The following is a 115,343-nucleotide window of genomic DNA, read 5'->3' as shown; positions in this document are numbered from 1 at the left end:
GAGGTCGGCGCCCGGACGTACGCGGAGCAGCACCGAGTCGTCCCTGCGGGTCGCGGTGTGCGCGAGGACCAGCTCGCGCGGCAACGTGAGGTCGCCGAACCCGAGCCCGCGCCGGTAGACGGCCACCACCCGGGAGCGCAGGGGCGTGCCGTCGCCGAGCCGGATCCGGATCGTGGAGCCCGGCCGCACGCCCAGCGTCTCGGCGGCGGTGACGCTGATCGCCACCGTTCCCTTTCCGAGCCCTTTCAGGCTCCCTTCGGTGACGCCCAGGTCGAGCGCCCGCGTCGAGTCGACTCCCTGAGCCTCGTAGTCCAGGAGCTCCGAACTGTCCAGCATGACGGTCTCCACGAAGGCTCGGGTGCGCGCCACCGGGGTCACGGCCTCGACGCCCGGCCAGGTGCGCGCGTCCGCCGCCACAGCCGGATCCAGCCCGTACGGGCCGCCGCGCAGCACGTGGGTGGCCAGCACGCCCTCCGTGACCTCCCGTTCCGCCCCCGCGGCCGCGGTCGTGGCGGTACCGAGCTGGATCAGCGCGAAACCGATGGCGAGGATCATCGGCGACACCGCGGACGCCAGGCGGTGCGAGCCGGCCAGCGAGTTCGCGGCCGCCAGGTACCCCTCCGCGCCGTACCGGCGGCGCAGCAGTGGTCGCAGCAGGCGGGTGCCGGCGCGGACGAGCGGCGGTCCCAGCACCACCAGCGAGATGATCATGAGGAGGCCGCCGGAGGCGGCCAGCGCCACCCCGAACACGCCACGCAACCAGAGCGGCAGCAGCGCCGCCGCCGTCCCGGCGAGCAGCAGCGCCGTCCCGGCCGCCAGCCGGCCCCGGCTCATGCCCGGCTGTTCCAGCGACGCCTCCGCCAGCGCCCTCGCGGGTGGGATGCGCAGTTCACGGCGGCTGACGGTCCAGGCGGCGAACTGCGCCATCAGCACGCAGACGACGAGCGCGGCCAGGTACGGGACAGGCCCGGAGGACACGGCGAAGTCGGCGGGGACCATCCCGGTCCAGGCCATGGCCCGCAGGAGCAGCGTGGCGAGCAGTCCGCCGGGCACGGCGCCGAGCAGTCCGGCGACCAGCGACACCGCCAGCATCTCCCGGGCGAACATCGCGCGCACCTGGCCGGGCGCGGCGCCGACGATGCGCAGCAGCGCCGTCTGACGGCGCCTGCGGTGGGCGGCCAGCGACCGCGTGCCCGTCACCACCACCGTGGCGATCATGACGGTGAAGCCGATGAACGACCCGCCCATCGCCTGCAGGTCGCCGCGCGCCCGGCCGACGTCACCGAACTCGACGCCGCCCCGAGCCGCTCCGGTGAAGACACGCACATCGTTCCCGAACGGCGCCTGGTCCGCGGAGGGCACCTCAAACTCGGACGGCGCCTCATTCTCGGACGGCGTCTGCTTCGCGGAGGGCGCCTGCTTCTCGGACGGCGTCTGACTCCCGGTCTGCGTCTGCTTCGCGGTCGGCGCCTGACTCCCGGACAGCGCCTGCTCGATCCGGTCCGCGAGGGCGTCCGTGTCCGTCACGCCGGGAGCGGCCAGGACGCCGATCGCGTCGGCGAGGTGCGGCCGCCCGTACAGCCTGGCCGCCTCGGCGTCGGTGAAGAACACCACGGGCTCGCGCGTGACGCCCTCGACCACGCCCACCACCCGGTACGCGCCGATCCTGGCGCCGGCGGGGATCGTCTCGGACACGACCACCTCGCCCGGAGCGGCCGGCGGCCGGCCGGAGCGCAGCCGCAACGGGGCGAGCGCGGCCGAGGCCCAGCCGTGCCCGCGGGCGGCGACGAAGTCCTCGCCCGACACGTCCACCGGGAAGCCGACGTCGGCGACGGCGGCGCGCACGCCCGGTACCCGGGCGATCCGGTCAGCCAGGGCGCGCGGTATCGGGGCGCGTTCGGGCAGCGGCTTGCCGTCCACGGAGTCGGGACCGCTGATCACGATCGGCGCGCCGGCGTAGCGTTCGGCCGCGACACCGCCGCCGAGACCCGACCCCAGGAGGACGCCGCAGGCGGTGACGAGAGCCGAGGCCGCCAGCAGGGCGACGAAGGATCCCGCCAGACCCCCCTTGTCGGCCCCGACGAACTGCCGGATCACCAGTCGCCCAGCTTCGTCATGCGCTCGGCCACCAGCTCGGGCGACGGCGCGTCGATCTGCCCGGCCAGGCGGCCGTCCGCGAGGAAGACGATGCGATGGGCGTAGGAGGCGGCCACCGGATCGTGGGTGACCATCACGACGGTCTGCCCGCTCCGGTCGACCAGGTCGCGCAGCAGCTCCAGCACCTGCCGCGCGCTGCGGGTGTCGAGCGCTCCGGTCGGCTCGTCGGCGAAGATCACCTCGGGGGTGGTGATGAGCGCCCGGGCCAGGGCCACTCGCTGCTGCTGGCCGCCGGACAGCTCGGCCGGGCGGTGCGTGAGCCGGTCGGCCATGCCGACCCGGGCGGCGGCCTCGGCCGCCTGGCGGCGCTCGAACGGTCTCCCGGCCAGCCGCAACGGCAGGGTGATGTTGTCGGCCACGTCGAGAGCGGGCAGCAGGTTGTAGGCCTGGAAGACGAAACCGATCCGTTCCCGGCGCAGCGCCGCCAGACCCGTCTCGTCCAGCTCGCCCACCTCGACGCCCGCCAGCCGCACCCGTCCGGACGTCGGGCGCTCCAGACCGGCGGCGCACTGCAGCAGCGTGCTCTTGCCCGATCCGGAAGGCCCCATGACGGCCACGAACTCACCCGTGCCCACCGCGAAGGTGACCCCCGCGAGGGCGTCCACCCGGCCGTACGTCTTGCGCAGTTCCTCCACCTGAATCACGCAGGACAACGTACGGTCGCGCGCCCGGCCGTCCCCATCCCCCCAGCGAGGCGATCCAGGGTGGTGCAGGCACCACCCTGGCGTCGCGATCCCGCTGATCCGCGACAATGTGGGGTTGTGCACCTGCGACCGCGCCTTCCCGCCTCCGTCAGGGCGGTCCGCCATCTGGTCGCCGACCTGGGCATGGGGTTGCTCGCGCTGGTCATGTTCTCGGCGGTCACGTTCGCCGCGGCGCTCGCCCCCGCCGGGGTGGGGCTGGCCGTCATGCCCGCGCTGGCGTCCTGGACGCGCCGGCTGGCCTCCCGGCAGCGGCGCAGGGTCGCCGCGTTCCTCGGCACGCCGGCGGCCGAGCGCTACCAGCCGATCGAGGGGGCGCTGCCGCTGCGCGTACGGGCCGTGCTGTCCGACCCCGCGACCTACCGGGACTTCGTCTGGCTGCTGGTGCACGGCGTGGCGGGGACGGCGGCCGGATACCTCGCGCTGGCGCTGCCGCTGTTCGCCGTCAACGCCCTCACGGTCCCGCTGTGGTGGCGGGCGGTGCCGGGCACCTCCCTGCTCGGCTACCCCGTCGACTCCTGGCCCTCCGCGCTGAGCGGGATCGCGGTCGGGCTCGGCTACGCGCTGCTCGCCCTCGTCGTGCCCGTGCCGCTCGCGCGGCTGAGCGCGCGGCTCAGCGGCCTGCTGCTCCGCCCGCCCCGACAGGCCCGGCTGGCCGTGGTGAACGCCGCCCGCGCCGCCGCCCTGGAGGCGCACGAGCAGGAGCTCAAACGCATCGAACGCGACCTGCACGACGAGACGCAGAACCGTCTGGTCGGCGTGCTCATGAACCTGGGCATGCTGGAGCGCTCCCTGGCCGAGGCGCCGGAGCACACCCGCAGGCTGGCCGAACGCGCGCACGAAGCGGCGTCCGACGCGCTGACCCACCTGCGCAGGGTGGTGCGCACCATCCATCCGCCGGTCCTGACCGAGCGCGGCCTGGACGGCGCCATCGCGGCGCTCGCCGCGAGCTCTCCGGTCCCGTGCGCGGTCGCGGTCGACGACGTCCCGCGCCTGCCGGCCGCGGTCGAGACGGCCGCCTACTTCGCCGTGGCCGAGGCGTTGACGAACCTCGCCAAGCACAGCGGCGCCGGCTCCGCCCACGTGCGCCTGCGCACCGAGGGCGCGGTGCTGGTCGTCGAGGTCGAGGACGACGGCCGCGGCGGGGCCCAGGTGAGACCGGGCGGCGGGCTGGCGGGGATCGACCGGCGGGTGGCCGCCTTCAGCGGCCGTACGATGCTGACCAGTCCGCCGGGCGGGCCGACCGTGGTGAGGGTGGAGGTGCCGTGCGGGTTGTGATCGCCGAGGACGACGCGTTGCTGCGTGAGGGCCTGTCCATGCTGCTGGCCAGTGAGGGGGTCGAGGTGGCCGCCGCCGTGGACAACGCCGCCGACCTGCTCGACGCCATGGACGGCCACGCCCCGGACGCGCTCCTGGTGGACGTGCGGCTGCCGCCGGGCTTTCGCGACGAGGGGCTGCGCGCCGCCGTCGAGGCCAGGACCAGGGTGCCCGGGCTGCCGGTGCTGGTGCTGTCGTCGTACGTGGAGGACAGCTCCGCGGCCGAGCTGCTCCAGGACGGCGCCGGCGGAGTCGGCTACCTGCTCAAGCAGCGGGTCGGGAAGGTGGGGGAGTTCGTCGAGGCGCTGCGCAGGGTGGCGGCCGGCGGCACCGTCATCGACCCGGAGGTCATCGCGCAGCTCCTGGTGCGGCGCCGGGCGAACGACCCGCTCCACCGGCTGACGCCCCGCGAACGCGAGGTGCTGGGGCTGATGGCCGAGGGCCGCTCCAACGCGGGGATCGCCGAGCGGCTGGTCATCAGCGACGGCGCGGTCAACAAATACATCAGGAACATCTTCAGCAAGCTCGACCTGCCGCCTTCGGAGAGCGGCCACCGCAGGGTGCTCGCCGTGCTCGCCTATCTCAAGGGGTGACCGGCCGGCTCACGACGTGGCGCCCGCCGGCGGGGGAGCGGTGCTCTGGCGCACCGCCAGGCTGGTGGGGACGAGGTCCGTGCCCGGGCGCGACGACTGTCCGTCGCGGATCTGGGCCAGCACCTGCCGCACGCACCTCCGCCCCACTTCGGCGAAGTCCTGGTGGACCGTGGTCAGCGGCGGCACGAAGTACGCCGAGTCAGGGATGTCGTCGAAGCCGACCACGCTGATCTCGCCCGGCACGGTACGGCCGCGCTCGTGGAAGGCGCGCAGCAGCCCGAGCGCCATCTGGTCGTTGGCCGCGAACACCGCCGTGCAACCGGGTTCGCCGGCCAGCGCCAGTCCGGCGGCGTAGCCGGACCCGGCCGACCAGTCGCCGGGCAGGGGCGGCGGCACCGGCCGCCCGGCCTCCTCCAGCGTGGCGCGCCAGGCCCGGGCGCGGCTCAGGGCGGCGTACGACGTGCGCGGCCCGGTCACGTGCCAGACGGTGCGGTGGCCGAGGTCGAGCAGGTGGCGGACCGCCCGGCGCGCCCCGTCGGCCTGGTCGGTGTCGACGACGCTGTAACGGTCGCCGGCGTCGGAGTCCACGACCACGACGTGCACCCCGGGCGGCAGCGTCACGGTGACCGTGTCGAGCAGGTAGATCTCGATGATGGCGATGACCGCGTCCACGGCCAGCTCGCCCATCCGGGTGAACGCCCCGAGCACGTTGTCCTGGGTCGGCACGTCGATGGGGATGAGCGTGATGGCGTACCCCTCGGCGGCGGCGTGGGTGGCGATCGCCTCGACGGTGCGGCTGTTGCCGGTCGAGGCCAGGCTGAACAGGATGACGCCGATGGTGTTGAACTGGCCGTACCGCAGCGCGCGGGCGGCGCTGTTGGGCCGGTAGCCCAGCTCGCGCATGGCGGCGAGCACCTGCTCGCGCGTCGAGTCGATGACGCCGGGATGGCCGTTCGAGACCCGCGACACGGTCTGCGACGACACGCCCGCCAGCTTGGCGACGTCGGCCATGGACACGCGCTGCTTGCGGCGTCCGCCTGGGATGTCGGACCCGCCGCGCCGGGCGCTCCCGCTGATCGGGGTGCCCGTGTGCTCCCGGTCGTCCCGTGGGACGTCCCCGCTGATCGGGGTGTCCGCCTGCTCTGCTCCCATGCTGCCCGCCCTTCGTCGCCGGGCGAGGACGCGACCTCGTGCGAAGTCGTGACCTCCCGTACGGCCGTTAACGTCCGGGAAACCTTGACGGCCCGTGTGGGCGGTGCCACGATACCGCACGGACGTTTACGTAAACATCCCCTGATGGATCTTCTCCGACAACCCCCGGCCCGGCCTGAACCGGGGGCTTCCTCATAAGGATAATGTTTACGTAAACATCATCCGAGGGGCCGGGCACCCCGGCAGGGAGGAGGAACCGGTGGTCGCAACACCGCAGGCCGGCGCGCCGAGCGGGAGGAGGGCGGCGTCCCCGGGGCGGCGCTCGTGGACGGGCTGGCGGTTCGTGGGACCGTTCATGGCGGTGTTCGCGCTCGTCTTCCTGGCGCCGATCGCGTACTCGGTCTACCTGAGCCTGTTCCGCACCCAGCTCATCGGCGGCACCACGTTCGTCGGCGCCGACAACTACGTCAAGGCGCTGGGCGATCCGCAGTTCTGGTCGGCCTTCGGCAGGGTGGCGCTGTTCCTGGTCGTGCAGGTCCCGATCATGCTGTTCCTGGCGCTGCTGGTGGCGCTCGCCATCGACAGCGGCCGGCTGTACGGGGCGAGCTTCTTCCGCATCTCGGTCTTCCTGCCCTACGCCGTCCCCGCCGTGGTGGCGGCGCTGATGTGGGGCTTCATGTACGGCACCCGGTTCGGCCTCATCGGCAACCTCAACGACCTGCTCGGGGTGTCGCTGCCCGACCCGCTGTCGTCCGACCTGATCCTCGCCTCGATCGGCAACATCGTGACCTGGGAGTTCGTCGGCTACAACATGCTGATCCTGTACTCCGCCCTGCGGGTGGTGAACCCGTCGCTGTACGAGGCGGCGGAGATGGACGGCGCCGGCCAGCTCCGGATCGTCTGGGCGATCAAGCTGCCCGCCCTGCGCGGCGCGCTGCTGATCGCCACGATCTTCTCGATCATCGGCAGCTTCCAGCTCTTCAACGAGCCGGCCATCCTCAGGGACCTGGCGCCGAACGCGATCACGACGTACTTCACGCCGAACTACTACGCCTACTCGCTGTCCTTCCGCGGCCAGCAGTTCAACTACTCGGCGACCGTCGCCATCGTCATGGGCGTGATCACCATGGTCATCGCCTACGTCGTCCAGCTCCGCGGCATGCGCAAGGGGGCCTGACCATGACCGCCACCACCTCCTCCGCCACCGCCACCGCCCGCGAGCCGCGCGCCCCGCGCCGCGGAGCGCGCGGCAGGGCCGCCGCCGGCCCGCTGGTGATCCGGCGTCGCCCACGGCGCAACCGGCGCAGCGTCACGCTGACCGTCCTGACCACCGTCATGCTGGTCTACACGCTCCTGCCGCTGGCCTGGCTGGTGATCAACGCCACCAAGACCCAGGAGGGGCTGTTCCGCTCGTTCGGCCTGTGGTTCGACGGCGACTTCGCGCTGTTCGACAACATCGCCGGCACCTTCACCTACGGCGGCGGCATCTTCACCCGCTGGCTGCTCAACACCCTGCTGTACGTGGTCGTCGGCGCGGGCGGCGCGACGCTGCTCGCGACGATCGCGGGGTACGGGCTGGCGAAGTTCGACTTCCCCGGCAAGAAGGCCGTGTTCGCGGTCGTCATCGGCGCGGTCGCGGTGCCCGGCACGGCGCTGGCCGTCCCGACGTTCCTCATGTTCTCCAACATGAGCCTGACGAACACGCCGTGGGCGATCATCATCCCCTCCCTCATCTCGCCGTTCGGGCTCTACCTCATGTGGACGTTCGCCTCCGACGCCGTCCCGGACGAGATCCTCGAATCGGCGCGCGTGGACGGCGCCCGCGAGTTCCAGACGTTCTTCCGCATCAGCCTGCCGCTGCTGGCGCCCGGGATCGTCACGGTCCTGCTGTTCACCGTCGTCGCGACGTGGAACAACTACTTCCTGCCGCTGATCATGCTGAAGGACCCGGACTGGTACCCGCTCACGCTCGGCCTCAACAGCTGGAACGCCCAGGCGACCACCGCCGGCGGCGAGGTCATCTTCAACCTGGTGATCACCGGATCGCTGCTCACCATCGTCCCGCTGATCGCGGCGTTCCTGCTGCTCCAGCGGTACTGGCAGTCGGGACTGGCCGCCGGGAGCGTCAAGGGCTAGCCCACACCGACGCCCACGCCGACGCACGCCACCCCCGACCTGGCACACCCCATGAAAGGGACATCCATGACGACAACCCGCCGCCACGCCCTGCTGCTGGGCGCCGCACTGTCGGTATCGCTGTTCGCCACCGCCTGCGGCACCTCCGGCGACACCGGATCCGGGACCGCCGCCGCCACCCGGAGCGCGTCGGCCGACGACCTCCAGGCCGCGCTGAACGCCGGCGGCAGCATCACGGTCTGGGCGTGGGAGCCCACCCTGAAGAAGGTGGTCGCCGACTTCCAGACCAAGTACCCCAAGGTCAAGGTCAACCTGGTCAACGCCGGCACCGGCAACGACCAGTACACGGCCCTGCAGAACGCGGTCAAGGCCGGCTCGGGCCTGCCCGACGTCGCCCAGATCGAGTACTACGCCCTGCCGCAGTTCGCGCTCGGCAAGGCGGTCACCGACCTGACGGCCTTCGGCGCGGACAAGCTCGACGGCACCTTCACCCCCGGCCCGTGGAACTCGGTCCACTCCGGCAGCGGCATCTACGGCCTGCCCATGGACTCCGGCCCGATGGCCCTGTTCTACAACAAGGACGTCTTCGACAAGCACAAGATCGAGGTGCCGAAGACCTGGGAGGAGTACATCGCGGCGGCCAAGAAGCTGCACGAGGCCGACCCCAAGGCGTACATCGCCAACGACGTCGGCGACGCCGGCTTCACCACCAGCATGATCTGGCAGGCCGGCGGCAAGCCGTACAAGGTGGACGGCACCAAGGTCGGCGTCGACTTCGGCGACGCGGGCACGCAGAAGTACACCGCGGCCTGGCAGCAGCTCGTCAGCGGCAAGCTGGTCGCGCCGATCGCCTCGTGGAGCGACGCCTGGTACAAGGGTCTCGGTGACGGCACCATCGCCACGCTCGTGATCGGCGCCTGGATGCCGGCCAACCTGGAGACCGGCGTCAAGGCCGGGGCCGGCAAGTGGCGGGTCGCCCCCATGCCGCAGTGGGAGAGCGGCGGCAAGGCCACCTCCGAGAACGGCGGCAGCTCGCTGGCCATCCCGGAGGGCGCCGCCAACAAGCAGCTCGCCTACGCCTTCCTCAAGTTCGCCAACGTGGACGAGGGCGTGCGGACCCGCGTGGACGGCGGCGCGTTCCCCGCGACCACCGCGCAGCTCAACTCGCCGGAGTTCAAGGACAAGAAGTTCCCCTACTTCGGCGACCAGCAGGTCAACCAGGTCCTCGCCGAGTCGGCGAGCCAGGTCGTGAGCGGCTGGTCCTACCTGCCGTACCAGGTCTACGCCAACAGCGTCTTCAACGACACCGTCGGCAAGGCGTACATCAGCGGCACCACGCTGCAGGACGGCCTGAAGGCGTGGCAGGACGCCTCCGTGAAGTACGGCCAGGAGCAGGGCTTCACCATGCAGTGACGCGCCGAGCGCGGCCACCACGCGATCTTCCGTGTCCTCGCGGACTCCGAATGATCACGTGGTGGCCGTCCTCGTGCTTCATGCCGCCCCCGGAGTGCTAGAGCAGCCCGGCCCTCAATGCGTTGTACAGGCGGCCGGCCGCGGGGGAGTCGTTCAGGCGCCGCAGTTCCGCTCGGGCGATCTCCTTGCGGAAGGCTCCCTCGTAGGAGGCGTCGCCGGCGTCGTGCATCAGATCAGTGATCCAGATCGCGTACGCCTGGTAGTTCCAGACGTGGCTCAGGCAGGTGTCGGAGTAGCCGTCGAGCAGACTCGCTTCGCCTTCCCGGACCTTCGCGATGATCGCGCGGGCGAACACCTCGGTGTCGTGGAGGGCGAGGTGGATGCCCTTGGCGCTCATCGGCGGGACGATGTGGGCCGCGTCGCCGAGCAGGTAGAGGCGGCCGTGGCTCATCGGGCTGAACACCACGCACCGCAGAGGCACGATCCGCTTGTCGACGATGCGGCCGGTGGGCACGTCGGCGCAGAAGCGGGCTCGCACCTCGTTCCAGACGCGCTCGTCCGGCCACTGCTCGGGAGTGTCGCCGGCCGGGCACTGGAGATAGAGGCGGCTGGCGTCCGCGCCGCGGGGGAACCGCGCGGCCAGGCCGCGATCGTGGATCGCCATGCCGAAGGGGCTGGTCGGAACCTCGGCCAGGACGCTGAGCCAGGAGTACTCGTACTCGTGGGAGTAGAGGGTGAGCGCGCCGGCGGGGACGGAGGCCCGGCTGACGCCGTGGAAACCGTCGCAGCCGGCGACGAAGTCGCAGGTGACGGTCGCGGCCGAACCGTCAGGGGTGCGGTAGCGCACGGTGGGACGCTCGCTGTCGAGGTCTTCCAGGCTGACGTCGAGGGCTTCGAAGCGCAGGTCGCCGCCGGCCTGCAGGAAGGTGTCGGTCAGATTGCGGACGAGGACCTGCTGGGGGCAGAGGACGGTGTCGGTGTCCTCGTCCTCGAACCCGAGGGGATACATGACCCCGTCGATCCAGGTGCCGCCGATGACCTCCTTGAGAGGGACGCCGTCCTTCACGACGTCCTCAAGCCCCCACTCGCGGAACATCCGCACCCCGCGGCTGTCGACGGCACCCGCACGCTGCCGCTTCTCGACGTATGAGCGCCTGTGCTTCTCGACGACGACGCAGCCGATGCCGCTACGCAGGAGGAAGTTGCCGAGCGTGAGCCCGGCCACTCCGGCGCCGACGATGACGACGGTGGTGTTCTCCGCTGTCTCAACCATGTCTTGTGCGAGCCTTTCGGCGAAGGGAACGACCGGCCGTGCCGCAGACGCACGGCCGCCGTGCCGCACGGGAGCGTGCGGCCTGCACTCACCACTGTGGTCGCGGCAGCGGCAGCCCCCAACCGGGATATGGCCAGCGGATACCGGAAACCCGCCAAAGTGCCCGGGCGGACCGGGATCGGTCAGCTTCTGTGGTTGCGCAGATCGGCCTGGTAGCGGCCGGGGGTCTGGCCGACGATCTCGGTGAAGGCGTCGATGAAACTCGACGGGTTGGACCAGCCGCACTCCATCGCCGTGTCGGTGACCGACCAGCCGCGGCTGAGCTGTGCCAGGGCGTGGTGGATGCGCAGCGTGGTGCGCCAGCGGTGGAAACTCATGCCGAGTTCGGTGTGGAACAGGCGACTCAGGGTCCGCTCGCTGGCTCCCGCGGCCCGCCCCAGGTCGGCCAGGGTCGCGTTCCGGCCGGGATCGGCGCGCAGGAGGTCGGTGACGGCGCGCAGCCGGTCGTCGCGGGGGTCGGGCAGGTGGAGGGACTGCTCGGACGTCTCGGCGAGCTCGTCGATCACCACGGCGAGCAGCCGCCGGGCCGCGCCGGGACGGACTTCCGCTCGGTCGGTCAGCGCCAGCAGGGCCTCGCGCAGCAGCGGGCCCACCGCGAACACACTGGGGTGTGCCACCAGCTCGCCGCACAGGTCGACCGGGACCGTGACAAGGCGGGTATCGGTGGTGCCGTAGAAGCGGTGCGCGTGCTCGAACCCCGGCGGTGTCCATGTCACGCGGTGCGCGGGAGCGACCCAGGTTCCACGCTCGGTCGTGGTGGCCAGGATCCCGGCGGCCGCGTACACGAGCTGGCCCTCGGCGTGGGAGTGCGGATCGAGCTGGAAGCCGTGCGGGATCCGGGCCCCGCTGCCGGGCGCGGCCGGCGGAGAGGATGACGGGGCGGATCGGCGGGTTTCCAGCATCAGACGGCAGTCTACGGGGGAGCGGAAGGCCGGTCGCGGATCTTCACGATCCGCGACCGGCCTTCGCGGCGGTCCGGCCCCTCAGGAGCTCGCGTGCGGGCGGCGCAGCACGCACACCTGGCGTGGCCCCAGCGTGAGGTCCGCCGCCAGGGAGGGCCCCCGGAGCACCTCGCCCGCGACGCCGTCCACCGCGACGGCGCGGTCGGTGCGGTTGATGAGGAACCAGTAGTCGGCCTCGCCGTCGGTGCGGACCGCCAGCTCCACCGCTCCGGCCACGGCGGCCGGCAGCTCGGAGCGCACCCCGCTGGTCGCGAGGAGGTGCGCCAGCACCGGGGCCAGGCCCTCGGCCCCGAGCCGGGTCGAGACGTACGAGGCCGACCCGGTGCCCACGGGACGGGTCGTGATCGCGGGCCGGCCCGCGTGGTCGCCGGAGGTGTAGGCGGCCACGACCTTGACCCCGGAGTCGGTCACGTCGATCCGGTCGCTCCACAGCGTGCCCGGGACGCCGAGGTCGAGGTCCACCCGCTCGTCGTCGAGCAGCGGGCCGAACTCCTCGATCCGGATGCCCAGCAGGTCGCGCAGCGCGCCGGGGTAGCCGCCCAGCCACACGTGGTCGTCCTCGTCCACGATCCCGGAGAAGTACGTGGTGACGAGGTGGCCGCCGCCCGCCACGTACGCGTCCAGCCGGCCGGCCAGCTCCCGCGGCACGACGTGCAGGACCGGCGCCACCAGCAGGTCGTAGCCCGTGAACGCGTCGGCCGAGTCGATCACGTCCACGCGCACCCCCGCCGCGGCGAACGCCGAGTACCAGTCGAGCGCCTCCTGCCGGTAGCGCAGCCGGGAGGAGGGGTGGGAGTCCAGCTCGCTGGCCCACCAGGAGTCCCAGTCGAACACGATCGCCGCGGCTGCGGGGCGCCGGCGCGTCCCCGCGACCGGGGCGAGCGCCTCCAGGGTCGCGCCGAGGTCGGCGACCGAGCGGAAGACCTCGCTGTCGGTGCCGGCATGCGGGATCATCCCCGAGTGGTACTTCTCGGCCCCTCCCGCCGACTGCCGCCACTGGAAGAAGCACACGGCGTCCGCCCCGTACGCGACGTGGGTGAGCGAGTCGCGGGCCATGCCGCCGGGCCGCTTGGCCTTGTTGACCGGCTGCCAGTTCACCGCGCTGGTGGAGTGCTCCATGAGGAACCAGGGCCGGCCCCCGGCCAGCATGCCGGTCAGGTTGGCCGAGAACGACAGCTCGTCCTGTGCCTGCGGGCCGGTCAGCAGGTAGTGGTCGTTGGAGACGAAGTCCACCTCGCGCGCCCAGGCGGCGTAGTCCATGCCCTTGGTCTCGCCCATGACCATGAAGTTGCTGGTGACCGGGATGCCGGGGGTGAGCTCGGCCAGCAGGTCGCGTTCGGCCCGCAGGTGGTCGCGCAGCGCGTCGGAGGAGAAGCGCTTGAAGTCGAGCTGCTGGGTCGGGTTGGGGAAGGAGGCGGCCAGGCGCGGCGGCAGCACCTCCTCCCAGGCGCCGTACGCCTGCGACCAGAACGAGGTCGCCCACGCCCGGTTCAGCTCCTCGACCGTGCCGTACCGCTCGCGCAGCCAGACCCGGAACGCGGCGGCGGCGTCGTCGGAGTAGTCGTAGACGTTGTGGCAGCCCAGCTCGTTGTTCACGTGCCAGGCGGCCAGGGCCGGGTGGCTCCCGTACCGCTCGGCCATGGCCCGGACCAGGCGCAGGGCGTGCTCGCGGAAGACCGGCGAGGTGGGGCGCCAGTGCTGGCGCGCGCCGGGCCACAGGGTGCGGCCGTCGTGGTCGACGGGCAGGATCTCCGGGTGCCGGGCGGTGAGCCACGGCGGCGGGGACGCGGTCGCCGTCGCCAGGTCCACGGCGACGCCGTTCGCGTGCAGGAGGTCCATGACCTCGTCCAGCCAGCCGAAGGTCCACGCGTCCTCGCGCGGCTGCAGCCGCGCCCAGGAGAAGATCGCCAGCGAGACGATGTTCACCCCGGCGGCGCGCATCGCCCGGACGTCCTCCTCCCACACCTCCCGGCCCCACTGCTCCGGGTTGTAGTCCGCGCCGAAGGCCAGCCGCCCCCTGTCGGGGTCCGTGGGCCAGCGAAGCCAGCGAGGCTGCCGATGAGCTGTCACTACCACTCCTCAAGGGAGACCGTCGGCCTATGTTCACGTGAACATGTTTACGTAAACATAGGGTAGCGGAAAAGCGGCGCGGGCGGCCGCTCCTCATGGAGCGCCGCCCGCGACCGGCCCCGGCCCCTCGGGGCCGCGTGGAGAGGATCCGCTACTTGCCGACGCCCTCCGTCAGCCCGCGCAGGAACTGCCGCTGCCCGATGAGGAACAGCAGGATCGTCGGCAGGGCCGCGATGGTCAGGCCCGCCAGCACCACCGGCCAGTCCGTCAGCAGCCGGCTCTGCATGGACACCAGGCCGACCGGCAGCGTCTTCAGCGACTCGTCGCTGACGAACACCAGCGCGAACGCGAACTCGTTCCACGCGAACAGCGCCTGCAGCAGCGCCGCCGACACCAGGATCGGCCGGGACATCGGCAGGATGACGCGCCAGAAGATCTGCGCCCGCGTCGCCCCGTCGATGGTGGCCGCCTCGTCCACGGAGCGCGGCAGCTCGATCATGTACGCCCGGATCAGGAAGATCGTGAACGGGATGCGGAACGCCGTGTAGAGCACGATCAGCGCCCAGTACGTGTCGAACAGCCCGATCGCGGTCAGCAGCCGGAACAGCGGGATGAGCGCCACCGTCGGCGACAGCAGCAGTCCGCCCAGCACCAGCAGTGCCACCCCGTTGCCGAACGGCAGCTTCAGCCGGCACAGCCCGTACGCCGCCCACGCGCTGATCAGCGTGGTGGCCACGATCGAGGCCGAGGTCACGATGACGCTGTTGGTGAAGTAACGGGTCACGCCGAGGTCCCAGGCGCGGGCGTAGTTCTCCCAGCGCAGCTCGCCGGGCAGCCCCCACGGCTGGTTGAAGACCTCCTGGTTGTCCTTGAACCCGCTGAGCACCATCCACAGCACCGGGTACAGCACGGCCACGGCGAACGCGCCGAGCAGGGTCCAGCCGAGCACCCGGCCCACCACCGAACGGAAGCTCATGGTGGCGCGGGGCCGGTGCTTGGCGGTGGTCCGGCGGTCGACCCCGGAGTCCAGCGCGATCACGAGTCATACCTCCGGCGTCGGGAAAGGGCCAGTTGCCCGGCCGCGATGGCGAACGTGATGACGAAGATCACCGTGGCCACGGACGCGGCGTACCCCATGTCGTCCTCGAAGAAGGCCTTGCGGTACAGCCAGGTGCCGAGGACCTGGCTGGAGTTGTCCGGCCCGCCGGCCGTCATCACCATGACCTCGTTGAAGACCAGGAACGCCCCCGAGATCGTCAGGATGACGATCAGCGTGGTCATCTCGCGCACCATCGGCAGCGTGATGGAGAAGAACGTGCGCACCGCGCCGCTGCCGTCCACCTTGGCCGCCTCGTAGTACTCGCGGGGGATGCGCTGCATGGCCACCACGAACAGCACGGCGGTGTAGCCGATCGACTGCCACTGGCTCATCGCGATGACGCTCCAGATGGCCGACGACTCCTCGCCGAGCCAGGCGCGGGCCAGGTGGCCGAGGCCGACGGCCTGCAGCGCCTCGTTCACCAGCCCGTACCTGGGGTTGTAGAGGAAGGAGAACAGGACGCCCGCGACGGTGATCGACATGGCGGCCGGGATGAAGTACAGCGTCCGGAGCAGCCCGCGCAGCCGCTTGCCGACGAGCTCCTCCAGCAGCGCCGCGAGCACCAGCGACAGGCCGGCCTGGAAGACCAGGGAGACGACGGCGTAGGCGACGTTGTTGAGCAGCGCCCGCCAGAACACCGGGTCGGTGAACATCTCGGTGTAGTTGTCCACGCCCACGAACCGGGGCTCGGGGGAGAAGGCGTTCCAGGAGAAGAAGCTCAGCCGCAGGTTGTCCACGATCGGGTAGTAGACGAACACCAGCAACAGGGCGACGGCGGGCAGCACCCAGACCCAGGCGCGCCAGCGGGTCAGCAAGGCGCCCATGGCATCAACCCACTTCCTTCTTCGCCTTCGCGGCCGCCTCGCGGACGCCGGTCATGACCTGCTCGGGGCTCTTGGAGCCGGACAGCATGCCCTCGACGCCGGACAGGTACGCGCTGGCGACCTCAGCGTGGGTGATGGTGTCCAGCCAGATCGCGAAATTTCCGGCCTTGTCCATGTCGGCCAGGGCGTCCGTGAGCTGCTTGTTGGCGTTCGCCGTGCTCGCCGACCCCTTGACCGGGCTGAGCCAGCCGAGGTCCTTGGTCAGCGCCGCCGCGTTCTGCTGGCTGGTCATGAACTTCAGGAAGTCCACCGCCAGTCCTGCGTTCTTGCTCTGGGCGTTGACCAGGAACCCGTCGGGCGCGCCCGTGAGCGCCGAGGGGTCGCCGGCGGCGCCGGACGGCGCGGGCAGCCGGAAGAAGCTCCAGTCGAGCGGCGGCTTGGCCTTGTCGACCGCCTCGAACTCGACCGACTCCAGGTAGTGCATGCCGGCCTTGCCGGACAGGAACTGCGCCTGCGCCGTCTCGTGCGACAGGCCGTTGGCGTCCTTGGTGCCGCAGCGGCCCACCAGGTCGGAGAACTGCTTCAGCGCCGTGACGTAGCCGGGGTCGGTGAACGCCCCGGTCGCCGGGGTGTAGTCGGAGGTCAGCGTCTTGGCCGGCACGTCGTAGGCGTTGAGCTGGGTGATGTAGTGGATGGCGGCCCAGCCGTACTGGTTGCCGAACGCGATCGGCTGCACCCCCGTGGCCTTCAGCTTGTCGCAGGCCGTCAGCAGGTCCTCGAACGAGGCCGGCACCGTGACGCCCGCCTTGTCGAAGACGGCCTTGTTGTAGGCGAGGTACTTGCCGTCGAGGTCGAGCGGCATGCCGTAGTTCTTGCCGCCGTACTCGAACGCCTTGAGCGCGGCCGGCGCGAACGTCGAGCCCCACTGCGTGCTCGGGCCGATGACGCTCGTCAGGTCGGCCGCCAGGCCCGCCCGCACGAACTTGTTGGCGAAGTCGCCCGCCCACGAGAAGTAGATGTCGGGCAGGTCGCGCGAGGCGCTGAGCACCCGGATCTTGTCCTTGTAGGCCTGGTCGCCGACCTGCTCCAGCTTGATGTCGACCTTGGGGTTGGCCTTCTTGTACTCGGCCACCACCTTCTCGAAGTACGGCGCGTACTCGGGGTTGGCGAACTTCGTCACCATCGTCAGCGTGCCGGACTTCTCCTTGGGCGCGGCCAGGTCGGCCTTGCCGGGCGTCGCGCTCGTCCCGCCACCGCCGCAGCCTGCCGCGGCGACGATGAGGGTGGCCAGGGAGAGCGCACTCCAGCGGTGCTTGTTCATGCTGACTCCTTGCTGTTGGGCAGGACCGCCGCGGGGGCGTCACGGGGGGTGGCGAGGGTGGCGTCGAGGGGGGCCTCGTGCCCGAAGGCCCCGTAGGAGGCGCAGGCCGCGGACGCGTACGCCGTGGCGGCCGCCGCGAGGTCCGGCAGGTCCTCGCCGCGGACGGCGCCCACGAGCAGGCGGGCGATGAACGCGTCGCCGGCTCCCAGGGTGTCCACCACGGTAATCGGCTCCGCGGGTGCCCAGGCCGTCTCGTCGCCGCGGACGAGCACCGCTCCCTGGGAGCCGAGCGTCACCGCGACGGTCGAGGGACCGAGGTCCCGCACCCGGCGGGCCAGCGCGTGCGCCTCGTCGCGTGCGCCGGACGGGGCCGACAGGATCGCGATGCCGGCGTGGCGGGCGTGCGCCTCGACGTACTCCCAGGGACGCTCGGAGAAGTCGAACGACAGCCGCCGCGCGGCCGTGGCCAGCTCGGGAAGCTGGTCCTCCAGTAAAGAGCACTCGCCGGTGTGGACCACGTCGGCCTCGGCCAGCCGCTCGAGGTCGGCGGCGGTGAGGCGGAAGCGGGACACGCCCTCCTGGCCGCCGGTGAACTTGCGCTCCCCGGCGACGAGGCGGACGGTCGCGGAGGCGTTCGGTCCCTCGACGACGCGCAGCAGCGACAGGTCCACGCCCTCGCCGGCCAGCGCGGCGCGTACCACCCGGCCCGCCGCGTCGGTGCCCACGGCGCCCAGGTAGCCTGATGCGGCGCCGAGCCTGCGGGCATGGACGGCGACGTTGACGGCGTTCCCGCCGGGATACATGACGCCGAGGTCGGGGTAGCAGTCGACGACGTTGTCGCCGACGGCAACCAGGCGTGGGTTCACACGGGCTCCTGTGACTGGGAAGGTTCTCACTCACTTGGGTGAGAACGTTCTCAATCTGTGGGACCCATGTCAAGAGTTGCCGCCGAATCCGCTACGGTGGCCCGTTGATCACCCCTTTCGCTCTTCCCGAGGGGGGATGATGTCCAGGACACGACCAAGCAGCACCGGGGGTGCGCATGAGCGGCAGCGTCCGGCGGGCCATGCCGTCGATCGAGATCGTCGCCAAGGAGGCGGGCGTCTCCACCGCGACGGCCGGCCGGGCTCTCGGCGGCTACGGCTCGGTGAGCAGGAAGAGCCGCGAGGCCGTCCAGGCCGCCGCCGAGCGCCTCGGCTACCGGCCCAACAGCCTGGCCCGCAGCATGATCACAGGGCTGACGCACACGCTCGGCGTGCTCGTGCCCGACATCGAGAACCCGTTCTTCTCGCGCGCCCTGCGCGGCATCGCCGACGCCGCGCACGAGCGCGGCTGGGAGGTGCTGCTCGTCAACACCGACGAGGACCTCGCGCTCGAACGCAAGGCGCTGGGCGTGCTCGCCGAGCGCCGCGTCGACGGCCTCGTGGTGGCCCCGACGGATGTCGCCGACCGCGACGCGCTGCAGGCCGTCGTGGACGCCGGCATCCCGATCGTGCTGCTCGACCGGCGGGTGCCCGGCCTCGATGCCGACACGGTCGGCATCGACAACCGGGCCGCCGCCAAGGACGCCACCGAGCGGCTGCTGAAACTCGGGCACCGGTCGGTCGCCTTACTGACCGGCGGCGATGAGAAGCTCCGCCCGAAGCTGTCCCGTCCCGGCCTGCGGGGGGTGGAGCGGCTGGCGGCCACCACGGTCGGCGCGCGTGCCGCCGGCTACCGCGACGCGCTGGTGGAGGCGGGGGTCGAGCCCCGGCCGGAGCTGGTGAGCGCCGAGGGCTTCCGCCGGGAGGACGCGGCCGCCGCCACCCGGCGCCTGCTCGCGCTGCCGGACGCGCCGACGGCGATCCTCGCCCTGGACAGCCTCCTGGCGCTGGGGGTGCTCCAGGCGCTGCGCGGGCTCGGGATGCGCTGCCCGGCGGACGTGTCGCTGGTGGCCTTCGACGACGCCGACTGGGCTGAGGCGATCTCGCCGCCGCTGAGCGTGGTGGCGCAGCCGATCTACGAGCTGGGGGCGGAGGCGGGGCGGCTGCTGCTCGACCGCGTCCAGGGCAGCGACAAACGCTTCACCCACCGGCGGCTGCCGACCCGGTTCATCGAGCGCGAGTCGGCGGCGTCGCGTTGATCATTGGAAGACTTTGATGTGTTACGGCTTCGCCTGGTCGGCGCCAGTCGTCGTACGGGGCTGAGGGCCTCCAGGGAGACGGCCGCTGAACCCGCACGGGGCGGGCCGCCGTTACGCGCGTCTTCTTGGCCGTCGCCGGGGCGTTGTGATTACGCAGAGTCAACAGATGGCGGTGGCGCGGCTGGGGAGCGGCTGGAGGGCGTCGGCCCGTCAGACGCGCCGGTTGTCAGGGACCAGCCGAAGTGACCCGGCGCGCCGGGGACGAAGGGAAGGGCCTGTTCGCCCGCCTCCACCGGGTGGAGTCCCCGGCCTCGCTCCCCGTCGCCCCGACGGTCCAGTGCCCCGACCTGGGACAGGTCCTCGGCGGCGCGTTGGACGACCGGGCGGCCTCCTGGCGCGGCGGCCCGTTCGGGGAACGCGCGCGTGTCCTGCTGTGCAGGTGTGCTGCGCGGCCGGCTCGCCGAGCCGGACCGGCTGACCGGGGAGCCGCACGGTCGCCGGCGCGTCGTGACCCACGGGGAGCCGCACCCGGCAACGTGCTCACGCTGGGTGACCGAAGCGTGTCGCCCGGCATCGTGGCGGGCGTCTCCGGATCAGGGCAGCAGGCCGGCAGACAGGCGTGGCCGCACCGGGGTCAGCCAGTGGCGGTAGCGAGGGTCGCGGCCGTGGACGGCCTCCGTGTAGGCGGCGGCCAGCGAGCTCGTGACCGGTCCGGGAGCGGCCAGCTCGCGCCCGTCGACCGAGCGGACCGGCGCCACTCCGGCGGCGGTGCCGCACAGGAACACCTCGTCGGCGCCGTAGAGGTCGGAACGCATCACGTCGCGCCTCGCCACCGGCATGCCGAGGTCGGCGGCCAGGCGTTCGACGGTGTCCTGCGTGATGCCCTCCAGCGCCCCGGCGCTCGACGGCGGGGTGCTGATCCGCCCCTCGCGGACCACGAACAGGTTGGCGGCGGTGCACTCGCTGACCTGGCCGGCCGCGTTCAGCAGCACCGCCTCGTCGTAGCCGGCCTCGACCGCCTCCGCCTTGGCCAGCACCGAGTTGAGGTAGGGGCCCGTCGCCTTGGCGGCCGTCGGCACGGCCGCCTGGTCGTTGCGCCGCCACGAGCTGGTCATCAGCCGCAGGCCGGCGGCCGTCGCCTTCCAGTCCCACGTCGCGATCGACACCACGACCGGGTTGGCGCGCGCGGCCAGGCCGAGCTCGCCGTAGCCGCGGTGCACGAGGTGGCGGATGTAGCAGGCGCGGTGGCCGTTCGCGGCGACGGTCTCCAGCGTGGCCGCCTCCAGCTCCTCCACCTCGTACGGCACCCGCATCCCGACGATCCGCGCGCTGCGGTGGAGCCGTTCGAGGTGCTCGCGCAGCCGGAAGACCGCCGGCCCCGCGTCGGTGTCGAACGCCCGCGTCCCCTCCAGCACGCCCGTGCCGTAGTGCAGCGCGTGCGAGAGCACGTGCACCCGGGCCTCGCCCCACGGGACGAGCGTCCCGTCCATCCAGATGCGGCCTGCCTCCATGGACGCCACCTCCTCAAGTGGCTCAGCACGTTATGCCATTGATCGGCAAAGTGGCAAGCTAGTATGGGCCGCATGGAACCGCTCGTCACGCTGCTCCTCGACCGGATCCGGCTGCACCAGGGGCCGCCGGGCCGCCGGCTCGCGGGTGCGCTGGCCGACCTCGCCCAGACCGGCGCCCTCGCCCCCGGCGACCGGCTGCCGTCGGAGCGGGAGCTGGCCCAGGCCGTCGGCATGAGCCGGGGCACGGTGGCGGCCGCGTTCAACGCCCTGTGCGAGGAGGGGCTGTGCGAGCGCCGCCACGGCAGCGGCACCTACGTCACCCGGACGCGGTCCATGGCGGGGCTGCTCACCGGTGCCGTCCTGCCCGCCGACCTGTCGACCTCCGTCGTGCCCGACCCCTCCCACCTCGCGATGCCGCCGCTCGATCCGGCCTCGCTGCTGCGCAGCCCGAGCGGCCACGGCTACGACGCCATGGGCGACCCGCGCCTGCGCGCCCTGCTCGGCTCCGGCGACCCCGCGGCGGCGGACGGGTCCGTGCTGATCACCGGAGGGGCGCAGCAGGGCATCGACCTGGCCGCGCGCACGCTGCTGCGGGCGGGGGAGCGCGTGCTCGTCGGCGACCCCACGTACGTCGGGGCGCTCGCGGCGTTCCGCAGGGCCGGGGCGCACGCCGTCGCCGTGGACCTCACCGACCCCGGCGCCGCCGAGGCCGCCTTCGCCCGCCATCGCCCGGCCGCCGTCTACGTGACGGCCGTCGACAACCCGACCGGGGCCGTCCCCGAGCTGCGGCACGTCGCCGAGCTGGCCGGGGCCGCCGGCGTGCCGCTGGTCGAGGATCGCGCCCTGGCCCGCGTCATCCACGACGGCGCCGCGCCGCCCGAGCCGCTGTCCCGGGTGCACCCGCACGGCACGGTGACGGTCGGCTCGCTGTCCAAGGTGCTGTGGGGCGGCCTGCGGATCGGCTGGCTGACCGCGCCCGAGGCGCTGCTGGCCCGGATCACCGAGGTCAAGCTGGACTCCGACCTGGCCACCAGCGCCGTGGCACAGCGGCTGGCCGCCGAGCTGCTGGAGCACAACCCCGTCGGCCCGTGGGTGGACGAGCTGACCCGCCGCCGCGACCGCTTCACCGCCGCCCTGGCCGAGCGCCTGCCCGACTGGTCCTGGACCCGGCCCGCCGGGGGCCTGTCGGTGTGGGTACGGCTGCCGGGCGTCGACGGCGACAGGTTCGCGGCGCTGGCCCGCGAGGAGGGGGTGGCGGTCGCGCCCGGCTCGCTGTTCTCGGCGGACGGCCGCCATCGCGACCACCTGCGCCTCAGCTTCGCCCCGCCACCGCCGGTGGCCGACCAGGCCGTTGCGGCGCTCGCCCGCGCCTGGGCCCGCCTGAGCTGACTTCGGCGCCGCGCCGTGTGCTCCGACGTGGGCCTGGCTGAGCTGACTTCGGCGCCGCGCCATGTGCTCTGCCGTGGGCCCGGCACGGCTGGAGTGACCTCGACGCCGGACGCTGGGCGACGACCGGTCAGACCAGCCAGCCCTTCTCCTCGGCGATCTCGATCGCCTCGGCCCGGGTGCGGGCGCCGAGCTTCTGGATCGCGGCGGACAGATGGTTGCGTATGGTGTCCGGCGACAGGTAGAGCTCGCGGGCCGGCTCGGCGATGGTGCCGTGCCCGCGCGAGGCGGCGAGGATCTCGGTCTCGCGCGGGGTGAGCGGGGAGGAGCCCTCGCTGAGCGCCTGCACGGCCAGAGCCGGGTCGATCACCCGCTGCCCGGCCGCGACCCTGCGGATGGCGTCCGCCAGCTCCGTGACCGGCGCGTCCATGGCGACGGTCGGCTCGTCGAGGAAGAGCAGCTCCGGCTGCCAGGCCATGGCGACCGCGAAGCGCACCCGCTGGGCCTGGCCGCCGGACAGCTCGTCGCATCCGCGCCGGGCGAGGCCGGTGAGGCCGGCCAGCTCCAGCACCTCGGCGACCGTGCGCTTGCCGCCGTAGAGCCGGACGGCCAGCGGGACGACGTCGGCGACGGAGGTGTCGGCGGGCAGCCCGCCCGACTGGAGCATCGCGCCGACCCGGCCCCGTGCCACCGTGCGGCCCGGCTCGGTGCCGAGGACGGCGATCGTGCCGCGGTCGGGCCTGCTGAGCCCCAGCATGAGGTCCACGGAGGTGGACTTGGCCGCGCCGTCGGGGCCCAGCAGCGCCACGGTCTCGCCCTGGGCCACGGAAGGTGACGTCGTCGAGGGCGCGCACCCGTCCGTAGCCCTTCCTGACTCCGGTGAAGGTCACGGTGTTCGTCATGTCTTCGACGGTAGGCTCGCGATCTTCCCGGGATGAGTGTCCCCGGTCGTGACCTGACCCATGACGACCGTCACAGGCGCACCCCTGACGCGGACGACCGGCACAGGTCAGGACCCTGACGACGCCGGGCGCGACAATGGTGGACGTGATCCGCATCGATGCCGTTCTGGAGACCGGCGCAACGGTCGGCTTCACCGCCTGGCCGGTCGCCGAACCGGCCGGGGACGGCATCCTCGCCCTCTCCGGCCGGATGAGCCCGGCCGAGGTCGGCACCGCGATGGCGGTCATCTTCGGCTACGGCGACATCCCGACCACGCCGACCGGCGAGCTCCACCAGCTGCTCGACCGGCATCTGGCCGACGCCGAGACGCTGCTCGCCCCGGGCGGGCTGCGGGTCAGGGACACGGCGACCGGCGCGCGGATCCTGCCGGGGTGCTGCTGCGGCCTGGAGAACTGGCGGGAATGGCGCGACGTGCCGCACGAGAAGGGCATCTGGCTCGGGCACGATCCCCACACCGAGGTCGAACACGTCGCCGGAGCCGTCCGGCTCAGGCAGGGGGCGGGCCCGCCTTCGCTGCCTTCATCCCAGCACGAGGTGGAGATCCGGCTCGACGACCTGCCTGACCTCCTGACCACGGTGCAGCGGCGACTGCAGGGCTTCCTCGGCCTCGTCCGCCCATGGGCGAGCGAGATCAGCCCGCGGGCCGCCGACCGCCTCGTCGCCGTTCTGGACGAGAGCTTCGAGATCAACGGATCTCTCGCATTCGGCTGAGGGCGGTGGCGGGGTCAGTCGAGGGCGGCGACGAGGCCCGGCAGGACGGCTGGGTCGTCGAACAGGCCCGTGGCGCCCAGCCCGGACAGGCGCTCCGGCGGCGTGAGCCCTCCCGTGAACGCCAGGCAGCGCATGCCCGCCGCCCGCGCGGCCCGCACCCCGAAGGGGCTGTCCTCCACCACCACGCACCGCTCCGGCGGCGTCCCCATGGTGGCGGCGGCGTGCAGGAACAGGTCCGGGGCCGGCTTGCCCCGGGCGACGTCCTCGGCGCTGAAGACGCGACCGGCGAAGCGCGCGGCCAGGCCGGTCAGCCGCAGGCTGCGCGCGATCTTGGCGTGGCCGCCGTTGGAGGCGACGCACGCGGGCACGCTCAGCCCCTCCAGCGCCTCGGGCATGCCCGGCACCGGCGTCAGCTCGGCCTCCATGGCCGCGTCGTGCTCCTCGGCCAGCCGTTCCCGCCAGCCCGGCGGGACGTTCGCGCCCACCTCGCGCCACCAGTGCTCGTCGCTGCACCCCACGAACCTGGCGGCGTACTCGCGCTCGTCGATCTCCCACCCCAGCCGGCGCAGCGCCGCCGTGCCGACGCGGACCGAGATGCGCTCGCTGTCCACCAGCACGCCGTCGCAGTCCAGGATCACCAGCTCGACGGGCAAACCTCCTCCTCTCACGACAGTGCCTCTCTCACGGCGGTCCCCCCGCCGGAGCTCCGGCGGGGGGACCGTTGCGGCCGCGTGCGGGATCAGTAGTCGACCTTGAACATGTAGTTGCGCTTGTCCAGGTCGTGGCCGCGCACGGCCTCGTAGTGACGGGCGACCCGGTCCATCAGCACGGCGATCGCCAGCGGCGAGAACTCGCCGCGCAGCTCCGCCGGGATGCCCGGCAGGGTCAGGTTCTTCGTGTCGATGTGGAAGGTCTTCTTGCTGGCGTACGTGTCGAGGAAGCGCTTGGCCCGCTCGGCCATGGGCCGCGACGCGTCCTCGCCGAGCAGGTTGATGACGGCCACGTCGTCGTTGACGACCTCGAACGCGCCCTGGAAGAACTCGCCCGAGTTGAAGCCCGCCGCGTGCTTCCACTGCATCTCCTGCAGGAAGCACATGGCCAGCCCGTACGCCCAGTTGAAGCTGGGGCCGGAGCCGAGGACGTAGGTGATGGGCTCGTCCTTGAGCGTCTCGGCGACGATCCGGGCCCGGTCCTCGTGCTCCTGGGCGGCCGACAGCAGGGCCTCGGGCAGGGCCTCCAGAGCCTGGTCGAGCAGCGCCCAGTCACGCTCGACGCCGGTCTGCCGCATGACGGCGTACGCGGCGAGCTGCAGGAACAGGTCGCTCTGGCCGGTGAAGGCGACGTTGGCCGCCTCGGCCAGCGGGCCGCCGTCCTTGCTCACGATGGCGACGGTGGCGCCGGTGCTGCGGGCGTACTGGGCGGCGGCCACGGTCTCCTTGGTCTTGCCCGTGTAGGAGGCCAGGAAGACCAGCGAGCCCTCACCGAGCCGCTTGGTGCGGCCGGTGTTCAGCTCGTCGCTCTGCAGCTTGTAGACGGGGACGGTGTCCTCACGCTCCAGCAGGTAGTGGCCGGGGTAGGCGGCGATGAGCGAGCCGCCCGCGCCCACGAAGAACACGTTGCGCAGGCCCTTCGAGACGGCCTCCGCGACGAGCTCCTCCAGTTGGGGGCGCTGGGCGATGGTGTTGCGCGCCTTCTCCGTCAGGTCGGTCTCGATGGGCTTGAGCGGCAGCTGGTCGGTCACGATCTCTCCGTTCGCTTCTCAATTTGAGAACGTTCTCAACGATGCGTTGGTAACGTTCTCACTCGAAGTGAGAGCCCGTCAAGAGCCGGATCGGGAAGAGAACGTGCTGGTAGCGTCAGCGTGTCAGATGGTGAGACGCCCATTCAGATAATGAGACAAAATGCCCCTCATGCCCCAAGCCGGAACGCTCGGCCGCCCCCGCGTCTCCTGGGTCGCCGTCGCGAGCCTCTGCGGCACCGCGATCGAGTTCTACGACTTCTACGTCTACGGAACCGCGGCGGCGCTGGTGCTCGGCGGCGTGTTCTTCCCCGGCATGGACGCGGTGGCGGCGCGGCTGGCCGCCTTCTCCACGCTCGCGGTGGCGTTCGTGGCGCGCCCGCTCGGCTCGGCGCTGTTCGGCCACTGGGGCGACCGGGCCGGTCGCGCCACCACGCTGGTCGTCTCGCTACTGGTGACGGGGCTGCCGACGGCGGCGATCGGGCTGCTGCCCGGACACGCGGCGATCGGCGTCGCGGCGCCCGTCCTGCTCGTGCTGCTCCGGTTCGCGCAGGGCGCGGGGCTGGGCGGCGAGTGGGGCGGCGCGGCGCTGCTCGCGGCCGAGCACGCCCCGCCCGGCCGGCGGGGACGGTACGCGATGTTCCCGCAGCTCGGGCCGCCCGTCGGGTTCGTGGCGGCCAACGGGTGCTTCCTGGTGCTGGGGGCGGCGCTGACGGAGGAGGAGTTCGCGGGCTGGGGGTGGCGGCTGCCGTTCGTGGCCGCCCTGCCGCTCGTGGCCGTCGGCCTGTACGTACGGCGGCGCGTCCGCGAGGCGCCGGTCTTCCGCGCGGCCGTGGACGGCGGCCGGGTCGCCCGCGTGCCGCTCGCCGGGCTGCTGCGCCACCAATGGCGCCGGGTGCTGCTGGGCGCGGGCGCCATGACGATCGCGTACACGCTGTTCTACACCGCCACCACCTACTGCCTGGCGTACGGCACCGCGACGCTCGGCCTGCCCAGGACCACGATGCTCGCGCTGACCTTGGCCGGGGTGGGCGTCATGGCGGCGGGTACGGCGGCGTCGGCGGCGGCCTCCGACCGGTTCGGCCGCCGCCGCGTGCTCGTCACCGGCGTGGCGCTGGCCGCGGTGTGGGGGCCGGTGATGTTCCCGCTGATGGAGACCCGGTCGGTCGCCCTGGCCGGACTGGCGCTGGGCGGGGCGCTCGGGCTGATGGGGCTGACCTACGGGCCCATGGGGGCGTACCTGCCGGAGCTGTTCCGGACCGAGTTCCGCTACAGCGGGGCCTCGGTGGCCTACAGCCTCGGCGGGGTGCTGGGCGGTGCGGTGCCGCCGCTGGTCGCGACCGGGTTGCAGGCGTGGGGCGGGGGTGCGGCCGTCGGGGGGTACGTGGGCGCGACGGCCGTGCTGAGCCTGCTGTGCCTGCTCGCGCTGCCCGAGACGCGTGGTCGCGCCCTGGACTGAGAGGGCGGGCGGTCCGGCTTCGTGATCCGGGGTCAGGCGGGCTCCTGACCGGGGCGCAGGTGTCAGGCGGACTCGTGGCCGGGGAACAGCAGCGACAGCTCGCGCGGATGGGCCGCGATCAGCCGCAGCTCGTCGTCGGTCAGCGGGCGGCCGGTCATCGCGTTGCAGAGCTGCACCAGCCGGAGCGTCAGGTCCTCCTCGCGCACCTCGGCGCCCAGGCCCTCCATGACGTGGCGGAACCCCGCCTTGCCGCCGTACTCGCCGGTCAGCACGACCCGGCCCGCGCGGGTGTGCCAGTCCGCAGGGAACGGGCCGAGCGTCGCCTCGTCGTACAGCTCGTAGTTGCCGTGGTCCTTGAGCGCGCCGTCCGCGTGGATGCCGCTCTCGTGGGCGAACGCGTTGCGTCCCACGCCCACCTGGTTGTACGGCAGCGGCTGCCCGAACGCGTACGACGCCCACAGCCCGAACCGGCGCGCCCACGACAGGTCGAGCGGATCGCCGATCTCGGCCTCCTTGGCCTCGAGGCCGAACCCGTGCCGGAAGGCGAGGATCGTGGACAGCAGGTCGGCGTTGCCGGAGCGTTCGCCGATGCCGTTCACGCAGGTGTTGACCCACGCGTCCTGGCCGGCCTCCAGGTCGCCGAGGGCGCCGGAGAGGGAGTTGGCCACGGCCATCCCGAGGTCGTTGTGGCAGTGCGTCTCGACCGGCATGCCGGTGGCCGAGGCCAGCGCCGCGAACCGCTCCCGGATGCGGCCGGGCGTGTCGCCGCCGATCGTGTCGCAGTACCGCACCCGGTCGGCGCCCGCCTCCTTGGCGGCCAGCGCGAACTCCACCAGGAACCCGGTGTCCGTGCGCGACCCGTCCTCGGCGTTGACGCCGACCGTCTCGGCGCCCGCGTCCTTGGCGGCGCGGACGGCGGCGCTCATCTCGCGCACGATCGCGTCGCGGTCGAGCCGGCCGCGGAACTTGTTCTGGATCATGTAGTCGGACGTCGAGATGGACAGGTTGTAGTGCCGCAGGCCCAGGGGCGCCGCGCGCTCCACGTCCGCCGCCACGCCCCGGCACCAGCCGGACAGCCGCAGCCCGCCGAATGCCCCGGCCTCGGCCAGCGCCACCTGCGCCCGGACGTACGGGACCTCGTGGAACAGGAACGGGAAGCCGATCTCGGACTGCGCCACGCCGAGCTTGGCCAGATAGAAGTTGACCATGGTCTTGCCGAACTTGGACAGGCCGGTGCGCGCGGTCTGCACGCCGTCCCGGTTCGTCACGTCGAGGAAGTGAATCTGAGGCATGCCCTCACGTTGACATGTGCATTCAATGTGTATCAATATTGATTTTCATCAATATGGAAGCGTGGAGGCGGGGACGTGGAGTGGATCGACGCCGCCACGGCGGCCGAGCGGCTCGGGGTCAAGCCCGCGACGCTCTACGCGTACGTGAGCCGCGGGCTGCTCACACGGCGGCACGGCGACGACCGCAGGAGCCTGTTCGACGCGGCCGAGATCGAACGGCTGGCGCGCCGCGGCCGGCCCCGGGGGCAGCCGCCGGAGCTCGTGGTGGAGTCGGCGGTCACGGCGCTGGGACTCGACCGGCCGTACTACCGCGGGCGCGACGCGCTGACCCTGGCGAGGACGTCCGGGTTCGAGGCGGTCGCGGAATGGCTCTGGACCGGGGATCATGGCTCTCCGGAGGGCGGCGTGGGGTGGGCGTGCGAGGAGGAGGCGTTGCGGGCCGCGGTGAAGGCGCAGCAGGGGCTGCCCGCCGACCTGCTGCCCCTGGACCGGCTCCAGGTCATCACCACCGTGCTGGGGGCGGCCGACTCGCTGCGCCACCAGCTCGACCCCGCCTCGGTGGCCGCCACCGGCCGCCGCCTGGTCGCGGGCCTCGTGGACGCCCTGCCGCAGCCGGACGACGCTCCCACGCCGGACGACGCCCCGCAGCCGGGTGACGCTCCCACGCCGGACGACGCCCCGCAGCCGGGTGACGCTCCGACGCTGGGAGGCGCTTCACCCCTTCCCCCGGCGTCAGGGGGCGGGAGCTCCGGGGGCCGTGGGGCGGTGGCCGAACGGCTCTGGGCGCGGTTGTGCCCGCGGCCCGCCACGCCGGCCCTGCTCGCCGCGCTGCAGGCCGCCCTGGTCCTGCTCGCCGACCACGAGCTGGCCGCCTCCACCCTGGCCGCCCGGGTGGCCGCCTCCGCCCGCGCCGACCCGTACGCGGTGGTGCTCACCGGCCTCGGCGTCCTCGGCGGCCCGCTGCACGGCGGCGCGTCGTACGGCGCGGAACGCCTGCTCGCCGAGGTGGCCGAGCCGGACCGCGCGGCGCGCGTGATCGCCGACCGGGTGCGGCGCGGCGAGCGCATCCCCGGCTTCGGCCACAGCGTCTACAAGAACGGCGACGCCCGCGGTGAGCTGCTGCTCGCACTCGTACGGGAGGCGGCGCCCGGCCACGAGCGGCTCGCCGCCGCGCAGGCCGTCCTCGAGGAGGTCCGCAGGCGCCGGCTTCCCGAACGGAACGTCGACTTCGCCCTGGCCGCCCTCACCGCCGTCGCCGGGATGGTGCCGGGCGCCGGCGAGGCGATCTTCGCGGTGGCCAGGACCGCCGGCTGGCTGGCGCACGCCATGGAGGAGTACGAACGCGGCTCCCTCCTCCGCCTCCGCGCCTCGTACACGGGTCCGCCCCCCGAACGCCCCACCGACGACCCGGCGCCCCCCTGACCCCGTCGCGACCCGTCACCGCGTGTGGCTCGCCATGACCCGCCGCATGTCGGAGGCGGCCCGCAGCGTGCCCCGGACGGTGCCGGTGACCTTGGAACGGCCCGCTCTGCGCAGGTAGTCCACCTCCACCTCCGCGATCCGCCACCCGGAGGCCGCCGCGCTCAGCACCATTTCGAGCGGATAGCCGAACCTGCGGTCGTTCAGCCCGAGCGCCAGCAGCCCGGACCGCCGGGCGGCCCGCATGGGGCCGAGGTCGTGCAGCGGCGCCCCGGTGCGGCGGCGCAGGCCGTGGGCGATGACGGCGTTGCCGAGCCGGGCGTGCCAGGGCCAGGCGCCCGCGGCGCGCGGCCGGCGGGCGCCGAGGACCAGGTCGGCCTCGCCCTCCAGGACGGGCCCGGCGACTCTCGGGAGCTGGCGGGGGTCGAGGGAGGCGTCGGCGTCCATGAAGCAGACCACCTCCGCGCTCGCGGCCAGCAACCCCGCGTGGCAGGCCGCGCCGAAGCCGCGGCGCGGCTCGCCGACCACATGGGCGCCGAGGTCGCGGGCGATCTCGGCCGAGCGGTCGGTGGAGCCGTTGTCGACCACCACGGCGCGGTAGCCGTCGGGCATGCGGCCGAGCACCCAGCCGAGCGCGGCCTCCTCGTTCAGGCAGGGCAGGATCACCTCGACGGTCATGACCACGCGAACTCCTTCATGCCCGCCTCGAAGGCGATCTCCGCGCGGAAGCCCAGCTCGCGGCCCGCCCGCTCGGGCGAGGCGACGACGTGGCGGACGTCCCCGAGCCGGTATCCGCCGGTGATCCGCGGAGCCGGCCCGCCCCGCTCGGCGGCCAGCGCGGCGGCCATCTCGCCGACGGTGCGCGGGAGGCCGCCGGCGATGTTGTACGCGCGCGCCTCGCCGGGACGCGCGGGCGCCAGGGCGGCGGCCAGGTTCGCCCGGGCGACGTCGCGCACGTGGATGAAGTCGCGCAGCTGAGCGCCGTCCTCGAAGACCTTCGGCGGCCGCCCCGCCTCCAGCTCGGAGCGGAAGATCGCGGCGACGCCGGCGTAGGGCGTGTCGCGCGGCATGCGGGGGCCGTAGACGTTGTGGTACCGGAGCGCGACGACGCTTCCGGCGGTCTCCCGCGCCCAGTTGGCGGCCAGGTGCTCCTGGGCGAGCTTGCTCGTGGCGTAGGCGTTGCGCGGATCGAGCGGCGCGTCCTCGGCGATGGTGACGCAGCGGAGCGGCACGCCGCAGCCGGGGCAGACGGGGTCGAACCGGCCCTCCTCCAGGTCCCGTCTCGCGCGCGGGCCCGGGCGCACCGGGCCGTGCGCGGGGCACTCGTAGGAGCCCTCGCCGTAGACCACCATCGAGGACGCCAGCACCAGCCGTTCGATCCGGTGGCGGGCCATGGCCGCCAGCAGCACGGCCGTGCCGTACATGTTGGCCGAGGCGTAGTCCGGCAGGTCGGAGACGTCCACGCCGAGACCCACCTTGGCGGCCTGGTGCGCCACGAGATCCACCCCCGGCAGCAGCCGGTCCAGCGCCGCGCCGTCGCGCACGTCGGTGCCGGTGCGCAGATCGAGGCCGACGACCTCGTGCCCGTCGGCCTCGAACGCCTCGGCCACGTGACCGCCGACGAATCCGGCCGAGCCGGTGACCATCACTCTCACCCGTCCGACGCTAGCCCCGCCCGCGGCCGGATCGCAGCGACGTTCGCACTCCGTAAGAGTTCTTGTGAAGTGCGAACGTCTCGCGCTCCGGCGGCCACGAACCGCCTCCGACATGTGAGGCTGCCGGCGTGAAGCTCATCGTCGTGCTCGTGGGCCTGGCCCTCGCCGTGGTGCGGACGGTGGCCGGGTCGCCCGGTCTGGGCTGGTATCTGCTCGCCTGGGCGCTGTTCGCCGTGGCGGTGTGGCTGGCGCGCCGGGAGCCGGACAGGCGGCTGGCCGTCCTGGTCGTCGCCGGCGGCGTCGTGATGGCCACGGCCGGGCTGTCGGCGCCGCCGAGCAGCAGCACCGACTCCTTCCGATACGCCTGGGACGGCCGGGTGCAGGCCGCGGGCATCTCCCCGTACGACCACCCGCCGGCCGACCCGGCACTCGCCGGGCTGCGCGACGGCTGGCTCTTCCCCTCCGCGTGCGGGGCCCGCGACCTGTGGCCTCTCCCCGGCGGGGGATGCACCAGGATCAACCGCCCCACCGTGCCCACCATCTATCCGCCGGTCGCCCAGGGGTACTTCCTCCTGGTCCACTGGCTCTCACCGGACGGCGCCCGGCACAAGGGCCTGCAGCTCGGCGGCTGGGTGATGGCCGTCGTCGTGCTCCTCGCCCTGTGCAGGTGGAACGTCCGGACGGCCGCCTGCTGGGCGTGGTGCCCCGCCGTACCCGTCGAGGCAGTGAACAACGCGCACGTCGACATGCTCGCCGTGCTGCTGGTCGTGCTCGCCATGAGCGCGACGCGCGCCCGCGGGGCGCTGCTCGGCGCCGCCGTGGCGGCCAAGCTGCTGCCCGCCGCGGCGCTGCCCGGCGCGCTGTCGGGAGTGCTGGCGAACGGAGCGGACCGGCGGCGCGTCGTCAGGACGCTGGTGCCCGCCACCCTGGTCGTGGCGCTCGCCTACCTGCCCTACGCGCTGTTCTCCCGGGCGTCCGTCGTGGGCTACCTACCGGGCTACCTCCAGGAGGAGCGCTACGGGAGCCCGGCCGACGGACACCGCTACGCCCTGCTGCGGCTGGTGCTGCCGGACGCCTGGGCGCCCTACGCCGCGATCGCGCTGCTCGCCCTGATCGCTCTCTTCGTCCTGCGCCACGGCGAACCGGAACGACCATGGCGCGGCGCGCTGATCGTCACCGGGTCGCTGCTGCTGCTCCTCACGCCGGGCTACTCCTGGTACGCGCTGCCGGTCGTCGCGCTGGCCGCGATGGACGGTCGGTGGGAGTGGCTGGGGGTGGCGCTGGCGGGCGGGGTCGCCTACGTCGCGGGACCGATGGCGGCCACCAGCCCCGCGACCGCCTTCTACGCCGCGGCAGCCCTGGCCGTGCCGGTCGGCTGGGCCGTACGCCGGCGGACGCCGGCCGCCCCGGCCCTCGATCGCCTTCTTCGCCCTTGCCGGCCTCCGTCTCGGAAGGACCACGCATGTCACCCGACTGTTCGGCACAAATCCTGATCATCGCCAAGGAGCCGGTGGCGGGACGGGTCAAGACCCGGCTGACCCCGCCGTTCAGCCCACGACAGGCCGCCGCGCTCGCCGAGGCCGCCCTCCGCGACAGCCTGCGCGCGGTGTCCGCCACGCCCGCCACCCAGCGGCTGCTCGCCCTGGACGGGTTGCCGGGCGGCTGGCTGCCCGCCGGCTTCACGGTGATCCCCCAGCGGGGCACGAGCCTGGACGAGCGTCTCGCGGCGGCATTCTCGGACGCGCACCGGCTCCGGCCGGACCCCGTCGTCCTGATCGGCATGGACACGCCGCAGGTGACCCCCGCCCTGCTCGGCGAGGCCGCCGACGCTCTGGCGCGCCACGACGCGGTCTACGGCCCGGCGGCCGACGGCGGCTTCTGGCTGCTCGGCCTGCGCAGGCCGGATCCCGCGCTGGTGCTGGGCGTGCCGATGTCGCACCCGGAGACCGGCAAACTGCAGCTCGACCGGCTGGACCGGGCCGGGCTGGCCGTTCACCTGCTGCCCGAACTGACCGACGTCGACACCGCGGCCGACGCCGCGACCGTGGCCGCCCACGCGCCGGACACCCACTTCGCCGCCGCGCTCCGGGAGCTGGACCGATGATGGGGCAGCTCTACGCCGACGCGCTCGGCGGGGCGGGCGCCGAGCTGGAGTACGTGGACGGCACGCGCGTCGCGCTGGACACCGCGCGCTGGTTCGACCCGATCGACGGCGACGAGGCGTTGCTGGAGCGGTGCGCCAGCCCGACGCTCGACATCGGCTCCGGCCCCGGCCGGCTCACCGTCGAGCTGACCCGCCGCGGCGTGCGGGCGCTCGGCATCGACATCACGCCCCGCGCCGTGGCCCTGACCCGCAGGGCAGGCGGATTCGCGCTGCTGCGCGACGTCTTCGACGAGGTGCCGGGCAGCGGCCGGTGGACGACGGCGCTGCTGGCCGACGGCAACATCGGCATCGGCGGCCACCCGGAGGCGCTCCTGCGCCGGGTCAGGCAACTGGTCCGGCCGGGCGGCGCCGTCCTGGCCGAGCTGGCACCGCCTGACGCGACCAGCCGCGTGGACCGGCTCCGGCTGCGCCGCGGCCCCGTCGTCGGCGACTGGTTCGGCTGGGCGACCGTGTCGGCGAGCGACATCCCGCGGCTCGCCCACGCGGCCGGGTTCCGGCAGGTGGAGCGCTGGACGGCACACGGCCGGTGGCTGGCGCGCCTCAGTCGCTAGGCGCCGTCGCAGCCGGGGTCCTGTCCATGTACGCGGCCAGTGCGCGTACCCGGTCCGCGTGCTGGTCGTGCCCCACGATCACCGGCGGCTCGTTGTACGGCATGGCGTCCGACGAGCGGCGCAGCTTGACGTACTGACCGCACGCGTCGATCGCGTACGGCTCCATGTCGTCCTGCAGCGCTCCGATCACCGTGATCCCGTACGTCTCGCCGATGCGCCGGAACAGCGCCACCGCCTCGCGCCGGTGCTCCTTGCCCAGGTTGCGGCCCAGCTCGTCCAGCACCAGGCACAGATGGCCGCCGCCGGACGAGGCGATCGCCGCCGCGCACACCAGCTTGACCGCCTTCTCGTCCATCAGCGCGGTGTTGGCCCGCCGGTTGTACGGCACGAATCCCTGCCCCTCGCCGCGCCGCCACTTCGGCGTCACCCGCCACTGCCAGCGCTGCTCCGGGTCGACCGGCGCGGGCGGCACCGGGAACTCCAGCGTCGCGCCGTAGCCGCCGTACGAGGTGTCGAGCTTCTCGAACTCCTCCGCCACCCGGGTGAGCCGCGCCTTGATCGCCGCGCTGAGCGCCGCCCGGTGGACGGCCGTCGACTGCGCCGCCTCCTCCGCGCCCTTGTCGGCCGCCGCCAGGTCGCGCTGCCGCGACACGAGCTGGGCCTCGATCTGCCGCCGCTGGTGCTTCTCGTACTCCTCCTGCCCGCGCAGGTAGGACGCGAGCGCCCCGCACACCGCCGCGAACGTCGCCTGCTCGCGCGCCGTGCTCCCGCCGCGCTCCGACAGCAGGAACGCCAGCTCCTCGGGGATCTCGGCGTCCTCCTCCGGGAACGTGTCGCGCAACGCCTGGTCGAAGTGGCGCTCGGCGATCCGCCACCACTCCTCGGCGGTGCGCGGCCGCTCCTCCTCGGGCAGCGCCCGCAGCCACTCGCGGGCCGTCTCGGCGGTGCCGCCCCAGTCGGCGGCCAGCGCGGCCAGCTTCAGCGCCTCCCGGTCGCCGCCGACGCGGGTCTCCTGCTCGCGCGCCTGGGCGCGCTCGGCCTCGTGCCGCTGCCGCCGGCCTTCCAGCCGTTCGATCTCCATGTCCCGGGTACGGGCCCGGAAGTCGAGCCCGGCGGCCTGGCGCTCGGCCTCGGCCACGGCCGGGACGACCTCCTCCAGCGCGCCGGCCAGCTCCTCCAGCCGCGCCCGCCGCTCGGCGAGCCGTTCCTCCACCTCGGCGAGCCGCACCCCGGCCCGCGCGCCGTCGAGGCGCCGCTGCGCCTCGGCGACCGCCTCCTCCTCGTCGCGTACGGACTGCGCCGCGAGCTCCTGCGTGTCGCGGGCCCGGTTCAGGCGCTGCTCGGCGGCCTTGATGCGCGCCTCGCGCCCGGTCGCCACCCTGTCGAACGCCCCCACGACGCTCACCCCGGCCGCGCTGACCAGCACCGACCCGGGCAGGTCGCGCAGCGCCCGGGCCGCCTCGTCCAGCCGTCCGGCGTCGACGATGACCGCGTGCTCGTGCGGCCAGCCGCGCAGCCCGCCCAGGCTCAGACCCGGGGCGCGGGACTGGTCGCGCGCCTGCTCGGCCACGTCCAGCGCGTCCAGCAGGCCGGTGGCGTGGAGACCGGCCGCGGTCAGGGCGTTGAGCTGCGCCGCGGCCGGTCCGCCCTCGGCGTCGTCCAGGGCCGCCTGGGCGGAGGCCACCTCCCGGTCGGCGACGCCGAGGGCCTTCAACGCCTCGTTCAGCCGCAGCCGCGCCTCGCGCAGCTCCCGCTCCGCCGCCGGGACGTCACGGCCGTCGGCGAACCGGCGAGCCTCCTCCAGCTCGGGGATCCGGCCGCGCAGCTCGTCGGCGGAGTTCTCGGCCACGGCCCGGTCGGCCTCCAGCTTGGCGGCCCGCGCCTGGAGCGCCGCGAGCTCCCGCCGCGCCTCGGTGACGCCCCGGTCCAGCGTGTCGTCCTTCAACGTGGCGATCTCGGCCTTGACCATGGCGATCGCCTCGGCGGCCGCCGCGTTCGCCGCCTGGTGCCCGGCGAGCTCCTCGGCCAGCGCCTCGTCCTTGGCCGCCGCGTCGGCCAGCTTGCGCGCCTGCCTGCCGCGCCAGCACCGCAGCGCCTCGGCCAGCCGCACCCGCGCCTGGTCGCGACGGTCGAACGTGGTCAGCAGCGCCTTCGACTCCGCCTCGAACTCGGCCAGCCGCTCGCCGGCCTGCGCCGCGCGCACCCGCTTGGCGTGCTCGTCGCGGCGTGCCTCGCGCTCCTGCTCCAGCTCGGCGTCGAGCCCGGTCAGCGCCGCGATCGCCTCGAACACCCGCTCCGGGGAGATCTCGTTGAGCGGCTGGGACAGCAGGTTGGTGGCCACCTTGCTGCGGACGGAGGTGGACAGGAACGACACGCAGCGGACGCGGTCGCCGTACAGGACCTTGGTGAGGTCGCGCGCCACCACGTCGCGCCGCCCGGCGGACCGGGGGAGGGACGCCCACGTCTCGTCGGCGCGCGCGACCCGCTCCGCCTCGGACGCGGCGGACGCCAGGTGGACGCCGTCACGCCAGCGGATCTCCAGGTGCGGCGCCTCCTGGTTGACGCGCAGCCACACGGTCATGGCGCCGCCGGAGGTGTCGGGCACGGCGAACAGCTCCCCGCTCCGCAGCGGCTCTTCGCCGTCTCCCTGTGCTTCGGCGCCGCTGCCGCCCGCCCCGGCCCCGGCGCCCGCACCGGCCTCAGCATCGGCGTCGGCGCTCGTCCCGGCACCGGTGACCTCGAGAGCTTCCGCTCCGGGGCCGAGGTCGGCCGCTCCTGTGACCGTCGTCGCCCTGGACTGCAGGACGCGCGACAGATCGCCCGTACGCACCTCAGGCGGCCCGAAGACGCCCACGATGTAGCCGTGGTCGGCGCTCGCCCACTGCCGTCCGCCGGCCCCGCTGGCCAGCTCCGCGTTGAACAGCAGCTCCGACACCGCCTTGGCGCCGGAGGCGAAGCGCCACTGCTCGTCGCCCAGCAGCGCCGTGATCGACGCGATGAACGACGACTTGCCGGCTCCGTTGGAGTCCTTGGGACCCGCGCCGGCGACGACGATGAGCGTGCCCGGGACGGTCGGCACCGGATGGGTCGAGAGCCGCGAGATGTTGACCGCCTGCACGGCGATCAGCACCCGGTCCCCGACCACGTTCTCCACCTGCGACACTCGAACTCCCGCCACCCTTCCTGCACGGTCACGCCATCCACTGACCCGGCTCGCCGCCGGACAGCCTCGTACCTGTCCACCCACCCGACCCCGAGGCCGCGCGGTCCTGCTTCAACCCGTCCGCCACGCTGGACCGGACAGGCATGCCAGACGTCCGGCCACGCCCACATCCGGTCGCCGGTCCGCCGGTCTCCTATCCGGCGGATCTTCGGGCTCTTACGGCCGTCGCGAGCGGCGTGTGCGGGCCGGCCGCCAGGATCAGCTCCTCCTGCAACCGCCGCCGCGCCGCCGGGGTGAGCCGATGGAACTGGGGGCCGGGCACGTACCCGCCCGCCTCCTCGCCCGCCTTCACCTGCGCCAGCAGCCCCGCGTGCCGCAACACCCGCAGCGCCGCCTCCAGCTCGCCGATCGGCACCTGGGTGTGCCGCCGCAGCTCCTCGACCGGCGTGGGATGCGGGGACAGCCACGTGTCCTCCGGCAGCACGCCTTCGGCCCGGGGGATCGCCACGGAATGCACGAGAACCAGCGTGAGCACCGCCCGCTCCGCCTCGCCCAGCCCCATCGAGCCACCGGGCCCGTTCGAGGCGTCGAACCCCACAGCGCCACGCCGGCTCCGAGCCCGCCCTGGAGGAGCGAGGGGGCCGCCGTTCCCGGGTTCGCCTCCGGTCGAGGCGGCGGGGCCTGCGTAAGAGGTGTCCGCGTCTGCGAGAGCCGTGTCCGTGTCCGTGTCGGTGGCCGTATCTGTATCTGTATCTGTGTCCGTGTCCGTGTTCGCGGAGAGGGCAGTCGTGTCTGCCTCTGGGGCCGTCGTGTCTGCGGTTCGGCCGGCGGCCTCGCGGAGCGCCCGGGCGGCGGTCTCGTCGGAGTATCCGGAGATCCAGCGTTCGCGGTGCTGGATCAGCGTGCGGCCGCGCCGGGCGAGCATCTCGCCGAGCGTGCTCCGCAGCGCGGGGTCGCGCAGAGCCGCGAAGCGCGCCTCCTGGGCGGGTTCGGCGGCGTACTCCACCACCATGTACGCGGCGACGAGCTCGGCGCGCCGTCTCTCGTCGTAGCCGTCGAGGAGATCGTCGAAGTCGGGCACCTCGGCCTCGGCGCGTCCCCCGAGAGCAGGCAAGGCCGCCGCCCTCGCCCCGGCCGCCCGGGATCCTGTCCTCTCGTCCTCGTCCTCGTCCTCGGCCTGGAGCCGGCCCGGCTCGCCACCGAGGACGGCCTCCGCCCGCACTTCTCCGGCCTCCGCCCGCTCATCTTCGGGAAGGGGCCGCTCTCCTTCGAGATCCGCCCGCTCTCCTTCGGGGAGGGGCCCGGCGTCCTCAGCCGCCTCGGCCGCACCGCGATCCGCCTCGGGCGCGCCCTGATCCGCTCCGGCGGCCGCCGTCGCGCGGGCCGCCGCGACGATGTCGGAGTCCGCCACCACCCTCAGTTCCGCGCGCTCCGGCTCCGGGATCCGGCGTACGAGCTCCTTGAGCTGCGCCAGCGACGACACGGGCCACAGCGCGCACCTCGGGCCGAGGGTCACCAGCCCGTCCGCCATGACGACCCAGGCCGAGTCGTGCAGGCGGCGCAGCGCCCCCACCGCCCAGTTGCGCATGAGGTCGTCCGTGCGGCCGATCAGGGCCCGGTAGGTCGCCAGCACCAGCTCCACCGGCGCGGGCTCTCCCGGCCACGGGTCGATGGAGTGATCGGTCCAGCAGCACTTGAGGCACGCGGCCAGGACACGGCGCTGCTCCCCGGAACGCTCCACCGGCACCGGCGCCACCTGGTGCTCCTCCAGCAGCGCCGGCGTGACGCCGTCGGGCCACACCGGGAGCGCCTGGCCGGTGGAGTCGGGCCGGGTGAGCCGGAGCATGCCCGGCGGGGCCGGTGCCCCCGCGCCCAGCGCCAGGGGACCGCCGGCGCGGGCCAGCACGTGGGCGGTGGCGCCGTCCACGTGCGCGCGCTTCGACGCCTTCGTCATGACGCGCCTCCGGAAAGGCTCGAAGCGCCCGCGAGCGACGACGGACAGGAACGAGTGCGGGTCATGAGGTGCGCTCCAGGTGGCCGTGGGACAGCCAGGCCGGTTCCCGGTCCGGGTCGATGGTGAGGTCGTCGGACCAGGTCAGCCGGTACGGCAGCTCCGGCCGCAGATCGATCGTGGTCAGGTCGGCGAGCAGCCGCCGGGCGGAGGGCCAGTCGTCGCCGAGCACGTCGGCCAGCGCCACCCGGGACGACGCCCCGAGCAGCGACTCCGCGACCCCCGTCAGGCGCTCCACGACGGCGCCCGGCGAGGAGTCGAGCGAGCCCTGCGGCCCCGGGTCGGGCAGGGCCGAGCGCGGGGGAGTGGGCTGCGCCGGCGCCGGGCGGGGCGCCTCGTCCACCGCCCGCGCGATCGCCGCCGGGTCGTGCCACGGCGCCGGCGCGTCGAAGACGAACCCGTCGAGCACCGCCGCCAGCCGCTCCTTGGAGGCGGTCTGCGTGAACGTGCGCCACGTCTCGGTCGGCAGCAGCGTGAGGTTGCGGGTCGTGCCCGCCGAGTCGGCCAGGCGGCCGGCCGCGCGGCGGGAGGCGTCGCTGTAGGCGTAGATGGCGGCCCGCAGGTCGGTGCAGACCCGGTCGAGCTCGGGCCAGCGGGTCAGGATGGTGCCGTGCAGGCTCTGGGCGCGCCGGGCGATCTCCTCGGTGCCCCACAGCTTGGGCGCCTGCTCGCGCAGCTCCTCGATCGTGCCGGTGGTGAGCGTGATCAGCTCCAGCGCCCACAGCCGGAACGCGCGGGCGAGGTTGGCGGCGCTCTGCCGCGCCTCGTCCATGGTGGTGCGCGGGTCGGCGACGTTGAGGTCCTCGAGGGCGAGCAGGCGGTGCATCTCGGACTGGCCGCCGTCGTCCATCATCCGCCGGATGAACATCAGCCCCACCACGCTGGTGAACGACGCGCGGTAGCGGAGCTGGTTGGGCTTGGGGAACACCTCGCGGATCGCCCCGAGCCCCTTGAGCACCCGCAGCCGGTTGTCGAACTGGTCACCCGGGTAGGCCCGGCAGGCGAAGCGCATCTGCTCGTGCGTCAGCCACTCCTCGCCCGCCTCCGCGAACGCGGCGAACAGGGTCTCGGCGATGTCGACCAGGGCCGGGTCGTCCACCACGGCCCCGCTGTCACGGGCCAGGGCCGCGAACATGCGGCGGTAGGTCGACAGGACCGCCTCGTCGGAGAGCGCGGCGTCGAGGGTCAGGGGCTGATCGGGCACGCGCTCTAAGGTAAGGCTTCCGGCCGACAATCTCGGACCGCGGCGGGACACGGCCCTCCGGCTCCGGTTCGGTCCGGGGTGGACGATGCGGGAGAATCCAGGCGCACCTGTACAGGTCGGCGAAGGAGCGGGCGGGCGTGAGGAGTGTCGAGGCGCAGTTGCTGCACCGGCCGCCGGGCCTGGGCGCCGGCGAGGTCGTGCGGCGCCTGCTCGCCGTGCAGGCCCAGGACGTCACCTCCGCCTGCCTGGCCTTCCGCGCCCGTTCGCCGTCGCTGCGGCTCGCGGACGTCGAGACGGCGTGGCGGGATCGCGAGATCGTCCGCGCCTGGGGCCCGCGCGGCACCCTGCACTTCGTCCACGCCGACGACCTGCCGTGGCTGCATGCCCTCACCCGGCGCGACACCGGCACCCTGCGCCGCCTGGGCCAGGAGGGCGTCACCGGCGACGACCTGCTGCCCCTGATCGAGGGCGCCCTGGCCGGTCAGGGGCCGCTGACCAAGGCCGAGCTGGAGGAGCGGCTGGCGGGCAGGGCCTACGGGCAGGGCGTCGTGCACCTGGTCGCGCTGGCCGCCTTCCACGGGCTGGCGGTGCTCGCGCCGCCCCGGGGCGGCAAGCCCACGTACGTCCACGCCGCCGACTGGCTCGGCGCCCCGATCGCGCCGGAGCCCGACCGGGAGCGGGCGCTGGCCGAGTTGGCCCGCCGCTACCGCCGCGCCCACCGGCCGTCCGAGCCGGAGGACCTGGCCGCCTGGTCCGGGCTGTCCCTGGGCGAGGCGCGTACGGCCTGGCGCCTGAGCGGCCCCGATCCGGACGCGACGGACCCGCTCCCGGCTCAGGACGTCCCGGTACGGCTGATTCCCGCGTTCGACGAGCTCCTGCTCGGCTGGAAGAGCCGCGATCCCGTCGTGCCCGCCGCGCACGCCAGGCAGGTGTTCCCCGGAGGCGGGATTTTGCGCCCCGTGGTGCTGGCCGGCGGCGTGGCCGCGGGCGTCTGGGAGCGCAGGGGCGCGGAGGCGACCGTGAGACCCTTCGGCCCCCTGCCGGCGGAGCCGCTGGCGGAGGAGGTGGCCGACGTCCGCCGCTTCCTCACCCGGACAGAGGCGTGATGATCTCGTCCGCCGCCCACCGGGCCACTCCCTCGGGGAACGGCGGGCGCAGGTTGAGCACGATGTGGGTCAGCCCCAGCCCCGCCAGCTCCTTGACCACCGCCCGGGTGGCCCCGGGGTCCTCGTACGAGACGGTGACCTGCGTGGACCGGACCAGCGCCGCCGGATCGCGCCCGACGGCCGCGCACCGCTCGTCCAGTGTCCGGTTGCGCTCCGCGATGAACTCCAGGGAGTTGTGCGGCGGGCCGGGGACGTTCCAGATGTCGGCGTGCTCGGCCACCACGCCCAGCGTCCGGTCGCCCCAGCCGCCGACGAGCAGCGGCGGGAGGCGGGCCGGCTTGGGCTCGCACACCACGTCGCGCAGCCGGTAGTGGCGGCCGTCGAAGTCGAAGCGCTCCTCGGTCCACATGCGCCTGATGATCTGGCACGACTCCGCGAGCCGGGTCACGCCCTCGCCGGGCGAGGCGATGTGCAGCCCGTACGCGCCGTACTCGCGCGGCACGAGGGTGTCGCCCGGCTGACGGGTCCCGCCCACGCCGAGCCCGAGGACGAGCCGGCCCGGCGCGACGGCGTCCACGGTGGCCGCCATCTTGGCGAGCAGGGCGGGCGCCCGCGTGAGGTTGCTGGTCACGAGGTGGCCGAAGGAGAGGCGCTCGGTACGGGCCGCGAGGGCCGTCAGCATGGTCCAGCCCTCGTGGATGGGCGTGTCCACCGGCCCGAACAGCGGCAGGAGGTGGTCCCACAGCCACGCGTGCTCGATGGCGGGCAGCTCGTCCGCCTCCTGCCAGACGCGCAGCAGGTCGGTGTACGTGACGCCGACGGGAACGGTCTTGATGCCGAAACTCAGCAATGTCAGCTCCACTGATCGTCAGTAAGACTGATGATTACCGTAGTGCGAGAATTCCCCTGTGTCGAGACGCCGCCTTGGTTACCTGTTCAAGCACGCGCAGCTCCGCCTGACCCGGCTCACCGGGCCCGCGCTGGAGCCGCTGGGCATCGACGGGCGCGAGCTGGCCGTGCTCACCGTCCTCGACGCCCGGTCACCGGTGTCGCAGCAGCAGGCCGCCCAGGAGCTGCGCATCGACCGCACCACGATGGTCGCCATGGTCGACGCGCTGGAGGGCAAGGGGCTCGTGGCGCGCCGCCCCCACCCCGACGACCGGCGCAAGAACGCGGTGGAGCTCACCACGCACGGCCGCGACGTGCTCACACGGGGCGCGGCGGCGGTCGAGGAGGCCGAGCGCGCGTTCATGGAGCCGCTGTCGGAGGAAGAGCGGCGCCTGCTCCGCGCCGCCCTCGACCGCCTGGCCTCGGATCAGGACTAGCGGGCCGGGACTGGCGGGCCAGGGTCAGAGCGGGCGGGGCTCAGAGCGGGCGGGGCTCAGAGCGGGCGGGGCTCAGAGCGGGTTCATCAGGTACGCCCCGGCCACCACCGACGCGCACGCCACCACCAGGAAGAAGAACACGTAGAAGCCGCCGGGCAGGAACGTCAGCCGGGCGAGCTGGTCGGCGTCGGAGTCGCGGGCCTGCCGCAGCCGGCGCTTGCGCTGTAACTCGATGATCGGCCGCACCCCGCCGAACAGCAGGAACCACACCGCCACCATGGCCGCCGCCTGCTGCACCTCGTTGGGCGCGTACATCGACAGGGCGAACACCGCGCCGCCGGTCGCCAGCAGGATCAGCGCGCCGTACAGGTTGCGGATCAGCAGCAGCATGCACACGAGGAAGAGCAGCACGCTCCAGATCAGCAGCGTGATGCGCCCCCGCTCGGTCAGCCACGCGGCGGCCAGCCCGAGCAGCGACGGCGCGAGGTAGCCGGCGAGCGCGGTCAGCACCATGCCGGGCCCGTTGGGCCGCCCCCGGGTCAGCGTCACGCCCGAGGTGTCGGAGTGCAGCCGGATGCCTTCGAGCTTGCGCCGGGTGAGCAGCGCCATCAGCGCGTGGCCCCCTTCGTGCGCGATCGTGACCAGGCCCCGGCTGAGCTGCCAGGAGGTCCTGAACGACACGATCGCGAGCGCCGCCAGAGCGGTGACCGGCACGACCCAGGGGGCGGGATCGGGTTGTGCCTTGATGAGGTGGGCCCAGAGCTCGTCCATCGAGCACGACCCTATCCGGGCCGCGGCCCCCGTGGGCGGGCCGCTTGACGGCGGGTTCGCTGGGCAGGTGAGGGGCGCCGGCGTTTCCGCGTGGGGGTGCGTTCGCGCGCTGGTCACAGGCCGTTCGCCGGTGCGACCTGACGAACGTGATCTGATACAAAAGTGAAGGATCGGCTGGATAAATGGCGCGACACCACCCGGGACCGGGAGATACGGTCACCCGATCAGCCGGCGGGAAGAGGGACGGCGTGGCACGGATGAAGGCTTTCAGGCGCGGCGAGGCGACCCGCCAGGACGCGCCCGAGCACGAGATGGACCCGCGTGCCGTCGAGGAGGCGCCGTACCGGCCGACCGTCATCGACAACGCCGTCTACCAGGACGGCCACCGGGTGGACAACCCGGGCTCGCTCGCCGACGCCTTCGAACGGCTCAAGAAGACCCCCGAGAGCCTCGCCTGGATCGGCCTCTACCGGCCGAAGGAGTGGGAGCTGGTCAAGCTCGCCGAGGAGTTCGAGCTGCACGAGCTGGCGCTGGAGGACGCGATCGTCGGCTCCCAGCGCCCGAAGGCCGACCGCTACGGCGACACGCTGTTCGTGGTGCTGCGCGCCGCCCGCTACCTCGACGACGTCGAGGAGGTCGCGTTCGGCGAGGTGCACGTGTTCGTCGGCCCCAACTTCGTCATCACCGTACGCCACGCCGAGGCGCCCGACCTGCACGCCGTGCGCAAGCGCATGGAGTCCGACCCCGACCTCCTGCGGCAGGGCCCCCAGGCGGTGCTGTACGCGATCCTCGACGCCGTGGTCGACGGCTACGCCCCGGTCGTCGCCGGGCTGCAGAAGGACCTGGAGGAGATCGAGGGCCAGGTGTTCAGCGGCGACCCGTCGGTGTCGCGGCGCGTGTACGAGCTGTCGGGCGAGGTCATCGAGTTCCAGCGGGCCACCGCGCCGCTGGTGCGGCTGATCGACGGCTTCATCGCCGGTGCCGCCAAGTACGGGGTCAACGACGAGCTGCAGAGCTACCTGCGCGACGTGGCCGACCACGCCATCACGGTCAACGAGCGGGTCGCCGCCTTCCGCCAGATGCTCCAGGACATCCTGGTGATCAACTCCACGCTGGTCACCCAGGCGCAGAACGCCGAGATGGCCAAGATGACCGAGGCGAGCATCCAGCAGGGCGAGGAGGTCAAGAAGATCTCCGCGTGGGCGGCCATCCTGTTCGCGCCGACGCTGGTCGGCACCATCTACGGCATGAACTTCGACCACATGCCCGAGACCCACTGGGTGTTCGGCTACCCGTTCGCGATCGTGCTCATGGGCGTGGTCTGCGTGACCCTCTACCTCGTCTTCAAGCGCCGCGACTGGCTGTAGCGCGGCCGCTCACTCCGAGGCGGGCCCCTCGTCGGTCCAGCCGGCCGCCAGCACGATCCGGGTCTCCCGGCCGTCGCCCGTGCCCGGGCTGTCGCTGCTGGACAGCACCTGCGAACTGGCCGGGTCGACGACCAGCGTCCGCCGCACGCCCGTGGCGGGGTCCAGCGTGAACGCGAACGCCTCGCCGGGCCGGCCCTTCGGATCGGCCGAGCGGCCCAGGTAACGCACGTTCGGCAGGTCCGCGAGCAGCCGGTACGCGGCGGCGCGCACAGGGGGCGGCGACGGCTTGCTCCACAGCAGCCCGCTCACCGCGTCGGCCAGCACCCCGTCGCCGGAGCCGGGCGGCAGGAGCGCCGCCACCCGCCGCCGGAGCGCGCCGGCGTCCGCGGGCAGTCCCTCGATCTCCGTGACCGACAAAGAGCGGCCCGCCATGGTGAACGGCCTGGCGACCGGCTTCACGCCGGCCCCGGGGCCGGAGATCCAGGCGCGGCCGTCGCGGGCCGCCCACAGGGTGGTCACCCGCGCGCCGGTCTGCCGGGTGACGCGCCAGTACGCGCCCCGTGCCGGCGGCTCCGAGGCCGCCGTGGTCGCCGCCGCCAGCAGCACGGCCCGGCCCGTGGCCGACGCGTCGATCCGCGTGGGCACGGGAGGGGCGCCCGCGCCTCCGGAGGCGCCGTAGGCGACGACCACGGCCGTCAGCGCCGCCGCCGCGCCCGCCAGCGCCCCTCCCCACGAGACCCGCCGCCGCCGGGAGGACGGCCGGGAAGGCCGCCGCTCCTGCCGCGCCGCCCACGACGCCACCTGCCACCAGCGGGTACGCCGCCGCTCCAGGCGGGCGCGCACCCGCGCCCGCGCCGTCGGATCGGGTCGCGGCGGCTCGCCGTACAGGTCGCGGACCAGCTCCAGCTCATCCACGGCCGGCCTCCTCCATCTCCACCATGGGGTTGCTGCCGCCGAGCGCCGCGCGCAGCTTGCGCCGGGCCCGGCTCAGCCGCGACCCGACCGTGCCGTACGGGATGTCCAGGGCCGTGGCGATCTCCTCGTGGCTCAGCCCGGCCAGCGCCACGAGCAGCACCACGTCCCGGTCGCGCCGGTGGAGCCCCGCCAGGGCGGCGGCCAGCTCCGGCCGCAGGCTCTGCGCGCTCACCTGCGCGCTGACGCGGTCCTCGTGGCCGGGGGCGCTCTCCGCGCCGGGCCCGTGGCGGCTCAGCGCGCGCAGCGCCCGCGCCTCCTGGCGGCGGTGCCGGCCCACGAGCTTGGTGGCGATGCCGAACAGCCACGCCCGCGCGGTCGCCCGCGACGGGTCGTACTGGCCGCGCTTGCGGAAGGCGATGAGGAACGTGTCCGAGGCGACGTCCTCGGCGTGGTCCGGGCCGAGCCGCTGGGCGACGTAGGCGTGGATCTCGCCGAAGCAGGCGTCGAAGACGGCCGCGAACGCCTCGGCGTCCGTCAAAGGCGCCTGCTCCGGCCGTTCGGGCGCGTGCGCGTCGTCCACCCGCGCGCCGAGCCACGGCATCGCCGTCACGATGCTTCCCCCGTCATGTGCCACCCTCCGGACGCGATCAGCCGACATGGTTCATCTCCCGATCCGCCCGATCGCTTTCACGCCCGGAGAACTTTCAGGCCCGGAGAACTTTCAGGCCCGGAGAGCACGAGGGTACGGCCCCGGGCCCGCCGACGGGAGCGGGGCCGGGGCCGTACCGGATCTTGCGGAGCGAGCCTTACTGGACGGGCGGGTTCGCGTTCTGCAGGAGCTGGCGGAACTGGGCGGAGAACCAGTGGCCGGACAGCGGCGCGTTGGGCAGCGCCCCGGTCAGGTTGTTGCCGTTGCGGTCGTTGCCGGTGTACGTCGGGTCGCACATCCGGTCGAAGCCCTTGCCCTCGTCGTTGTCGATCGCGGTGCTGGAGCCGTCGGACTCGCCCGGCGGCTTGATCCACACGTACGCGTCGAGGCCGGCGGCCGGGTTGGGCCGCGGGCGCTCGCCGAGGCCGGCGCCGCTCTGGTTGCACCAGTTGCCGGCGTGGATGCGCCGGTCGATGCGCGACTGGTTGACGAACTCGTCCACGTTGGTGGAGGTGCTGGGACCGGTGGGCCGGGCCGAGCCGCCCCAGCCGTTGCGCGAGGTGTCGATGAGCATGCCGATCGTCGACGGGAAGCCCTTGGACACCAGCGCGTTCCGGAACGCCTGGGCGAAGGTCAGCTCATCCACGTAGTCGTTCCAGTCCAGCCACTTCGACTGGCGCACGGACGTGCCGTTCACGGTGGTGCCCACCGTGAAGTACGGCTCGGTCAGCGCGGAGTAGTTGGCGGTGTTGGTGATGAAGCCGTCCACGCTGGCGTAGCCGGCCGTGGTGCCGCGGGCGGTGGAGGCCATCAGGTCCGCGGTCGGGCCGAAGTTGCTGGACCAGCCGATCCAGCCGTGGTGGGCGGCGTCGAGGTAGGTGTAGACGTTCGGGATGGCGTGCAGCTTGTTCAGGGCGTACTGGATGCCCTGCACGTACGCGCCGGACGACTGCGCCTCGGCGCACTTGGCCAGGTTGGTGTTGGTGATCAGGTTGGGCAGCGAGTCGATCTCGACGACGGTCACGATCCGCAGGGCCGCGTACTTCGGATCCGCCATGATCTCGGCGATCGGGTCGATGTACTCGGTCTTGTAGCGGGCCAGGCCGTTCTGCGAGATCTGCAGCTCGCCGTTGGAGGCCAGCGCGGAGCAGTCGCGGTTGGGCAGGTTGTAGATGACGAACTGGATGGTCAGCGGCGTGCTGCCGTTGGCCGCGTCCTGGGTGAGGGCGGCGTCGAGGTGGGCGCGCACGCCCTTGGCGCCGCCGGTGCCGGCGATGGCGGCGATGCGGTCGATCCACACGCCGGTGGAGGTGTTGGCGACCGCGGAGCCGCCGGGCTCGGCCGCGGCCTTGGCCGACCAGTCGCTGTTGACGTAGCCGGTGGCCCCGGCGTACGGGTTGTCGACGTGGCCGGTCCCGCCGCCGGTGTCGTTGTCGGCCTCGGTCGCGGTGACGGTCACGCTGGTCAGGCCGCCGGCGGCGACGGTGATGGGCCGCGTGCCGTTGGTGGTGTCGCTGTCCTCGGCGGCCGAGACGGTGACGTTCTGAGGGGTGTTCCAGTTGGCGGAGGTGAAGGTCAGGCTCGCCCCGCCGCTGACGGTGAGGCTGCTGTCACCGGTGCCCGCGGTGGAGGTGACGGTCACGTTCGAGGTGGGCTGGACGGCCAGGCGCACCGCGTACGTGGCGCTGCCGCCCTCGGGCACGCTCAGGGAGGTCGGCGTCACCTGGAGGGCCTGCTGGCCGGGGTTGGGGCCGCCTCCGCCGCCGCAGGTCACGCCGTTGACGGCGAAGCTGGTGGGATTGGTGTTGGTGCCGCTGTAGGAGCCGTTGAAGCCGATCGTCCACTGCGCGCCACTGGCCTGGCCGCCGTTGTAGCCGAGGCTGGCCGCGGTGACGTTCTGGCCGGACTGGCTCCAGTTCGCCGACCAGCCGTTGGTCACCTGCTGGTTGCCCGGCCAGGTGTAGGTGAGCCGCCAGGATGTGAGCGCGTCGCCCGTGTTGGTGATGGTGACGCTGGCGCCGAAGCCGTTGCCGCTGTCCCAGGTCTTGCTGTACGCGACCGAACAGGCGACGGCGGCCTGCGCCGCGGGTGCCGACATCAGCGCCGTGGCGAGCCCCGCGAGCAGGGCGCACACCGCGACGAGAAGGCGGTTTCTCATGTGGGGGGTCCTCTCAGAAGTGGGAGCGCTCCCATGCATAGCCCGGAATCACACCCGTGTACAGACTCCGGTGAGCCGGACTCCCGAACCCGCACCAGAGCCGTGAAAGTTTCATCGAGGGCCGTGATCCCGCACGCCGCGCGGTGAAACTTTCACGTCGCCGCCCGTCCCCACCTGGAAACCGCCGTTCCGGCGCGTCCGCCTCCTGTGCGGGGCCCTGACGCGCGCTTACCATCCGCGTAACCCCAGCGAGTTGGGAGCGCTCCCATCGGCACGTCGAGAGGACCTTCATGAGACACCGCCTCCTCGCCGCGCTCGCCGTCCTCGTCCTGTCCGTCTCCACGGCGCTGGCCGGCGCGGGCACCGCCATGGCCGCGGTGGCCTGCTCGGTCACGTACGTGAAGTCCTGGGACAGCGGCGGCGGCTTCGGCGCCAACATCACCATCACCAACACCGGAGATCCGCTGACCAGTTGGCGGCTGACCTACGCCTGGCCCGGCAACCAGCAGGTCACCAACGGCTGGTCGGCCGCCTGGAGCCAGTCCGGCCAGAACGTCACCGCCACGAACCTCAGCTACAACGGCACGCAGGCCAGCGGCGCGCAGTGGACGATCGGCTTCAACGGCTCCTACAGCGGCACCAACACCAATCCCACCAGCTTCGCCGTCAACGGCGTGACCTGCGGCGGCAACGGACCGGGCCCCGATCCCGGCCAGCAGGCCCTCCAGGTCAGCCCCACGGCGGTGACCGTGCCCGAGGGCGGCACCGCCACCTACGGCGTCCGCCTGGCGACGCAGCCCACCTCGAACGTGACCGTCACCTCCACCGCGGGCAGCGGCGACGCCGACCTGACCGTCACCTCCGGCGCCGGCCTGACCTTCACCTCCGCCAACTGGAACACGGTCCAGAACGTCACCGTCTCGGCCGCCCAGGACAGCGACACCACCAACGGCAGCCGGTCCGTCACCGTCGCCGCCGGCGGCCTGACCAGCGTGAGCGTCACCGCCACCGAGGCCGACGACGACGCGCCCCCGGCCAACACCTACGTGGCCGAGTTCACCACCCAGTACAACAAGCTCAAGGATCCGGCCAACGGCTACTTCTCGCCCGAGGGCATCCCGTACCACTCGATCGAGACCCTCATCGTCGAGGCCCCCGACCACGGCCACGAGACGACCTCCGAGGCGTTCAGCTTCTGGCTGTGGCTGGAGGCGCAGTACGGCAGGGTCACCGGCAACTGGGCGCCGTTCAACAACGCCTGGAACGTGATGGAGCAGTACATCATCCCGTCGGCCGGCGGCCAGCCGGGCGGCTCCTCCACCTACAACCCGAACGACCCCGCCGACTACGCGCCCGAGAAGCCGCAGCCCAGCGGCTACCCGGTGACGCTCGACTCGAGCGTCGTCGCCGGCCAGGACCCGCTCGCCAACGAGCTGCAGAGCACGTACGGCAACCGCAACGTCTACGGCATGCACTGGCTGCTCGACGTGGACGACGTCTACGGCTACGGCACCGGCCGCGGCGCCAACCTCAGCGAGTGCGGCGACAACACCAAGCGCGTCACCTACATCAACACCTTCCAGCGCGGCCCGCAGGAGTCCACCTGGGAGACCGTCGCGCATCCGTCGTGCGAGACCGGCCGCTTCGGCAAGTCCGGCGCCGGATACCCGCCGCTGTTCATCCAGGGCGGCGGCGCCAACCAGTGGCGCTACACCGACGCCCCCGACGCCGACGCGCGCGCCGTGCAGGCCGCGTACTGGGCGCTGACCTGGGCCACCGCGCAGGGCAAGCAGTCGCAGATCTCCACCACCCTGACCAAGGCCGCCAAGATGGGCGACTTCCTGCGCTACGCCTTCTACGACAAGTACTTCAAGAACCCCGGCTGCACCTCGAAGTCCTGCGCCGCGGGCAGCGGCAAGAGCAGCTCGTCGTACCTGCTGACCTGGTACTACGCCTGGGGCGGCGACACCGGCGGCGCCTGGGCGTGGCGCGTCGGCTCCAGCTCCTGGCACCAGGGCTACCAGAACCCGCTGGCCGCCTGGGTGCTGTCGCCCTCCGGCCCCACCTCGCTGCGCCCGCAGTCGCCGACCGCCGCCTCCGACTGGCAGACCAGCCTGAACCGGCAGCTCGACTCGTACCTGTGGCTGCAGTCCGCCGAGGGCGGCATCGCCGGCGGCGCGACCAACAGCTGGAACGGCGACTACCAGGCGCCGCCCGCCGGCACGCCCACCTTCTACGGCTGGGCCTACGACTGGCAGCCCGTCTACCACGACCCGCCGAGCAACCGGTGGTTCGGCTTCCAGGCGTGGTCGCTGGAGCGGGTGGCCGAGTACTACTACGTCACCGGTGACGCCAAGGCCAAGGCCATCCTCGACAAGTGGGTGCCGTGGGCGCTGGCCAACACCACGTTCGGCAGCGGCGGCGACTACCGCATCCCCAACGACATGACCTGGACCGGCGCCCCCGCGGCCAGCTACAGCGGCGGCGGCACCCCGGGCCCCAACCCCGGCCTGCACGTCACCGTGGCCAACACCACCCAGGACGTCGGCGTGGCCGCCGCCTACGCCCGCACCCTCACCTGGTACGCGGCCAAGTCCGGCAACGCGGCGGCCAAGACCGGCGCCAAGAACCTCATCGACGGCATCCTCGCCCACAAGGACGCCAAGGGCGCCGTGGTGAGCGAGACCCGCGACGACTACAACCGCTTCGACGACCCGAACAACGACTCCACGAACACCGGCCTGTACATCCCGCCGGGCTACACCGGCACCATGCCCAACGGCGACCAGATCGCCCCCGGCAAGACGTTCCTCGACATCCGCTCCTTCTACAAGACCGACCCCGACTGGCCCAAGGTCCAGAGCTACCTGAACGGCGGCTCGGCGCCGACGTTCACCTACCACCGCTTCTGGGCGCAGGCCGACATCGCCATGGCCGCGGCCGACTACGGCACCCTCTTCCCGAACGGGTGACCGCTCGATGACGCGACCGATCACCACGAGCCTCATCGCGCTGCTCGCGCTGGTCGGCGCGATCCTGCTGACCCACAGGCCCGCCGCCGCGGCGACCGGCCTGTGGGTCAGCGGGACCCGCCTCGTCGAGGCGAACGGCAACGCGTTCGTCATGCGCGGCACCAGCCACGCGCACACCTGGTACCCGGCGCGGACCGGCGCGTTCGCCGGCATCAAGGCGCTCGGCGCCAACACCGTCCGCGTGGTGCTGAGCGGCGGCCGGTGGACCGCGAACCCGGCCTCCGACGTGGCGAACGTCATCTCCCTGTGCAAGCAGAACCGGCTGATCTGCGTGCTGGAGAACCACGACACCACTCGCGGTGGCCGGCACGTCCGCCACGACGTCGTTCACCGCCACCGGCCTGTCGCCGAGCACCACGTACCGCTTCCAGGTGCGGGCCCGTGACGCGGCCGGCAACACCTCGGCGGTGTCCGGCACGGTGACGGTCACCACCACCGGCGGCTCGGGCGGCGGCGGCTGCACCGCCGCCTACAGCCAGGTGGGGAGCTGGCCGGACGGCTTCCAGGTAGACGGCGAGCCCGTACACGATCGTGAACGAGTCGCACAACGGCGCGATCGCGGCGGGCGGGACGGCCACCTTCGGATTCCTGGGCAGCTGGAGCGGCACCGACGCCGCGCCCACGCTGACCTGCGCCCGCACCCCCCTGACCCCGGGGGCGCTCACCCCAGGGCCGCGGCGATCTCGGCGAGCAGGGCGTCGAGGTCGCCGCGCAGGCCCGGCTCGACCGCGCCCTCGCGCAGCCGGTCGCCGAGCTTGCGCCGCACCTCCGCGACCCCGCCGCGCGAGGTGACGTGCGCCATCGTCTGGCGCAGGTCCAAGGCCGCGTCGGCCCGGATCCGGCCGGCCGCGGCGCCGGCGTCGAGCTCGTCGTGGAAGCGGTCCAGGGCGCGGGGGAGGGGGCGCGCCGCGAACGAGTAGCGCGGCGAGGAGGAGACCAGGGGCGCCGCCGCCGGGAGGCCGGCGGGCGTCTCGTGGGGCTGCGGCTCGGCCACCGCCGAGGGCAGACCGGCCGCTACGCGCGGCGCCTGCTCGGCGGCCTGCGGTCCCAGCCACAGCACCGTGCCCGCGACCGGGGCCAGCGCCAGCACGGCCAGCCCGTGGCGCAGCCTGCGGCGGGCCGCCGAGCGGCGCAGCGCCGCGGCGAGCCGCAGCGCCACGTCACCGGCGGTGGGCCGCCGCGCGGGCGACGGGTCGAGACAGCGCGCGCAGAGGGCCGCCAGCTCGCCCGGCACGCCGGCCGGGCGCGGGCACGGCCGCGTCCTGCGCGCCCCCTCCAGCTCCTCCCAGGTGGTCTCCGGGTACGGCGGGGCGCCGGTGCACATCTCGAACAGCAGCACCCCGAGCGCGTACACGTCCACGGCCGGATGGACCGGCGCGCCCGCCAGCCGCTCCGGCGAGACGTACGGCGGGGTGCCGCGCTGGTCGTCCGGGTCGCCGCTCGGCGCGGCGATGCCGAAGTCCAGCAGCTTCGGCCCGGAACCGGTCAGCAGCACGTTCTCGGCGGACACGTCGCGGTGGACGATGCCCTGCCGGTGCGCGGCCTCCAGCACGCGGGCGATCCGCGCGGCCGCGGCCGCCGCCTCGCGCCACGGCAGCGGCCCCGCCGACAGCCGCTCGGCCAGGGGCACGCCGTCGAGCAGCCGCATCACCACGTACGCCGCGACCCGCCCGCGCGCCGTGACCGTCTCGCCGTAGTCGTAGACCTCGATGGCGTCCGGGTGCTCCAGCCGGGCGGTGGTCCTGGCCTCCCTGCGCGCCAGCTCCCGCTCCTCCTGCAGCACCTTCACCGCCACGAGCCGCTCCAGCGCGCTGTCGCGCGCCCGCCACAGCACCGACGTGCCGCCGGAGGCGATGCGCTCCAGCAGCACGTACCGGCGGGCCAGGACGTCCCCCGGCTCATGCTGATGCACGGACGACCAGCTCCGCGGGCAGGATCGGGTTGACCGAGACGGTTCCGGACAGCAGCAGCCGGGTGGCCAGGATGGCCAGCTCCTCCACCGGCTGGCGCACCGTCGTCAGCGCCGGGACCGCCCGCCGCGCCAGCGGGGAGTCGTCGAACCCGATCACCGCGACGTCGTCCGGCACCCGGCGGCCGGCCCGGGCCAGCGCGTTGAGCGCCCCGGCGGCCATGAGGTCGGACGCGGCGAACACCGCGTCCAGGCCGGGGGAGCGGCGCAGCAGCCACTGCATGGCGTGCGTGCCCGACGGCAGCCCGAAGTCGCCGTACGCCACCGGCACGTCGCTCGTCCCGGCCTGGCGCAGCGTCGTGACGAAGCCCTCCAGCCGGTCCTGCGCGGCCGGGAGCGTCGGCGGGCCGGCGATCACCCCGATGGACCGGCGTCCGCCGAGCAGCAGGTGCTCGGCCGCCTGCCGGGCCCCGTCGCGGTTGTCCACGTCGGCGTACGGGACCTTCACGTCGTCGGGCGGCCGGCCGATCCCGCGCACCGGGATGCCGGAGGTGGACAGCGTGATCGCCAGCGGGTGCTGCTTGCGGGCCGCGATCAGCAGCACCCCGTCGGCCCCGGCCGCGAGGGCGGGCAGCGTGCCCGGATCCGCGGGCGGCACGGTCATCACCATCATCGGCAGGCCGAGCTCGGCCAGGACGTCGCCGCTCGCCGACAGGAACCGCGCGTAGTACGGGTCCGAGAACAACCGGTGGAGGTGGTCGCAGACCACCACCGCCACCCCTCCGGCCGCCCGCCGCGCCGGAGCGCCGCGCGGCGCCCGATGGCGCACGTACCCCAGACGCGACATCGCGTCGTAGACCTGACGGCGGGTCGACGTGCTGACCCTGACCGTGCCAGTCAATACGCGAGAAGCCGTCGCCTGGGAGACCCCGGCTTCGGCCGCTACCTGTGCGAGCGTGGGCAAATCGGTCACGGCACACCTCGCCCAAGATCTATTGGGAGCGCTCCCTAAACTATCAGTGTTTCGGGGCTGTTAACAGATGCAGTCACGCTCGCGGTCAGGAAGTGCACGTCAGGGCACACGCGCGAAATCGCGGGCCGGCGGATCGCGCGATCCGCCGCCCGGTCCTCAGCCGAGGAGCTTGCGGGCCGCCTGCTCGATCTCCTCCTCCGACAGCAGCACGTGGTCGGCGGCGGCGCCGAGCGGGATGAAGCTGTCGGAGGACGTGACCCGGGCGATCTGCCCCGAGAACCCCGCGTCGACGAGCTCGGCCACGATGCCCTCCGACACCGCGCCGGTGTGGCGGGTCTCGTCGGCGATGAGCACCTTGCCGGTCAGCTCGGCCGCGCGCAGCAGGTCGTCGACGGGCAGCGGCGCGAGCCAGCGCAGGTCGAGCACCCGGCAGCTGTAGCCCTCCTGGGTCAGCCGCACGGCGGCGCGCAGGCTCATCCGCACGCCGTTGCCGAAGGTCGCGATCGTCAGGTCGCGCCCGTCGCCGTAGGAGCGCGCCCGGCCGATCGGCACGTGCGTCTCGCTCCAGCGCGAGGGCGGCGTGTACGGCGCCAGCCAGCCGCCGTCGCCGTCCTCGAACAGGTCCTTGGTGTGGTAGAGCGCGATCGGCTCCAGGAACACGCACACCGACCCCTCGGTGCGGGCCGCCGCGAGGCAGGTGCGCAGCATCGCCGAGGCGTCGTCGGGCCGCGACGGCGAGGCGATCACCAGGCCGGGGATGTCGCGCAGCGCGGCCACCGCGTTGTCGTTGTGGAAGTGGCCGCCGAAGCCCTTCTGGTAGGCGTAGCCCGCCACCCGCACCACGAGCGGGTTGCGGTAGGCGCCCTTGGAGAAGAACGACAGCGTGGCCGCCTCGCCGCGGATCTGGTCGAGCGCGTTGTGCAGGTAGGCGAGGTACTGGATCTCCGGGACGGGCAGCAGCCGCGACACGCCCGACCCGAGCGCCAGGCCGAGGATGGCCTGCTCGTCGAGGTGGGTGTCGAAGACCCGGCCCGCGCCGAACCGCTTCTGCAGGCCGCGGGTCACGCCGTACACGCCGCCCTTCCTGGCGACGTCCTCGCCGAAGACCATCATCTCGGGGTGGACGGCCAGCGCGTCGGCCAGCGTGCGGTTGATCGACTGGGCGAGCGTCATCGGCTTCTCGGCCTCGGGCGGCGTGCCGGCGAAGGCGCGTTCCCGGACGGACGGCTCGGCGGCGACCGGGGCGATCTTGGCGATGAGGTCGGGGCGGCGCGGCGCGATCGGCGCCATGATCTCCGCGGCCGAGCCCAGCCGGGGCGCGCGGGTGGTCTCCAGCGCGATGCGCAGCACGTGCTCGCGCGTCGACTCGTACTTCCTGAGCAGTTCCTCGGGGGTGACCAGGCCCGACTCGACGAGCAGGCGGGCGCCCGCGACCAGCGGGTCGCGCTCCAGGTCGGCGCGCAGCTCGCGCTGGGTGCGGTAGGCGACCTCGACGTCGGAGCCGGCGTGGCCCATCAGCCGCACGGTCCTCAGGTGCAGGAACGCGGGGGAGCGGTGGGTGCGCACGTGCTCGGCGGCGCGCACGGCGGCGGCGTGGGCCTCGACCAGGTCGCAGCCGTCGGCCGGGAAGTACGCGATGCCGGGTCGCTGCGCCGCGGCCTCCACCCAGCCCTTCGGGGTGCGGACGCTGATGCCGATGCCGTTGTCCTCGCACACGAACAGGATCGGCATCGCCTGCCCCTGGTGGGTGGCGTAGGCGGCAGTGTTGAGGCCGGTCAGCGCGGAGGCGTGGTTGACGGAGGCGTCGCCGAAGCTGCACACCGCGATCGCGTCGGCGGGCCAGGCCGTCGGGACGCCGAGCGCCCGGCCCCGCTCGATGGCGAAGGCGACGCCGACCGCGCGCGGAAGGTGGCTGGCGATCGTCGAGGTCTGCGGGATGACCGCGAGCTCGGGATGGCCGAACACCTTGTGCCGTCCGCCCGCCACGGGCTCCTCGGCGGCGGCGCACAGCCCCAGCAGGACGTCGCGCAGCCCCTGGTCGGGCAGCCGTCCGGCCTGTTCGGAACGGGTGAGGTAGAAGGCGCCGGAGCGGTAGTGCAGCAGGGCCGGGTCGGTCGGCCGCAGAGCGGCGGCGACGGCCGCGTTGCCCTCGTGGCCGGCCGAGCCGATCGTGTAGAAGCCCTCGTCGCGCTCGCGCAGCCAGCGCGCGGCGATGTCGAGGAGGCGGCTGTCGATCTGGCGGTGGAAGAGCGTTCGGGCCTGCTCGCCGGTCAGCGAGCTCCCCTCCCGGACGGGACGGCCCGGATCTCTCGCCGGGGCCGCCGTCAGCGCCGCTACCGCTTCGATGAAGTGAGTCTCAACTGTGTCCCGCGCCACAAGCCCGATTATGTCCCGCCGCCGCCGCCCGCGTCTGCCTTCGGCGGCGACATGTTCTGGACCGGTCCGATTGACGATGATCTATGCGAGTTTGTCAGGTTTGAGAACAATGAAGGGTTTCTGTGCGTCTACTGGGGTGAAAACGTGGCACCCTCAACGCCGCGTTGAACCACTGGGGTCTCTGAAAGGAGCCCGAATGTTACAACGCATCCATGCGGCCGCCGTCGTGCTCACGATGGGAGCCGCGGGCCTGGTCCTGGCTCCCGCGGCCTCGGCCGCCGCGGCACCCGCCATCTCCAAGGTGGACGTGGATCCCGGGCCGCCGATCGTGGTCTCGGACAAGACCGTGACGGCGACCTTCTCGTTCGCCACCAAGGACGCCGGCTCGGCCGAGCTCCAGCTCAAGCCGCCCGGCGTGAGCGCGGGCAGCCCGATCACGCTCACCTCGAAGCCGTTCGGCCAGTGGACCCGCTGGACCGGCACCCGCGCCTTCGAGTCCAAGGACGCCGGCACGTGGAACGTCCTGGCCGTGGCGCACGGCTCGGGCGGCTCGGGCGAGAAGTCCGTCACCGGGACGTTCGAGGTCCGCAAGACGCTCGACACCAAGATCGTCGACTTCGACGCCGACCCCGACAGCGTCTCCCGCGGTGACACGATCAAGGTCTCCGGCACGCTGCTCGCCGGTGGCAAGGGGTACGCCGGGCAGAACGTGACCATCACGTTCCGCGAGCAGGGCACCGACGCCTACCGGCACGTCGCCAAGACCACCACCGGCCCCGGCGGCGCCTTCGCCGTCCGGGTCAAGGCCGAGGCCACCGGCTGGTGGCGGGCCGAGTTCGGCGGCAACGCCGAGGCCGCCTCCTCCGTCGGCGACACCGACCGGGTGGACGTCAGGGCCGGCGACCGCGACACCGACATCGCCGGCTTCGACGCGGCGCCCGAGCCGGTCGACAAGGGCGACACGCTCCGCTTCACCGGCGCCCTGCGCTCCGACGGCGACGGCCTGCCGGGCCAGCGGGTCGCCATCCAGTTCAAGGCTCAGGGCTCGGACCGCTGGGAGTACGTCACCAGTGACGTGACCGGCCGCCACGGCCGCTTCCTGGCCTCGGCCACGGCCGCCGGGTCGGGCTGGTGGCGCGCGGTCTTCCGCGGCGCCCGCGGCTTCGACGGCTCGGCGAGCGACGCCGACTGGGTGCGGGTCGAGCGGCCCACGCCGCCGCCGGCGGAGAAGGCCGGCACGCGCGTCGTCGCGTTCAACGCCTACCCGGAGCCGGTCAAGCGCGGCAAGTACCTGAAGGTCAGGGGCCTGCTGCAGATCGACGACGAGGGCGCCTGGGAGGGGTACGCGGGCAAGGTCGCGCTGTACTTCAAGCCCGCGCACGCGCGCTCCTGGCAGTACGTCAAGACCACGCGGTCCGGTGACAGCGGCAAGCTGTGGACCAAGGTCAAGGCGTGGAAGTCGGGCTCGTGGAAGTTCGTCTTCGCCGGGGACGGCGACACGTACGGCGACACCAGCCGTGCCGACTACGTGCGCGTCGTGAGGCGGTAGCCCTCATCAGCGCATGACGTGAGGCCCGGGGCGGGAGCCACGGGCCTCACGCGTGTCAGTTCAGTTCGGGGGCCTTCGCCCCGAGGCTGAGGAGCATGGCCTTGATGTCGGTCATGTCGCTCTCTACTCGCCCGAGGCGCTGGTCCATGGTGTCGAACCGCTGGTCGATGGCCTCGAACCGCTGGTCGATCGCTTCAAGGCGATCGTCGATCTTCGCGAACCGGCCGTCGACCTGCTCGAAGCGGAGGTCGATGAGATCCAGCCGCTCGTTGACGTTTTGAAACCCCTGCTTCATCTCGGCCCGCGTCGTGTCGATCCGCTGGTCGAGCTTGGTGCACCGCTGGTCGAGCTTGGTGAGGACACTGCGTCCGACCAGGTCGATGCGGTCGTGCAGGACTCCGAAGCGCTCCGCGACAGGCGTGTCAGGCATGCCGCTCATCGTATGAGCCTCGAGAGTACTGACGCGGACCTTCAGGTGTTCGACTTCCATCCGCAGGTCGATCATTGGGCGTTCCTTTCAGGGAGAAGCGGAATGGGGGGTGAACGCCGCTCCTTACGCTCACGCACGGAAGACTACATTCGGTCACCTGTTCGTCGCACTCCGAATCCGGGAACTACTCCGCCCGCCGGAACTGCGCGATGGCGGCCGTCATCAGCGCCAGCCCCAGGGCCGCCACCAGCCCCAGCTCCAGCGCCACCGGCACCTGGAAGTCGAACCAGCGCACCCCCGGGTTGAGGGCCGCGTCGACCTGGGCCGGGATGTCCAGGTGGCTGAAGACGGCGTGCCGCATCGGGTCCACCGCGTAGGTCATCGGGTTGACCACCGTCAGCACGTGCAGCCACGACGGCAGGTTGGCCAGCGGGAACATCGCCCCCGACAGGAACATCATCGGCATGATCGCCATCTGCATGAGCCCGAAGAAGGTCTGCATGTTCTTCATGCGCGCCGCCAGCGTCACCCCGAACGCGGTGATCGTGAACGCCGCGAGGAACATCTCCGCCAGCAGCGTCAGCATGAGCGACGGCGAGTAGGGCACCCCCACGAGCCCCGCCATGGCGAGGATGACGAGGCCCTGGCCCGTGGCCACGAGGGCGCCGCCCAGGCACTTGCCCACCACGATCGCGCCGCGCGAGACCGGCGCGACCAGCATCTCGCGCAGGAAGCCGAACTCGCGGTCCCACACGATCGAGCCGGCCGAGAACATGCCGGTCATGATGACCGTCATCGAGATCATGCCCGGGTACATGAACGTGCGGAAGTCGACGCCCGGGATGGAGCCGCGCACCAGCGAGCCGAGCCCCGTGCCCATGACGAACAGCCAGAGCACGGGCTGCAGCAGCATGGACGCCATGCGGGTGCGGTCGTTGACGAAGCGCAGCATCTCCCGGTGCAGCACCACCTTGATCGCCCGGAGGTCGTGACCCGCGCCGCGGGCCTGGATCCGGACGCTGATCGCCTCGGTCGCCATCGTCATCGCCTCGCCATCGTGCGCATCCACGACATCGCGTCGGCGCCCGACTCGGCGTCGCGGATGGTGGAGCCGGTGTAGGACATGAACACGTCGTCCAGCGACGGCCGCGACACGCTGACCGACGTGATGGGCATGCCGAGCTCGGCGAACAGCCGCGGCACGAACTCCTCGCCCGAGGCCACGGCGAACGTCACCGCCCCCTCGCGCACGGCCGCCTCCAGCCCGAACCGCTCGCTCAGGGCCGTGATCGCCTTGGCGTCGTCGCCGGTGTGGATCTGCACGCGGTCCTTGCCGACGCTGGCCTTGAGCGCCTCGGGGGAGTCGATGACCACCACCTCGCCGTGGTCGATGATCGCGATGCGGTCGCAGAACTCGGCCTCGTCCATGTAGTGCGTGGTCATGAAGATGGTGATGTCCTCCAGCCGGCGCAGCTCGTTGATGTAGCCCCAGATGGCCGAGCGCGTCTGCGGGTCGAGGCCGACGGTCGGCTCGTCGAGGAACAGCACCCGGGGCGAGTGGAGCAGGCCGCGGGCGATCTCCAGGCGCCGCTTCATGCCGCCGGAGAACGTCATGACCTTGGCGTCCTTGCGGTCCCAGAGCGCCACCATCTCCATGACCTGCCGGATCCGGTCGCCGACGACGTTCTTCGGCACCCCGTACAGCTCGGCGTGGAAGCGGAGGTTCTGCTCGGCGCTGAGGTAGCCGTCGAGGGTGGGGTCCTGGAAGACGAGCCCGATGTTGCGGCGGACCTCGTCGCGCTCGTTGACCACGTCGTGCCCGGCGACGAGCGCGCTGCCGCCGCTGGGGTTGACCAGCGTGCACAGCATGCTGATCGTGGTGGTCTTGCCGGCGCCGTTCGGCCCGAGGAAGCCGAACACCTCGCCGGGCGCCACCTCGAAGTCGACGCCCTTGACGGCCTCGACCTTGCCGTAGTTCTTGCGTAAGCCGTGGACGGCCACGGCCGGTGCGGTGCTCATTCAGTCCTCCGCCAGGATCTGGAAAACGGACTTGCGCGTCTGCTTGAGCAGCTTCTTGGCCTGGGCGACCTGCCGGTCGTTGGCCGTGCGGGTCAGGTGGACGAACGCCTCGCCGAGCTGGCCCCACAGCAGCCGCAGCTCGTGGCGGTCCTCGGGGATCGTGCGGGCGACCTCGTCCCAGGGCGCCGAGTCGCGCAGGTGGCGCTCGGCCTGCTCGCGGCCCCGCTCGGTGAGCCGGTACGCGCGGCTGCCGCCGCCCTCCTCGCCGACGACCAGGCCCTCGTCCTCGAGCTGCTGGAGCGCGGGGTAGACCGAGCCGGGACTCGGCCGCCAGATCCCGCGGCTGCGGGACTCGATGTCCTGGATCATCTGGTAGCCGTTCTTCGGCTCCTCGGCGAGCAGGCTGAGCAGCGCCGCGCGCACGTCGCCGCGCCGGACGCGGGGCGCCTCGCCCTCCCAGCCCGGCGGGACGTCGGGCAGGTGCAGGTGCGGGTGGGGAGGTGGCGGCGGAGGCGGGGGGCCCGGAGGGCCGTGGTGTCCGTGGTGGCCCGGGTGACCGTGGTGCGCGGCGTGCGGGCCCGGGGGGACGGGCGGGAACGGCGGGTGGTCGCGCCAGTCATGGGGGTCGAACGTCATCATGATCCTTTCCAACTATCGAGATACAGTGACGATATATCTAGATAGTTGGCAGGACAATGCCTTAGGTCGGGATGGATGCGGCGAAAGCGGCGGTGTTAGCGGGCGTTAACAGCGGCGTCGACGGCGGCCCGGGCCATCGCGCGCAGCAGCGGGCGCATGTCGCGCGCCGGAAGCTCCCCCGCGCTGTGCGGGGTGGAGTTCAGCAACCCGAAGACCGCGTGGGTGGCGGCGCGCAGCCGGGCCGCCGGGCAGCCCGGGTGCAGCTCGGCCAGCACGGTCACCCACTCCTCGACGTAGAGCCGCTGCAGCCGGCGGATCCGGCGGCGGTGCGGCTCGGGCACGTTGCCCAGCTCGCGGTCGTGCACGGTGATCAGCGCCGGCTGCTCCAGGGCGAAGGTGATCTGCGCGTCGAGCAGCGCGTCCAGTGTCTCGGCCGAGGAGGCGGCCGGTGCCGTGGCGGAGGTGACGACGGCCGCGGCCGACTCGCGCAGCCGCGAGCTGACGTCGAGCAGCATCTCGGCCAGCAGCGCCTCCTTGCCCGCGAAGTGCCGGTAGAGCGCGGGGCCGGAGACGCCGACGGCGGCGCCGATGTCCTCGATCGACACCCCGTGGAAGCCTCGGGCGGCGAACAGCCGGGCCGCGGCGTCGAGGATCTCGGCGCGCCGGTTGCCGCGATTGCGGGTAGGGGTACGGGCGGTCGTCACGTCTCACATGCTAGACGGTTACGTTAACGATGACTAACATCTCGAACAGGACGAGAGGGGAGTCATGAGCGACTGGCCCGTGCTGAGGTCGTCCGCCGATCCCGGCGGCGAGGACTTCAAGGGCAACGCCGAGCACAACGAGCGGCTCGCGGCAGAGCTGCTCGAACGGCTCGCGGCCGCGGCGCAGGGCGGCCCCGAGCGGGCGCGCCGCCGCCACGTCGAGCGCGGCAAGCTGCTGCCGCGCGACCGGGTCGACGGCCTGCTCGACCCCGGCTCGCGCTTCCTGGAGCTGTCGCCGCTGGCCGCGAACGGCCTCTACGACGACCAGGCGCCCGCCGCCGGCATCATCACCGGCGTCGGCCGGGTCTCCGGGCGCGAGTGCGTGGTCGTGGCCAACGACGCCACGGTCAAGGGCGGCACGTACTACCCGGTCACCGTCAAGAAGCACCTGCGCGCGCAGGAGGTGGCGCTGCACAACCGGCTGCCCTGCGTCTACCTCGTCGACTCCGGCGGCGCCTTCCTGCCCAGGCAGGACGAGGTCTTCCCCGACCGCGAGCACTTCGGCCGCATCTTCTTCAACCAGGCCACGATGTCCGCGCAGGGCATCCCGCAGATCGCCGCGGTCCTCGGCTCCTGCACGGCGGGCGGCGCGTACGTGCCCGCCATGAGCGACGAGGCCGTCATCGTCCGCGACCAGGGCACCATCTTCCTCGGCGGCCCGCCCCTGGTGAAGGCCGCCACCGGCGAGGAGGTCAGCGCCGAGGAGCTGGGCGGCGGCGACCTGCACGCCCGGACCAGCGGCGTCACCGACCACCTGGCCGCCGACGACGCCCACGCGCTGGCCATCGTCCGCGACATCGTCTCCACGCTCGCGCCCCGCGCGCCCCGGCCGTGGCCGGTGACCGCGCCCGAGGAGCCCCGCCACGACCCGCGCGAGCTGTACGGCATCGTGCCCGGCGACACCCGCCGGCCGTACGACGTGCGCGAGGTCATCGCGCGCGTCGTGGACGGGTCGCGGTTCCTGGAGTTCAAGGCCGAGTACGGCCCGACGCTCGTCACCGGCTTCGCGCACATTCACGGGCACCCGGTCGGCGTCGTGGCCAACAACGGCATCCTGTTCAGCGAGTCGGCGCTGAAGGGCGCCCACTTCATCGAGCTGTGCGACCAGCGCGGCATCCCGCTGGTGTTCCTGCAGAACATCAGCGGCTTCATGGTCGGCAAGGCGTACGAGGCGGGCGGCATCGCCAAGCACGGCGCCAAGATGGTCACGGCCGTCTCCTGCGCCCGGGTGCCGAAGTTCACCGTCGTCATCGGCGGCTCGTTCGGCGCGGGCAACTACGCGATGGCGGGGCGGGCGTACTCGCCGCGGTTCCTGTGGATGTGGCCGAACGCCCGCATCTCGGTCATGGGCGGCGAGCAGGCGGCCAACGTCCTGACCACGGTCGGCTCCGCCGACGCCGACGCCATCCGCGCCCAGTACGAGCACCAGGGCAACCCCTACTACTCGACGGCCCGGCTGTGGGACGACGGCGTGATCGACCCGGTCGACACCCGCACCGTCCTCGGCCTGGCCCTGTCCGCGGCGGCCAACGCCCCGCTCGAACCCGTCCGCTACGGCGTCTTCCGGATGTGACCGCGCGCATGAGTCCTTCGCTGTTCGACACCGTCCTCGTCGCCAACCGGGGCGAGATCGCCGTCCGGGTGATCCGGACGCTGCGCCGGCTGGGCATCGCGTCCGTGGCCGTGCACACCGCGTCGGACGCGGGTGCGCGGCACGTGCTGGACGCCGACCAAGCCCTCCAGATCCCGAAATATCTGGATATGGAGGCGATTGTGGCGGCGGCCCAGGCGTCCGGCGCCCAGGCCGTCCACCCCGGCTACGGATTCCTCGCCGAGAACGCCGCCTTCGCCCGCCGCTGCGCCGAGGCCGGCCTGGTCTTCGTCGGCCCGCCGCCCGAGGCCATCGACGCCATGGGCGACAAGATCCGCGCCAAGGCCACCGTGTCGGCCGCCGGCGTGCCCGTCGTCCCGGGCGCCGCCGAGCCCGCCGAGTCGCTGGCCGGCTGGGACGACTTCCCGGCCCTGATCAAGCCCTCCGCGGGCGGCGGCGGCAAGGGCATGGTGCTGGTCCGCTCGGCCGCCGAGCTGCCCGAGGCCATCGCGTCGGCCCGCCGTACGGCCCGTGCCGCGTTCGGCGACGACACGCTGCTCATCGAGCGCTACGTGGCCAACCCCCGCCACATCGAGATCCAGGTGCTGGCCGACGCCCACGGCGGCGTCGTCCACCTCGGCGAGCGCGAGTGCAGCCTCCAGCGCCGCCACCAGAAGATCGTCGAGGAGGCGCCGTCGCCGTTCGTGGACGAGAGCCTGCGCGCCCGCATGGGCGCGGCGGCCGTCGAGGCGGCCCGCGCGGTCGGCTACACGGGGGCCGGCACGGTCGAGTTCATCGTGGACGGCACGACCGGCGAGCACCACTTCATGGAGATGAACACCCGTCTCCAGGTGGAGCACCCCGTCACCGAGCTGGTCACCGGCCTCGACCTGGTGGAGCTCCAGATCCGGGTGGCGGCGGGCGAGCCCCTGCCCTTCGCGCAGCAGGACGTACGGCTGCGCGGCCACGCCGTCGAGGCCCGCGTCTACGCCGAGGACCCCGCGCGCGGCTTCCTGCCGACGGGCGGGCGCGTCCTCGCCCTGCGCGAGCCCGAGGGGGAGGGCGTCCGGGTCGACTCCGGCCTGTCCGAGGGCATGGTCGTGGGCAGCGAGTTCGACCCCATGCTGGCCAAGGTGATCGCCTGGGCGCCGTCCAGGGACGCGGCGCTGCTGCGGCTGGACCAGGCGCTGGCCCGCACCGCCGTGCTCGGCCTCACCACGAACGTCCCGTTCCTGCGCGCCCTCGTCACCCATCCGGCGGTCCGCTCCGGCGCGCTCGACACCGGCCTGGTCGAGCGGGTCCTGCCCGACCTGCCGCTCGCCGGCGAGCCGCCCGCCGAGGCGCTGGCGGCCGCCGCGCTCGCCTTCCACGCGCTGCCCCAGGGCGCGGACCCGTGGGAGGTCACCGACGGGTGGCGGGTCGGCGAGCGGGCGTGGACGACGTGGCGGCTGGAGTCCCGCGGCGCGGTGCACGCCGTCCAGGCGCGCGGCCTGCCGTACGAGGCGGCCGAGGTGCGCGTGCCCGGCGACGGCCCCGGCGACCATCCCGGCGACGGCCCTCGCGCTCACTCCGGCGACGCCCTCGACGGCCGGTCCGGCGACGCCCCCGAGGGCCGGTCCGGCGGTCCGGGCAGGGGCACGGCCGCGCGGATCCGGCGCGACGGCTCCCGCCTGTCCGTCACGCTCGGCGGGCGCACCGGCCACTACGCCTGCGCCCGCGACGGCGACACGCTCTGGCTCGGCCGCGACGGCTCCGCCTGGGCGTTCACCCGCCACCTCATCGGCGACCCCGGCGACCGCCCCGGCGCGGCGGGCACGGGCGACGGCGTCGTCCGCAGCCCCATGCCCGGCACCGTGCTCGTGGTCAAGGTCCAGACGGGCGACCTGGTCGCCGAGGGGGAGCCGCTGCTCATCGTGGAGGCCATGAAGATGGAGCACACCGTCACCGCCCCGCTCGCGGGCCGCGTCACCGAGCTGCCGGCCCCGGCCGGCCGGCCGGTCGACATGGACGCCGTTCTCGCCGTCGTCACGCCCGAGGAGGAGTCGTGATGCGCCGGCCATACGGGCTGGAGGGCCTGCCCCACCAGGTCACCGTCTACGAGGTCGGCCCGCGCGACGGGCTGCAGAACGAGGCCGCGGTCGTCCCCGTCGAGGCGAAGGCGGAGTTCGTCGCGCGCCTGGCCGGCGCCGGGCACAAGGTGATCGAGACGACCAGCTTCGTCCACCCGAAGTGGGTGCCGCAGCTCGCCGACGCCGAGGAGCTGCTGACCCGCGTCGAGCGCCGGCCCGGCGTCCGCTACCCGGTGCTGGTGCCGAACGAGCGCGGCCTCGACCGGGCGCTGGCCCTGGAGGTGGACGAGATCGCCGTCTTCGCCAGCGCCACCGAGACGTTCGCCGCCAAGAACCTCAATCGCAGCCTGGAGAGCCAGTTCGACATGTTCGAGCCGGTCGTCGCCCGTGCCCTGGCGGCGGGGGTCAGGGTCCGCGCGTACGTGTCCATGTGCTTCGCCGACCCGTGGGAGGGGCCGACGCCGATCCCGCAGGTCGTCGAGGTGGGCGAGCGGCTGCTCGGGCTCGGCTGTTACGAGCTGTCGCTCGGCGACACGATCGGCGTGGCCACGCCCGGCCACGTCACCGCGCTCATCGAGGCGTTCGGCTCGCCCGACCGGCTCGCCGTCCACTTCCACGACACGTACGGCCAGGCGCTCGGCAACACGCTCGCCGCGCTCAGGACCGGCGTGACCACCGTCGACGCGTCCACGGGCGGCATCGGCGGCTGCCCGTACGCCGAGTCGGCCACCGGCAACCTCGCGACCGAGGACCTCGTCTGGATGCTCGACGGCCTCGGCGTCGAGACCGGCCTCGACCTCGGCAAGCTCGTGGAGACCAGCACCTGGCTGGCCCGGCTGCTCGGCCGTCCCAGCCCGTCCCGCGTCGTCCAGGCCCTCTCGAAAGGCTGACCACCCATGCTGACCGGCGAGTACGAAGAGCTGCGCAAGACCGTCGAGGCGTTCGCCCGCGACGTCGTCGCCCCGGTGATCGGCGACCACTACGAGCGGGAGGAGTTCCCGTACGGCATCGTGCGCCAGATGGGCGCGATGGGCCTGTTCGGGCTGCCGCTGCCCGAGGAGTACGGCGGCATGGGCGGCGACTACTTCGCCCTCTGCCTGACCCTGGAGGAGCTGGCCCGCGTCGACTCCAGCGTGGCCATCACGCTGGAGGCGGCGGTGTCGCTGGGCGCCATGCCGATCTACCGGTTCGGCACGCCCGAGCAGCGCGAGGAGTGGCTGCCCCGGCTCGCGACCGGGGAGCTGCTCGGCGCGTTCGGGCTGACCGAGCCGGGCGGCGGCTCCGACGTGCCGGGCGGCATGCGCACCACGGCCGTGCTCGACGGCGCCGAATGGGTGATCAACGGGACCAAGGCGTTCATCACGAACTCCGGCACCGACATCACCGGCGTGGTCGCCGTCGCCGCGCTCACCGGCGATCGGGAGATCTCCACGATCCTCGTGCCGAGCGGCACCCCGGGCTTCACCGTGTCCAAGAAGTACTCCAAGGTCGGCTGGAACGCCTCCGACACCCGGGAGCTGGCCTTCAGCGACTGCCGGGTGCCGGCCGCCAACCTGCTCGGCGAGCGCGGCCGCGGCTACGCCCAGTTCCTGCGCACCCTCGACGAGGGACGCGTCGCCATCGCCGCCATCGGCGTCGGCCTCGCGCAGGGCTGCGTGGACGAGTGCCTGCGCTACGTCCGCGACCGCCGGGCCTTCGGCCACCCGATCGGCCACTACCAGGCCATCCAGTTCAAGATCGCCGACATGGAGGCCCGGACCCACACCGCCCGCCTGGCCTACTACCACGCCGCCGAGCGGATGCTGGCCGGGCAGGCGTTCAAGAAGGAGGCCGCCATCGCCAAGCTGGTCTCCTCGAACGCGGCCATGGACAACGCCCGCGACGCCACGCAGATCTTCGGCGGGTACGGTTTCATGAACGAGTTCCCCGTGGGCCGCTTCTACCGCGACGCCAAGATCCTGGAGATCGGCGAGGGCACGAGCGAGGTGCAGCGCATGCTCATCGCCCGCCAGCTCGGCCTCGGCGACCTCTGACCCGCGCCGGCCACGGTCACCCGGGGCGGTCGGCGAGGGCGAGCCACGGCTCGTGGGCGCCGCCGAACGGGCCCTGACGGGAGCCGACGGCCGTCATCAGCATGGCGGCCGTCTCCTCCGCCCGGGCGACCACCTCCGCCGGGTAGCCCAGCAGCACCTGGTGCTCGGCGAACTCGTCCTCGTCGTCCAGGAACAGCCGCCCGTCACGCATCCGGATGACGTCGAGGTCGAGGTCCACCATGGTGACCTCGGCGAGCTCCGCCACGTCGCCGTCGCGCCACTCGGGCACCGTCGTGACGTCCACGTACACGTCGGTCCGGTGCGGCCGCGCGTGGAAGCTCGCCGTCCACCACGCGTCGCGCGGGAACAGCATGACGATCGCGGTTTCCCAGGTCACCGGCGGGCCGTCGCCCTTGCGGGCGACGGTGCCGGGGGGCGCCGCGACCCACACGCCGTGCTCGTCCTCGCCGAGCAGCGTTCCCCGGTGGTGCCAGTGCAGCGCGCCCCCGTACTTGCGGTAGACGACCATGATCTCGCTCACGCCCGGAACGCTAACCCAAGGCCCGCGCCCCGCCCAGGGCAGGGGGTGACGTACGGTCGGATCATGACGCCGATCGACACCTTGGGGACGGCAGGGGAGCTGGTGGTCAGACCGGCCACGGAATCCGACGCGGACGAGCTGTTCGGGCTGACCCGGGAGTTCGCGCTGTCGTTCCGGCCCGAGCGGGCCGCGTTCGACGAGGCGCTGCCGCGGCTGCTGCGCGACGAGGACGCGCTGCTGATCACCGCCGTGACGTGCGGACGGGTGCACGGCTACCTGCTGGGGTTCGCGCACCTGACCCTGTTCGCCAACGGGCCGGTCGCCTGGGTCGAGGAGGCCATGGTGCGCCGCGGGTCGAGGCGGCAGGGCATCGGGCGGGCGCTGCTGGAGGAGTGCGAGCGGTGGGCCCGCGCCCGCGGCGCCCGGTACCTGTCGATGGCCACCCGGCGGGCGCCGGAGTTCTACCACGCGCTCGGCTACGAGGAGTCGGCCGCGTTCTTCCGCAAGATCCTCAGGTAGGAGCGTACGGGGCGGGCTCGTCCTGTCGGAGGCGGATGGCATCCTGTAGGGCGTGACGATCCACACGGTGAGCCCGCTCTTCGTCGGCCGGGCGGGCGAGCTGGCCGCGCTCGGCGACGCCCTCTCCCGCGCCCGTGCGGGGTCGTCGTCCACCGTGCTCGTCGGCGGCGAGGCCGGCGTGGGCAAGACGCGGCTGGTCAGAGAGTTCACCGGCCGGGCCGGCGACGCGCTGGTGCTGGTCGGCGGCTGCCTGGAGCTCGGCACCGAAGGTCTGCCGTTCGCCCCCTTCAGCGCCGTGCTGCGCGGCCTGGTGCGCGAGCGCGGCCGCGACGGGGTCGCCGCGCTCGTGCCCGGCGGCACCACGCGCGGGCTGGCCCGGCTGCTGCCCGAGTTCGGCGAGCCCGACCGCGACGGCGCCGAGGCGCGGGCCCGGCTGTTCGAGCAGATGCTCGGGCTGCTCGAACGGCTGGCCGAGGACCAGCCGGTGGTGCTCGTCGTCGAGGACGCCCACTGGGCCGACCGCTCCACCCGCGACCTGCTGTCGTTCCTCGTCCGCTACCAGCGTTCCGACGCGGGCCTGCTCATCGTCGTCACGTACCGCACCGACGAGCTGCGCCGCACCCACCCGCTGCGCCCGCTGCTGGCCGAGCTGGCCCGGGTGGGCTGGGTGAACCGGATCGAGCTGCGCAGGCTCACCCGGCGCGAGGTCGTCAAGCAGGCGGCGAGCATCCTGGAGCGCGAGCCCAGACCCGCCGACATCGAGATGATCTACGCGCGCAGCGAGGGCAACCCGCTGTTCGTCGAGGCGCTGCTCAGCGAGGCCGGCGGCGGCCTCGCGCTGCCCGAGTCGCTGCGCGACCTGCTGCTGGCCGGCGTCGAGCGGCTGCCCGAGGAGACGCAGGAGCTGCTGCGCGTGGCCAGCGCCGGAGGTCAGCACATCGAGCACGCGCTGCTGTCGGCCGTCTCCGGCCTCGACGACGCCGAGCTGTCGCGCGCCCTGCGCCCGGCCGTCGCGGGCAACGTCCTCGTGGTCGACGGCGAGGGCTACTCCTTCCGCCACGCGCTGATCCGCGAGGCCCTCCACGACGACCTGCTGCCCGGCGAGCACACCCGCCTGCACACCCGCTTCGCGCAGGCGCTGGAGCGCGACCCGTCCATCCTGCCCGCGCCGCGCGGCGCGATCGAGCTGGCCCACCACTGGCACTCCGCCCACGACGCCACCTGGGCGCTGGTCAGCGCCTGGGCGGCGGCCGCCGCCGCGCGCAAGTCCACCGCCTACGACGAGCAGCTCCGCATGCTGTCGCGGGTGCTGGAGCTGTGGGGCCAGGTGCCCGACGCCGCCGAACGCATCGGCGCCGACCACGTCGAGGTGATGTCCCAGACCGTCACGGTCGCCCACCTGGCGGGCGAGTACGAGCGCGGCATCGCCCTGGCCGGGGCGGCCATGGCCGAGCTCGACCCCGACACCGAGCCGATCCGGGCCGCCGTCCTGCTGCGCAAGCGCGGCATCATCCGCTACGACCTGGGCCGGTTCGGTCACCTCGACGACCTGCGCCAGGCGGCGGCCCTGACGGCCGACGGACCGGCCCGGCTGCGCGCCCGCGTCCTGGAGAACCTCGCCCGCATGCTCCACTCGGCCGACGCGTGGGACGAGAAGATCGCCACCGCCGAGCAGGCCATCGCGCTGGCCCGCGAGGTGGGCGACGCCGCCTGCGAGGCCCATGCCCTGATCGCCCTCACCTGGGCCCGCGCCCGCGACTTCTCCCGGTCCGAGGCCCACCTCGGCGGCTTCGCCGAGGCCCGGCGGCTCGCCCTCGGCGCCGACGCCTTCAACGCGCTGCTCGGCTGCGCCATCTCCGAGTCCGACACCCTGGAGGGGGCGGGCCTGCACGAGCGGGCGGCCCGGGTGGCCCGCGACGGCGTCGCCGAGGCCGAGCGGTACGGCGTGGCCCGCACCTCCGGCGCGTTCCTGTCGATCAACCTGGCCGAGCCGCTGGTGTCGCTCGGCCGCTGGGACGAGGCCCTCGACGTCATCGAGCACGCCCTCGACCTCCTGCCCCCGCCGCCGCACCAGGCCAGCCTGCAGGGCTTCGGCGCCGACATCGCGCTGGCCCGCGGGCAGCTCGACCGGGCCGAGGAGTCGTTCGAGCGGGCCCGGTTCGTCCTGGCGCGCGGCGTCTTCCGCGACCAGAACGTGCTGCCGCACGCCGGCCGGGAGATCGCCCTGCTGCTGGCGCGCGGCCGGGCGGACGACGCGCGGGACACGGCCGTGCGGGCCCTGCGGGAGCACGCCGCGGGCTCCGGGCCGCGCTACCTGTGGCCGTTGCTGGTGACGATCGCCCGGATGGGCGGGCCGCTGCCGCCCGAGGCCGTTGAGGTGGCGGGGCGGATAGAGGTCCAGGGCGCCCTCCAGCGGGCCCACCGGCTGACGTTCACGGCTCTCACGGGGCTGCGGGCCGGAGCGGGCGACCCGGACGGCGAGGCGGCCGCCGAGGGCGTCCTCAGCCGTGCCGGGGACGGTGTCCGGGCCGGCCTTGCGGGCGGCGCCGGGGACGGTGTCCGGGGTGGCGGTACGAGGGACGGCGGCGAGGGCGATCTCGCCTGGCGGCTCACCGTGTGGGACGAGGCGGTGGCGGCCTGGGCGGCGCTGAGCCAGCCGTACTCGGAGGCGCTGGCCCTGGCCGACGCGGCGCGGGCGGCGCTGGCGTGCGGCGAGCGGCAGGGGGCCGCGGCCCGCGTGGCGCGCGCCCGCGAGCTGGCCGAACCCCTGAAGGCCGCGCCCCTGCTCGCCCGGCTCGACGCCATGGTGGGCCGGCCCCAGGCCGCCCCGGGCCGGTCACGGGCCGCCGGCGGCGCCGACGGCGCGCAGGCCGGAGCGCCGCTGGGGCTCACGGCCCGCGAGCTGGAGGTGCTGCGGCTCGTCACGGCCGGGCGCAGCAACCGCGAGATCGCCGGCGAGCTGGTCATCGCGGTCAAGACGGTGAGCGTCCACGTGTCCAACATCCTGGCCAAGCTGGGAGCCGCGTCGCGAGGCGAGGCCGCGGCCACGGCCCACCGCTTCGGCCTCTTCGACGGCTCGCGGTAGCCCTCGGGAGACCCGGGCACCGACCGGGCGGGCTTCAGCGCAGCTTCAGCTTCAGCTTCGGCGAGGGCGCAGGGCGTCCAGGAGCAGAGCGAGCGTCCGGCGGCGGAGATCGTCGGACCAGGCCCCGGCCAGGGCGCCATGGGTCGCGGCGGAGAGAAGGGCCATGACCTCGTCGAGGCGGACGTCGGGGCGGACGGTGCCGGCCTCCCGGGCGGCGTCCAGCAACGTGCCGAAGGTCTGGGTGAAGGCCGCGATCTGCTCGTCCGGTTCGATGGCCGTGCCCTCCTCGGCCAGGAGGCCGGCGACGGTGCCGACCTTGGCGGAGCTCTCCACGAGGAACGTGAAGTAGTCGAAGAGCGCGGCCCCCGGAGGGCCGTCGGCGAGGAGGGTCCCGGCCTTGTCGAGGAGACGCTGACGCAGATCCTTCATGATCGCGGCGAGAAGGTCCCGCTTGGTGGGGAAATGGCGGAAGACCGTCCCGATGGCGACGTCGGCCCGGGTGGCGACCTCCTGGGTGGAGGCGGCGGGGCCCCGTTCGGCGAACACCTGCTCGGCGGCCGCGAGAATGCGGGCGCGGTTGCGCTGGGCGTCGGCGCGCAGGGGTCTGTCCGCCGTCATTCGTCCCCCCGTTGACAAGATGAGTCGCCACTCATATTTTCAAAAATGAGTCGCCACTCATCTTACCTCACGCCTGAAGGGACACCCATGTCCACGGAGACCCCGCGAGACCTCTTCGCGCGCTTCCAGCACAACGCCCTGGCCGGCAGGCCCGGCCTGGACGCGGACATGCTGGCCGCCGACGTCGTGATCGAGGCGCCGTTCGCCCCTCCCGGCCGCCGCAGGACGGAAGGCCGCGAGCAGATCGTGGCCAGGGCCCGAGCGGGTCGTGAGGCCCTGCCCATCGTGTTCGAGGAGTTCGCCGACGTGACGATCCACGACACCGCCGACCCGGAGGTGATCATCGCCGAGTACCACATGGTGGCCTCGGTCCCCGGGACCGGGACGCGGGCGAAGGCCCCGTTCGTGGTGGTGCTGCGCGCCAGGCAGGGACGCATCGTGCACTGGCGCGAGTACCAGGACCCGGCGGCGATGGCGCAGGTCCTCGCCATGACGGCCGGCGGATCCGACGGCCCCGGCTGAGTCAGGCCGACGCGCCGGCCGGGTCCGGAGCGGGGCCCTGCCACCAGTCGAGCACCCGGAGCGCGCGGAGGGTGTTCCAGCGGCTCGGCCTCCCCACGCCCTCCTCGAGGGCGAAGTGGACGCGACCCGGATGGAGGCGGTCGAGCAGCCAGCGGCCGTCGGGCTGCCGCTTCGAGCGGACGACCTGCACGGCCTCCGCCAGGCGGGGATCCGGTCCGGCCCCCGACCGCCTGAAGTAGTCGAGCGCGCGCAGCACGTCGTGGTGCCAGTAGTACGGGAAGGCGAAGCCGAGGTACGCCGCGTCGGCGACCTCGCCGGTGCTCCTGCGGCGGAACAGGCCGCGCCGCAGCAGGTACTCCTCCCCGCCCAGCCGCGCCTGGCGCACCGCGGGGGAGCCGCCGGTCGCGCGCTCGAAGGCGAGCAGTCCGTCCAGCACGTTGATCGTGGTGTGGAACGACGAGCGCACGGATCCGTTCTCGGCCTCGCAGTTCCATCCGCCGTCGGGGAGCCGCTCGCCGACGATCCGTTCCACGAGCGCCGAGACGTCCACCCCGAAGCAGGCGCCGGTCTCGATCGTCCGGCCGTTGATGCACGGCTCGACCTCGCCGTCGAAGTAGCGCTGCCCGGCGTGCTCCCATCGACCGTGCTCGGCGACGCGCGAGATCGCGCGGCGCGCCGCCTCCGACGCGGGGTCGAGCCCGAAGATCTGCAGGGTCTGCAGGGTGTGCATCGTGGCCGTCCAGGGCTGCCCCGGTTCGCCGCCGGTGTAGGAGGCGGGGTAGCAGGCGCCGCCGTCCCACAGCCCGTCGGCGCCCTGAAGCGCCAGCAGGCGAGCGCCCCAGCCCTCGCGCTCCACGCGCGCCCGCTCGGCGGCGGCCTCGTCGGGCGAGGCGCGCGTGAGGTCGCGCAGCACCTGCCAGCGGATGGCCGGGTCGGATTCGAGCAGCCATTCGATCACGCTCATCGCCGCACCCTAAGCCCATGGCGACGCGGGATTCAACGCGCCACGGGAAGAATCCCCGAGCGGGCCTCGAAGGCCGCCCGCGGAGCGCTTCCCGCGGACCCGCGCTTCAGCCGGTGAGCTGGGCCTCGAGGCGGTAGCCGTCCACCGTGACGTACACCTGGTCGCCCGGGCGGGCGTTCAGGCGCATCAGGACCGGCTGGAGCGAGTCGAAGACCGGCTGGTGGCCCTGCCACACCAGGACGATGGCGTTGTCCCCCGGCCCCGTCACCGACAGGAGCGTGCCGGGGCGCATCCCGAGCTGCGCCGCGTACCCCTCCGGGACCGGCACCGGGCCGCCGCGCAGGTGCTCGGGCGTGACCTCGATGCGCTGCCAGCGGCGCGGCTCGGACGACGGGCCCGGGATGGGCGGCGGCGGGGTGGACGGCGCGCCCGCGAGACTCGGCAGCATGGGCGAGCGCCCGCCCGACAGCGCCGAGAGCGTGGCCAGCGCCGCCGACGGGTCGATGGAACCGGCGCCGGCCGCGGGGATCGGCTGGCCGCCGCGGTGGTGGTGTCCGTTGGCCCCGGGCGTGCGCCGGGGGAGCGGCTGCGCGGGCGAGGGGGCGGCCGCCGCGTCCTGCGCCGAGCTCTCCGGGGGCAGCGCTTCGAGCCACGCCTTGGCCGAGTGTGCCCGGATGCCGAGCTCGCCGAGGAGCTCCACCACGTCGGCGTCGGCCGGCTGCGAGGCGAGCAACTGCCGCGTACGCGCCTGGAGGCGCTGGATGTCGCCCACGACCAGCCACCCGTCCTGGAGGCGGCGGTCGGGCATGAGCGTGACGAGGACCCGCCACAGCGGCGTGCGCAGCGACGGCACGATCACCGGGTGCGCCGGGTCGGCGCCGATGAGCTGCTCCTGCGTGGCGGCGGCGCCGAGCCACTCGGTCAACCGGAACATGTGGCCCGTCACGGGCGCCGACTCCGAGGAGCGCAGCCAGTGCAGGACGCGCTCCTCCGCGGTGCGCTGCGCGTGGGAGAGCTGGTCACGGTCGACGAGCATCTTGTGGGCGAGCGTACGGAGGCTGACGGGGTCCTCGGCGAACAGCCGGTGGACCGCCACGGCTAGCTCCAGCTTGTCCAGCCCGCGGAACAGGCTGTCCACCACCCGGACCATCGCGTGGTCCATGTCGGACGGCACGGGCGACGGCGCCGGGGAGGCCGGGGCGCCGGTGTAGTCGCCCATGAGGGGCGAGGAGACGGGGACCGCCGGGCGCTGGCCGTTGACCTGCGGACCGGGCTGTCCCGGTTGTCCGGGTTGGGCGGGCTGTCCCGGCTGGGTGGCGCCCGGCGCCTGGCCGTTCGGTGCGGGGGCGTCCGTGCGGGGGAGGGGGCCGGTGGGGGCGGCGCCGGGCCGTGTGGGGAGAGCGCCCGTGTCCTGCCGGCCGGCGGTGCCGGGCCGGGCGAAGGCGCCGGTGTCGTTGGAGGCGCCGGGCCGGGCGGGCAAGGCGCCCGTGTCCTGCGGGCCCGCGGCGCCCGGGCGGGGGAACGAGCCGGTGTCGGAGCCGGGCTGCCCCGGGAAGGCGCCCGTGTCGCGCTGCGGCGTGCCGCCGGTCTGCTGGGGCTCGGGGCCGACGGCGGGGAAGCCGCCGGTCTGGTGGGGTTCGGGGCCGACGGCGGGGAAGCCGCCGGTCTGGTGGGGTTCGGGGCCGACGGTGGGGAAGCCGCCGGTCTGGTGGGGTTCGGGGCCGACGGTGGGGAAGCCGCCGGTCTGGTGGGGTTCGGGGCCGACGGCGGGGAAACCGCCCGTCTGGTGCGGCGGCACCCCCTCGCCCTGCGCGGGGAACCCGCCGCTCTGCTGGGCGGCGGCCTGCCGCTGGGCCGCGAACCCGCCGCTCTGCGGCTCGCCCTGCGCGGGGAAGGCGCCGCTCTGCGGCTGCGCCGGGAAGGAGCCCGTCTGGTGCGCGGCGGGCTGGGCGGGGAACGGGCCGGAAGACGCGGCCGCGCCCTCACCGGAAGCGCCGGCGGGGCGCGGGACGAACGGGCGGGTGACCTCCGGCTGACCTGCTTGTACGGCGGCGGTCGCGCCGGTCTGCGTCAGCTCGTGTTGGATGCGGCCGAGCACCTCGCGCAGCACGGAGTTGATGACCACCTCCGGCGTCGCCGAGGGCGTGGCGAGGTCGGCGGGGGAGAGCCGGCGCAGCCGCTGCCAGCCGCCGAGGCCCGCCACGGCCGTACGGGTGGCGTCGGACCAGCCGGGCAGCGCCGGGTCCACCCGGTGCACCGACAGCGCCGGAAGGAGGTCGGACAGCGGAAGGTGATCCCAGCGGGCGGCCGCAAGGCGGGCGACCCGTTCACAGATCCAGTCGAGTCCGGCCGTCGCGAGCGCCCGCGACAGCGACACGGAGGACCACCACGCGGCCGGCAGACGCGGGTCGCCCAGCGCCTCCGCGACCTGCTGGGGCCTGCTCCAGCGCAGGGCGGGGACCAGGTCGCTCAGGCAGATCGATGACTCGACTTCCATCGGCGGACCTTAACCTCCCCAGAGTGAACCGCGTTGCCAGGCGGTACGCATGTGGCTCATGGTGCAGCCTACGCGGCAAGCTATCAATCGGCGTGAATAGGGTAAAGACGGTGCACTTCCAAACCGTACCGTGGCCGACCGCCCACCAGGGCCACACATTCCGCACCCGCCTGGCATCCCGCCCGGAGAGCTGCCACTTCGTCTTCGCCCTTGAGTCGGGCTGTGAGATATCCGGCAGCGAAGGCGTCGCCCGCGCCGGTCGTGTCGAGGGCGTGGACGCGCATGCCCTCCGCCGCCGCCACGATACGGCCGCCGCTCGCTGAGAGCGCCCCCTGGGATCCCAGCTTGACCACCGCCGTGCCGTACCGCTCGCTGAGGAGCTCGGCGGCGCGTTCCGGCTCGGCGACGCCGGTCAGCACGAGCGCCTCGTCGCGGTTGGGGATGATCAGGCCGGCGGGCGCCGACTCGTCCAGGAACCGCTCGACCCCGAACTCCCGCAGCGGCCCGGTGGACGCGGGATCGACGCTGATCGCGATGCCCGCCCCGGTGGCCCGCTCCATCGCCAGGCGGGCCAGGGCCAGGCCCGGCTCGGTGAAGAACGTGTAACCCGACAGGTGCAGGAGCGCGACGCCGTCGAGGAAGGCGTCGTCCCAGTCGTCGGGGGAGATCCGGCCGCCGGCGCCCCGGTTGGTGAGCATGGACCGCTCACCGGTGGCGTCCACCATCGCGATCACCACGGCCGTCGGGTGGGCGGGGTCCACCTGGGCGTGCGGGCGCACCCCCGCCCTGACCAGCTCGGCGGTGTGCCACTCGCTGCTGTCGTAGCCGAGCCGGGTCAGCAGGCGGGTGTCGGCGCCGAGGTGGGCGGCCCAGGAGGCGGTGTTCGCGCCGGAGCCGCCCGGGCGCAGCGCGATGTCGGCGGCGGTGTCGGTGCCGGGCGCGACGGGGGCGCGGTGCAGGGCCACGACGTCCGTCACCACGTCGCCGACCACCAGCAGCCCGCCGCCACCCGCCACGCCGGACGCGGCCCCCGCCCGCTCCGGCGCCTGGCTGTACGCGTGCGCCGCGTCCCGGGGCACCTGCTCAGGCGCCGCGCCATGGGCGGGCGTCGCGTCAGGTCCGGCGGGGCCGGTCGCCGCCGGGGCCTGTACGGCGTGCCCGGACGCCGCGTCCGACGTGTCCGGCCCCGCGACGGAGGGGAATGGCGCGCCGGAGGCGGGGAGCGCCGACGGTGGGGCGGGCGGCCGGCCCGCGTCGGTCACGGCCGGGACCAGGCGAGCGCGATGCGGGCGGCGAGCGCGGTGTTGCCGCGGACGGCGGCCAGGTTGGCCTCCAGGGAGGCGCCGCCCGTGCCGCGCACCAGGTAGCCCAGCAGGAACGGCGTGATCGCCTGGCCGGTGACGCCGTCGCGGTCCGCCGCCTCCAGGGCCTCGGCGAGCACCCGGTCGTGCAGCGCGGGGTCGAGCTGCTGGTCCACCGGCACCGGGTTGGCGACGATGAGCGCGCTCTCCGGCCCGCCGAAGGCGTCCTGGGCGCGCATCACGTCCGCGACCTCCTCGGGCGTCTCCACCCGCCACTCGACGGGCAGGCCGGAGGAGTGCAGGTAGAAGCCCGGGAACAGGTCGGTCCGGTAGCCGGCCACGCTGACGCCGCGGGTCTCCAGCCGCTGGAGCGTCGCGGGCACGTCGAGGATCGACTTGACGCCGGCGCACACCACCGTGATGCGCGTGCCGGCGAGGGTGCCGAGGTCGGCCGACTCGTCCTGGTCCTCGGTCCAGCCGCGGTGGACGCCGCCGAGACCGCCGGTGGCGAACACCCGGATGCCCGCCCGCGCCGCCAGGAACGACGTCGCCGAGACGGTCGTCGCCCCGCTGGCCTTCAGCGCCGCGGCCATCGGCAGGTCGCGCTGGCCCAGCTTGCGCAGCCCCGGCTCGGACGCGACGCGCTCCAGCTCGGCCTCGGTCAGCCCGGCGCGGGCGACGCCGTCGAGCACCGCGATGGTGGCCGGCACGGCGCCCGCCTCGCGGACGATCCCCTCGAGTTCCCGGGCGACCTCGAGGTTGCGCGGCTGCGGCAGGCCGTGGGAGATGATCGTGGACTCCAGGGCCACGACGGGCGCACCGGTGGACAGGGCCTCGGCGACCTCGTCGGACGGCTGGAGAAGGGGGTCGGCGGCGGTGCGCATGTGGCTGTGGTGCTCCTTCGAACGGTCCGCCCCGGGGCAGGGCGAAACGTGGACTTTAGTGCAATTGAGGGGTTTGCGGCGAATTGGGGTGTGCGTCCCCTTGGAGTCCGCCCAGCCCCAGCTTACGGCCCTGCGACGACGCCCCACGGGCCACCGCGGGGAAGGACGTCGCCGGGTCGGTGGTCGTAGGGTGCCGGTATGGCGAAATATGACGTTGTAGTGGCGGGCGGTGGGCACAACGGCCTGGTGGCCGCGGCCTACCTCGCCCGCGCCGGGCGCCGGGTGCTCGTCCTCGAACGGCTCGACCGCGCCGGAGGGCTCGCCATCTCCGCCCGCGCCTTCCCCGGCGTGGACGTACGGCTGTCGCGCTACTCCTACCTCGTCAGCCTCCTCCCCACGCGGATCGTCCAGGACCTGGGCCTCGGCCTGGAGCTGCGCCGCCGCCGCTACGCCTCCTACACCCCCAAGGACGGCACCGGGCTGCTCGTCGACAACGAGGACGAGGCCCGTACCGCGGAGTCGTTCCGGCGCGTCACCGGCGGCGAGGCCGACCACAAGGCGTGGCGCGACTTCTACGCCATGGTCGCCCGGACGGCGCGCGCCCTCGCGCCCACCCTCCTCCGGCCCCTGCCCACGCGCGCCGACGTCGAGCGGCTGGTCGGGCCGGAGGCGTGGCGCGACCTGTTCGCCCGGCCCGTCGGCCAGGCGGTGGACGAGCGGTTCGGCGACGACACCGTACGCGGCGTCGTGCTGACCGACGCCCTGATCGGCACCTTCGCCGACCCCGCGGCGGACCTGGCGGCCAACCGCTGCTTCCTCTACCACGTCATCGGCGACGGCACCGGCGAGTGGAACGTCCCGGTCGGCGGCATGGGCGCGGTCTCGGGCGCGATCGAGGCGGCGGCCAGGCGGGCCGGCGCCGAGATCAGGACCGGTGCCGAGATCGTCGGCATCGCGCCGTCCGGGGAGGTCACCTTCCGCACCGGCGACGGCGACGGCGACGGCGACGGCGAGCACACCGTGACCGGCGGCCACGTGCTGGTCAACCTGCCACCCGCCGTCCTCGACCGGGTGCTCGGCCGCCCGGCCGACGTGCCCGAGGGCGCGCAGCTCAAGGTCAACATGGTGCTGTCGCGGCTGCCCCGGCTCCGCGACGCCTCCGTCGACCCCCGGGCCGCCTTCAGCGGGACGTTCCACATCAACGAGGGCCGCGACCAGCTCGCGGCGGCCCACGCGCAGGCCGCGCGCGGCGAGATCCCGCACGTGCCGCCCGCCGAGGTGTACTGCCACTCGCTCACCGACCCCTCCATCCTCGGGCCGGAGCTGCGGGGACGGGCCGAGACGATGACGCTGTTCGGCCTGCACATGCCGGCGCGGCTCTTCCGCGCCGACCCCGAGGGGGCGCGGGAGGCGGCGCTGCGGGCCACGTTCGCCTCGCTCGACCGGGTGCTGGCCGAGCCGATCGAGGACTGCCTGCTGCGCGCCCCGGACGGCACGCCCTGCGTCGAGGTGAGGACGCCGGTGGACCTGGAGAACGAGGCGGGACTCCCCGGCGGCCACATCTTCCACCGCGACCTGAGCTGGCCCTACACCGAGGAAGGAAGGGGCTGGGGCGTGGAGACCGAGCACGAGCGGATCCTGTTGTGCGGCGCGGGCGCCCGCAGGGGCGGCGGCGTGAGCGGCATCCCCGGCCACAACGCCGCGATGGCCGTGCTCACCGCCTGATCGTTCTCATGCAAGTCGGCCGGGCCGTTCATGGGGTTCTCATGATGTGCCCTTAGTTTGTGAGCATGAGTGAGCCCGCACGGTTGCTGGTGGTGGACGACGAGCCCGCGTTGCGCGAGGCGCTGCAGTCGAGCCTGGAGTTCGAGGGCTACCGGGTGGGCACCGCCAACGACGGCCAGGCCGGGCTGGACGCGCTGGTCCGCGAGCCGTACGACGCCGTGCTGCTCGACGTGATGATGCCGCGTCTCGACGGGCTGACCGCGTGCCGCCGGCTGCGCGCGGCCGGCAACCACGTGCCCGTGCTCATGCTGACCGCCCGCGACGCCGTGGGCGACCGGGTGTCCGGGCTCGACGCGGGCGCCGACGACTACCTGGTCAAGCCGTTCGAGCTGGACGAGCTGCTGGCCCGCGTCCGCGCGCTGCTGCGGCGCGGCGCCCTGCACGCCGGCACGCCCGAGAACACGCTCGCGTACGGCGACCTGCGCATGGATCCGACGACCCGGGAGGTCACCCGCGGCGACCGGCCGCTCGACCTGACCCGGACCGAGTACCTGCTCATGGAGCTGTTCCTCGCCCACCCGCGCCAGGTGCTGACCCGCGAGCAGATCCTCGGCGAGGTGTGGGGCTTCGACTTCGAGCCGACCTCCAACTCCCTCGACGTGTACATCATGTACCTGCGGCGCAAGACCGAGGCGGGCGGCGAGCCGCGCGTGATCCACACCGTGCGCGGGGTGGGGTATGTCCTGCGGGCGGCGACATGAGACGGTTCAGCAGCCTGCGCTCGCGGCTGACGCTGCTGGTCACGGTCGCGGTGGCGCTGGCCATCGCCCTGGCCTCCGCGTTGTCGTGGGTGGTGGCCAAGCAGCAGATGCTCGGCACGCTGGACCAGGCGATCATGGAGCCCGAGAAGCCCGAGGACCAGCGATGGCTGCAGGAGCACTGCCGCTCCGAGGGCACCGAAGGACACTTCGCCGAGACCGTGACGCTCCTGCTCTCCGACAAGACCACCTGCTCCGTGGGCTCACCCATCAAGGCCACCGAGGAGGACCTGGCCCTGCTCGCTCACCCGGGCGAGCCGGTCTACCGCAACGGCCAGACCGTCGACGGGCGCAGCGTGCGCGTGGTCACCACGAACTTCGCGCCCGGCGTCGCCGTCCTGGAGTCCCGGCCGCTGGCCCACCTGAACAGCTCCCTGCGGCGGATGGCGCTCGGCCTGGCCGGTCTCACGGCGCTCGGCGCGCTGGCCGCCGCCTGGACCGGCCTGGCGATCTCCAGGACCGCCCTGGCCCCCGTGGGCCGCCTCACCAAGGCCGTCGAGCACATCGGGCAGACCCAGGACCTCAGCACCCGCATCCCCGTCCAGGGCACCGACGAGATCGCCCGGCTGGGCACGTCGTTCAACGCCATGACCACGGCCCTGGCCGGGTCGCGGGAGCGGCAGCGCCAGCTCGTCGCCGACGCCGGCCACGAGCTGCGCACGCCGCTGACCACCCTGCGCACCAACATCGACCTGCTGCTGCGCAGCGAGGAGACCGGCCGCAGCATCGAGCCCGGCGCCAAGAAACGGCTGCTCGTCAGCGTCAAGGCGCAGTTCGCCGAGCTGTCCACGCTGGTCGGCGACCTGCTCCAGCTCGCCCGCGGCGACACCGACCACGAGCCGCACACCGAGCTGGGCCTGCACGAGGTCGTGCGGGCCGCCGTCGAGCGGGCGCGGCTGCGCGGCGCCGAGGTCACCACCGACCTCGGCGAGTGGTACGTCGTCGGCGGCGCCGCGTCCTTGGAACGTGCCGTGCTGAACCTCATCGACAACGCCGCCAAGTTCGGCCCCGGCCAGGTGGACGTGATGCTGCGCGCCGGCACGCTGACCGTGCGCGACCACGGGCCCGGCATCGCCGAGGAGGAGCTGCCGCACGTCTTCGACCGGTTCTGGCGCTCGCCGTCGGCCCGGGCCATGCCCGGCTCCGGGCTGGGGCTCGCGATCGTGGCCCAGGCCGTCGCCGAGGCGGGCGGACGGGTGCGTCTTGACAACGCTCCGGGAGGAGGAGTCATCGCCACTGTCGAGATTCCTGGGAAATCTCACTCGGCGCTCAGATAGGCACAAGTCTCTTCAAAGAAGGATGTTCTGCACTAGTAGCATGCAGACATCAGTCAAGACGCGCCTCGTCGAGGTGGTCGTCCCGGTCTACAACGAGCAGCGGGCGCTGCGCGAGAGCATCGTCCGGCTGCACGGCTACCTGACCCGCACCTTCCCCTACGGCTTCCGCATCACGATCGCCGACAACGCCAGCACCGACGGCACCTGGCACGAGGCGCGGCTGCTGGCCGTGGAGCTGTCGCACGTGCGGGCCGTCCACCTCGACGCCAAGGGCCGCGGCCGGGCGCTGCGGCAGGTGTGGTCGGCCAGCGAGGCCGACGTCGTCAGCTACATGGACGTCGACCTGTCCACCGACCTCGACGCGTTCCTGCCCCTGGTGGCGCCGCTGCTGTCGGGCCACAGCGACCTCGCGATCGGCACCCGGCTCTCCCGCGGCGCGACCGTGGTGCGCGGCCCCAAGCGCGAGTTCGTCTCCCGCGCGTACAACCTGCTGCTGCGCTCGGTGATGGGGGCGCGCTTCTCCGACGCCCAGTGCGGGTTCAAGGCCGTGCGCACCGAGGTCGCGCAGGCGCTGCTGCCCGCCGTCGAGGACGAGCAGTGGTTCTTCGACACCGAGCTGCTGCTGCTCGCCGAGCGGCACGGGCTGCGCATCCACGAGGTGCCCGTCGACTGGGTGGACGATCCCGACAGCCGCGTCGACGTCCTGCGGACCGCCCTCGACGACCTGCGCGGCATGGCCCGGGTCGCCCGCAGGACGCTGTCCGGCGCCGCCCGCATCCCCGTCCCCCTCCGCGTGCGCCAGGCCGAGCTGCCGCGCGGCATGGCCCGCCAGCTTCCCCGCTTCGCCGTCGTGGGCGTGTTCAGCACGCTCGCCTACCTGCTGCTGTTCTCCGGCCTGCGCCAGGCCGTCCCGGCGTTCACCGCGAACGCCGTCGCCCTGCTCGTGACCGCCGTGGCCAACACCGCCGCCAACCGCCGCTTCACCTTCGGCGTCACCGGGTCGTCCGGGGCGCTGCGCCAGCAGTTCGAGGGGCTCATCGCGTTCCTCGTCGGGCTCGCCCTGACCACCGGCGGCCTCGCGCTGCTGCCCCACGGCGTCTCGCACGGCGTCGAGCTGGTCGCCGTGGTCGTGGCCAACGCGCTGGCCACGCTCGTGCGGTTCCTGCTGCTGCGCGTGTGGGTCTTCAACCCCCGGAGGAACGCCCGATGACGACCGCCGTGAGCCTGGCCGTCCGCCGCCGCGCGTCCCGCCGCGCCGCCGCCCCCGCCCCGCGCTGGTCGCGGCCCGCCCTGTGGGCCGTGCTCGCCGCCGCCTTCGTCCTGTACGCGTGGGCGCTCAGCGGCTACGCCAACGAGTACTACGCCGCCGCCATCCTGTCCGGCACCAGGAGCTGGAAGGCGTTCTTCTTCGGCGCCATCGACGCGGGCTCGTACATCACCGTGGACAAGCCGCCGTTCGCGCTCTGGGTGATGGGACTGTCGGCCCGGGTGTTCGGGTTCGGGACGTGGAGCATGCTGCTGCCGCAGGCCGTCGCGGGCGTGGCCGCCGTCGCCCTGGTGCACAGCGGCGTGCTGCGCGCCTACGGCGACGCCCGGCAGGGGCACGTGGCCGCGCTGCTCGCGGCCGTCGTCATGACCCTCACGCCCATCACCGTGGCCATCAACCGGGACAACAACCCCGACACCATCCTCGTGCTGCTGCTCGTACTGGCGGCGTGGTTCTGCCTGGAGTCGCTGCGCACCGGGCGGCTGCGGCCGCTGCTGTTGTGCGCGCTGTTCGTGGGGCTCGCCTTCACCACCAAGATGCTCCAGGCGTACCTGGTGGTGCCGGCCTTCGCGCTGGCGTACCTGGTGTGCGCCCGGGGGACCGTGGCGCGGCGGATCGGGCACCTGCTCGCGGCCGGGGCCGTGATGGCGGTCTCCAGCGCCTGGTGGATGGTGATCGTGGACCTGTGGCCGGCCGCGTCGCGGCCGTACGTCGGCGGATCGACCGACAACTCCGTCTGGGACCTCGTCATCGGCTACAACGGCCTGGGCCGGATCTTCGGCCAGGGCGGCCCCGGCGGCGCGTCCGGCGGGTCCGGCGGCTCCGGGGGGTTCGGCGGATTCGGCGGGTTCGGTGGGGGAGGCGGCGCGTCGTTCGGCGGCGAGTCGGGTGCCGGAAGGCTGTTCAACGACATCATGGCCGGGCAGATCTCCTGGCTGCTGCCGTTCTGCGCCCTCGCCCTGGCGTTCGCGGCGCTGACCCGCTGGACCGTCCGACGCGCCGGCGCAGAGGGGGCGGCCGGCGCCCAGGACGGCGCGAGCGGTGCGGCGTGGCTGGTCTGGGGCGGCTGGCTGGCCGTCCACTACGTGGTGTTCAGCTTCTCCAGCGGCACCTTCCACCCGTACTACACCACCGCCATGGCCCCGGCCGTGGCCGCGATCACCGGCATGGGCGGCGTGCTCATGTGGCGGGCCTTCCGCCGGTCGCGGACCTGGGCGTGGGTGCTGCCCCTGGCGGTCGCGGTCACGGGCGGCTGGTCGTTCGCCGTGCTGCGCCGCACCCCCGACTTCGTGCCGTGGCTGGCGTGGGCCGTGCTCGCCGCCACCGCCCTCGCCGTCGCCGGGCTGGCACTGGCCGGGCTGGTCCTGGCCGGCCGCGGCCGGCTGGCCGCCGGGGTCGCCGTGGGCGCCTTGGTCGCCACGCTGCTCGCCGGGCTGGCCGGGCCCGCCGCGTACGCGGTCTCGCCGCTCGGCTCGCAGGTGAACGGCACCAACCCGACCGCCGGCCCTTCGACGGGCGGCATGGGCTTCGGCCCCATGGGCGGGACGCGCCCCGGCGGCATGCCGCCCGGCCAGGACGGCGCCTTCCGCGGCGGCCGGTTCCCCGAGGGCATCCAGCCCCCGCAGGACGGCCCGGACGGCCAGGACGGCCAGGAGGCTCAGGACGGCCGGAGCGGTCGGATGACGGGCGGCCCGGGGGGCGGCGTCAGCGACTCCATGGTCACGTACCTGCTGGCCCACCAGGGCCGGGCCGAGTGGCTCGTCGCCGTCGACAGCGCCCAGCAGGCGTCCTCGATCATCCTGTCCACCGGCAGGCCGGTGATCGCCATGGGCGGCTTCACCGGCAGCGACCCGGCCATGACCGTCGACCGCCTCAAGGGGCTCGTCTCCTCCGGCCGGCTGCGGTACGTGCTCAGCGGCGGCGACCGCGGCGGCCCCGGCCGGGGGAACAGCGAGGTGTCCACGTGGGTGCGGGAGAACTGCGCCGCGGTGGACGGCCAGGACGGCCTCCACGACTGCTCCGCCGCGGCCTCCTGACGGATAGGCTGGCCCGGTGCGGAGTACGTCCCGGGCCGATCAGGCTGACCAGCGCAGGGCCGAGCTGCTCGAGGCCACGCGCAAGGTGGTCCTGGAGCGAGGTCTGGCCCACACGCGGATCGCCGACATCGCCAAGTCGATCAACGTGAGCGGCGGCCTCATCCACTACCACTTCGCGACCAAGGACGAGCTGATCACCGCCATGCTCCGGGCCACGCTCGACATCGAGAGCGCCAAGCTCGACGAGCTGGTCGCGGGCCCGGGCTCGGCGGCGGAGCGCCTCGACCGGGTGCTGCGCTACTACATCCCGGAGTCGCCCTCCGACCAGAGCTGGCTGCTCTGGATCGACGCGTGGAACACCGCGCTCAGGGAGCCGGCCGTCAACGAGATCATGCTGGAGCTGGAGACGGCCTGGCTCGACGCGCTGGCCCGGGTGCTGTCCGACGGCACGGAGTCGGGGGAGTTCGCCTGCGAGGACCCCGCGGGCGCGGCCGAGCGGATCGACGCCATGCTCGACGGCCTGATCATCCGCTACACCCTGCATCCCGACGTGCTCGACCGGGGGCGGCTGCTGGCCCACGCCCGCACCGCCGCCGCCGGCGAGGCCGGCATCCCGGTGACGTCCTTCTCGTGACGGCCTCTCCCATGCGCATCGGCGAGCTGGCCGAGCGGTTCGGGCTGGCCACCCACGTCCTGCGGCACTGGGAGGCGATGGGGCTGCTCACCCCGGCGGCCCGCGTCAACGGCCGCCGCGTCTACACCGACGACCACGTGGTCCGGGTGGCCACGATCGTGCGGGCCAAGGCGGGCGGGATGAGCCTGGAGCGCATCGGGCGGATCCTCCGGGCGTCCGGCCCGGGCGAGCGGCGCGAGGTCCTGCGGCGCCAGCACGCCGAGCTGGAACGCCGCCTGGCGGAGATCTCCGCCTCCAAGCGGCTGATCGAGCACGTCCTGGAGTGCGACGCCGAGGACTTCACCCGGTGCCCGGAATACCGGCGGGTCGTCGAGAGCGGCATCGCCGCGGAACCGGACGCCTGCGGGGGCCTCGCCTGACGAACGGCCGGCCGCTCCGGGCTCTCTCCGCGCTCTCAGGCGGGCAGTGCGGCCAGGAGGAACGCGAGGCGGGCGGCGGCCGACTCGACGTCGTCGGCCGTGCCGAGCCGGTAGCCCCACGAGGTGACGAAGCTGCCGTCCTCGGCGCACGTCACGGTCTCGGCGAGCGTGGTGGAGAAGCGGTTGCGCACCGAAACGTACGCCGGGTCACTCGCCAGCGAGAGGCTCTGGACCGTCAGGTCGGCGTGACGACCGGCGTGCCAAGCGAACCGCTCGAGGCTGAGCGCGGTATCAAGCATCATGCGTCACCTCCGCAACGTCTCCCGCGACAGAATTGCACGATCTTGTGGAGGCGGGCAAGCAATTGCGAGGATCAATGCGAGGATTGTTTCCGGTATCCGTCAAGAACGCGGATGATGACGTCCCTCCCCTCCTCGTCGAAAACGGCCACCTTCGCGAAGTCCTCGAAAGCCCGGACGTAGAAGGCGATGTCGTCCGGGTCCCGTAGCACGAGGTCCTTGGTCAGGGTCGCGACGCCGACCATGGCGTCGTTGTAGATCCAGAACCCGTTGATCGGCGCGGACGGCATCTCCGCGGTGTAGGGGATGACCCCGAACTCGACATTCGGCAGGGTGCTGACGGCGAGCAGCCGGTCGAGCTGGCCCCGCATGACGTCGAGCGGGGCGAGCCGGGTGTGCAGCGCCGATTCGGGCAGCACGAACCGGAACGTGCGCGCCCGGTCGTACAGGATCTCCTGGCGCTGCATCCGGACCCGGACCGCGGCGTCGATCTGCTCGGGCGCGCTGTAGAGGCGCTTGACCTTGCTGAAGACGTGCCGGGAGTACTCGGCGGTCTGGAGCAGGCCGACCACGATGTTCGGCTCGAACACCCGGAACAGCCGGGTGCGGGCCTCCAGGTCGCGGATGTCCTCCTGGATCGCGGCCAGGCCGCTGCGGTGCCGCTGCTTCCAGTCGTCGTGCCGCTCCAGCAGCGCGATCGCCTGCCGGATCAGGTCGTCCGCGGTCTCGGGGCCGGCTCCCACGGCCTGCGCCCACACCACGACGTCGTCCTCGGTGGCCGTCTGCCTGGCGTTCTCCAGGCGCGAGACCTTGGACGGCTGCCAGCGCAGCCGCTCGGCCAGGTCCTTGCCCGACAGGTGGGCGGCCTCGCGGAGCTGCCGCAACTGGCCGCCGAGGTCGATCCGCGCCTGCTGAAAGGACGTCACGCGGCAAGAGGCTAGACGGGACGGGGTGGATCATGCCAGAGGCAGTGGCGCAATCGTGACCAAGCAACAGCGGAATGTGGCGAACCGGATGCCGGACCGGCCCCGCGACCGTCTCGCCCGCCCGGAGTCCGGCGCCGGGCTAGGGCTTCGGCGGCTCCGGCAGGACGCGGCGGGCGATCTCGGTGATCAGCTCCCGGGGAACCTCCACCGCGTCCTCCCCGTCGAGGACGTCGCGCAGGTCGGCGAGAGCTTCGGGATCGGTGAGCCGGAGGCCCTGCACCACGATGGTGCCGCGGTCGGTCTCGTACAGGGTGGGGCAGGCGCCCGCCTCCGACGTGGAGCCGAGGAACCGCATGCGCATGGTTTGGTCCTTCCCCCAGGGACAAAGATCTGCAATTGCGCGCAATTGTATGGCGCTGCCGGGGCATGGCTGATCGTTTTTGGAAAAAACGCCATATTGGGGGAGAGGGGTGATTCTTCGGTCAGAAACGCCGACAGCGACGAGTCAGCCCGGCTGGTGATCGGCAGTTCCGGCTCCGAGAGATCGTCGATGGTCATCCTGGCGGTGCAGCGCGGAATTCAGGTCGATGGCCCGCTCAGGCGCGGAACGCGCGGATCAGCCCAGCGCTTGCATGAACGGGAGGAACTGCCGGGTGCGGTCACCGGGCAGGCTCCCGTGCCTGACCATGAGCGACACCTCCCACGGCCGGCCCATCCCGTGCGCCACGGCCCAGGCGACCAGCTCCTCCTGGGCCAGGTCGAGGTCCATGCGCACCTCGCCGCCGGCGTCGAGGGCCAGGTCACCGATCAGCGCCTGGGCGGTGGCGAGATCCTGGGCCACCACGGGGCCGATGACAACGTCCGTATCGTTGCGCCAGCAGTGACCGAAACCCTTCTCCGCCACCCGGACGGAGAGCCCGAACCCGAACATGCGACGCAGCACCTCCGACCGGTCGGTGCCGAAGATCTCCGCGTCGAGCGCCAGGATCGCGCCGAGGTCGTCACCCGTCGCCGGGCGGGTGGCGCCGGACGGCTCGCCCGCGAACACGCCGGTGTGCTTGGCGACCCGGCCCACGGTGCGGAACCCGAGCCGCTCGTACAGCGGGCGGCCCTGCTCCGTGGCGTGCAGCGAGACGGTGCGGTCGCCGGCCTCCTCCAGCGCGTGCTCCATGAGCGCGCGGGCGAGCCCTTGGCGGGCGTGGCGCTCGGCCGTGAGGACCATGCTGATGACGGCGTGGTCGTGGCCGTAGCGGGTCAGGATGTTTGTCGCCGCCAGCCCGTCGCCGTCGGGCGCGTCGATGCCGTAGCCCTGGCCGACGTCGAGCAGCAGGGCCCACTTGTGGCGTTCGGGCCCCCACTGGCGCGAGGTGGCCAGGCGGGTGCAGGCGTCCAGGTCGGCGGAGCCGAGACGGCGGATCCTCATCACGCCCGGCATCCTTCCGTATCCGAAAGTGGGCTCACAAACCGTTTTCTGGTGGATTGGTGGAGTATAAGAGAAAGGAGCGTGTCGTGGCGGTTGGTGTGGGTGGGACTACCCGGCAGGGCGGCCTCACCAGCCGCGACGGCGCGCTCCACTCCGAGGGAGCCTCTCGGGGGCCTCAGCCGCTCACCTGCGCCATCCCGAGCAGCAGCATCGCGTCGTGGTCGGGAGTGCCCGGTTCGGCCTGGTAGACGACCAGCCGATGCCCGTCGCTGCGCGCGACGGTCAGCACCTCGTACGTCAGGGTCATGGACCCCACCACGGGATGCCGGAAGCACTTGCGGCCGTTGGCCCGCTTGCCCACGTCGTACCGGTCCCACAGGGCGGCGAACTCCCGGCTCTTGACGGCCAGCTCTCCGACCAGGGCGAGCACGTCCGGCGCGTCAGGGTACGTCCCCGCGGCGGCACGCAGATGAGCCACCGTGGCCGCGGCCACCTCGTCCCAGTTGCCGTACACGCTTCTGCCCTGCGGGTGCAGGAAGGTGTAGCGCGCCGTGTTGCGCGACGCCGCCGGCCACTCCTCGATCCCCGGCAGCAGCCTCATCCCCGCCTCGTTGGCGGCCAGGAGGTCGTTGGCCCGGCTCAGCACCTGGGCGGGGTGAGGGGCGACGATGTCCAGCAGCCGGCGCACCTCGGCCCTGACCTGCCGGGGCGGCCGGGCGGCGGCGGACCTGGCCACCGGGGCGTTGGCCAGCTCGAACAGGTGCTTGCGCTCCTCCTCGCCCAGCCGCAGCACCCCGGCGATCGCCTCCAGCACCGCTGGACTGGGATTGCCCTGCTTGCCCTGCTCCAGACGGGTGTAGTACTCGATGCTCACCCCGGCGAGCATCGCCACCTCTTCGCGGCGCAGTCCGGGCGTGCGGCGGCGTCCGGTGGTGGCGGGCAGCCCCGCCTCCTGGGGCGCGATCCTGGATCGCCGCGCCCGCAGAAACTCTCCAAGATCGGTCTTCGCTGCCATTCCCCCAGTATGTCGCCCCGCCGACGGCCCCAGGGGGGCCCTGCGAGGGCACCCCTTGAGCGGGCCTGCCTCACCGCTCCCCGAGGCAGGCACGATGACATCGCAGGTTGATCAGGCACTGAGCAAGGAGAGAACGATGGCAGTCGTGGCAATCGTCGGGATGGGCATCATGGGCCGGGGCATGGCCGCCAACCTGGCCCGCAACGGGCACGACGTGGTCCTGTGGAACCGCAGCCCGCTGCGCCCGGAGACGCTGTCCTCGATCTCGGACGCCGCGCGGGTGGCCGGCACCCCGGCCGAGGCGGCCCGCGATGCCGACGTGGTCTTCGAGGTGACCGCCGACGACGGGTCCTCACGCGCGGTCTGGCTGGGCCCCGAGGGCATCCTGGCCGGCGCCCGTCCCGGCACGACCCTGATCTCGTCGGCCACCCTGTCGGTCGACTGGATCGCCGAGCTCGCGGCCGCCTGCGCGGAGCGGGACCTCACCTTCTTCGACATGCCGGTGACGGGCGGGGCGGAAGGCGCCCGGACCGGCAACCTCACGATGCTGGCCGGCGGCGATCCGGCTCGGCTGGCCGACCTCGACCCGGTGCTGACCGCCGTCGCCCGGGAGGTCAGGCACTTCGGTCCCGTCGGCGCGGGCACGCGCTTCAAGCTGGTGCTCAACACGCTGCAGGCCGTTCACATGGCGGCGTTCGGCGAGGCGATGAGGCTGGCCGAGGAGGCGGGTCTGGACCTCGGGCAGGTGGGGGCCGCGCTGGTGGATCGGCCGGGCGGCGTCGTCACCAGGCTGGCGCACGACAACCTCGTCACGCCGCCCGCTCCGATCAACTTCTCCGCCGAGTGGGCACGCAAGGACCTCGACTACGCGTCCCGCCTGGCGGGGCCCAAGGGGTATCCGTTCCTCGACGCCGTGCTCGCGGCCTTCACCCGGGTCGTGGACGAGGGGCGGGGCGGGGAGGACTGGAGCGTCGTCAACCGATTCGCGTCCTGAACGTCGCCCATGTGCCCGGCCGGTCAGGCGGGCCGCCGCTCCGAGGGGCCCGGCAGGAGGTCCTCGGGGACGTCCACCGGACAGGCGCGCAGCTCCTCGCCGAGGGCCTTGGCCTGGGGGTCCGTGCGGGGGCTGGCGGCCACGCCGCGGCCCAGCAGGCCGTGGACGACGAAGTTCAGGGCGCGCAGGTTGGGGAGGTCGTGGCGGTCGATCCGGTACGGCGTCAGCTCGGGCAGCAGCTCCTTCAGCCGGTCGACGGTGAGGGTGGCGGACAGCCAGGCGTGGCGTTCCGGGGTGCCGACCCAGACGCCCAGGTTGGCGTTGCCGCCCTTGTCGCCCGAACGGGCCCCCATGATGCGGCCCAGGGGGACGCGCCGTACGCGCGAGGCGGCGGATCGATCGACGGCGTTGGCTTGATCGACAGCGTTGGCTTGATCGGCGGCGGGGGGTCGATCGGCGGCGGGCGGGCCGCCGCTGCCGGGCGCCGCGCCCCGCCGTACCTCCCCCCGCCGACCCGGCGCCAGGAAGGCCGCGGCTGGTGCAGGTCTCTCCGCTTGAGGTGTGGAGATCGGCGCGGGTCCCTCCGGGGCTTGCGATGTGGGGGCCGGTGAGGGGCCCTCCACGTCATGCGGTGTGGGGGCCGGTGGGGCGCCCTTCAGTGGCTGCGCCGTGTCGGTCGGTGCGGGGATCTGTGGGGCTTGCGGCGTGGGGAACGGTAGGGCTCCCAGTGGGCGGCCGTCGAGGTGGACGGTCCACGGGACCTCGGCCGCCGGGACCAGGACCGGCCAGTAGATCCCGTACGGCGAGGCGTCGCCCGGTGGTGTCAGCGCGTGGAAGCCCGGGTAGCCGGCCAGACCCGTCTCGACCACCGCGGAGGAGAAGACGCGGCCCGCCTTGCGCCGGTCCCGGTCCATGACGGTGATCCGCAGCAGTCCCCGGTCGCTGAGCGTGACGTCCACCTGGTCGAACGACTCCCGCGGCACCCGCGCCCAGATCGCCTCCTCCGCGACCCGTGCCTTGTCCTCCATGTCGAGGCCCGTCAGCACGAGCGTCATCGTGTTGCGGTAGCCGCCCGGCACGGTCACCGCGACCTTGAGCGTGTCCGGCGGCGGCTCGCCGCGCACCCCCGAGATCCGCACCCGGTCCGGCCCGTCGTCCGACAACGTGACGGTGTCGAAGCGCGCCACCACGTCGGGGCCGGGATAGCGCGGCCCCGCGATCTCGTACACGAGCTGCGCCGTGACCGTCCCCACCGAGACGAGCCCGCCCGTGCCGGGGTGCTTGGTGATGACCGACGAGCCGTCGGCGTGCAGCTCGGCGATCGGGAAGCCGCAGTGCGCGAGGTCCGGCACGTCCTGGAAGAACGCGTAGTTGCCGCCCGTGGCCTGGCAGCCGCACTCGATGACGTGGCCCGCGACCACCGATCCGGCCAGGGCGTCCCGGTCGTCCGGACCCCAGCCGTACCGCCACATGCCCGGGCCCGTCACCAGGGCGGCGTCGGTGACCCGGCCGGTCACCACGACGTCCGCGCCCGCGGCGAGCGCCTGGGCGATGGGCCGTCCGCCGAGGTAGGCGTTGGCGGTCAGCGGCTCGGCGTCGAGCCGTTCGCCGGTGTCGGCGTTGACCAGGTCGAGCGGCCGTCCCATGAGGTCGTCGCCGGTGACGTGCGCGACGGCGGGGGACAGGCCGAGCCGGGCGGCCAGCTCGTGGACGGCCTCGGCGCATCCCGCCGGGTCGAGACCGCCCGCGTTCGTGACGATCTTGATGCCGCGGTCGAGACAGGGGCCGAGCACGTCCTCGAGCTGCCTGAGGAACGTCGGCGCGTAGCCGGGACGGCCCTTGAGGCGGTTGCCGGCCAGGATGAGCATGGTCAGCTCCGCCAGCCAGTCGCCGGTGAGCACGTCGACGGGACCGCCCTCGACCATCTCGCGGGCGGCCGACAGCCGGTCGCCGTAGAAGCCGCTGCAGTTGGCGACGCGGAGCACCGTCACGCCCCCCGCACGGTCGCGACCGTCATGACGGCTTCTCCTCGGTCGAGCCGGCCGAGCCGGCCGAGTCGGCAGGCTTCTCGTCGCCCGGCGCGGCCGGGACCCAGGAAGGCGGGCGCTTCGCCATGAAAGCGGCGATCCCCTCCTGCCCCTCCTGGGACGTGAAGCGCTGCGCCGACAGCGCGGCCATCCGCCGCAGCCCCTCCTCGAACGGCATGGCCGGCACCTCGCGCACCAGCCGCTTGGTGATCGCCAGCGCCTCCGGCCCGCCCTTGACCAGCATGTCCGCGTAGTGCGCCACCGTCGCGTCCAGCTCCTCCGCCGGCACGGCGCGCGACAGCAGCCCGATCTCCACCGCCCTGGCGGCGTCGAACACCTCCCCGGTCATCAGGTACTCGGCCGCCGCCCTCGGGTTCAGTCTCCGCAGCACCGGTACGGAGATCATCGCGGGCACCACGCCGAGCCGTACCTCGCTGAACGCGAAGGACGCCGTCAGCGGCGCGACCGCGAAGTCGCAGGCCGCCACCAGCCCCAGACCGCCCGCCCGGGCGGTGCCGTTGAGCCGGCAGACGACCGGCTTCGGGCTCTCCCACAGCAGCGCCATGATCTCCGGGAACGACGCCGTCACCGGGGCGTCGGCGGCGCCCGAGGCGGGCTCGATCCGCTGCTCCTTCAGGTCGGCGCCCGAGCAGAAGACCGGGCCGGTGCCGGTCAGCACGATCACCCGCGCCTCCGGCTCGGCCAGCGCCCAGGTCAGCCGTTCCTCCAGGTCGCCGAGCAGCCGCACGGACAGCGCGTTGCGGTTCGGCGGCGAGTCGAGGGTGATCGTGGCGACTCCGCCGGCGAGCTCCCTGTGGACCAGGCGCGTCATGTGTTCTCCTCGTCGATGATCGCCAGCACCGCCCCGGCCTCGACCTGGTCGCCCTTCCCCACGCGCAGCGCGGACACGATCCCGGCGGCGGGCGCGGTGATCCGATGCTCCATCTTCATGGCTTCCAGGACCAGGACGGCCTGTCCCTTGCCCACGCGCTGCCCTTCCTTGACCTCCACGCGAAGGACGCCGCCCGGCATGGGCGCGAGCAGCGAGCCGGGCGCGGCCCGCTCGACCGGCTCCGGCAGGCGCGGCAGCGGCGTCAGCTCGGCGTGGACGCCGCCCGAGTCGACGTAGACCTTGCCGCCGTGGCGGGCGACCTGGAACGCCCGCCGCACGCCGTCCGCCTCCAGCACGACCAGCTCCGGCTCGGCGGACAGCACGGCGACGCCGTCCGGCAGCGGGTCGTAGACCGTCTCGGCCTCCTCGAAGCGGGCGCTCCGCGGCTGCGAGCGGACGTTGCGCCAGCCGCCGGGCAGGCTCGCGAGGACGCGCGCGTCGCGGCGGTTGGCGGCCGCCCCGGCCAGGGCGGCGGCGAGCACGGCGAGCGGCGGCGGCGGGCCAGGGGGCGGGAGCGTGTCGCGGTGCTCGTCGAGGAAGCCGATGTGCGTGTCACCGGCGCGGAACGCGGGATGGTCCAGGACGGCGACCAGCAGGTCGCGGTTCGTGGTGACGCCGTGCAGCCGGGCCCGCCGCAGCGCCGCCGCCAGCTTCCTGACCGCTTCGCCGCGCGTGGCGCCGTGCGCGATCACCTTGGCGAGCATCGCGTCGTAGTACGGCGGCACCTCGGAGCCCGGCTCCACCCCGGAGTCCACCCGCACGCCGTGGCCGTGCGCCGGGATCTCGACGTGCCACAGGACGCCCGTCTGCGGCAGGTGGTCGCGGTCCTCGGCGTACAGGCGGGCCTCGACGGCGTGGCCGGACGGCCGCGGCGGCGACTCCGGCAGCGCGGAGCCCTCGGCGATCTCGAGCTGGAGGCGCACCAGGTCCACCCCGTGCACCAGCTCGGTCACCGGGTGCTCCACCTGGAGCCGGGTGTTCATCTCCAGGAACGCCACCCGCTCGCCCTTGACCAGGAACTCCACGGTGCCGGCGCCCACGTAGCCGATCGCCCGGGCCGCGCGGACCGCCGCCTCACGCAGCCTCTCGCGCACGCCGTCGCCGATCCCGGGCGACGGGCACTCCTCGACGACCTTCTGATGGCGGCGCTGGATGCTGCACTCGCGCTCGCCGAGCGCCCACACCGTGCCGTGCGCGTCGGCCAGGACCTGCACCTCGACGTGCCGGGCGCCCTCCAGCAGCGGCTCCACGAACACCGTGCCGTCGCCGAACGCCGCCTCGGCCTCCCGCCGCGCCGACTCCACCTGCTCGGCGAGGTCGGCGGGGGAGCGCACCACCCGCATCCCGCGCCCGCCGCCCCCCGCCGACGCCTTCACCAGCAGCGGGTACGCCGGCTCCCCACCGGCCTCCCACGAGGGCAGGACCGGGACCCCCGCCTCCGCCATCAGCCGCTTGGCCGTCACCTTCGAGCCCATCGCGGCGACCGCCTCCGGCGGCGGCCCCACCCACACGAGCCCCGCCTCCAGCACCGCCCGCGCGAAGTCCGCGCTCTCCGACAGGAACCCGTAGCCCGGGTGGACCGCGTCGGCCCCCGAGGCCCGGCACGCCGCCACGATCCGGTCGATCGCCAGGTACGTGTCCGCCGGCCGCGTGCCCGGCAGCCGTACCGCGGCGTCGGCCTCGGCCACGTGCGGCGCGTGGGTGTCGGCGTCGGAGAACACCGCGACGGTCTCGACGCCGAGCTCACGGCAGGTACGGAAGATCCGGCGGGCGATCTCGCCCCGGTTGGCCACGAGTAGACGTGTGATCACGGCCGGAACACCCCGTATCCCGCCGCCTCGGGCACCGGCGCGCTGTTGACGGCCGACAGGCACAATCCGAGCACGGTCCGGGTGTCGCGCGGGTCGATCACCCCGTCGTCGTACAGCCGCCCGGACAGGAAGAACGGCAGCGACTCCGCCTCCACCTGCGCCTCCACCATGGCCCGCATCGCCGCGTCGGCCTCCTCGTCGTACACCTGCCCGCGCGCCTGGGCCGAGGCGCGGCCGACGATCGACAGCACCCCGGCGAGCTGCGCGGGTCCCATGACCGCGGACTTGGCGCTGGGCCAGGCGAACAGGAACCTCGGGTCGTAGGCCCGTCCGCACATGCCGTAGTTGCCCGCGCCGTACGAGGCGCCCATGACCACGGTCAGGTGCGGCACGGTCGAGTTGGACACCGCGTTGATCATCATGGCGCCGTGCTTGATGATGCCGCGCTGCTCGTACTCCTTGCCGACCATGTAGCCCGTGGTGTTCTGCAGGAACAGCAGCGGCGTGCGCGTCTGGTTCGCGAGCTGGATGAACTGGGTCGCCTTCTGCGACTCCTCGCTGAACAGCACGCCCCGGGCGTTGGCCAGGATGCCGAGGGGGTAGCCGTGCAGCCGCGCCCACCCGGTGACCAGCGACGCGCCGTACAGCGGCTTGAACTCGTCGAACTCGCTGCCGTCCACGATCCGGGCGATCACCTCGCGCGGGTCGAACGGGACGCGCAGGTCGTCCGGGACCAGGCCGAGCAGCTCCTCGGCGGGATGCGCGGGCTCGCGCACCGGGGTCGGAGGCCGGGCGCCGAGCTTGCGCCAGCCGAGCGAGCGGACGATCCGCCGCCCGAGGCGCAGCGCGTCGTGCTCGTCGGCGGCGAGATGGTCGGCCAGGCCGCTGACGCGCGCGTGCATCTCGGCGCCGCCGAGCGACTCGTCGTCGGACTCCTCGCCGGTCGCCATCCTGACCAGCGGCGGACCGCCGAGGAACACCTTCGCCCGGTCGCGGACCATCACCACGTGGTCGCTCATCCCGGGCACGTAGGCGCCGCCGGCGGTCGAGTTGCCGAAGACCAGGGCGATCGTCGGGATCCCGGCCGCCGACAGGCGCGTCAGGTCGCGGAAGACCTGACCGCCCGGGATGAAGATCTCCTTCTGCGTCGGCAGGTCCGCGCCGCCGCTCTCCACGAGATTGACGTACGGCAGGCGGTTCCTCAGGGCGATGTCGGAGGCGCGCAGGGTCTTGCGGAGCGTCCAGGGGTTGGAGGCGCCGCCCCGCACCGTGGGGTCGCTGGCGCACACCACGCACTCGACGCCCTCGATCACCCCGATCCCCGTCACGACGCTCGCGCCGACGTGGAAGTCGCTGCCCCAGGCGGCCAGCGGCGACAGCTCCAGGAACGGGGAGTCGGGGTCGAGCAGCAGCTCGATCCGTTCACGGGCGAGCAGCTTGCCGCGGGCGCGATGCCGCTCGCGGTACTTCTCGCCGCCGCCCGCCACCGCCTTGGCGTGCTCGGCGTCCAGCTCGGCCAGCTTGGCCAGCATCGCCTCGCGCCGCCGCGCGTACTCGGGGTCGCCGGGGTCGAGCCTGCTCCCGATCACATGTCCTCCGCGGAAGTCGACGCCGGTGTCAACCCGATGGCCCGAGCCCACAGCCGGGTCAGCAGGTCCACGGCCGCGCGCTCGTCGGCCGGCTCGCCGAGGTCGAGCCAGACGCGGGCGAAGTGCTCGACCATGCCGCCCAGCATGATCGCGGTGAGCCGCGGGTCGAGCGCCGGGTCGGCCAGGCCCTGCTCCTGCAGGCGGCGCAGCCCGTCGGCGCCGCGTCGCACGAACACCTCGCGCAGCTCCAGCAGCAGCTCGCGCAGGCCCTCCTCGGCCGCGGCGGCCTGCTCCAGCATGCGCACCAGCCGCGAGTTGGCGGACCAGGCGCGCAGGTAGAGGCGGTTGGCGGCCTCGATCCGTGCGTACGGGTCGCCGGAGGCCGCGGGGCCCACGACGCTGGCGGTGAACATCTCGCCCACGACCGCCGCGGCCACCTCGCGGAACAGCACCTCCTTGGAGGTGAAGTACGTGTAGAACGTGCCGTGCGAGACGCCGGCCCTGGCGCACACGTCGTCGACCCGCACGGCCTCGTAGCCGTGCTCGTCGAACGCCTCCCGGCCGGCCCGCACCAGCGCCTCCCTGGTGCGCCTGCCCCGGGCCGTCAGCGGGTCCGACTTGACGATCACGTCAACAGCGTAACCCCGGGCCGCGCCGAGGGGAAGGCCGCCCGCGAGCCGTCCGGGCCGTGCGCGCGGACCGACGGATCGTCATGGGGACCACAGGCCCGCACAGCGGAAGGCGCCCGACCGGGGGACCGGTGGGGCGCCTTCGGGAACGCTCAGGGGACGGGCCCCTCGCGGGTCAGCTGCAGTGGCTCCAGCCCGACTTCCAGGTCAGCGTCTTCCAGGTGCCGCCCCAGATCACGCACTGGTTCTTCGCGCTCGCCCGCACCGGGCCCGCGTACGCGGTGAAGCTGCCCGGGTTCGAGCCGCTGGAGCCGCCCTTCACCTGGAGGATGGCGTTCATCGAGACCTTGCCCGGATACACGTACTTCGACATGGTCACCACGCAGTTCTGGCCCGCGCCCGAGTTGTAGAGCAGGTAGATCGTGGCGCTGCCGCCGAGCGCGTGGCTGTCGATCACCTTGAAGCCCGCCCCGCACGCCTGGGCCGGCGAGTACGGGTTCGGCTTGAGCGGGGCAGCGGTGGTGGGCTTGACCGTCGGCTTCGCGGTGGTCGGCTTGGTCGTGGGCTTCGCGGTGGGCTGGGTGGTCGGCCTGGTGGTCGGCTTGGTCGTGGGCTGCGCCGGAGGCTGCGAGACCTGGTCGTCGCCCGGCGTGTCCGTGGGCGCCGTCGCCGGGTCCACCATGTCGTCCGAGTGCTTCTTCGTCTTCGTCGGCTTGCTGGTGGGCTCCGGCTCGGGCGCGGAGGTCTTCTCCTCGTGCTTCGGCGGGGCCACCGTGGTCGGGATCTGCGCCTGGGTGGCGACCGGATGGAGGGGGCTCGGCTGCTTCTGCGCCGCCGCCGTCTTCGTCGGCTCGGGCTCCTCCAGGTCAGGCGTCTGGACCGCGCCGGACGTCGGAAGGCCCGGCTCGGGGGTGGCCTCCACGCGCGGCGGCTCCAGCGGCTGTCCGGCGCCCGAGCCGTCGGTGGGGCTCGCCTGGCTCTGGTTGCCCACGGCGACGACCTCGGTGGGCTTGCCCTGGGACTGCACGATGACCACGCCGGCCACGACGAGCAGGGCCGCGGCGGCGGCGCCGGACAGGGCGAACGTGAGGGTGCGGCGCTGCTTGGCGGCCTCGGGCCGGCCCTGCTGGTCGCCGGGGCCGCCGGCGCCGTGGCCTGCCTGACCGCCCCGGCCGTTCGCGGGACCGTTGGCGCCGTGGCCCGCCTGACCGCGGCCGTTCGCAGGGCCGCCGTGGGCCGCGCCGCCCTGGCCGCCGGCCGCCGCGGCCAGACCGGCGTGACCGGCGGGGCCTTGGGGGTGGCCGGGGACGTTCATGCCGCCCATGCCGGGGCCCATCGCGCCGGCGCCCTGCGGGCCCGGCCATGGTGCCTGCCCGCCCGCGCCCGGCCCCCCGGGGTGGGCGCCGCCCCCGGCAGCCTGGGGCATGCCGGGGTGCTGGGCGCCTGCCTGCGGCATGCCGGGGTGCTGGGCGCCGGCCTGCGGCATGCCGGGATGCTGCGCGCCGGGCTGGGGCATGCCCTGCTGGGCCGCGCCCGGGTGCTGCCCGCCCGTGGCAGGCTGCGCGCCGGGGTGGCCGCCGGGCTGCTGGGCCGCGTTGGGGAGGTGCGCGCCCGTCTGGTGCGGGCCGGAGTAGGGAGCCGCGCCGCCCTGCGGGCCGCCGGGAACAGGCTGGCCGCCGGAGCCGGGCTGACCACCGGGAACGGGCTGACCACCCGGGACGGGCTGACCACCGGGAACGGGCTGACCGCCGGATACAGACTGACCACCCGGGACAGGCTGGCCGCCAGGTACGGCCGTACCACCGGGAACCGTCTGACCGGCCGGGATCGCCTGACCGCCCGTCACCGGCTCGATCGCCGCCTTCGGCGCGGGCTGCCCCGTGAGCCGCACGATCAGCTCGTCCGCGCTCGGCCGCACCGTCGGGTCCTTGGACAGGCACAGGGCGACCAGCTCGCCGAGCGTCCCGTCCATCCCGCCGAGCTGCGGCTCCTCGTGCAGGATGCGGTTCATCACGACGGGGATGGAGTCGGCGCCGAACGCCGGCGCGCCCGTCGCGGCGAACACCATCGTGACGCCCCACGCGAACACGTCCGCGGCCTCGGACACCACACCGCCGCTGAGCTGCTCCGGAGCGAGGTACGAGGGCGTGCCCATGGCCATGCCGGTGGCCGTCGCGCCGGGCGAGTCGAGCGCCCGCGCGATGCCGAAGTCGATCACGACCGGGCCCTCGGGCCCCATGAGCACATTGGCGGGCTTGAAGTCGCGGTGCAGGATCCCCGCCCGGTGGATGGCCGCCAGCGCCGTCGCCGTACTGATCGCGAGCCGCTCCAGGGCGGCCCCCCGGCGCGGCCCTTCGTTGATGACGAGCTGGCGCAGCGACGGGCCGGGCACGAACTCGCTGACGATGTACGGCCGGCTGCCCTCCAGGTCGGCGTGGAGCACCGGCGCCGTGCAGAACCGGGCCACCCGCTGCGCCACGGCGACCTCGCGCAGGAAGCGGCTGCGCGCCTCCGGGTCGGCGACCGCGGCGTGGTGCAGGAGCTTGACCGCCACCTGCTCGCCGGATTCGTCACGTCCCAGATAGACGACGCCCTGGCCGCCCTCGCCGAGACGGCCGAGGAGCTCGTAGGCCCCCAGCCGTCGCGGATCGTCCGCCGCCAACGGCTGGTACGGATTCACGTTGGACCCCCATGACCACGCATGACTTCATGACAACTGGGGCAGAACGCTACCAGCGTGATGGTTGGTGCGTGGCCCGGCCTTGACATTTCTTTCACGATTTGTCGGCTCATGTCAGTGCTTGTGTGCGGATTGTGGCCAGGACCACGCTCGCCGTCATGCCCGGCGACAGACAGGACGGCGACCGACAGACAGGGCTAGATGGCCTTGCCCGGGTTGAGGATGCCCAGCGGGTCGAACACCGCCTTGATGCCGTGCTGCACCTCCCGTGTGACCGGCCCGGACTCCAGCGCCAGCCACCGGCGCTTGAGCAGGCCGACCCCGTGCTCCCCGGTCAGCGTGCCGCCGAGCTCCAGCGCCCGCGTGAACACCTCGTCGGCCGCCGCCCACACGTTCGCCGGCGGCTCGGTCAGGCCGTGCTCGAAGACGAACACAGGGTGCAGGTTGCCGTCGCCGGCGTGCGCGACCGTGAAGATCTTCGCCTCGTGCCTGGCCGCCGCCGCCTCGACCGCGCCGACCATCTCGGGCAGCGCCGAGCGGGGCACGCAGACGTCCTCCACCAGGCACGCGCCGAGCCGTTCACCGGCGTGGTAGGCCATGCGCCGCACGCCGATCAGCTCCTCGGCCTCCTGCGGGCTGGAGGAGACGGCCACGAACGAGGCGCCGTTCTCCACGCACAGGGCCTCCATGCGCTCGACCACGGCCTGGCTGTCGGAGGCGTCGGACTGGCCGATGAGCATGGCGTTCGTCCCCGGCTCCAGGCCGATGTTGCGCCACTCGTCGATGGCCTCCAGCGTCGCCCGGTCCATCAGCTCCATCAGCGACGGCTGGCAGCCGGCCGCCATGATGGCCGCCACGGCGGCGCCCGCGTCGCGCAGCGACCCGAACTCGGCGGCGAACGTCGCCGGCGGCTGCTCGGGGGCGCGGCGCAGCCGCACCGTGGCCGAGGTGATGACGCCGAGCGTGCCCTCGGAGCCGACGAACAGCCCGGTCAGGTCGTAGCCGGTGACGCCCTTCATGGTGCGCCGGCCGGTGTTGAGGATCCGCCCGTCGGCCAGCACGACCTCCAGGCCGAGCGCCGAGTCGCGCGTCACGCCGTACTTCACGCAGCGCAGCCCGCCCGCGTTGGTCGCCAGGTTGCCGCCGATCGTGGAGATCTCGTACGACGACGGGTCCGGCGCGTACATGAGCCCGTGCTCCCGGGCGGCCCGGTCGAGGTCGGCGGTGATCACGCCGGGCTCCACCACGGCGATCTCGTCGGCCGGGGACAGCTCCCTGATCGCGGTCATGCGGGCCAGGGACAGGACGACCGCGCCGTCGGTCGCCGTGGCCGCCCCCGCCAGGCCGGTGCCCGCGCCGCGCGGCACGACCGGGACGCGGTGCTCGCTCGCCCAGCGCATCGTGGTGACGACGTCGTCGCGGGTGGCGGCCAGCACCACGCCGAGCGGCTTGCCTGGCTCGACGAACGTGCGGTCGCGCGCGTAGGAGTCGGCCACGTCGGGATCGGTCACGACACGCCCGGCGGGAAGGGCGTCGACCAAGGCATCGATGGGTCTCACATGAAGAACCTTACGGTTTGCGCGTATCGACGCTTACGGCCAGACTGCCCGGGTGGAAGTGACGTGTCCGGCGTGTTCCCAGGCTGACCAGGTCGTCTCCGTGCCGGGAGCCGTGGCCGCGGGGACCACGTACCGCATCGGACGCGTGCGCCTGCCCGGCGAGCGCGAGATCGCCGACCTGCCGACGGCCGTGTCGCTCGGCGCGACCAAGCACCTGATGAGCCGCACCCAGCTCGCCGTGTGGATGTCGTTCCCCAGCCGCCAGTACGCCCCCTGGGTGCGCAACCAGGGCTACATCCTGCTCGGGGTGGCCGCCCTCGTGCACCTGGTGGTGTCGCTGGTGATCGCGATGGGCAAGGACTCCGGCTGGGGCGAGGTGCTGCTCGCGCCGTTCTGCCTCACCGGCCTGTTCTGGGGGTTCGGCCTGCTCCAGGTGCTCGGCTCGTACGGCGCCCGCCGGCGCGACCGGGCCGAGGAGCCCGCGCGCGAGCAGGCGTTCCAGGTGTGGGAGCGCCTGCGGTACTGCGCGCGCGACAACGTCGTCTTCGAGCCCGGCCTCGGCGTCTCGGTCCATCCGAGCGAGACGCGCGACTACATCTTCGGCTTCAGGCGCGCGGGTCGCGCCTGAAGCCGTGCCTGGACGTGCGGCGGGTCAGGCGTGCTCGTCGGCGACCAGGCGGGCGCACACGGCGAGGCCCGTGATGGCCTGCTCCAGCTCGTCGAGCCCCGGGAAGGTGGGCGCGATGCGGATGAAGCGGTCGTCGGGGTCCTTGCCGTAGGGGTGGGTGGCGCCGGCCGGGGTGAGCGCGATGCCCGCCGCCTTGGCCTTGGCCACCACCTCGCCGGCGTGCGGCACCTCCAGGCTGATGAAGTAGCCGCCGACGGGGCTGCTCCAGGTGCCCAGGTCGCCCAGCTCCTTGGCCAGCACCCGGTCGACCAGCTCGAACTTCGGCCAGACGAGCTCGGCGTGGCGGCGCATGTGCGCGGCGAGACCCTCGGGGTCGCGCAGGAACTCCACGTGCCGGAGCTGGTTGACCTTGTCGGGGCCGATGGACTGCTTGGAGGTGTTGTGCAGGAACCACTCGACGTTGGCGGGGGAGGAGCCGAAGAACGACACGCCGCTGCCCGCCAGCGTCACCTTGGAGGTGGAGGCGTAGACGAACACGCGGTCGGGGTTGCCGTGCTCGGCCGCCAGCGCGAGCAGGTCGGCCAGCTCGGCCGGGGCGTCGGTGAGGTGGTGCACCGCGTAGGCGTTGTCCCAGAAGATCCGGAAGTCGGGGGCGGCGGCCGGCATGGCGGCGAGCCTGCGCACCGTCTCGGCGCTGTAGGTGGCGCCGGACGGGTTGCTGTACTTGGGCACGCACCACATGCCCTTGACGCTGGCGTCGGTGGCGACCAGGCGCTCGACCACGTCCATGTCGGGGCCGTCGGCGTTCATCGGGACGGGCACCATCGTGATGCCGAACCGCTCGGTGATCGTGAAGTGCCGGTCGTAGCCGGGTACTGGGCACAGGAACGTGACCTTCGGCTCCTCGACCCACCGGCGCGCGGCGCCGGGGACCGGGGTGAGCAGCGCGTGCACGATCGTGTCGTGCATCAGCGCCAGGCTGGAGTTGCCGCCCACGACGAGCTGGCCCGCGGGCACCTGGACCAGCGGCGCGAACAGCTCGCGCAGCTCCGGCAGGCCCTGGAGGCCGCCGTAGTTGCGGGCGTCGGTGCCGTCGGCGGCGCGGAAGGTCGTCGGCAGGTGAAGCATGTCGTTGGAGAGATCGAGCTGGCGCGGGGACGGCTTGCCACGGGTCAGGTCGAGCGAGAGGCCACGCTGGACGAGGTCGGCGTAGTCGCGCTGAGCGTTCACGAGATTCTCTCCTCCGAATGGGTCGGATACGAAGGATAGAAGACGCGGCCCCGCGAGCAGGAATCCGTCCGCCATGTGGGAGGGGGCAGCTCCGGAGAATCCGGGCGGACGGCGCCGCGGGGCTTCACGCGGGGCGATCGGTGGCGTGCAATGGAGGGCGCCGGGGTCCGGTACGGCAGGGCCATCACTCCACCGAGGAGGGAGCAGGCGTGACGACTGTTCGCGAGACCTCGATCGCCCAGGTGAGGCGGCGCCGCACCGGCACCGTGGTCGTCTCCTGGCTGTCCACGACCGACCACAAGGTCATCGGCTACCTGTACCTGATCACGTCGTTCGTGTTCTTCCTGGTCGCCGGGGTCATGGCCATGGTGATGCGCGCGGAGCTGGCCCGGCCGGGCATGCAGCTCGTCAGCCAGGAGCACTACAACCAGCTCTTCACCATGCACGGCACCGCGATGCTGCTCATGTTCGCCACGCCGCTGTTCGCCGGGTTCGCCAACGTGGTCATGCCGCTGCAGATCGGGGCGCCGGACGTGGCGTTCCCGCGGCTGAACGCGGTGGCGTACTGGCTGTTCCTGTTCGGCAGCCTGATCGCGACGGCGGGGTTCTTCACCCCGGGAGGCGCGGCCGACTTCGGCTGGTTCGCCTACACGCCGCTCGCCTCGGCGACCTACTCGCCCGGCATGGGCGGCGACTTATGGATCATGGGCCTCGCGTTGTCGGGCCTCGGCACGATCCTCGGGTCGGTCAACTTCATCACCACGATCATCGGGATGCGGGCGCCCGGCATGACGATGTTCCGCATGCCGATCTTCACCTGGAACACGTTGCTGACCAGCATGCTCGTGCTCATGGCGTTCCCGGTGCTGGCCGCCGCGCTGCTCGTGCTCGAGTCGGACCGCAAGCTCGGCACCCACGTGTTCGACGCGGCCAACGGCGGCCCGATGATCTGGCAGCACCTGTTCTGGTTCTTCGGCCATCCCGAGGTGTACATCATCGCGCTGCCGTTCTTCGGGATCATCACCGAGGTCATCCCCGTCTTCTCCCGCAAGCCGATCTTCGGCTACATGGGGCTGGTCGGCGCGACGGTCGCGATCGCAGGCCTGTCGATGACCGTGTGGGCGCACCACATGTTCCCGACCGGGCAGGTGCTGCTGCCGTTCTTCTCGTTCATGACGTTCCTCATCGCGGTGCCGACGGGCGTGAAGTTCTTCAACTGGATCGGCACCATGTGGCGCGGTCACATCAGCTTCCAGACGCCGATGCTGTTCGCGATCGGCTTCCTGGTCACCTTCCTGCTCGGGGGCCTGACGGGCGTCATCCTGGCCTCGCCGCCGCTGGACTTCCACATCAGCGACACCTACTTCGTGGTCGCGCACTTCCACTACGTGGTCTTCGGGACGGTCGTGTTCGCGATGTTCGCCGGGTTCTACTTCTGGTGGCCCAAGATGACCGGCCGCATGCTCGACGACCGGCTCGGCAAGGTCCACTTCTGGACCCTGTTCGTCGGCTTCCACACGACGTTCCTCGTGCAGCACTGGCTGGGAGCGGCCGGCTTCCCGCGCCGCTACGCCGACTACAGCGCCGCCGACGGGTTCACGGCGCTGAACGAGATCTCGTCCGTCGGCGCGTTCCTGCTGGGGCTGTCCACGCTGCCGTTCCTCTACAACGTCTGGAGGACCGCGCGGCGGGCCCCGCGCGTCACGGTGGACGACCCGTGGGGGTTCTGCAACTCGCTCGAATGGGCGACCTCGTGCCCGCCGCCGCGGCACAACTTCACGTTCATGCCGCCCATCCGCTCCGAACGGCCCGCCTTCGACCTGCACTACCCGCACGAGAAGCCCGCGAAGGACGCGGAGCGGGACGGTACGCCGCCGGAGAAGGGAACAGCGGACTGACCTTTCCCGACGCCGGTCCTGGTGCTTGTGTGGATATACCCGATCTGTCGCACATCATCTGTCGTACATTGCCCGGTGAGTCGTCCATCGAAGGAGATGGCGATGACAGGCACGAGGACCCCCTTCACCCCCGAGACGGCTCCCTGCGGGAAGAGGTCCGGCGGTGAACGTTACGTGGACGACGACGGATACGGCCTCGTCATCCGCGACCAGCTCTTCGACTGCGGCTGCCGCCGGATCCGGCACGACTACCACGACGGCAGCATCCACATGTCCGCGATCCGCCACGACGGCAAGCGGGTGAGAGACCAGAGCGAACCCGACCACGGGAGCTGACGCGATGATCGACGTGCTCATCGTCGGGGGTGGCGGGGCGGGACTGCGCGCGGCCATCGCCGTCGCCGAGACGGCGCCGGAGCTGACCGTGGCGGTCGTGTCGAAGGTCTACCCGATGCGCAGCCACACGGTCTCGGCCGAGGGCGGCGCCGCGGGCGTCATCGGGATCGACGACAGCCTCGACGAGCACTGCTACGACACCGTCTCCGGCGGCGACTGGCTCTGCGACCAGGACGCGGTCGAGGCGTTCGTCCGCGAGGCGCCGCGCGAGCTGATCCAGCTCGAGCACTGGGGCTGCCCGTGGAGCCGCGAGCCCGACGGCCGGGTCGCGGTCCGCCCGTTCGGCGGCATGAAGCGCCTGCGGACCTGGTACGCCGCCGACAAGACCGGCTTCCACCTGCTCCACACCCTGTTCCAGACCACCCTGAGGCACCCCTGGATCAGGCGCTACGACGAGTGGTACGTCACCTCGCTCGTCGTGGACGACGGCCGCGTCCACGGCGTCGTCGCCCTCGACCTGCGCACCGGCCGGGTCGAGGCGATCCCCGCCCGGGCGGTGGTCCTGGCCACCGGCGGCTGCGGCCGGGTCTTCCCGTTCACGACGAACGCCGCCATCAAGACCGGCGACGGCATGGCCCTGGCCTACCGCGCGGGCGCGCCGCTCAAGGACATGGAGTTCGTCCAGTACCACCCGACCGGCCTGCCGTTCACCGGAATCCTCATCACCGAGGCGGCCCGCGCCGAGGGCGGCTGGCTGCTCAACCGCGACGGCTACCGCTACCTCCAGGACTACGACCTCGGCACCCCCACGCCCACGCCGAAGCTGCGCAGCATGGAGCTCGGGCCGCGCGACCGGCTGTCGCAGGCGTTCGTCCACGAGCAGGACAAGGGCCGCACCATCGACACGCCGTACGGGCCGGTCGTCCACCTCGACCTGCGCCACCTCGGCGCGGCGAAGATCGACGCCCGCATCCCGTTCGTCCGCGAGCTGTGCCGCAGCTACCAGAACCTCGACCCGGCCACCGACCTCATCCCCGTGCGCCCCGTCGTGCACTACATGATGGGCGGCGTCCACACCGACCTCGACGGCGCCACCACGATCGCCGGCCTGTACGCGGCCGGGGAGACCGCCTGCGTGAGCATCAACGGCGCCAACCGGCTCGGCTCCAACTCGCTGCCCGAGATCCTCGTCTTCGGCCGCCGGGCCGGCCTGGCCGCCGCCGCGTTCGCCCGCTCGCACCGGGAGGGCGAGCCGCCCGCCGTGCGCAGCCAGGGGGACGACGAGCGGCGGCGGCTGGAACGCGCGCGCGATGGCTCGTCCGTCGGCTCGTCCGGCGGGGAGCGCATCGCCGATCTGCGCGAGCGCATGCAGCACACCCTGGAGGGCGCGGCCGGGATCTACCGCACCGGCGACGCGCTGGCCAAGGCCGTGGACACGCTGGCCGACCTGTGCGAGCGGGCCGGGGAGGCGCGGGTCGAGGACACCAGCGCCACGTTCAACACCGAGCTGATCACCCTGCTGGAGCTGCGCGCCATGCTCGACGTGGCGCGGACCATCGTGGCGTGCGCCCTCGGCCGGGAGGAGTCGCGCGGCGCCCACCAGCGCGTCGACTTCCCGGCCCGCGACGACGACGCGTACCTCGCGCACTCACTGGTGCACCGGGCGCCGGACGGCACCCCGTCGGTCGGCCTGATGCCCGTGACGATCACCTGCTGGCCGCCAGGGGAGAGGGTCTATGGCCGCTGAGACGATCAGGCTGGACGTGGCGCGCTACCGGCCGGAGGAGGACGCCGAGCCGGTCCTGCAGAGCTACGAGGTGCCGCTGCGGCCCGACTGGGCGGTGCTCGACGGCCTCGCCCACATCAAGGACCACCTCGACGGCACGCTGTCGTTCCGGTGGTCGTGCCGGATGGGCATCTGCGGGTCGTGCGGCATGGACGTCGACGGCGAGCCCCGGCTGACCTGCGGCACGTTCCTCGCCGAGTACGGCGCCGGGCCGGTGCGCATCGAGCCGCTGAAGGGCTTCCCGGTGATCAGGGACCTGGTCGTGGACATCGACGGGTTCCTGGCCAAGCTGTCGTCGGTGCGGCCGTGGCTCGTCCGGGAGGGCGAGGAGCCGCCGCTGACCGCGGAGTACGCCCAGACGCCCGCGCAGCTCGACGCGTACAAGCAGTACAGCATGTGCATCAACTGCATGCTGTGCTACTCGGCCTGCCCGGTCTACGTGCTGGACCCGGACTTCCTCGGACCGGCGGCGATCGCGCTGGCGCAGCGCTACAACCTGGACTCGCGCGACATGGACGACCGCTTCGACGTGCTCAACCTGGAGGAGGCGGTCTGGGGCTGCACGTTCGTCGGCGACTGCACGCGGGTCTGCCCGAAGCACGTGGATCCGGCCGAGGCGATCCAGCGCTACAAGGTGACGGCCGCGCTGCGCTCGGTCCTGCCGTGGAGCGGGCGATGACGACGGCCCGGCCGCCCGGCCACGAGGAGGCCCGGCCGTACGTCCGGCCGCGCGACCGGTGGTGGTTCGCCCGCCGGCGGAGCCTGGCCGTGTTCGTGCTGCGCGAGCTGACCAGCGTCCTCGTCGCCTGGACCGTCGCGTACCTGCTGCTGCTCCTGGGCGCCGTCGCGGACGGCACGACGGAGCGGTTCGCGGCGCTCGCGGCGCGGCCGTGGATGGTGGCGCTGAACGTGCTGGCGCTGGCGGCGACGGCCTTCCACGCCGTCACGTTCCTCAACCTCGCGCCGAAGGCGACCGTGGTGCGGCTGGACGGATGGCGGGTGCCGGCCTGGATGATCCAGGGCGGCAACCACACGGCCTGGCTGGCGGTCTCGGCGCTGCTCGCGTACCTGGTGCTGCGCTCCTCGTGAGGTGACCGTGAGACGCAGGCTCGAACCGTACCTGTGGCTGCTGTTCAGCGGCGGGGGAGTGGTGGCGGCGCTGACGCTGCCGGTGCTGGTCCTGCTGTTCGGGGTGCTCATGCCGCTCGGCGTGGTCGCCTGGCCGTCGGCCGCGCACCTGCGCGCGCTCGTGGACGCCCCGCTCGTCCGCGGGGCGGTGGTGGTGGCGCTGACCCTGTGCCTGTTCCACGCCGCGCACCGGATCCGGTTCACCAGCGAGGAGCTGCTCGGCCTGCGCCGGTGGGACGCGCTCGTCGCGGTGCTCTGCTACGGGGCGGCCGTCGCCGGAGGAGTGACCGCCATAACCCTCCTATTCTGAAATGTCCTAAATACATCACATTTCAACAACGCCCTTTACGTCCCCTTTACCCACCCTCTAACGTCCGGCATTGCACACCCCATGGCCATGCGCCCGGCGATCCCGGGCAGAGAGGGTTCCTGGTGCCCAGCACGAAACGCCTGTTAACAGCCATGCCCGCGGCGGCCCTGCTCGCGGCCGCGCTCACCGTCCCGGCAGCCACCTCCCAGGCGGCGGCGTCGGCGGCAGCGTACGAGCCGACGGGGGCCGACTACTACATCAACTACGCCCCGCCCCGGGACGAGCCGGAGCCCGGCGAGCCGCCGTCGCCGAACAGCCGGCGCGCCCGCGCCGAGTCCCCGGCGCAGAAGGTGGACCGCAAGTACACCGAGGGCAACCCGGCGGCCGCCCGCGTCCTCGCCGCGCGCGAGCAGACGGCCATAAAGACCGGCCGAAACCCCGCTGAATTCATCTTCAAGAACGCGCAGCAGACGAAGACCGCCAAGCTTCTCACGCTGCTCGTCGAGTTCAACGAGAACGCCAACGACGACTTCTCCGGTTTCAACCGGCTGCGCACTCCGGACAGTGCCCCCGACGACTGCGTCGTCGAGCCGCCCGGGACCCTGAAGAACGGGCCGCTGCACAACAAGATCCCTGACCCGGCCACCCTCCCGCACCAGGACAACAACTCGTTCTGGGTCAAGGACTTCAGCACCGAGCACTTCAACAAGATGCTCTACACCGACAAGGGCATCACCGAGCGCGTCCGCCCCGACCTCAAGGACCCGCGCGACGGCAAGCCCGGCATCGACATCTCCGGCTTCACGATGAAGAAGATGTACGAGGAGATGTCCAAGGGCGCCTACTCGGTCACCGGCTCGGCCGCCGGCTGGATCAAGGCCCCGCACTCCGAGGCGTGGTACGGCGCGGCCGCCTGCGGCGGAGCGCCCCAGGACATGTCCGGCCACCCCGACAACCCGACCGGCGCCGGCCAGCTCGCCATCGACGCGGTCAACGTCCTGGCCCAGACCCAGCCGAACTTCCCGTGGGCCGACTACGACCTCGAGGACGTCTCCGACGCCGACGGCGACGGCAACTTCGCCGAGCCCGACGGCGTGATCGACCACCTCGTCCTCGTCCACGCCGGCAAGGACAAGTCCGCCGACGGCGGCGCCGAGGGCACGTACGCCATCTGGGCGCACTCCAGCGCGGTCGCCGGCGGCTACAAGGTGCCCGGCAGCGACAAGAAGATCTCCAACTACATCGTGCAGCCCGAGGACTCCGGCGTCGGCGTCTTCGCCCACGAGTACGGCCACGACCTCGGCCTGCCCGACCTGTACGACACCAGCGGCGCGGCCAGCAGCGCCGTGGACTTCTGGGACCTCATGTCCAGCGGCTCCCACTCCGGGCCGATCTTCCAGTCGATGCCCTCCCACATGGGCCTCTGGGACAAGTGGGTGCTCGGCTGGGCCAACCCGAAGGTGTTCAACCCGGGCGACGCCGCCAAGCTCGTGACCGTCGGCCAGTCGTCGCGCACGCCCAAGCTCACCCAGGACGGCGTCCGCGTCAACCTCGCCTCCACGCCGCTGAAGATGATCGACCCGCACAGCGGCGCCAACGCGTGGTGGTCCGGCATGGACCAGGAGTGGGCCAACGTCTCCCTCACCCGCGACGTGCCCGTCCCCGCCGGGAGCGACGTCCGTTTCTGGATGTGGAACAACTACGACATCGAGCAGGACTGGGACTTCGGCTTCGTCGAGGTGTCCACCGACGGCGGCCAGACCTGGGCGCAGCAGAAGGTGTACGACGAGGCCGGCAACGAGGTCACCACCCCCGACGGCTACCCCGACCCGAACAAGAACCTCAAGACGTTCGGTGACAAGAAGTACGGCCTCACCGGCAGCACCAACGGCTGGCGGCACGACTACGTCAACCTCACGCCGTTCGCCGGCAAGAGCATCAAGCTGCGCCTGACGTCCAACACCGACGCCGCCTTCACCCCGCGCGGCTGGCACGCCGACGACTTCCAGCTCACCAACGGCGGCACCGCCGTGTGGAGCGACGACGTCGAGAACGGCGCCAACGGCTGGAAGGCGACCGGCGGCACCTTCACCAACACCAGCGGCCAGGGCTGGACCATCAACAACGGCTCCCGCCAGATCGACCGCTTCTACCTCGCCGAGTGGCGCAACTTCGACGGCTTCGACAAGGGCCTGCAGTTCGCCTACGACAGCACGTACTCGCGGGACGGCGCCTGGAAGGTCCAGAAGGTCAAGTACAACGCGCCCGGCCTGCTCGTCTGGTACCGCGACTCGACCTTCACCAACAACTCGATCGGCAACAACCTCCAGCTCCCGCCGAGCATCGGCTCCAAGGGCAGCCTGCTCGTGGTCGACTCCCACTACGACCCGCTGCGCCGCACCGGCACGGCGGCCGCCAAGGACCCGACCCGGCACAAGAACATGGAGGGCCGCTCGCAGTCGTCCAACGCCGCCTTCTCCTTCGGCAAGACGTACCCGTTCAAGGAGTGCCTGGAGGCCGCGGACGAGCCGTTCAGCGAGTACTGCACGGACGTCGCCGCGCTGAACGGCGTGCCGAACTTCACCGACGCCAAGACCTGGTACCCGGGCCTCGAGGTGCAGGACGGCAGCCTGTACTACCGCGACTTCGACGCCTCGACGGTGGTCCCCTCCAAGGGCGACCAGCAGTACAGCACCCGCGTCGTGCACCTCGACGGCACCCCCGCCACCGAGCTGTACGGCACGGACATGGGCAACGGCCACAAGCTCGGCTCCGGCAACCCCGGGGACGAGGGCAAGGCCCTGGGCGTCCAGTTCAAGCTGGTCTCCCCGCTGCCGGGCAACCTGGGCGCCATCGTCCAGGTGATCCCGCCCAAGAAGTGATCTCCACGCGCTGATCCGCAGGGCCGCCGGGACACCCCCGGCGGCCCTACGATTGGGCACTATGAGCGAACTGCGCACCAAGGCCGAGCACACCGAGGCGATCCGCAAGGACCGCCGCGTGGCAGTGGTGATCAACACTCGCTCACGCCGCGGCCGGCGCCACTACGTCGAGGTCATCGAGCGGCTGCACCAGCTCGGCTTCGAGCCGCTGGCCGAGATCGGCGTCTACAACCCCAAGCGGCTGCGCGAGCTCCTCGACACCGCCCTCGCCACCCGCCCTGACCTGCTCATCGTCGGCGGCGGCGACGGCACGCTGTCCTCCGCCGTCCGCCACGTCGCCCACCGCGACGTCGCGCTCGGGGTGCTGCCGCTGGGCACCACCAACAACTTCGCCCGCAGCCTCGGCCTGCCGCTCGACCTCGCGGGCGCGATCCGGGTGTTCGACACGGGCAAGGTCGCCGACATCGACCTCGGCATGGCCGACGACCGGCCGTTCGCCAACCTGGCCAGCTTCGGCGTCTCGGTCGAGGTGGCGGGCAAGGTCAAGCCGTGGCTCAAGCGGGTCGTGGGCCGTCCCGCGTACCCGCTCACGGCTCTGACGATCCTGCCGGGCCACCGGCCGTTCCGGGCGTACATCACGGTCGACGGCAAGCGGCACGAACTGCTCACCCACCAGCTCAACATCGCCAACGGCCGCTTCCACGGCGGCTGGCAGGTCGCCAAGGACATCAGCATCGACAACGGCATGCTCGTGGCCTACCAGCTCGGGTCGGGCAAGAAGCTGCGGCTGCTCGGCGAGACGCTGGCGCGCGCCACGACGGGCCGCTGGCGCAGCCTCGCCGGCGGGCCGTTCGTGGTGGGGCGCGAGATGCTGCTGGAGACGGACCCGCCGATGGCGGCGGACGTGGACGGCGAGGTACGACTGCGCACGCCGATCCGGCTGCGGGTGGTCCCGAACGGGGTCCGCGTCATGGTCCCGTCCTCCTTCGAGGATCGCTGACCCTCAAGAGCTGTTTCCCATCTCCCTCCCGTGCACGAATGGGTTGGCCTTGTGACTGGTCGGCGGGGATCATCGACGAATGTCGAGGAGCGCCTTGGATCGAGCACGCCGGTTGTGGGCGGACCTGGCTCGTGTCCCCGCCATGTTTCCCGAGCGCGGCGGTGTGAGTGTGGTGGTCTCGCCGCAATCGTGGATGTGCCCACCGGGGTGGACGGGCGTCATCGCGCTGGACGGGGCGATTTTGGCCACGGTGCCCAGCGCTGACCTGGTGGAGTCGGTGCGAGGCGCGCTGCTCCATCACCTTGCCCGAACCACTGTTGATCTGGCTCTGCTCCCGCCCCGGTTGCGTGCTCTCGACCACTTGGGCCCGGCGACGCTGGCGTATCTCGATGCCGACGATCTCGTCGCCGCTCACACCGATGCCCAGGTCGAAAGCCTGCCGGTGGGTCATCACGATGTTCGCGAGCTGGTGGCCTCGGTGGGCGAGCAGGACGCGGACGAGTGCGGTCTGGAAGAGATCTCGTCCGAGGCGTTCGTGATCCGCGAAGGCCGGAAGGTGATCGCCGCTGCGGGACATCAGCAGTGGCTGAGCATGGCCGCGCACATGTCCGTCCTGACGGCTCGCGACCACCGTGGTCGTGGCCTGGCTCGCCGGGTGGCCTCGGCAGCGGTGGCCGACGCCTTGGCGAGAGGGTTGTTGCCGCAGTGGAGGGCGCGGCCGGAGCCGTCGCGACATGTCGCCCGGGCACTCGGTTTCCGGGAGTTCGGCTCGCAGATCAGCATCCTCCTCCGGCGTTGACCTGCATGTCTCCACCACGCCGGCCAGGCGACGGCTGACCCGGTCGGCTCGACACCGCGAGATCGGGCACCTGCCGCGTACTTCCGTGTGTCAGCGGTGGCGTCAGGACGGCGACAGCCCCGTGTCAGAGCGGTCGGCGATGGTGGTGGACATCGAAAGAACGCAGCACAAGGAGCACATCATGCAGCAGTTCGCCACCCCCGCCCCGATCGCCGCCGTCCTGGACATCCCCGCCGGACGCATCCGGTTCCTCGCCGCCGACCGCGCCGACACCACGGTCGAGGTCCGGCCCG

The 115,343-nt window shown here is 73.1% G+C and carries 96 protein-coding genes and 1 pseudogene (1 of these 97 running past the window's edge); 45 read left to right on the top strand and 52 right to left on the bottom strand.

Going from position 1 to position 115,343, the window contains the following annotated elements; all coding sequences use genetic code 11:
* Positions 1–2,097, bottom strand: partial view of an ABC transporter permease gene (locus HTZ77_RS46805; protein WP_175593628.1) — the 5' portion only. It extends 453 nt beyond the left edge of the window; only the first 2,097 of its 2,550 coding nucleotides appear in the window; its start codon is at positions 2,095–2,097; its stop codon lies off the left edge, out of view.
* Positions 2,094–2,801 carry an ABC transporter ATP-binding protein gene (locus tag HTZ77_RS32890; RefSeq protein WP_328808909.1) on the bottom strand — a complete coding sequence of 236 codons (708 nt, stop codon included), beginning with the start codon at positions 2,799–2,801 and terminating at the stop codon, positions 2,094–2,096. The genes HTZ77_RS46805 and HTZ77_RS32890 overlap by 4 nt, the downstream gene beginning before the upstream one ends.
* A gap of 117 nt (positions 2,802–2,918) precedes the next feature.
* On the opposite strand from HTZ77_RS32890, the gene HTZ77_RS32885 reads away from it, so the two are divergent.
* Together HTZ77_RS32885 and HTZ77_RS32880 are read left to right on the top strand one after the other, a co-directional pair.
* Complete coding sequence (locus HTZ77_RS32885) at positions 2,919–4,136, top strand: sensor histidine kinase (RefSeq protein WP_205304161.1); 1,218 nt, start codon at positions 2,919–2,921, stop codon at positions 4,134–4,136.
* Positions 4,124–4,768 carry a response regulator gene (locus HTZ77_RS32880; RefSeq protein ID WP_175593626.1) on the top strand — a complete coding sequence of 215 codons (645 nt, stop codon included), beginning with the start codon at positions 4,124–4,126 and terminating at the stop codon, positions 4,766–4,768. Before HTZ77_RS32885 ends, HTZ77_RS32880 begins: the two co-directional genes overlap by 13 nt.
* A 9-nt stretch (positions 4,769–4,777) precedes the next feature.
* Here HTZ77_RS32880 and HTZ77_RS32875 read toward each other — a convergent pair whose 3' ends face one another.
* Entirely contained in the window at positions 4,778–5,920 is a 1,143-nt protein-coding gene (locus HTZ77_RS32875) for a LacI family DNA-binding transcriptional regulator (protein WP_205304160.1), read from the bottom strand.
* Between the two features lie 259 nt (positions 5,921–6,179).
* Between HTZ77_RS32875 and HTZ77_RS32870 the strand changes: the two genes are divergently transcribed.
* The 3 genes from HTZ77_RS32870 to HTZ77_RS32860 all read left to right on the top strand — a co-directional run bounded on the left by HTZ77_RS32870 (position 6,180) and on the right by HTZ77_RS32860 (position 9,469).
* Complete coding sequence (locus tag HTZ77_RS32870) at positions 6,180–7,097, top strand: carbohydrate ABC transporter permease (protein WP_328808908.1); 918 nt, start codon at positions 6,180–6,182, stop codon at positions 7,095–7,097.
* Positions 7,098–7,099: 2 nt separating this feature from the next.
* The gene (locus HTZ77_RS32865) at positions 7,100–8,056 is read left to right on the top strand and encodes a carbohydrate ABC transporter permease (protein WP_175593625.1); all 957 of its coding nucleotides are present in this window, start codon (positions 7,100–7,102) and stop codon (positions 8,054–8,056) included.
* 66 nt (positions 8,057–8,122) lie between these two features.
* Positions 8,123–9,469, top strand: a complete 1,347-nt coding sequence (locus tag HTZ77_RS32860) for an ABC transporter substrate-binding protein (protein WP_175593624.1) — start codon at positions 8,123–8,125, stop codon at positions 9,467–9,469.
* A 97-nt stretch (positions 9,470–9,566) separates the two neighbouring features.
* Here the strand turns inward: HTZ77_RS32860 and HTZ77_RS32855 are convergent, their stop codons facing one another.
* The 7 genes from HTZ77_RS32855 to HTZ77_RS32825 all read right to left on the bottom strand — a co-directional run bounded on the left by HTZ77_RS32855 (position 9,567) and on the right by HTZ77_RS32825 (position 17,944).
* Entirely contained in the window at positions 9,567–10,742 is a 1,176-nt protein-coding gene (locus tag HTZ77_RS32855; RefSeq protein ID WP_175593623.1) for a 4-hydroxybenzoate 3-monooxygenase, read from the bottom strand.
* Between the two features lie 182 nt (positions 10,743–10,924).
* Positions 10,925–11,704, bottom strand: coding sequence for a helix-turn-helix transcriptional regulator (locus HTZ77_RS32850; RefSeq protein ID WP_175593622.1), 780 nt, complete (start codon positions 11,702–11,704; stop codon positions 10,925–10,927).
* An 81-nt stretch (positions 11,705–11,785) separates the two neighbouring features.
* Entirely contained in the window at positions 11,786–13,834 is a 2,049-nt protein-coding gene (locus tag HTZ77_RS32845; protein WP_175593621.1) for a beta-galactosidase, read from the bottom strand.
* 151 nt (positions 13,835–13,985) lie between these two features.
* A complete protein-coding gene (locus HTZ77_RS32840; RefSeq protein ID WP_205304159.1) occupies positions 13,986–14,873 on the bottom strand; it encodes a carbohydrate ABC transporter permease in 888 nt (295 codons plus the stop codon).
* Complete coding sequence (locus tag HTZ77_RS32835; protein WP_175593620.1) at positions 14,870–15,757, bottom strand: carbohydrate ABC transporter permease; 888 nt, start codon at positions 15,755–15,757, stop codon at positions 14,870–14,872. Before HTZ77_RS32835 ends, HTZ77_RS32840 begins: the two co-directional genes overlap by 4 nt.
* Before the next feature lie 4 nt (positions 15,758–15,761).
* On the bottom strand, positions 15,762–17,078 hold the full coding sequence (locus HTZ77_RS32830; protein ID WP_175593619.1) for an ABC transporter substrate-binding protein: 1,317 nt from the start codon (positions 17,076–17,078) through the stop codon (positions 15,762–15,764).
* Positions 17,075–17,944: a PfkB family carbohydrate kinase gene (locus HTZ77_RS32825; RefSeq protein WP_175593618.1), complete on the bottom strand. Its 870-nt coding sequence runs from the start codon at positions 17,942–17,944 to the stop codon at positions 17,075–17,077. The genes HTZ77_RS32830 and HTZ77_RS32825 overlap by 4 nt, the downstream gene beginning before the upstream one ends.
* Before the next feature lie 176 nt (positions 17,945–18,120).
* Here HTZ77_RS32825 and HTZ77_RS32820 point away from each other — a divergent pair, with 176 nt between their 5' ends.
* Positions 18,121–19,200 (top strand): LacI family DNA-binding transcriptional regulator, encoded by a 1,080-nt coding sequence (locus HTZ77_RS32820; protein ID WP_175593617.1) that lies wholly within the window; start codon positions 18,121–18,123, stop codon positions 19,198–19,200.
* Between the two features lie 593 nt (positions 19,201–19,793).
* Here the strand turns inward: HTZ77_RS32820 and HTZ77_RS32815 are convergent.
* Complete coding sequence (locus tag HTZ77_RS32815) at positions 19,794–20,711, bottom strand: branched-chain amino acid transaminase (RefSeq protein WP_175593616.1); 918 nt, start codon at positions 20,709–20,711, stop codon at positions 19,794–19,796.
* 72 nt (positions 20,712–20,783) lie between these two features.
* On the opposite strand from HTZ77_RS32815, the gene HTZ77_RS32810 reads away from it, so the two are divergent.
* Complete coding sequence (locus HTZ77_RS32810; RefSeq protein ID WP_235995540.1) at positions 20,784–22,100, top strand: aminotransferase-like domain-containing protein; 1,317 nt, start codon at positions 20,784–20,786, stop codon at positions 22,098–22,100.
* Positions 22,101–22,227: 127 nt separating this feature from the next.
* Here the strand turns inward: HTZ77_RS32810 and HTZ77_RS48460 are convergent, their stop codons facing one another.
* The gene (locus HTZ77_RS48460; RefSeq protein WP_328808907.1) at positions 22,228–22,923 is read right to left on the bottom strand and encodes an ATP-binding cassette domain-containing protein; all 696 of its coding nucleotides are present in this window, start codon (positions 22,921–22,923) and stop codon (positions 22,228–22,230) included.
* Positions 22,924–23,135: 212 nt separating this feature from the next.
* On the opposite strand from HTZ77_RS48460, the gene HTZ77_RS32800 reads away from it, so the two are divergent.
* Positions 23,136–23,771: a hypothetical protein gene (locus HTZ77_RS32800; protein WP_205304158.1), complete on the top strand. Its 636-nt coding sequence runs from the start codon at positions 23,136–23,138 to the stop codon at positions 23,769–23,771.
* Positions 23,772–23,785: 14 nt separating this feature from the next.
* On the opposite strand, the gene HTZ77_RS32795 is transcribed toward HTZ77_RS32800, so the two are convergent.
* Together HTZ77_RS32795 and HTZ77_RS32790 are read right to left on the bottom strand one after the other, a co-directional pair.
* Positions 23,786–24,424 (bottom strand): HAD family hydrolase, encoded by a 639-nt coding sequence (locus tag HTZ77_RS32795; RefSeq protein WP_175593613.1) that lies wholly within the window; start codon positions 24,422–24,424, stop codon positions 23,786–23,788.
* Positions 24,425–24,510: 86 nt separating this feature from the next.
* Positions 24,511–25,512, bottom strand: a complete 1,002-nt coding sequence (locus HTZ77_RS32790; protein ID WP_175593612.1) for an SIS domain-containing protein — start codon at positions 25,510–25,512, stop codon at positions 24,511–24,513.
* Between the two features lie 169 nt (positions 25,513–25,681).
* On the opposite strand from HTZ77_RS32790, the gene HTZ77_RS32785 reads away from it, so the two are divergent.
* Positions 25,682–26,968 (top strand): MFS transporter, encoded by a 1,287-nt coding sequence (locus HTZ77_RS32785; RefSeq protein WP_205304157.1) that lies wholly within the window; start codon positions 25,682–25,684, stop codon positions 26,966–26,968.
* Positions 26,969–27,030: 62 nt separating this feature from the next.
* Here HTZ77_RS32785 and HTZ77_RS32780 read toward each other — a convergent pair whose 3' ends face one another.
* Positions 27,031–28,260, bottom strand: a complete 1,230-nt coding sequence (locus HTZ77_RS32780) for a LeuA family protein (protein WP_175593610.1) — start codon at positions 28,258–28,260, stop codon at positions 27,031–27,033.
* Between the two features lie 75 nt (positions 28,261–28,335).
* On the opposite strand from HTZ77_RS32780, the gene HTZ77_RS32775 reads away from it, so the two are divergent.
* Positions 28,336–29,682 (top strand): citrate synthase, encoded by a 1,347-nt coding sequence (locus HTZ77_RS32775; RefSeq protein ID WP_175593609.1) that lies wholly within the window; start codon positions 28,336–28,338, stop codon positions 29,680–29,682.
* 15 nt (positions 29,683–29,697) lie between these two features.
* Here HTZ77_RS32775 and HTZ77_RS32770 read toward each other — a convergent pair whose 3' ends face one another.
* The gene (locus HTZ77_RS32770; protein WP_175593608.1) at positions 29,698–30,357 is read right to left on the bottom strand and encodes a glycosyltransferase family 2 protein; all 660 of its coding nucleotides are present in this window, start codon (positions 30,355–30,357) and stop codon (positions 29,698–29,700) included.
* Positions 30,354–31,325, bottom strand: coding sequence for an NAD-dependent epimerase/dehydratase family protein (locus HTZ77_RS32765; protein WP_205304285.1), 972 nt, complete (start codon positions 31,323–31,325; stop codon positions 30,354–30,356). Before HTZ77_RS32765 ends, HTZ77_RS32770 begins: the two co-directional genes overlap by 4 nt.
* Before the next feature lie 137 nt (positions 31,326–31,462).
* On the opposite strand from HTZ77_RS32765, the gene HTZ77_RS32760 reads away from it, so the two are divergent.
* Genes HTZ77_RS32760 through HTZ77_RS32750 form a run of 3 tightly spaced genes read left to right on the top strand, consistent with a single transcriptional unit; the run spans position 31,463 to position 34,049 of the window.
* Positions 31,463–32,827 (top strand): glycosyltransferase 87 family protein, encoded by a 1,365-nt coding sequence (locus HTZ77_RS32760; protein WP_175593606.1) that lies wholly within the window; start codon positions 31,463–31,465, stop codon positions 32,825–32,827.
* Entirely contained in the window at positions 32,797–33,438 is a 642-nt protein-coding gene (locus tag HTZ77_RS32755) for a TIGR04282 family arsenosugar biosynthesis glycosyltransferase (RefSeq protein ID WP_175593605.1), read from the top strand. The genes HTZ77_RS32760 and HTZ77_RS32755 overlap by 31 nt, the downstream gene beginning before the upstream one ends.
* On the top strand, positions 33,435–34,049 hold the full coding sequence (locus tag HTZ77_RS32750) for a class I SAM-dependent methyltransferase (RefSeq protein WP_175593604.1): 615 nt from the start codon (positions 33,435–33,437) through the stop codon (positions 34,047–34,049). Before HTZ77_RS32755 ends, HTZ77_RS32750 begins: the two co-directional genes overlap by 4 nt.
* Here HTZ77_RS32750 and HTZ77_RS32745 read toward each other — a convergent pair.
* The 3 genes from HTZ77_RS32745 to HTZ77_RS32730 all read right to left on the bottom strand — a co-directional run bounded on the left by HTZ77_RS32745 (position 34,039) and on the right by HTZ77_RS32730 (position 40,427).
* Complete coding sequence (locus HTZ77_RS32745) at positions 34,039–37,212, bottom strand: coiled-coil domain-containing protein (RefSeq protein WP_175593603.1); 3,174 nt, start codon at positions 37,210–37,212, stop codon at positions 34,039–34,041. The genes HTZ77_RS32750 and HTZ77_RS32745 overlap by 11 nt on opposite strands.
* 193 nt (positions 37,213–37,405) lie before the next feature.
* Positions 37,406–39,166 carry a hypothetical protein gene (locus HTZ77_RS46795; protein WP_235995539.1) on the bottom strand — a complete coding sequence of 587 codons (1,761 nt, stop codon included), beginning with the start codon at positions 39,164–39,166 and terminating at the stop codon, positions 37,406–37,408.
* 61 nt (positions 39,167–39,227) lie between these two features.
* Complete coding sequence (locus tag HTZ77_RS32730) at positions 39,228–40,427, bottom strand: hypothetical protein (RefSeq protein WP_175593602.1); 1,200 nt, start codon at positions 40,425–40,427, stop codon at positions 39,228–39,230.
* A gap of 137 nt (positions 40,428–40,564) precedes the next feature.
* Between HTZ77_RS32730 and HTZ77_RS32725 the strand changes: the two genes are divergently transcribed.
* A complete protein-coding gene (locus HTZ77_RS32725; RefSeq protein WP_175593601.1) occupies positions 40,565–41,533 on the top strand; it encodes a winged helix DNA-binding domain-containing protein in 969 nt (322 codons plus the stop codon).
* Here HTZ77_RS32725 and HTZ77_RS32720 read toward each other — a convergent pair.
* On the bottom strand, positions 41,514–42,383 hold the full coding sequence (locus tag HTZ77_RS32720) for an LLM class flavin-dependent oxidoreductase (RefSeq protein WP_175593600.1): 870 nt from the start codon (positions 42,381–42,383) through the stop codon (positions 41,514–41,516). The two genes, HTZ77_RS32725 and HTZ77_RS32720, sit on opposite strands and share 20 nt — an antisense overlap.
* A 58-nt stretch (positions 42,384–42,441) precedes the next feature.
* Here HTZ77_RS32720 and HTZ77_RS32715 point away from each other — a divergent pair, with 58 nt between their 5' ends.
* The gene (locus HTZ77_RS32715; protein WP_175593599.1) at positions 42,442–42,858 is read left to right on the top strand and encodes a MarR family winged helix-turn-helix transcriptional regulator; all 417 of its coding nucleotides are present in this window, start codon (positions 42,442–42,444) and stop codon (positions 42,856–42,858) included.
* Positions 42,859–42,930: 72 nt separating this feature from the next.
* Here HTZ77_RS32715 and HTZ77_RS32710 read toward each other — a convergent pair whose 3' ends face one another.
* Positions 42,931–43,629 (bottom strand): M50 family metallopeptidase, encoded by a 699-nt coding sequence (locus HTZ77_RS32710; RefSeq protein ID WP_175593598.1) that lies wholly within the window; start codon positions 43,627–43,629, stop codon positions 42,931–42,933.
* A gap of 257 nt (positions 43,630–43,886) precedes the next feature.
* Between HTZ77_RS32710 and HTZ77_RS32705 the strand changes: the two genes are divergently transcribed.
* Positions 43,887–44,996: a magnesium and cobalt transport protein CorA gene (locus HTZ77_RS32705; RefSeq protein ID WP_175593597.1), complete on the top strand. Its 1,110-nt coding sequence runs from the start codon at positions 43,887–43,889 to the stop codon at positions 44,994–44,996.
* 9 nt (positions 44,997–45,005) lie between these two features.
* Here the strand turns inward: HTZ77_RS32705 and HTZ77_RS32700 are convergent, their stop codons facing one another.
* The 3 genes from HTZ77_RS32700 to HTZ77_RS32690 all read right to left on the bottom strand — a co-directional run bounded on the left by HTZ77_RS32700 (position 45,006) and on the right by HTZ77_RS32690 (position 48,718).
* Positions 45,006–45,911, bottom strand: coding sequence for a CU044_5270 family protein (locus tag HTZ77_RS32700; RefSeq protein ID WP_175593596.1), 906 nt, complete (start codon positions 45,909–45,911; stop codon positions 45,006–45,008).
* The gene (locus HTZ77_RS32695; RefSeq protein WP_175593741.1) at positions 45,904–46,512 is read right to left on the bottom strand and encodes an RNA polymerase sigma factor; all 609 of its coding nucleotides are present in this window, start codon (positions 46,510–46,512) and stop codon (positions 45,904–45,906) included. Before HTZ77_RS32695 ends, HTZ77_RS32700 begins: the two co-directional genes overlap by 8 nt.
* A 205-nt stretch (positions 46,513–46,717) precedes the next feature.
* Entirely contained in the window at positions 46,718–48,718 is a 2,001-nt protein-coding gene (locus tag HTZ77_RS32690) for a glycoside hydrolase family 6 protein (protein ID WP_328808906.1), read from the bottom strand.
* Between the two features lie 290 nt (positions 48,719–49,008).
* On the opposite strand from HTZ77_RS32690, the gene HTZ77_RS32685 reads away from it, so the two are divergent.
* The 3 genes and pseudogenes from HTZ77_RS32685 to HTZ77_RS48845 all read left to right on the top strand — a co-directional run.
* A complete protein-coding gene (locus HTZ77_RS32685) occupies positions 49,009–51,690 on the top strand; it encodes a glycoside hydrolase family 48 protein (RefSeq protein ID WP_175593595.1) in 2,682 nt (893 codons plus the stop codon).
* 7 nt (positions 51,691–51,697) lie between these two features.
* Entirely contained in the window at positions 51,698–52,135 is a 438-nt protein-coding gene (locus HTZ77_RS32680; protein ID WP_205304155.1) for a cellulase family glycosylhydrolase, read from the top strand.
* A 143-nt stretch (positions 52,136–52,278) separates the two neighbouring features.
* Positions 52,279–52,362 (top strand): annotated as a pseudogene (locus HTZ77_RS48845) (hypothetical protein); the annotation flags it as partial.
* A gap of 49 nt (positions 52,363–52,411) precedes the next feature.
* Here HTZ77_RS48845 and HTZ77_RS32675 read toward each other — a convergent pair.
* From HTZ77_RS32675 to HTZ77_RS32665, 3 genes are all read right to left on the bottom strand, one after another.
* Positions 52,412–53,662 carry a serine/threonine-protein kinase gene (locus tag HTZ77_RS32675; RefSeq protein WP_175593594.1) on the bottom strand — a complete coding sequence of 417 codons (1,251 nt, stop codon included), beginning with the start codon at positions 53,660–53,662 and terminating at the stop codon, positions 52,412–52,414.
* On the bottom strand, positions 53,649–54,632 hold the full coding sequence (locus HTZ77_RS32670; protein ID WP_175593593.1) for a LacI family DNA-binding transcriptional regulator: 984 nt from the start codon (positions 54,630–54,632) through the stop codon (positions 53,649–53,651). The genes HTZ77_RS32675 and HTZ77_RS32670 overlap by 14 nt, the downstream gene beginning before the upstream one ends.
* A gap of 156 nt (positions 54,633–54,788) precedes the next feature.
* Positions 54,789–57,008: a thiamine pyrophosphate-dependent enzyme gene (locus HTZ77_RS32665; RefSeq protein ID WP_175593592.1), complete on the bottom strand. Its 2,220-nt coding sequence runs from the start codon at positions 57,006–57,008 to the stop codon at positions 54,789–54,791.
* A 196-nt stretch (positions 57,009–57,204) separates the two neighbouring features.
* Here HTZ77_RS32665 and HTZ77_RS32660 point away from each other — a divergent pair, with 196 nt between their 5' ends.
* Complete coding sequence (locus HTZ77_RS32660) at positions 57,205–58,557, top strand: hypothetical protein (protein ID WP_175593591.1); 1,353 nt, start codon at positions 57,205–57,207, stop codon at positions 58,555–58,557.
* Between the two features lie 55 nt (positions 58,558–58,612).
* Here the strand turns inward: HTZ77_RS32660 and HTZ77_RS32655 are convergent, their stop codons facing one another.
* From HTZ77_RS32655 to HTZ77_RS32635, 5 genes are all read right to left on the bottom strand, one after another.
* Positions 58,613–59,062 carry a hypothetical protein gene (locus HTZ77_RS32655; RefSeq protein ID WP_175593590.1) on the bottom strand — a complete coding sequence of 150 codons (450 nt, stop codon included), beginning with the start codon at positions 59,060–59,062 and terminating at the stop codon, positions 58,613–58,615.
* A 109-nt stretch (positions 59,063–59,171) separates the two neighbouring features.
* Entirely contained in the window at positions 59,172–60,032 is an 861-nt protein-coding gene (locus HTZ77_RS32650) for an ABC transporter permease (RefSeq protein ID WP_175593589.1), read from the bottom strand.
* The gene (locus tag HTZ77_RS32645) at positions 60,029–61,006 is read right to left on the bottom strand and encodes an ATP-binding cassette domain-containing protein (RefSeq protein WP_175593588.1); all 978 of its coding nucleotides are present in this window, start codon (positions 61,004–61,006) and stop codon (positions 60,029–60,031) included. Before HTZ77_RS32645 ends, HTZ77_RS32650 begins: the two co-directional genes overlap by 4 nt.
* Positions 61,007–61,645, bottom strand: a complete 639-nt coding sequence (locus tag HTZ77_RS32640; RefSeq protein ID WP_175593587.1) for a PadR family transcriptional regulator — start codon at positions 61,643–61,645, stop codon at positions 61,007–61,009. It abuts the gene before it with no gap.
* Positions 61,646–61,740: 95 nt separating this feature from the next.
* Positions 61,741–62,349: an SACE_7040 family transcriptional regulator gene (locus HTZ77_RS32635; protein ID WP_175593586.1), complete on the bottom strand. Its 609-nt coding sequence runs from the start codon at positions 62,347–62,349 to the stop codon at positions 61,741–61,743.
* Between the two features lie 64 nt (positions 62,350–62,413).
* Here HTZ77_RS32635 and HTZ77_RS32630 point away from each other — a divergent pair, with 64 nt between their 5' ends.
* The 4 genes from HTZ77_RS32630 to HTZ77_RS32615 are packed head-to-tail and all read left to right on the top strand — an operon-like array spanning position 62,414 to position 68,102.
* Positions 62,414–63,982: a carboxyl transferase domain-containing protein gene (locus tag HTZ77_RS32630; protein ID WP_175593585.1), complete on the top strand. Its 1,569-nt coding sequence runs from the start codon at positions 62,414–62,416 to the stop codon at positions 63,980–63,982.
* Between the two features lie 8 nt (positions 63,983–63,990).
* Complete coding sequence (locus HTZ77_RS32625) at positions 63,991–66,048, top strand: acetyl/propionyl/methylcrotonyl-CoA carboxylase subunit alpha (RefSeq protein ID WP_175593584.1); 2,058 nt, start codon at positions 63,991–63,993, stop codon at positions 66,046–66,048.
* On the top strand, positions 66,048–66,959 hold the full coding sequence (locus tag HTZ77_RS32620; RefSeq protein WP_175593583.1) for a hydroxymethylglutaryl-CoA lyase: 912 nt from the start codon (positions 66,048–66,050) through the stop codon (positions 66,957–66,959). Before HTZ77_RS32625 ends, HTZ77_RS32620 begins: the two co-directional genes overlap by 1 nt.
* Before the next feature lie 6 nt (positions 66,960–66,965).
* On the top strand, positions 66,966–68,102 hold the full coding sequence (locus tag HTZ77_RS32615) for an acyl-CoA dehydrogenase family protein (RefSeq protein ID WP_175593582.1): 1,137 nt from the start codon (positions 66,966–66,968) through the stop codon (positions 68,100–68,102).
* Between the two features lie 16 nt (positions 68,103–68,118).
* Here the strand turns inward: HTZ77_RS32615 and HTZ77_RS32610 are convergent, their stop codons facing one another.
* A complete protein-coding gene (locus tag HTZ77_RS32610; protein WP_328808905.1) occupies positions 68,119–68,643 on the bottom strand; it encodes a DUF402 domain-containing protein in 525 nt (174 codons plus the stop codon).
* A gap of 63 nt (positions 68,644–68,706) precedes the next feature.
* On the opposite strand from HTZ77_RS32610, the gene HTZ77_RS32605 reads away from it, so the two are divergent.
* Together HTZ77_RS32605 and HTZ77_RS48455 are read left to right on the top strand one after the other, a co-directional pair.
* Positions 68,707–69,162, top strand: coding sequence for a GNAT family N-acetyltransferase (locus HTZ77_RS32605; RefSeq protein WP_175593581.1), 456 nt, complete (start codon positions 68,707–68,709; stop codon positions 69,160–69,162).
* A 52-nt stretch (positions 69,163–69,214) separates the two neighbouring features.
* The gene (locus HTZ77_RS48455; RefSeq protein ID WP_175593580.1) at positions 69,215–72,247 is read left to right on the top strand and encodes a helix-turn-helix transcriptional regulator; all 3,033 of its coding nucleotides are present in this window, start codon (positions 69,215–69,217) and stop codon (positions 72,245–72,247) included.
* A 51-nt stretch (positions 72,248–72,298) separates the two neighbouring features.
* Here HTZ77_RS48455 and HTZ77_RS32595 read toward each other — a convergent pair whose 3' ends face one another.
* Positions 72,299–72,865, bottom strand: a complete 567-nt coding sequence (locus HTZ77_RS32595; RefSeq protein ID WP_175593579.1) for a TetR/AcrR family transcriptional regulator — start codon at positions 72,863–72,865, stop codon at positions 72,299–72,301.
* A gap of 87 nt (positions 72,866–72,952) precedes the next feature.
* Here HTZ77_RS32595 and HTZ77_RS32590 point away from each other — a divergent pair, with 87 nt between their 5' ends.
* Positions 72,953–73,387, top strand: a complete 435-nt coding sequence (locus HTZ77_RS32590; RefSeq protein WP_175593578.1) for a nuclear transport factor 2 family protein — start codon at positions 72,953–72,955, stop codon at positions 73,385–73,387.
* 1 nt (position 73,388) lies between these two features.
* On the opposite strand, the gene HTZ77_RS32585 is transcribed toward HTZ77_RS32590, so the two are convergent.
* The 4 genes from HTZ77_RS32585 to HTZ77_RS32570 form a co-directional block, all read right to left on the bottom strand.
* Positions 73,389–74,351: a hypothetical protein gene (locus tag HTZ77_RS32585; RefSeq protein WP_175593577.1), complete on the bottom strand. Its 963-nt coding sequence runs from the start codon at positions 74,349–74,351 to the stop codon at positions 73,389–73,391.
* Positions 74,352–74,457: 106 nt separating this feature from the next.
* On the bottom strand, positions 74,458–76,848 hold the full coding sequence (locus tag HTZ77_RS32580; protein ID WP_175593576.1) for a hypothetical protein: 2,391 nt from the start codon (positions 76,846–76,848) through the stop codon (positions 74,458–74,460).
* Between the two features lie 83 nt (positions 76,849–76,931).
* Entirely contained in the window at positions 76,932–78,110 is a 1,179-nt protein-coding gene (locus HTZ77_RS32575) for a carbohydrate kinase family protein (RefSeq protein WP_328808904.1), read from the bottom strand.
* Entirely contained in the window at positions 78,107–79,033 is a 927-nt protein-coding gene (locus HTZ77_RS32570) for a pseudouridine-5'-phosphate glycosidase (RefSeq protein ID WP_175593575.1), read from the bottom strand. Before HTZ77_RS32570 ends, HTZ77_RS32575 begins: the two co-directional genes overlap by 4 nt.
* A 198-nt stretch (positions 79,034–79,231) precedes the next feature.
* On the opposite strand from HTZ77_RS32570, the gene HTZ77_RS32565 reads away from it, so the two are divergent.
* The 7 genes from HTZ77_RS32565 (at position 79,232) to HTZ77_RS32535 (ending at position 87,209) form a co-directional block, all read left to right on the top strand.
* The gene (locus HTZ77_RS32565) at positions 79,232–80,758 is read left to right on the top strand and encodes a phytoene desaturase family protein (protein WP_175593574.1); all 1,527 of its coding nucleotides are present in this window, start codon (positions 79,232–79,234) and stop codon (positions 80,756–80,758) included.
* Positions 80,759–80,823: 65 nt separating this feature from the next.
* Entirely contained in the window at positions 80,824–81,519 is a 696-nt protein-coding gene (locus HTZ77_RS32560) for a response regulator transcription factor (protein ID WP_175593573.1), read from the top strand.
* Positions 81,516–82,853: a HAMP domain-containing sensor histidine kinase gene (locus tag HTZ77_RS32555; protein WP_175593572.1), complete on the top strand. Its 1,338-nt coding sequence runs from the start codon at positions 81,516–81,518 to the stop codon at positions 82,851–82,853. Before HTZ77_RS32560 ends, HTZ77_RS32555 begins: the two co-directional genes overlap by 4 nt.
* A 40-nt stretch (positions 82,854–82,893) precedes the next feature.
* Positions 82,894–84,063 (top strand): bifunctional glycosyltransferase family 2/GtrA family protein, encoded by a 1,170-nt coding sequence (locus HTZ77_RS32550; protein ID WP_235995538.1) that lies wholly within the window; start codon positions 82,894–82,896, stop codon positions 84,061–84,063.
* Positions 84,060–86,156 (top strand): ArnT family glycosyltransferase, encoded by a 2,097-nt coding sequence (locus HTZ77_RS32545; protein ID WP_175593570.1) that lies wholly within the window; start codon positions 84,060–84,062, stop codon positions 86,154–86,156. Before HTZ77_RS32550 ends, HTZ77_RS32545 begins: the two co-directional genes overlap by 4 nt.
* A 16-nt stretch (positions 86,157–86,172) precedes the next feature.
* Positions 86,173–86,790 carry a TetR/AcrR family transcriptional regulator gene (locus tag HTZ77_RS32540; protein ID WP_175593569.1) on the top strand — a complete coding sequence of 206 codons (618 nt, stop codon included), beginning with the start codon at positions 86,173–86,175 and terminating at the stop codon, positions 86,788–86,790.
* Complete coding sequence (locus HTZ77_RS32535; protein WP_328808903.1) at positions 86,787–87,209, top strand: MerR family transcriptional regulator; 423 nt, start codon at positions 86,787–86,789, stop codon at positions 87,207–87,209. The genes HTZ77_RS32540 and HTZ77_RS32535 overlap by 4 nt, the downstream gene beginning before the upstream one ends.
* Positions 87,210–87,244: 35 nt before the next feature.
* Here the strand turns inward: HTZ77_RS32535 and HTZ77_RS32530 are convergent, their stop codons facing one another.
* The 5 genes from HTZ77_RS32530 to HTZ77_RS32510 all read right to left on the bottom strand — a co-directional run bounded on the left by HTZ77_RS32530 (position 87,245) and on the right by HTZ77_RS32510 (position 90,872).
* Entirely contained in the window at positions 87,245–87,511 is a 267-nt protein-coding gene (locus tag HTZ77_RS32530) for a hypothetical protein (protein WP_175593568.1), read from the bottom strand.
* Positions 87,512–87,582: 71 nt separating this feature from the next.
* Positions 87,583–88,434 carry a helix-turn-helix domain-containing protein gene (locus tag HTZ77_RS32525; RefSeq protein ID WP_175593567.1) on the bottom strand — a complete coding sequence of 284 codons (852 nt, stop codon included), beginning with the start codon at positions 88,432–88,434 and terminating at the stop codon, positions 87,583–87,585.
* 139 nt (positions 88,435–88,573) lie between these two features.
* Positions 88,574–88,795 (bottom strand): hypothetical protein, encoded by a 222-nt coding sequence (locus HTZ77_RS32520; RefSeq protein WP_175593566.1) that lies wholly within the window; start codon positions 88,793–88,795, stop codon positions 88,574–88,576.
* Between the two features lie 255 nt (positions 88,796–89,050).
* Entirely contained in the window at positions 89,051–89,857 is an 807-nt protein-coding gene (locus tag HTZ77_RS32515) for a GNAT family N-acetyltransferase (protein WP_175593565.1), read from the bottom strand.
* A gap of 175 nt (positions 89,858–90,032) precedes the next feature.
* On the bottom strand, positions 90,033–90,872 hold the full coding sequence (locus HTZ77_RS32510) for a helix-turn-helix transcriptional regulator (protein WP_175593564.1): 840 nt from the start codon (positions 90,870–90,872) through the stop codon (positions 90,033–90,035).
* A gap of 136 nt (positions 90,873–91,008) precedes the next feature.
* Here HTZ77_RS32510 and HTZ77_RS32505 point away from each other — a divergent pair, with 136 nt between their 5' ends.
* Positions 91,009–91,866: an NAD(P)-dependent oxidoreductase gene (locus HTZ77_RS32505; RefSeq protein WP_175593563.1), complete on the top strand. Its 858-nt coding sequence runs from the start codon at positions 91,009–91,011 to the stop codon at positions 91,864–91,866.
* Between the two features lie 23 nt (positions 91,867–91,889).
* On the opposite strand, the gene HTZ77_RS32500 is transcribed toward HTZ77_RS32505, so the two are convergent.
* The 7 genes from HTZ77_RS32500 to HTZ77_RS32470 form a co-directional block, all read right to left on the bottom strand.
* Complete coding sequence (locus HTZ77_RS32500; RefSeq protein WP_175593736.1) at positions 91,890–93,851, bottom strand: acyclic terpene utilization AtuA family protein; 1,962 nt, start codon at positions 93,849–93,851, stop codon at positions 91,890–91,892.
* 28 nt (positions 93,852–93,879) lie between these two features.
* Positions 93,880–94,725 (bottom strand): enoyl-CoA hydratase/isomerase family protein, encoded by an 846-nt coding sequence (locus tag HTZ77_RS32495; RefSeq protein ID WP_175593562.1) that lies wholly within the window; start codon positions 94,723–94,725, stop codon positions 93,880–93,882.
* On the bottom strand, positions 94,722–96,596 hold the full coding sequence (locus HTZ77_RS32490) for an ATP-binding protein (RefSeq protein ID WP_175593561.1): 1,875 nt from the start codon (positions 96,594–96,596) through the stop codon (positions 94,722–94,724). Before HTZ77_RS32490 ends, HTZ77_RS32495 begins: the two co-directional genes overlap by 4 nt.
* Positions 96,593–98,128 carry an acyl-CoA carboxylase subunit beta gene (locus HTZ77_RS32485; protein ID WP_175593735.1) on the bottom strand — a complete coding sequence of 512 codons (1,536 nt, stop codon included), beginning with the start codon at positions 98,126–98,128 and terminating at the stop codon, positions 96,593–96,595. The genes HTZ77_RS32490 and HTZ77_RS32485 overlap by 4 nt, the downstream gene beginning before the upstream one ends.
* A 53-nt stretch (positions 98,129–98,181) precedes the next feature.
* Complete coding sequence (locus HTZ77_RS32480; protein ID WP_175593560.1) at positions 98,182–98,814, bottom strand: TetR/AcrR family transcriptional regulator; 633 nt, start codon at positions 98,812–98,814, stop codon at positions 98,182–98,184.
* A gap of 175 nt (positions 98,815–98,989) precedes the next feature.
* The gene (locus HTZ77_RS46790; RefSeq protein ID WP_328808902.1) at positions 98,990–101,494 is read right to left on the bottom strand and encodes a protein kinase domain-containing protein; all 2,505 of its coding nucleotides are present in this window, start codon (positions 101,492–101,494) and stop codon (positions 98,990–98,992) included.
* Between the two features lie 197 nt (positions 101,495–101,691).
* Positions 101,692–103,053, bottom strand: coding sequence for an FAD-binding oxidoreductase (locus tag HTZ77_RS32470; protein ID WP_328808901.1), 1,362 nt, complete (start codon positions 103,051–103,053; stop codon positions 101,692–101,694).
* A 100-nt stretch (positions 103,054–103,153) separates the two neighbouring features.
* Between HTZ77_RS32470 and HTZ77_RS32465 the strand changes: the two genes are divergently transcribed.
* Positions 103,154–103,681, top strand: a complete 528-nt coding sequence (locus HTZ77_RS32465) for a hypothetical protein (RefSeq protein WP_175593559.1) — start codon at positions 103,154–103,156, stop codon at positions 103,679–103,681.
* Between the two features lie 24 nt (positions 103,682–103,705).
* On the opposite strand, the gene HTZ77_RS32460 is transcribed toward HTZ77_RS32465, so the two are convergent.
* Positions 103,706–104,911 (bottom strand): aminotransferase class I/II-fold pyridoxal phosphate-dependent enzyme, encoded by a 1,206-nt coding sequence (locus HTZ77_RS32460; RefSeq protein WP_328808900.1) that lies wholly within the window; start codon positions 104,909–104,911, stop codon positions 103,706–103,708.
* A gap of 209 nt (positions 104,912–105,120) precedes the next feature.
* On the opposite strand from HTZ77_RS32460, the gene ctaD reads away from it, so the two are divergent.
* The 9 genes from ctaD (at position 105,121) to HTZ77_RS32415 (ending at position 115,050) form a co-directional block, all read left to right on the top strand.
* Positions 105,121–106,809: an aa3-type cytochrome oxidase subunit I gene (ctaD, locus tag HTZ77_RS32455; protein ID WP_175593557.1), complete on the top strand. Its 1,689-nt coding sequence runs from the start codon at positions 105,121–105,123 to the stop codon at positions 106,807–106,809.
* A 102-nt stretch (positions 106,810–106,911) separates the two neighbouring features.
* On the top strand, positions 106,912–107,145 hold the full coding sequence (locus HTZ77_RS32450; protein ID WP_175593556.1) for a hypothetical protein: 234 nt from the start codon (positions 106,912–106,914) through the stop codon (positions 107,143–107,145).
* Between the two features lie 4 nt (positions 107,146–107,149).
* Positions 107,150–108,892 carry a fumarate reductase (quinol) flavoprotein subunit gene (frdA, locus tag HTZ77_RS32445; protein ID WP_175593555.1) on the top strand — a complete coding sequence of 581 codons (1,743 nt, stop codon included), beginning with the start codon at positions 107,150–107,152 and terminating at the stop codon, positions 108,890–108,892.
* Positions 108,882–109,610 carry a succinate dehydrogenase iron-sulfur subunit gene (gene sdhB / locus HTZ77_RS32440; RefSeq protein ID WP_175593554.1) on the top strand — a complete coding sequence of 243 codons (729 nt, stop codon included), beginning with the start codon at positions 108,882–108,884 and terminating at the stop codon, positions 109,608–109,610. The genes frdA and sdhB overlap by 11 nt, the downstream gene beginning before the upstream one ends.
* The gene (locus tag HTZ77_RS32435) at positions 109,607–110,020 is read left to right on the top strand and encodes a fumarate reductase subunit C (RefSeq protein WP_175593553.1); all 414 of its coding nucleotides are present in this window, start codon (positions 109,607–109,609) and stop codon (positions 110,018–110,020) included. Before sdhB ends, HTZ77_RS32435 begins: the two co-directional genes overlap by 4 nt.
* Positions 110,021–110,027: 7 nt before the next feature.
* Positions 110,028–110,369, top strand: coding sequence for a fumarate reductase subunit FrdD (gene frdD / locus HTZ77_RS32430; protein WP_205304153.1), 342 nt, complete (start codon positions 110,028–110,030; stop codon positions 110,367–110,369).
* Positions 110,370–110,521: 152 nt separating this feature from the next.
* Positions 110,522–113,251, top strand: a complete 2,730-nt coding sequence (locus tag HTZ77_RS32425; protein ID WP_175593551.1) for an immune inhibitor A domain-containing protein — start codon at positions 110,522–110,524, stop codon at positions 113,249–113,251.
* 61 nt (positions 113,252–113,312) lie between these two features.
* Positions 113,313–114,251, top strand: a complete 939-nt coding sequence (locus HTZ77_RS32420; RefSeq protein ID WP_175593550.1) for a diacylglycerol/lipid kinase family protein — start codon at positions 113,313–113,315, stop codon at positions 114,249–114,251.
* 142 nt (positions 114,252–114,393) lie between these two features.
* The gene (locus tag HTZ77_RS32415; protein ID WP_205304151.1) at positions 114,394–115,050 is read left to right on the top strand and encodes a GNAT family N-acetyltransferase; all 657 of its coding nucleotides are present in this window, start codon (positions 114,394–114,396) and stop codon (positions 115,048–115,050) included.
* Positions 115,051–115,343: the final 293 nt, after the last annotated feature.

Source organism: Nonomuraea montanisoli (genome assembly GCF_013363975.1).
Classification (GTDB): domain Bacteria; phylum Actinomycetota; class Actinomycetes; order Streptosporangiales; family Streptosporangiaceae; genus Nonomuraea; species Nonomuraea montanisoli.
The sequence above is the reverse complement of the archived record's forward strand: the minus strand, read 5'-3'. Positions and strand labels throughout refer to the sequence as shown.

Coding starts and splice junctions, on each gene's coding strand:
- HTZ77_RS32710 (WP_175593598.1), bottom strand. CDS start 43,629: ATGGACGAGCTCTGGGCCCACCTCATCAAGGCACAACCCGATCCCGCC.
- HTZ77_RS32605 (WP_175593581.1), top strand. CDS start 68,707: ATGACGCCGATCGACACCTTGGGGACGGCAGGGGAGCTGGTGGTCAGA.
- HTZ77_RS32590 (WP_175593578.1), top strand. CDS start 72,953: ATGTCCACGGAGACCCCGCGAGACCTCTTCGCGCGCTTCCAGCACAAC.
- HTZ77_RS32420 (WP_175593550.1), top strand. CDS start 113,313: ATGAGCGAACTGCGCACCAAGGCCGAGCACACCGAGGCGATCCGCAAG.
- HTZ77_RS32835 (WP_175593620.1), bottom strand. CDS start 15,757: ATGGGCGCCTTGCTGACCCGCTGGCGCGCCTGGGTCTGGGTGCTGCCC.
- HTZ77_RS32505 (WP_175593563.1), top strand. CDS start 91,009: ATGGCAGTCGTGGCAATCGTCGGGATGGGCATCATGGGCCGGGGCATG.
- HTZ77_RS32655 (WP_175593590.1), bottom strand. CDS start 59,062: ATGATCGACCTGCGGATGGAAGTCGAACACCTGAAGGTCCGCGTCAGT.
- HTZ77_RS32550 (WP_235995538.1), top strand. CDS start 82,894: ATGCAGACATCAGTCAAGACGCGCCTCGTCGAGGTGGTCGTCCCGGTC.
- HTZ77_RS32435 (WP_175593553.1), top strand. CDS start 109,607: ATGACGACGGCCCGGCCGCCCGGCCACGAGGAGGCCCGGCCGTACGTC.
- HTZ77_RS32810 (WP_235995540.1), top strand. CDS start 20,784: ATGGAACCGCTCGTCACGCTGCTCCTCGACCGGATCCGGCTGCACCAG.
- HTZ77_RS32570 (WP_175593575.1), bottom strand. CDS start 79,033: ATGCGCACCGCCGCCGACCCCCTTCTCCAGCCGTCCGACGAGGTCGCC.
- HTZ77_RS32555 (WP_175593572.1), top strand. CDS start 81,516: ATGAGACGGTTCAGCAGCCTGCGCTCGCGGCTGACGCTGCTGGTCACG.
- HTZ77_RS46795 (WP_235995539.1), bottom strand. CDS start 39,166: ATGACGAAGGCGTCGAAGCGCGCGCACGTGGACGGCGCCACCGCCCAC.
- HTZ77_RS32785 (WP_205304157.1), top strand. CDS start 25,682: ATGCCCCAAGCCGGAACGCTCGGCCGCCCCCGCGTCTCCTGGGTCGCC.
- HTZ77_RS32680 (WP_205304155.1), top strand. CDS start 51,698: ATGACGCGACCGATCACCACGAGCCTCATCGCGCTGCTCGCGCTGGTC.
- HTZ77_RS32565 (WP_175593574.1), top strand. CDS start 79,232: ATGGCGAAATATGACGTTGTAGTGGCGGGCGGTGGGCACAACGGCCTG.
- HTZ77_RS32645 (WP_175593588.1), bottom strand. CDS start 61,006: ATGAGCACCGCACCGGCCGTGGCCGTCCACGGCTTACGCAAGAACTAC.
- HTZ77_RS32515 (WP_175593565.1), bottom strand. CDS start 89,857: ATGAGGATCCGCCGTCTCGGCTCCGCCGACCTGGACGCCTGCACCCGC.
- HTZ77_RS32640 (WP_175593587.1), bottom strand. CDS start 61,645: ATGATGACGTTCGACCCCCATGACTGGCGCGACCACCCGCCGTTCCCG.
- HTZ77_RS32495 (WP_175593562.1), bottom strand. CDS start 94,725: ATGACGCGCCTGGTCCACAGGGAGCTCGCCGGCGGAGTCGCCACGATC.
- HTZ77_RS32865 (WP_175593625.1), top strand. CDS start 7,100: ATGACCGCCACCACCTCCTCCGCCACCGCCACCGCCCGCGAGCCGCGC.
- HTZ77_RS32485 (WP_175593735.1), bottom strand. CDS start 98,128: ATGCTGGCCAAGCTGGCCGAGCTGGACGCCGAGCACGCCAAGGCGGTG.
- HTZ77_RS32830 (WP_175593619.1), bottom strand. CDS start 17,078: ATGAACAAGCACCGCTGGAGTGCGCTCTCCCTGGCCACCCTCATCGTC.
- HTZ77_RS32545 (WP_175593570.1), top strand. CDS start 84,060: ATGACGACCGCCGTGAGCCTGGCCGTCCGCCGCCGCGCGTCCCGCCGC.
- HTZ77_RS32625 (WP_175593584.1), top strand. CDS start 63,991: ATGAGTCCTTCGCTGTTCGACACCGTCCTCGTCGCCAACCGGGGCGAG.
- HTZ77_RS32630 (WP_175593585.1), top strand. CDS start 62,414: ATGAGCGACTGGCCCGTGCTGAGGTCGTCCGCCGATCCCGGCGGCGAG.
- HTZ77_RS32780 (WP_175593610.1), bottom strand. CDS start 28,260: ATGCCTCAGATTCACTTCCTCGACGTGACGAACCGGGACGGCGTGCAG.
- HTZ77_RS32855 (WP_175593623.1), bottom strand. CDS start 10,742: ATGGTTGAGACAGCGGAGAACACCACCGTCGTCATCGTCGGCGCCGGA.
- sdhB (WP_175593554.1), top strand. CDS start 108,882: ATGGCCGCTGAGACGATCAGGCTGGACGTGGCGCGCTACCGGCCGGAG.
- HTZ77_RS32510 (WP_175593564.1), bottom strand. CDS start 90,872: ATGGCAGCGAAGACCGATCTTGGAGAGTTTCTGCGGGCGCGGCGATCC.
- HTZ77_RS32755 (WP_175593605.1), top strand. CDS start 32,797: ATGTCACCCGACTGTTCGGCACAAATCCTGATCATCGCCAAGGAGCCG.
- HTZ77_RS32660 (WP_175593591.1), top strand. CDS start 57,205: ATGTTACAACGCATCCATGCGGCCGCCGTCGTGCTCACGATGGGAGCC.
- HTZ77_RS32415 (WP_205304151.1), top strand. CDS start 114,394: ATGTTTCCCGAGCGCGGCGGTGTGAGTGTGGTGGTCTCGCCGCAATCG.
- HTZ77_RS32650 (WP_175593589.1), bottom strand. CDS start 60,032: ATGACGATGGCGACCGAGGCGATCAGCGTCCGGATCCAGGCCCGCGGC.
- HTZ77_RS32615 (WP_175593582.1), top strand. CDS start 66,966: ATGCTGACCGGCGAGTACGAAGAGCTGCGCAAGACCGTCGAGGCGTTC.
- HTZ77_RS32695 (WP_175593741.1), bottom strand. CDS start 46,512: ATGCCGTGGCTCGGCGCGCGGGTGGACGACGCGCACGCGCCCGAACGG.
- HTZ77_RS32560 (WP_175593573.1), top strand. CDS start 80,824: ATGAGTGAGCCCGCACGGTTGCTGGTGGTGGACGACGAGCCCGCGTTG.
- HTZ77_RS32860 (WP_175593624.1), top strand. CDS start 8,123: ATGACGACAACCCGCCGCCACGCCCTGCTGCTGGGCGCCGCACTGTCG.
- HTZ77_RS32705 (WP_175593597.1), top strand. CDS start 43,887: ATGAAGGCTTTCAGGCGCGGCGAGGCGACCCGCCAGGACGCGCCCGAG.
- HTZ77_RS32770 (WP_175593608.1), bottom strand. CDS start 30,357: ATGACCGTCGAGGTGATCCTGCCCTGCCTGAACGAGGAGGCCGCGCTC.
- HTZ77_RS32450 (WP_175593556.1), top strand. CDS start 106,912: ATGACAGGCACGAGGACCCCCTTCACCCCCGAGACGGCTCCCTGCGGG.
- HTZ77_RS32875 (WP_205304160.1), bottom strand. CDS start 5,920: ATGGGAGCAGAGCAGGCGGACACCCCGATCAGCGGGGACGTCCCACGG.
- HTZ77_RS32595 (WP_175593579.1), bottom strand. CDS start 72,865: ATGACGGCGGACAGACCCCTGCGCGCCGACGCCCAGCGCAACCGCGCC.
- HTZ77_RS32620 (WP_175593583.1), top strand. CDS start 66,048: ATGCGCCGGCCATACGGGCTGGAGGGCCTGCCCCACCAGGTCACCGTC.
- HTZ77_RS32815 (WP_175593616.1), bottom strand. CDS start 20,711: ATGGAGGCAGGCCGCATCTGGATGGACGGGACGCTCGTCCCGTGGGGC.
- HTZ77_RS32585 (WP_175593577.1), bottom strand. CDS start 74,351: ATGAGCGTGATCGAATGGCTGCTCGAATCCGACCCGGCCATCCGCTGG.
- HTZ77_RS32850 (WP_175593622.1), bottom strand. CDS start 11,704: ATGCTGGAAACCCGCCGATCCGCCCCGTCATCCTCTCCGCCGGCCGCG.
- HTZ77_RS32685 (WP_175593595.1), top strand. CDS start 49,009: ATGAGACACCGCCTCCTCGCCGCGCTCGCCGTCCTCGTCCTGTCCGTC.
- HTZ77_RS32580 (WP_175593576.1), bottom strand. CDS start 76,848: ATGGAAGTCGAGTCATCGATCTGCCTGAGCGACCTGGTCCCCGCCCTG.
- HTZ77_RS32750 (WP_175593604.1), top strand. CDS start 33,435: ATGATGGGGCAGCTCTACGCCGACGCGCTCGGCGGGGCGGGCGCCGAG.
- HTZ77_RS32520 (WP_175593566.1), bottom strand. CDS start 88,795: ATGCGCATGCGGTTCCTCGGCTCCACGTCGGAGGCGGGCGCCTGCCCC.
- HTZ77_RS32690 (WP_328808906.1), bottom strand. CDS start 48,718: ATGAGAAACCGCCTTCTCGTCGCGGTGTGCGCCCTGCTCGCGGGGCTC.
- HTZ77_RS32765 (WP_205304285.1), bottom strand. CDS start 31,325: ATGGTCACCGGCTCGGCCGGATTCGTCGGCGGTCACGTGGCCGAGGCG.
- HTZ77_RS32800 (WP_205304158.1), top strand. CDS start 23,136: ATGGTGGACGTGATCCGCATCGATGCCGTTCTGGAGACCGGCGCAACG.
- HTZ77_RS32530 (WP_175593568.1), bottom strand. CDS start 87,511: ATGATGCTTGATACCGCGCTCAGCCTCGAGCGGTTCGCTTGGCACGCC.
- frdA (WP_175593555.1), top strand. CDS start 107,150: ATGATCGACGTGCTCATCGTCGGGGGTGGCGGGGCGGGACTGCGCGCG.
- HTZ77_RS32425 (WP_175593551.1), top strand. CDS start 110,522: ATGCCCGCGGCGGCCCTGCTCGCGGCCGCGCTCACCGTCCCGGCAGCC.
- HTZ77_RS32820 (WP_175593617.1), top strand. CDS start 18,121: ATGAGCGGCAGCGTCCGGCGGGCCATGCCGTCGATCGAGATCGTCGCC.